119 protein-coding genes, 1 tRNA gene and 1 other RNA gene (2 of these 121 cut by a window edge) are annotated in these 111967 nt (G+C 65.3%); 45 read left to right on the plus strand and 76 right to left on the minus strand.

Annotated elements, in window-relative coordinates; all coding sequences use genetic code 11:
• The 4 genes from AB431_RS08650 to AB431_RS08665 all read right to left on the minus strand — a co-directional run.
• Positions 1–347, minus strand: partial view of a flavin monoamine oxidase family protein gene (locus tag AB431_RS08650; protein ID WP_047329584.1) — the start only. It extends 988 nt beyond the left edge of the window; only the first 347 of its 1335 coding nucleotides appear in the window; the start codon lies at positions 345–347; the stop codon falls past the left edge of the window.
• Positions 348–437: 90 nt separating this feature from the next.
• A complete protein-coding gene (locus tag AB431_RS08655; protein WP_047329585.1) occupies positions 438–1418 on the minus strand; it encodes a TIGR03617 family F420-dependent LLM class oxidoreductase in 981 nt (326 codons plus the stop codon).
• 85 nt (positions 1419–1503) lie between these two features.
• Entirely contained in the window at positions 1504–2616 is a 1113-nt protein-coding gene (locus AB431_RS08660; RefSeq protein WP_047329586.1) for a hypothetical protein, read from the minus strand.
• Between the two features lie 6 nt (positions 2617–2622).
• Positions 2623–3762 (minus strand): phosphotransferase family protein, encoded by a 1140-nt coding sequence (locus tag AB431_RS08665; RefSeq protein ID WP_047329587.1) that lies wholly within the window; start codon positions 3760–3762, stop codon positions 2623–2625.
• A gap of 40 nt (positions 3763–3802) precedes the next feature.
• Here AB431_RS08665 and AB431_RS08670 point away from each other — a divergent pair, with 40 nt between their 5' ends.
• Both AB431_RS08670 and AB431_RS08675 read left to right on the plus strand, forming a co-directional pair.
• Positions 3803–4405 (plus strand): TetR/AcrR family transcriptional regulator, encoded by a 603-nt coding sequence (locus AB431_RS08670; protein ID WP_047329588.1) that lies wholly within the window; start codon positions 3803–3805, stop codon positions 4403–4405.
• 13 nt (positions 4406–4418) lie between these two features.
• On the plus strand, positions 4419–5303 hold the full coding sequence (locus tag AB431_RS08675; protein ID WP_047329589.1) for an SDR family NAD(P)-dependent oxidoreductase: 885 nt from the start codon (positions 4419–4421) through the stop codon (positions 5301–5303).
• 213 nt (positions 5304–5516) lie between these two features.
• Here AB431_RS08675 and AB431_RS08680 read toward each other — a convergent pair whose 3' ends face one another.
• From AB431_RS08680 to AB431_RS08790, 23 genes are all read right to left on the minus strand, one after another.
• Positions 5517–6401 (minus strand): DUF4344 domain-containing metallopeptidase, encoded by an 885-nt coding sequence (locus AB431_RS08680; protein WP_235435860.1) that lies wholly within the window; start codon positions 6399–6401, stop codon positions 5517–5519.
• Positions 6402–6490: 89 nt separating this feature from the next.
• Positions 6491–7249 carry an enoyl-CoA hydratase gene (locus AB431_RS08685; protein WP_047329590.1) on the minus strand — a complete coding sequence of 253 codons (759 nt, stop codon included), beginning with the start codon at positions 7247–7249 and terminating at the stop codon, positions 6491–6493.
• Positions 7249–8814 (minus strand): NADH-quinone oxidoreductase subunit NuoN, encoded by a 1566-nt coding sequence (gene nuoN / locus AB431_RS08690; protein ID WP_047329591.1) that lies wholly within the window; start codon positions 8812–8814, stop codon positions 7249–7251. The genes AB431_RS08685 and nuoN overlap by 1 nt, the downstream gene beginning before the upstream one ends.
• Complete coding sequence (locus AB431_RS08695) at positions 8811–10370, minus strand: NADH-quinone oxidoreductase subunit M (RefSeq protein WP_047333229.1); 1560 nt, start codon at positions 10368–10370, stop codon at positions 8811–8813. The genes nuoN and AB431_RS08695 overlap by 4 nt, the downstream gene beginning before the upstream one ends.
• Before the next feature lie 5 nt (positions 10371–10375).
• The gene (gene nuoL / locus AB431_RS08700) at positions 10376–12259 is read right to left on the minus strand and encodes an NADH-quinone oxidoreductase subunit L (RefSeq protein WP_047329592.1); all 1884 of its coding nucleotides are present in this window, start codon (positions 12257–12259) and stop codon (positions 10376–10378) included.
• A 1-nt stretch (position 12260) separates the two neighbouring features.
• Positions 12261–12560 carry an NADH-quinone oxidoreductase subunit NuoK gene (gene nuoK, locus AB431_RS08705; RefSeq protein WP_047329593.1) on the minus strand — a complete coding sequence of 100 codons (300 nt, stop codon included), beginning with the start codon at positions 12558–12560 and terminating at the stop codon, positions 12261–12263.
• On the minus strand, positions 12557–13297 hold the full coding sequence (locus AB431_RS08710; protein ID WP_369803061.1) for an NADH-quinone oxidoreductase subunit J: 741 nt from the start codon (positions 13295–13297) through the stop codon (positions 12557–12559). Before AB431_RS08710 ends, nuoK begins: the two co-directional genes overlap by 4 nt.
• A gap of 2 nt (positions 13298–13299) precedes the next feature.
• On the minus strand, positions 13300–13821 hold the full coding sequence (gene nuoI / locus AB431_RS08715; RefSeq protein WP_047329595.1) for an NADH-quinone oxidoreductase subunit NuoI: 522 nt from the start codon (positions 13819–13821) through the stop codon (positions 13300–13302).
• Entirely contained in the window at positions 13814–15043 is a 1230-nt protein-coding gene (gene nuoH, locus AB431_RS08720) for an NADH-quinone oxidoreductase subunit NuoH (RefSeq protein WP_047329596.1), read from the minus strand. Before nuoH ends, nuoI begins: the two co-directional genes overlap by 8 nt.
• On the minus strand, positions 15040–17421 hold the full coding sequence (locus AB431_RS08725; protein WP_047329597.1) for an NADH-quinone oxidoreductase subunit G: 2382 nt from the start codon (positions 17419–17421) through the stop codon (positions 15040–15042). The genes nuoH and AB431_RS08725 overlap by 4 nt, the downstream gene beginning before the upstream one ends.
• Positions 17421–18746, minus strand: a complete 1326-nt coding sequence (gene nuoF / locus AB431_RS08730) for an NADH-quinone oxidoreductase subunit NuoF (protein WP_047329598.1) — start codon at positions 18744–18746, stop codon at positions 17421–17423. The genes AB431_RS08725 and nuoF overlap by 1 nt, the downstream gene beginning before the upstream one ends.
• On the minus strand, positions 18743–19477 hold the full coding sequence (gene nuoE / locus AB431_RS08735; protein ID WP_047329599.1) for an NADH-quinone oxidoreductase subunit NuoE: 735 nt from the start codon (positions 19475–19477) through the stop codon (positions 18743–18745). Before nuoE ends, nuoF begins: the two co-directional genes overlap by 4 nt.
• A gap of 7 nt (positions 19478–19484) precedes the next feature.
• Positions 19485–20783: an NADH dehydrogenase (quinone) subunit D gene (nuoD, locus tag AB431_RS08740; RefSeq protein ID WP_047329600.1), complete on the minus strand. Its 1299-nt coding sequence runs from the start codon at positions 20781–20783 to the stop codon at positions 19485–19487.
• Complete coding sequence (locus tag AB431_RS08745) at positions 20783–21478, minus strand: NADH-quinone oxidoreductase subunit C (protein ID WP_082135872.1); 696 nt, start codon at positions 21476–21478, stop codon at positions 20783–20785. Before AB431_RS08745 ends, nuoD begins: the two co-directional genes overlap by 1 nt.
• Before the next feature lie 62 nt (positions 21479–21540).
• The gene (locus tag AB431_RS08750; protein ID WP_047329601.1) at positions 21541–22095 is read right to left on the minus strand and encodes an NADH-quinone oxidoreductase subunit B family protein; all 555 of its coding nucleotides are present in this window, start codon (positions 22093–22095) and stop codon (positions 21541–21543) included.
• A complete protein-coding gene (locus tag AB431_RS08755; RefSeq protein WP_047329602.1) occupies positions 22086–22445 on the minus strand; it encodes an NADH-quinone oxidoreductase subunit A in 360 nt (119 codons plus the stop codon). Before AB431_RS08755 ends, AB431_RS08750 begins: the two co-directional genes overlap by 10 nt.
• Positions 22446–22607: 162 nt before the next feature.
• Complete coding sequence (locus AB431_RS08760) at positions 22608–23012, minus strand: response regulator transcription factor (RefSeq protein WP_047329603.1); 405 nt, start codon at positions 23010–23012, stop codon at positions 22608–22610.
• A gap of 73 nt (positions 23013–23085) precedes the next feature.
• Positions 23086–23616 carry a YceI family protein gene (locus AB431_RS08765; RefSeq protein WP_047329604.1) on the minus strand — a complete coding sequence of 177 codons (531 nt, stop codon included), beginning with the start codon at positions 23614–23616 and terminating at the stop codon, positions 23086–23088.
• Between the two features lie 10 nt (positions 23617–23626).
• On the minus strand, positions 23627–24010 hold the full coding sequence (locus AB431_RS08770; RefSeq protein WP_047329605.1) for a nuclear transport factor 2 family protein: 384 nt from the start codon (positions 24008–24010) through the stop codon (positions 23627–23629).
• Positions 24010–24363 (minus strand): DUF6285 domain-containing protein, encoded by a 354-nt coding sequence (locus AB431_RS31170; RefSeq protein WP_047329606.1) that lies wholly within the window; start codon positions 24361–24363, stop codon positions 24010–24012. Before AB431_RS31170 ends, AB431_RS08770 begins: the two co-directional genes overlap by 1 nt.
• Positions 24360–25331 (minus strand): phosphotransferase family protein, encoded by a 972-nt coding sequence (locus AB431_RS08780; protein ID WP_235435861.1) that lies wholly within the window; start codon positions 25329–25331, stop codon positions 24360–24362. Before AB431_RS08780 ends, AB431_RS31170 begins: the two co-directional genes overlap by 4 nt.
• 1 nt (position 25332) lies before the next feature.
• Positions 25333–26577: an acyl-CoA dehydrogenase family protein gene (locus tag AB431_RS08785; protein WP_047333232.1), complete on the minus strand. Its 1245-nt coding sequence runs from the start codon at positions 26575–26577 to the stop codon at positions 25333–25335.
• 16 nt (positions 26578–26593) lie between these two features.
• Positions 26594–27253, minus strand: coding sequence for a TetR/AcrR family transcriptional regulator (locus AB431_RS08790; RefSeq protein WP_047329607.1), 660 nt, complete (start codon positions 27251–27253; stop codon positions 26594–26596).
• A gap of 229 nt (positions 27254–27482) precedes the next feature.
• On the opposite strand from AB431_RS08790, the gene AB431_RS08795 reads away from it, so the two are divergent.
• On the plus strand, positions 27483–28364 hold the full coding sequence (locus AB431_RS08795) for a cyclopropane mycolic acid synthase family methyltransferase (protein WP_047329608.1): 882 nt from the start codon (positions 27483–27485) through the stop codon (positions 28362–28364).
• Between the two features lie 14 nt (positions 28365–28378).
• Here the strand turns inward: AB431_RS08795 and AB431_RS08800 are convergent, their stop codons facing one another.
• The 5 genes from AB431_RS08800 to AB431_RS08820 all read right to left on the minus strand — a co-directional run bounded on the left by AB431_RS08800 (position 28379) and on the right by AB431_RS08820 (position 33278).
• Entirely contained in the window at positions 28379–28744 is a 366-nt protein-coding gene (locus AB431_RS08800) for an RNA-binding S4 domain-containing protein (RefSeq protein ID WP_047329609.1), read from the minus strand.
• A gap of 11 nt (positions 28745–28755) precedes the next feature.
• Entirely contained in the window at positions 28756–29661 is a 906-nt protein-coding gene (locus AB431_RS08805; protein ID WP_047329610.1) for a hydroxymethylglutaryl-CoA lyase, read from the minus strand.
• Positions 29658–30860 carry a CaiB/BaiF CoA-transferase family protein gene (locus tag AB431_RS08810; protein ID WP_047329611.1) on the minus strand — a complete coding sequence of 401 codons (1203 nt, stop codon included), beginning with the start codon at positions 30858–30860 and terminating at the stop codon, positions 29658–29660. Before AB431_RS08810 ends, AB431_RS08805 begins: the two co-directional genes overlap by 4 nt.
• A gap of 82 nt (positions 30861–30942) precedes the next feature.
• Positions 30943–32127: an alpha/beta fold hydrolase gene (locus tag AB431_RS08815; RefSeq protein WP_047329612.1), complete on the minus strand. Its 1185-nt coding sequence runs from the start codon at positions 32125–32127 to the stop codon at positions 30943–30945.
• A complete protein-coding gene (locus AB431_RS08820) occupies positions 32127–33278 on the minus strand; it encodes a homogentisate 1,2-dioxygenase (RefSeq protein ID WP_047329613.1) in 1152 nt (383 codons plus the stop codon). The genes AB431_RS08815 and AB431_RS08820 overlap by 1 nt, the downstream gene beginning before the upstream one ends.
• Positions 33279–33469: 191 nt before the next feature.
• Here AB431_RS08820 and AB431_RS08825 point away from each other — a divergent pair, with 191 nt between their 5' ends.
• Positions 33470–34453 (plus strand): esterase family protein, encoded by a 984-nt coding sequence (locus AB431_RS08825; protein WP_082135605.1) that lies wholly within the window; start codon positions 33470–33472, stop codon positions 34451–34453.
• A 63-nt stretch (positions 34454–34516) separates the two neighbouring features.
• Here the strand turns inward: AB431_RS08825 and AB431_RS08830 are convergent, their stop codons facing one another.
• Both AB431_RS08830 and AB431_RS08835 read right to left on the minus strand, forming a co-directional pair.
• A complete protein-coding gene (locus tag AB431_RS08830) occupies positions 34517–35515 on the minus strand; it encodes an oxidoreductase (protein ID WP_047329614.1) in 999 nt (332 codons plus the stop codon).
• A 28-nt stretch (positions 35516–35543) separates the two neighbouring features.
• The gene (locus tag AB431_RS08835) at positions 35544–36137 is read right to left on the minus strand and encodes a TetR family transcriptional regulator (RefSeq protein WP_047329615.1); all 594 of its coding nucleotides are present in this window, start codon (positions 36135–36137) and stop codon (positions 35544–35546) included.
• A 74-nt stretch (positions 36138–36211) separates the two neighbouring features.
• On the opposite strand from AB431_RS08835, the gene AB431_RS08840 reads away from it, so the two are divergent.
• The 5 genes from AB431_RS08840 to AB431_RS08860 all read left to right on the plus strand — a co-directional run bounded on the left by AB431_RS08840 (position 36212) and on the right by AB431_RS08860 (position 41064).
• Positions 36212–37042, plus strand: coding sequence for a mycofactocin-coupled SDR family oxidoreductase (locus tag AB431_RS08840; RefSeq protein ID WP_047329616.1), 831 nt, complete (start codon positions 36212–36214; stop codon positions 37040–37042).
• Positions 37043–37049: 7 nt separating this feature from the next.
• The gene (locus AB431_RS08845) at positions 37050–37865 is read left to right on the plus strand and encodes a mycofactocin-coupled SDR family oxidoreductase (RefSeq protein WP_047329617.1); all 816 of its coding nucleotides are present in this window, start codon (positions 37050–37052) and stop codon (positions 37863–37865) included.
• The gene (locus AB431_RS08850; protein WP_047329618.1) at positions 37862–38665 is read left to right on the plus strand and encodes a carboxymuconolactone decarboxylase family protein; all 804 of its coding nucleotides are present in this window, start codon (positions 37862–37864) and stop codon (positions 38663–38665) included. Before AB431_RS08845 ends, AB431_RS08850 begins: the two co-directional genes overlap by 4 nt.
• Positions 38662–40113, plus strand: a complete 1452-nt coding sequence (locus AB431_RS08855) for an aldehyde dehydrogenase (RefSeq protein ID WP_144418224.1) — start codon at positions 38662–38664, stop codon at positions 40111–40113. Before AB431_RS08850 ends, AB431_RS08855 begins: the two co-directional genes overlap by 4 nt.
• A gap of 111 nt (positions 40114–40224) precedes the next feature.
• Positions 40225–41064: a mycofactocin-coupled SDR family oxidoreductase gene (locus AB431_RS08860; protein WP_047329619.1), complete on the plus strand. Its 840-nt coding sequence runs from the start codon at positions 40225–40227 to the stop codon at positions 41062–41064.
• Here AB431_RS08860 and AB431_RS08865 read toward each other — a convergent pair.
• Positions 41057–41665: a TetR/AcrR family transcriptional regulator gene (locus AB431_RS08865; protein WP_369803001.1), complete on the minus strand. Its 609-nt coding sequence runs from the start codon at positions 41663–41665 to the stop codon at positions 41057–41059. The two genes, AB431_RS08860 and AB431_RS08865, sit on opposite strands and share 8 nt — an antisense overlap.
• 138 nt (positions 41666–41803) lie before the next feature.
• Between AB431_RS08865 and AB431_RS08870 the strand changes: the two genes are divergently transcribed.
• The 4 genes from AB431_RS08870 to AB431_RS08885 are packed head-to-tail and all read left to right on the plus strand — an operon-like array spanning position 41804 to position 46355.
• Positions 41804–42019 carry a ferredoxin gene (locus AB431_RS08870; RefSeq protein WP_047329620.1) on the plus strand — a complete coding sequence of 72 codons (216 nt, stop codon included), beginning with the start codon at positions 41804–41806 and terminating at the stop codon, positions 42017–42019.
• Complete coding sequence (locus tag AB431_RS08875; protein ID WP_047329621.1) at positions 42016–43296, plus strand: cytochrome P450; 1281 nt, start codon at positions 42016–42018, stop codon at positions 43294–43296. Before AB431_RS08870 ends, AB431_RS08875 begins: the two co-directional genes overlap by 4 nt.
• 29 nt (positions 43297–43325) lie before the next feature.
• Complete coding sequence (locus tag AB431_RS08880; RefSeq protein ID WP_047329622.1) at positions 43326–43991, plus strand: FMN-binding negative transcriptional regulator; 666 nt, start codon at positions 43326–43328, stop codon at positions 43989–43991.
• A gap of 39 nt (positions 43992–44030) precedes the next feature.
• Positions 44031–46355 (plus strand): molybdopterin-dependent oxidoreductase, encoded by a 2325-nt coding sequence (locus AB431_RS08885; protein ID WP_255353537.1) that lies wholly within the window; start codon positions 44031–44033, stop codon positions 46353–46355.
• Here the strand turns inward: AB431_RS08885 and AB431_RS08890 are convergent.
• On the minus strand, positions 46320–46652 hold the full coding sequence (locus AB431_RS08890; protein ID WP_235435862.1) for a MarR family winged helix-turn-helix transcriptional regulator: 333 nt from the start codon (positions 46650–46652) through the stop codon (positions 46320–46322). The genes AB431_RS08885 and AB431_RS08890 overlap by 36 nt on opposite strands.
• A 225-nt stretch (positions 46653–46877) precedes the next feature.
• Between AB431_RS08890 and AB431_RS08895 the strand changes: the two genes are divergently transcribed.
• Positions 46878–47729: an oxidoreductase gene (locus tag AB431_RS08895; RefSeq protein WP_047329624.1), complete on the plus strand. Its 852-nt coding sequence runs from the start codon at positions 46878–46880 to the stop codon at positions 47727–47729.
• Here AB431_RS08895 and AB431_RS08900 read toward each other — a convergent pair whose 3' ends face one another.
• Together AB431_RS08900 and AB431_RS08905 are read right to left on the minus strand one after the other, a co-directional pair.
• Positions 47730–48944: an acyl-CoA dehydrogenase family protein gene (locus AB431_RS08900; RefSeq protein ID WP_047329625.1), complete on the minus strand. Its 1215-nt coding sequence runs from the start codon at positions 48942–48944 to the stop codon at positions 47730–47732.
• 31 nt (positions 48945–48975) lie between these two features.
• Positions 48976–50358, minus strand: coding sequence for an acyl-CoA dehydrogenase family protein (locus AB431_RS08905; protein ID WP_047329626.1), 1383 nt, complete (start codon positions 50356–50358; stop codon positions 48976–48978).
• Between the two features lie 216 nt (positions 50359–50574).
• On the opposite strand from AB431_RS08905, the gene AB431_RS08910 reads away from it, so the two are divergent.
• The gene (locus AB431_RS08910; RefSeq protein WP_047329627.1) at positions 50575–51813 is read left to right on the plus strand and encodes a cytochrome P450; all 1239 of its coding nucleotides are present in this window, start codon (positions 50575–50577) and stop codon (positions 51811–51813) included.
• Here AB431_RS08910 and hisN read toward each other — a convergent pair.
• Complete coding sequence (gene hisN, locus AB431_RS08915) at positions 51810–52604, minus strand: histidinol-phosphatase (protein ID WP_047329628.1); 795 nt, start codon at positions 52602–52604, stop codon at positions 51810–51812. The genes AB431_RS08910 and hisN overlap by 4 nt on opposite strands.
• Positions 52605–52692: 88 nt before the next feature.
• Between hisN and AB431_RS08920 the strand changes: the two genes are divergently transcribed.
• Complete coding sequence (locus AB431_RS08920) at positions 52693–53025, plus strand: hypothetical protein (RefSeq protein WP_047333237.1); 333 nt, start codon at positions 52693–52695, stop codon at positions 53023–53025.
• Between the two features lie 7 nt (positions 53026–53032).
• A complete protein-coding gene (locus AB431_RS08925) occupies positions 53033–53440 on the plus strand; it encodes a PPOX class F420-dependent oxidoreductase (protein WP_047329629.1) in 408 nt (135 codons plus the stop codon).
• Positions 53441–53473: 33 nt separating this feature from the next.
• Here AB431_RS08925 and AB431_RS08930 read toward each other — a convergent pair whose 3' ends face one another.
• Positions 53474–54022: a TetR/AcrR family transcriptional regulator gene (locus tag AB431_RS08930; RefSeq protein ID WP_047329630.1), complete on the minus strand. Its 549-nt coding sequence runs from the start codon at positions 54020–54022 to the stop codon at positions 53474–53476.
• Between the two features lie 91 nt (positions 54023–54113).
• Between AB431_RS08930 and AB431_RS08935 the strand changes: the two genes are divergently transcribed.
• On the plus strand, positions 54114–55304 hold the full coding sequence (locus AB431_RS08935; protein ID WP_047329631.1) for an MFS transporter: 1191 nt from the start codon (positions 54114–54116) through the stop codon (positions 55302–55304).
• A gap of 1 nt (position 55305) precedes the next feature.
• On the opposite strand, the gene AB431_RS08940 is transcribed toward AB431_RS08935, so the two are convergent.
• Positions 55306–56679 (minus strand): FAD-dependent oxidoreductase, encoded by a 1374-nt coding sequence (locus AB431_RS08940; protein WP_047329632.1) that lies wholly within the window; start codon positions 56677–56679, stop codon positions 55306–55308.
• Between the two features lie 186 nt (positions 56680–56865).
• On the opposite strand from AB431_RS08940, the gene prfB reads away from it, so the two are divergent.
• Genes prfB through AB431_RS08975 form a run of 7 tightly spaced genes read left to right on the plus strand, consistent with a single transcriptional unit; the run spans position 56866 to position 62357 of the window.
• Positions 56866–57984 (plus strand): peptide chain release factor 2, encoded by a 1119-nt coding sequence (prfB, locus tag AB431_RS08945; RefSeq protein ID WP_047329633.1) that lies wholly within the window; start codon positions 56866–56868, stop codon positions 57982–57984.
• Positions 57971–58942 carry a mechanosensitive ion channel family protein gene (locus tag AB431_RS08950; protein ID WP_047329634.1) on the plus strand — a complete coding sequence of 324 codons (972 nt, stop codon included), beginning with the start codon at positions 57971–57973 and terminating at the stop codon, positions 58940–58942. The genes prfB and AB431_RS08950 overlap by 14 nt, the downstream gene beginning before the upstream one ends.
• Positions 58943–59001: 59 nt before the next feature.
• On the plus strand, positions 59002–59400 hold the full coding sequence (locus AB431_RS08955) for a hypothetical protein (protein WP_052960452.1): 399 nt from the start codon (positions 59002–59004) through the stop codon (positions 59398–59400).
• A 40-nt stretch (positions 59401–59440) separates the two neighbouring features.
• Positions 59441–60130, plus strand: coding sequence for a cell division ATP-binding protein FtsE (gene ftsE, locus AB431_RS08960; protein WP_047333238.1), 690 nt, complete (start codon positions 59441–59443; stop codon positions 60128–60130).
• On the plus strand, positions 60131–61024 hold the full coding sequence (gene ftsX, locus AB431_RS08965; RefSeq protein ID WP_047329636.1) for a permease-like cell division protein FtsX: 894 nt from the start codon (positions 60131–60133) through the stop codon (positions 61022–61024). It abuts the gene before it with no gap.
• Positions 61025–61026: 2 nt separating this feature from the next.
• Positions 61027–61515 (plus strand): SsrA-binding protein SmpB, encoded by a 489-nt coding sequence (smpB, locus tag AB431_RS08970; RefSeq protein ID WP_047329637.1) that lies wholly within the window; start codon positions 61027–61029, stop codon positions 61513–61515.
• A complete protein-coding gene (locus AB431_RS08975; protein ID WP_082135607.1) occupies positions 61512–62357 on the plus strand; it encodes a DMT family transporter in 846 nt (281 codons plus the stop codon). The genes smpB and AB431_RS08975 overlap by 4 nt, the downstream gene beginning before the upstream one ends.
• On the opposite strand, the gene AB431_RS08980 is transcribed toward AB431_RS08975, so the two are convergent.
• The 4 genes from AB431_RS08980 to AB431_RS08995 form a co-directional block, all read right to left on the minus strand.
• Positions 62354–63571 carry a PE-PPE domain-containing protein gene (locus tag AB431_RS08980; protein WP_047329638.1) on the minus strand — a complete coding sequence of 406 codons (1218 nt, stop codon included), beginning with the start codon at positions 63569–63571 and terminating at the stop codon, positions 62354–62356. The two genes, AB431_RS08975 and AB431_RS08980, sit on opposite strands and share 4 nt — an antisense overlap.
• Before the next feature lie 179 nt (positions 63572–63750).
• Entirely contained in the window at positions 63751–64932 is a 1182-nt protein-coding gene (locus AB431_RS08985) for a sulfotransferase (protein WP_047329639.1), read from the minus strand.
• A complete protein-coding gene (locus tag AB431_RS08990; protein ID WP_047329640.1) occupies positions 64929–66011 on the minus strand; it encodes a DUF1214 domain-containing protein in 1083 nt (360 codons plus the stop codon). The genes AB431_RS08985 and AB431_RS08990 overlap by 4 nt, the downstream gene beginning before the upstream one ends.
• 7 nt (positions 66012–66018) lie before the next feature.
• Positions 66019–66609 (minus strand): TetR family transcriptional regulator, encoded by a 591-nt coding sequence (locus AB431_RS08995; RefSeq protein WP_047329641.1) that lies wholly within the window; start codon positions 66607–66609, stop codon positions 66019–66021.
• A gap of 173 nt (positions 66610–66782) precedes the next feature.
• Here AB431_RS08995 and ssrA point away from each other — a divergent pair.
• Positions 66783–67150, plus strand: a transfer-messenger RNA (tmRNA) gene (ssrA, locus tag AB431_RS29885).
• Positions 67151–67205: 55 nt separating this feature from the next.
• Here ssrA and AB431_RS09000 read toward each other — a convergent pair.
• The 3 genes from AB431_RS09000 to AB431_RS09010 form a co-directional block, all read right to left on the minus strand.
• Positions 67206–67481, minus strand: a complete 276-nt coding sequence (locus AB431_RS09000; protein ID WP_047329642.1) for a hypothetical protein — start codon at positions 67479–67481, stop codon at positions 67206–67208.
• Between the two features lie 129 nt (positions 67482–67610).
• A complete protein-coding gene (locus tag AB431_RS09005) occupies positions 67611–69557 on the minus strand; it encodes a YhgE/Pip domain-containing protein (protein ID WP_047329643.1) in 1947 nt (648 codons plus the stop codon).
• A 4-nt stretch (positions 69558–69561) separates the two neighbouring features.
• Positions 69562–70302, minus strand: coding sequence for a hypothetical protein (locus AB431_RS09010; protein ID WP_052960238.1), 741 nt, complete (start codon positions 70300–70302; stop codon positions 69562–69564).
• A 57-nt stretch (positions 70303–70359) separates the two neighbouring features.
• Here AB431_RS09010 and AB431_RS29495 point away from each other — a divergent pair, with 57 nt between their 5' ends.
• Together AB431_RS29495 and AB431_RS09020 are read left to right on the plus strand one after the other, a co-directional pair.
• Positions 70360–70971, plus strand: a complete 612-nt coding sequence (locus AB431_RS29495) for a TetR/AcrR family transcriptional regulator (RefSeq protein ID WP_052960239.1) — start codon at positions 70360–70362, stop codon at positions 70969–70971.
• Between the two features lie 208 nt (positions 70972–71179).
• Positions 71180–72022 carry a cutinase family protein gene (locus AB431_RS09020; protein WP_047329644.1) on the plus strand — a complete coding sequence of 281 codons (843 nt, stop codon included), beginning with the start codon at positions 71180–71182 and terminating at the stop codon, positions 72020–72022.
• Positions 72023–72029: 7 nt separating this feature from the next.
• Here AB431_RS09020 and AB431_RS09025 read toward each other — a convergent pair whose 3' ends face one another.
• Complete coding sequence (locus tag AB431_RS09025; protein WP_144418226.1) at positions 72030–72293, minus strand: hypothetical protein; 264 nt, start codon at positions 72291–72293, stop codon at positions 72030–72032.
• A 213-nt stretch (positions 72294–72506) separates the two neighbouring features.
• On the opposite strand from AB431_RS09025, the gene AB431_RS09030 reads away from it, so the two are divergent.
• A complete protein-coding gene (locus tag AB431_RS09030) occupies positions 72507–74066 on the plus strand; it encodes a B12-binding domain-containing radical SAM protein (RefSeq protein ID WP_047329646.1) in 1560 nt (519 codons plus the stop codon).
• Here AB431_RS09030 and AB431_RS09035 read toward each other — a convergent pair.
• Both AB431_RS09035 and AB431_RS09040 read right to left on the minus strand, forming a co-directional pair.
• On the minus strand, positions 74063–74887 hold the full coding sequence (locus tag AB431_RS09035; protein ID WP_047329647.1) for a GAF and ANTAR domain-containing protein: 825 nt from the start codon (positions 74885–74887) through the stop codon (positions 74063–74065). The genes AB431_RS09030 and AB431_RS09035 overlap by 4 nt on opposite strands.
• Before the next feature lie 47 nt (positions 74888–74934).
• Positions 74935–76326 carry a DUF4185 domain-containing protein gene (locus tag AB431_RS09040; RefSeq protein WP_047329648.1) on the minus strand — a complete coding sequence of 464 codons (1392 nt, stop codon included), beginning with the start codon at positions 76324–76326 and terminating at the stop codon, positions 74935–74937.
• A gap of 272 nt (positions 76327–76598) precedes the next feature.
• Between AB431_RS09040 and AB431_RS09045 the strand changes: the two genes are divergently transcribed.
• The gene (locus AB431_RS09045) at positions 76599–77456 is read left to right on the plus strand and encodes a PHB depolymerase family esterase (RefSeq protein WP_052960240.1); all 858 of its coding nucleotides are present in this window, start codon (positions 76599–76601) and stop codon (positions 77454–77456) included.
• Positions 77457–77466: 10 nt separating this feature from the next.
• Here AB431_RS09045 and AB431_RS09050 read toward each other — a convergent pair whose 3' ends face one another.
• The 12 genes from AB431_RS09050 to AB431_RS09105 form a co-directional block, all read right to left on the minus strand.
• On the minus strand, positions 77467–78918 hold the full coding sequence (locus tag AB431_RS09050; protein ID WP_047329649.1) for an MCE family protein: 1452 nt from the start codon (positions 78916–78918) through the stop codon (positions 77467–77469).
• 1 nt (position 78919) lies between these two features.
• The gene (locus tag AB431_RS09055) at positions 78920–80059 is read right to left on the minus strand and encodes a virulence factor Mce family protein (protein WP_047329650.1); all 1140 of its coding nucleotides are present in this window, start codon (positions 80057–80059) and stop codon (positions 78920–78922) included.
• The gene (locus tag AB431_RS09060; protein ID WP_047329651.1) at positions 80056–81294 is read right to left on the minus strand and encodes an MCE family protein; all 1239 of its coding nucleotides are present in this window, start codon (positions 81292–81294) and stop codon (positions 80056–80058) included. The genes AB431_RS09055 and AB431_RS09060 overlap by 4 nt, the downstream gene beginning before the upstream one ends.
• A complete protein-coding gene (locus AB431_RS09065) occupies positions 81291–82589 on the minus strand; it encodes an MCE family protein (protein ID WP_047333243.1) in 1299 nt (432 codons plus the stop codon). The genes AB431_RS09060 and AB431_RS09065 overlap by 4 nt, the downstream gene beginning before the upstream one ends.
• Positions 82586–83614, minus strand: a complete 1029-nt coding sequence (locus tag AB431_RS09070) for an MCE family protein (RefSeq protein ID WP_047329652.1) — start codon at positions 83612–83614, stop codon at positions 82586–82588. The genes AB431_RS09065 and AB431_RS09070 overlap by 4 nt, the downstream gene beginning before the upstream one ends.
• Entirely contained in the window at positions 83611–84993 is a 1383-nt protein-coding gene (locus tag AB431_RS09075; RefSeq protein ID WP_047329653.1) for an MCE family protein, read from the minus strand. Before AB431_RS09075 ends, AB431_RS09070 begins: the two co-directional genes overlap by 4 nt.
• Position 84994: 1 nt before the next feature.
• Positions 84995–85825, minus strand: coding sequence for an ABC transporter permease (locus AB431_RS09080; protein ID WP_235435911.1), 831 nt, complete (start codon positions 85823–85825; stop codon positions 84995–84997).
• A gap of 34 nt (positions 85826–85859) precedes the next feature.
• Positions 85860–86609, minus strand: coding sequence for an ABC transporter permease (locus AB431_RS09085; RefSeq protein WP_082135873.1), 750 nt, complete (start codon positions 86607–86609; stop codon positions 85860–85862).
• Positions 86610–86864: 255 nt separating this feature from the next.
• A complete protein-coding gene (locus tag AB431_RS09090; RefSeq protein WP_047329656.1) occupies positions 86865–87317 on the minus strand; it encodes a response regulator in 453 nt (150 codons plus the stop codon).
• Positions 87314–88909 (minus strand): CHASE3 domain-containing protein, encoded by a 1596-nt coding sequence (locus tag AB431_RS09095; RefSeq protein ID WP_047329657.1) that lies wholly within the window; start codon positions 88907–88909, stop codon positions 87314–87316. The genes AB431_RS09090 and AB431_RS09095 overlap by 4 nt, the downstream gene beginning before the upstream one ends.
• A complete protein-coding gene (locus AB431_RS09100) occupies positions 88906–90117 on the minus strand; it encodes a PP2C family protein-serine/threonine phosphatase (protein WP_082135610.1) in 1212 nt (403 codons plus the stop codon). Before AB431_RS09100 ends, AB431_RS09095 begins: the two co-directional genes overlap by 4 nt.
• 119 nt (positions 90118–90236) lie before the next feature.
• Positions 90237–90743, minus strand: coding sequence for a hypothetical protein (locus tag AB431_RS09105; protein ID WP_235435863.1), 507 nt, complete (start codon positions 90741–90743; stop codon positions 90237–90239).
• A 48-nt stretch (positions 90744–90791) separates the two neighbouring features.
• Between AB431_RS09105 and AB431_RS09110 the strand changes: the two genes are divergently transcribed.
• Complete coding sequence (locus tag AB431_RS09110) at positions 90792–91139, plus strand: hypothetical protein (protein WP_047329658.1); 348 nt, start codon at positions 90792–90794, stop codon at positions 91137–91139.
• A gap of 7 nt (positions 91140–91146) precedes the next feature.
• Here the strand turns inward: AB431_RS09110 and AB431_RS09115 are convergent, their stop codons facing one another.
• Positions 91147–91338, minus strand: a complete 192-nt coding sequence (locus AB431_RS09115) for a hypothetical protein (RefSeq protein WP_047329659.1) — start codon at positions 91336–91338, stop codon at positions 91147–91149.
• A 32-nt stretch (positions 91339–91370) separates the two neighbouring features.
• On the opposite strand from AB431_RS09115, the gene AB431_RS09120 reads away from it, so the two are divergent.
• The 3 genes from AB431_RS09120 to AB431_RS09130 are packed head-to-tail and all read left to right on the plus strand — an operon-like array spanning position 91371 to position 93016.
• Entirely contained in the window at positions 91371–92228 is an 858-nt protein-coding gene (locus AB431_RS09120; RefSeq protein ID WP_047329660.1) for an LLM class F420-dependent oxidoreductase, read from the plus strand.
• Between the two features lie 9 nt (positions 92229–92237).
• Entirely contained in the window at positions 92238–92672 is a 435-nt protein-coding gene (locus AB431_RS09125) for a hypothetical protein (RefSeq protein ID WP_047329661.1), read from the plus strand.
• Positions 92673–92683: 11 nt separating this feature from the next.
• Positions 92684–93016 (plus strand): cupin domain-containing protein, encoded by a 333-nt coding sequence (locus tag AB431_RS09130; RefSeq protein ID WP_047329662.1) that lies wholly within the window; start codon positions 92684–92686, stop codon positions 93014–93016.
• Positions 93017–93020: 4 nt separating this feature from the next.
• Here AB431_RS09130 and AB431_RS09135 read toward each other — a convergent pair whose 3' ends face one another.
• From AB431_RS09135 to crcB (AB431_RS09145), 3 genes are read right to left on the minus strand one after another with little or no spacing between them, the layout of a single operon-like run.
• Positions 93021–94082, minus strand: coding sequence for a DUF190 domain-containing protein (locus tag AB431_RS09135; RefSeq protein ID WP_047329663.1), 1062 nt, complete (start codon positions 94080–94082; stop codon positions 93021–93023).
• Positions 94079–94444 carry a fluoride efflux transporter CrcB gene (crcB, locus tag AB431_RS09140; RefSeq protein ID WP_047329664.1) on the minus strand — a complete coding sequence of 122 codons (366 nt, stop codon included), beginning with the start codon at positions 94442–94444 and terminating at the stop codon, positions 94079–94081. The genes AB431_RS09135 and crcB (AB431_RS09140) overlap by 4 nt, the downstream gene beginning before the upstream one ends.
• Positions 94441–94839, minus strand: coding sequence for a fluoride efflux transporter CrcB (crcB, locus tag AB431_RS09145; protein ID WP_047329665.1), 399 nt, complete (start codon positions 94837–94839; stop codon positions 94441–94443). The genes crcB (AB431_RS09140) and crcB (AB431_RS09145) overlap by 4 nt, the downstream gene beginning before the upstream one ends.
• Positions 94840–94907: 68 nt before the next feature.
• Between crcB (AB431_RS09145) and pgm the strand changes: the two genes are divergently transcribed.
• The 7 genes from pgm (at position 94908) to AB431_RS30370 (ending at position 101139) form a co-directional block, all read left to right on the plus strand.
• The gene (gene pgm, locus AB431_RS09150; RefSeq protein WP_047329666.1) at positions 94908–96542 is read left to right on the plus strand and encodes a phosphoglucomutase (alpha-D-glucose-1,6-bisphosphate-dependent); all 1635 of its coding nucleotides are present in this window, start codon (positions 94908–94910) and stop codon (positions 96540–96542) included.
• A gap of 422 nt (positions 96543–96964) precedes the next feature.
• Positions 96965–98227: an MFS transporter gene (locus AB431_RS09155; RefSeq protein ID WP_047329667.1), complete on the plus strand. Its 1263-nt coding sequence runs from the start codon at positions 96965–96967 to the stop codon at positions 98225–98227.
• A gap of 52 nt (positions 98228–98279) precedes the next feature.
• Positions 98280–98355: transfer RNA gene (locus AB431_RS09160), tRNA-Ala, on the plus strand.
• 497 nt (positions 98356–98852) lie between these two features.
• On the plus strand, positions 98853–99851 hold the full coding sequence (locus tag AB431_RS09165) for an ABC-three component system protein (RefSeq protein WP_051659898.1): 999 nt from the start codon (positions 98853–98855) through the stop codon (positions 99849–99851).
• A complete protein-coding gene (locus tag AB431_RS09170) occupies positions 99844–100395 on the plus strand; it encodes an ABC-three component system middle component 2 (protein WP_051659897.1) in 552 nt (183 codons plus the stop codon). The genes AB431_RS09165 and AB431_RS09170 overlap by 8 nt, the downstream gene beginning before the upstream one ends.
• Positions 100379–100765, plus strand: a complete 387-nt coding sequence (locus AB431_RS31535; protein ID WP_036339737.1) for an ATP-binding protein — start codon at positions 100379–100381, stop codon at positions 100763–100765. The genes AB431_RS09170 and AB431_RS31535 overlap by 17 nt, the downstream gene beginning before the upstream one ends.
• Positions 100669–101139 carry a hypothetical protein gene (locus tag AB431_RS30370; RefSeq protein ID WP_125477408.1) on the plus strand — a complete coding sequence of 157 codons (471 nt, stop codon included), beginning with the start codon at positions 100669–100671 and terminating at the stop codon, positions 101137–101139. The genes AB431_RS31535 and AB431_RS30370 overlap by 97 nt, the downstream gene beginning before the upstream one ends.
• A gap of 128 nt (positions 101140–101267) precedes the next feature.
• Here the strand turns inward: AB431_RS30370 and AB431_RS09185 are convergent, their stop codons facing one another.
• The 5 genes from AB431_RS09185 to AB431_RS09205 form a co-directional block, all read right to left on the minus strand.
• The gene (locus AB431_RS09185; RefSeq protein ID WP_036345900.1) at positions 101268–102533 is read right to left on the minus strand and encodes a site-specific integrase; all 1266 of its coding nucleotides are present in this window, start codon (positions 102531–102533) and stop codon (positions 101268–101270) included.
• Entirely contained in the window at positions 102533–102793 is a 261-nt protein-coding gene (locus AB431_RS31540) for an excisionase family DNA-binding protein (protein ID WP_081844992.1), read from the minus strand. Before AB431_RS31540 ends, AB431_RS09185 begins: the two co-directional genes overlap by 1 nt.
• 82 nt (positions 102794–102875) lie before the next feature.
• A complete protein-coding gene (locus tag AB431_RS31545; RefSeq protein WP_036345898.1) occupies positions 102876–104342 on the minus strand; it encodes a replication initiator in 1467 nt (488 codons plus the stop codon).
• 11 nt (positions 104343–104353) lie between these two features.
• A complete protein-coding gene (locus AB431_RS09200) occupies positions 104354–105505 on the minus strand; it encodes an FtsK/SpoIIIE domain-containing protein (RefSeq protein ID WP_235435864.1) in 1152 nt (383 codons plus the stop codon).
• Between the two features lie 387 nt (positions 105506–105892).
• A complete protein-coding gene (locus AB431_RS09205) occupies positions 105893–106276 on the minus strand; it encodes a hypothetical protein (RefSeq protein ID WP_036339731.1) in 384 nt (127 codons plus the stop codon).
• Between the two features lie 243 nt (positions 106277–106519).
• On the opposite strand from AB431_RS09205, the gene AB431_RS09210 reads away from it, so the two are divergent.
• Both AB431_RS09210 and AB431_RS09215 read left to right on the plus strand, forming a co-directional pair.
• Positions 106520–107239 carry a helix-turn-helix domain-containing protein gene (locus AB431_RS09210; protein WP_047329669.1) on the plus strand — a complete coding sequence of 240 codons (720 nt, stop codon included), beginning with the start codon at positions 106520–106522 and terminating at the stop codon, positions 107237–107239.
• 20 nt (positions 107240–107259) lie between these two features.
• Complete coding sequence (locus AB431_RS09215; RefSeq protein ID WP_036339726.1) at positions 107260–107730, plus strand: NUDIX hydrolase; 471 nt, start codon at positions 107260–107262, stop codon at positions 107728–107730.
• A 16-nt stretch (positions 107731–107746) separates the two neighbouring features.
• Here AB431_RS09215 and AB431_RS09220 read toward each other — a convergent pair whose 3' ends face one another.
• The 4 genes from AB431_RS09220 to AB431_RS09230 form a co-directional block, all read right to left on the minus strand.
• Positions 107747–108289 (minus strand): HD domain-containing protein, encoded by a 543-nt coding sequence (locus AB431_RS09220; RefSeq protein WP_036339723.1) that lies wholly within the window; start codon positions 108287–108289, stop codon positions 107747–107749.
• 165 nt (positions 108290–108454) lie between these two features.
• Positions 108455–108739 carry a hypothetical protein gene (locus AB431_RS31175; protein ID WP_225509175.1) on the minus strand — a complete coding sequence of 95 codons (285 nt, stop codon included), beginning with the start codon at positions 108737–108739 and terminating at the stop codon, positions 108455–108457.
• The gene (locus tag AB431_RS31180; RefSeq protein ID WP_225933665.1) at positions 108675–109082 is read right to left on the minus strand and encodes a TetR/AcrR family transcriptional regulator; all 408 of its coding nucleotides are present in this window, start codon (positions 109080–109082) and stop codon (positions 108675–108677) included. Before AB431_RS31180 ends, AB431_RS31175 begins: the two co-directional genes overlap by 65 nt.
• Before the next feature lie 16 nt (positions 109083–109098).
• Positions 109099–109620: a PaaI family thioesterase gene (locus AB431_RS09230; RefSeq protein WP_047333248.1), complete on the minus strand. Its 522-nt coding sequence runs from the start codon at positions 109618–109620 to the stop codon at positions 109099–109101.
• Between the two features lie 254 nt (positions 109621–109874).
• Between AB431_RS09230 and AB431_RS09235 the strand changes: the two genes are divergently transcribed.
• Together AB431_RS09235 and AB431_RS09240 are read left to right on the plus strand one after the other, a co-directional pair.
• Positions 109875–110522: a TetR/AcrR family transcriptional regulator gene (locus AB431_RS09235; RefSeq protein WP_036339721.1), complete on the plus strand. Its 648-nt coding sequence runs from the start codon at positions 109875–109877 to the stop codon at positions 110520–110522.
• Between the two features lie 326 nt (positions 110523–110848).
• Positions 110849–111967 carry the 5' portion of an MCE family protein gene (locus AB431_RS09240; protein ID WP_230986017.1) on the plus strand. Its footprint extends 39 nt past the window's final position, so only the first 1119 of its 1158 coding nucleotides appear in the window; its start codon is at positions 110849–110851; the stop codon falls past the right edge of the window.

Here is a 111967-nt window from a genome sequence, read left to right on the forward strand (position 1 = left end):
TGGATTCGGCCGATGTCGAGGAGTCCGAACAGCGACAACTTCGGAATCGTGCCGCGGTAGGACCGCACTTTGCCGCGCCACCTGATGAGATTGGCACCTTGGTGGTAGGTCGGGGAGGTGGGGCAGCCGAGCTCGCCCGCCAGCGCGATCACCGCGTCCTGGGTGGGTCCGACGAAGGTGCCGCCGAGGTCGACCGGCACGCCGGCCAGGGATGCGGTGCTCGACCGCCCACCGACGCGGTCGCGCCCCTCCAACACCAGCACTTCGTGTCCGCGTTTGACCAGTTCACGAGCCGCTGCCAGGCCTGCGAAGCCGGCGCCGATGACCACTACGTCGTAACTCACCACCCCACCAGTGTTGCCTCTCCCTCTCGCCGAAACCAACGTTTGGCCGCGAAAGGGCGAGTGAATTGCGCCAATACGTCGATCTCGACGTGGCTAGCGGGCCAACTCGTCGACGATCTCGGCCAGCGTGCCGGTGGCGATCGGTCCGGGCTGGTAGAGGCAGACGGTATCGCCGACGCCGTCCACCCGTTCCCGGATGTGCGCGGCGATCTGCTTGGGCGTGCCGCACGCGGCGATGGTGTGCAGCACCTCATCGCTGATGAGTCCGGCCATCTCCTGCCATTTGCCTTGTTTGGACATGGAATTCAGCTCGGGCTGCAGATCGCCCCAGCCGTGGATGTCGAGCACCGGGCGGTAGGCCGGGGTGGACCCGTAGAACGCCAGCAGCCGCCGGGTCGCGTCGTGATCCTCACCCGCGGAGAGAATGATCTCGGGAACCACCGCGAAGGACGACTCCGACCGTCCGGCGGCGGCGAGTCCGTCGCGCACGGCGGGCATCGTCGACTCGCGCAAGAACTTTGCCGAGCCGAAGGGCATCACCAGCAGCCCGTCGGCTACCTCGGCGGTGGCGCGGGTCAGCCGAGGCCCCAGGGCGCCGACGTAAATCGGCGGCGGGCCATAGGGATTCGGGCCGGGATTGAACGTCGGCGTCATCAGCGTGTGCCGGTAGTACTCGCCGCGAAAGTCGAGTCGCTCGCCGGTCTCCCAGGTGTTGAAGATCGCCCGCAGTGCCCGGACGAGCTCGCTCATCCGGGCGACGGGCTTGTCGAAGGCCGCACCGTAACGCTTCTCGACCTGAGCGCGCACCTGTGTGCCCAGCCCGAGGGTGAACCGGCCTTTCGCGAGCAATTGGTGATCGTAGGCCTGGTGAGCCAGCTGGATCGCATTGCGCGGGAATGCGATTGCCACATTGGTCAGCAGGTCAAGTCCGCCGACACCGGCGGCCAGCGTCAGCGGCGCGAACACATCGTGCGGACCTTCGAAGGTGAAGACGCCACTGGCACCGGCCTCGCGCAACTCTCGCGCGCGATCGACCGCATCGGTGGGCCCGAACAGGGCCGTCAAGACTTTCACTGTTCTCACCTAGCGATCGAGATCGACGTTGTGCAGGGTGGTACTCGTACTCTTCCTGCGAAATGTCGGTTTGGGCGGGAAAGGATTAGGGGGCGACCGTCAGCCAGTCGGCGAAGCCCGACGGGTCGTGACGGCCCAGCGCGCCGTGCTCGAACAGACCCCAGCCCTCGGCCGAGGAGTTGCCGTCGTGACAGACCGCGCGCCCGACGTGGTCGATCACGCCGAATGCAGAGCGCCCGATGATCGCCGGATCGTTCATGTCGTAGGTGAGCCGCTCGGCGAACTTCTCGCCCTTCCAGACACCGTGGATCCAATCCGAGTCGCCGCCGTAGCCGCCGCCGACATGGATCGGTACCGGCAACTTCGATTCGACGTCGAAACGCAGTGGTGCACCAGAGGAATCGGTCGCCTCGATGGTCGCGCCGGTGGGAATCCGGGTGCCGGAGCGGTAGTGGATCTTGACCCGTGGCCAGCCCAATTGCTCGACGCGTCCGTCGCGCCAGATCCGGGTGCAGTCGTTGAGCGACCGGAAGCCGTCGGGCGCCTCCTGGATGATCACCACGATCGCGTAGTCGTCGAATGCCATCGGGACGTACAACCACCACATGCCCTCGAACGGCGGGTCGGCCGGCCGGCCGGCGGGCTCGGCCTCACCGATCGGGCGGATGCCCCACGACCGGTCGCGGCTGCCGATCCACACCGATGGGTCGACTGTGATCTCCTCACCGTCGATGACGATATGCCCTGCCCACGAACCCAATTGGGCAAACCGCTGCGCATCCAGTGTCACCCGGTTACCCTGGCGCATGATGTGCGGCTGCTCCTGCACGACCGGGAACAGGCCCTCCCAGGTGAGGTCGACGGCCATGCCCTCGGTCTCGTCCATCACGATCCGGATCTTCTGCAGCGGCTCGACGACCTCGAGGCGGTAGCTGTTGACGTGCTGGTTGAGCCGGTCCTGGTCGATCGCGTCGGACACGTGCACCGCGGTCTGGGTGTCACCGCGGCGGACAAGAACGTAGGCGTCCTTGACCCCGAGGTTGGGGTAGTAGCCGATGCCGGTGATCAAGAAGATGTCACCGGTGCGGTCGTGGCAGTTGAAATAGCTGCGGTCGTAGAAGTTCCGGTCTGAGGAGTTCGGCCACGCGATCGGCAGCGGCGCCTGGTGAAGCGGATATTCGTCGAGCGGTCCGAGCATTGGCGGCTATGCCTCCTCAATCAGCCGGCGCAGCAACCCGGCGTGGTAGAACATCGATTCGACGTCCTCTGGCTTCTCGATCTCACCGAAGTGCACGCGGCGCGCACCGGTGCGCATGAACACGCAACACCAGATCACGCCGGAATACACGTAGAACCATTTCAGGTCGCCCAGTTCGACGCCCGTCAACGTCTCGTAGGTGGCGCGCACATCCTCTTCGCGCATCACATCCGGCAGACCGGGCATCCCGGCCAGTCCGGCGAGCTCCTGGAAAACCATGTGCGCGAAGATGATCCATGCGACATCCAACTCGCGCGGACCCAGCGTCGCCATCTCCCAATCCAGCACAGCGACCGGGCGGAAGTCCTCGTAGAGCACGTTGCCGACCCGCGAGTCACCCCACGCCAGAACCGGTTCGGTTGCAGCGACGTCGGCGGGGAAGTTGTTCTCCAGCCACCGGAGGGCGGTTTCGACCAACGGTGAGCGACCGATATCGGGCACGGCGAACTCGTACCAGCCCTTGAGCCAATTCAACTGGCGACGCAGCGGGGTGTCACCGTCGGGCACGGCCTCGGCAAGGAAGCCGAATGTGTCGGCAGCGTCGGGAATCGAGTGCAGCTTCGCCAATACCTCGACGGTCGCGTCCTGCAGCGCGCGCTGCTGTTCGGCGGGAGCGTCGGCGAACCAGTTGCCGCCGAAGGTGTAGGGCATCACGTCGGGCGGAACGATGCCCTCGACGTGATTCATCAGGAAGAACGGGGCGCCGAGAACCTCGCCGGTCTTGTCGATCCAGCGCACCTTCGGCACCGGTACGTCGGTCAGTTCCTCGACCAAACGGATGACCTCGAATTGATGATCCATCCGATAGGTGATGAACACCGGAACGTCTTCGGAGGTGGGGGCCACTCGGGCCACCCACTTCTCTTCGACGTTCCTGCCGTCCTCTTCCCAGCGGCCGGTGAGGATGATCGTCTCCGACGACATGCCATTGGAGTCGATGCCGCTTTCGACGGTCACCTCCGGCTTCACGCCGCCGGGCATGACGGTCGACAGCCATTCCGACAGCAGCGCCGGAACGGCGCTGACGTCACGACCAGAACGTTGTAACCGCTCGACGTCGGTTTCTACGGCCGGTTGGTTGGTCACCTTTGTCCTCCAACCCTATTACGATACGGTGGGTAGCGATATGAAAGCAGACGCGTCTTCGCTTGACAAGACCGCGGTCCCGGGTCGGCCCCGCGATCCGCGTATCGACGCTGCCATACTGCGTGCAACCGCGGAGCTGCTTGTTGAAATCGGTTATCCGAATCTGACTTTGGCGGCAGTCGCCGAGCGGGCCGGAACGACGAAGACCGCGCTCTACCGCCGTTGGTCCAGTAAGGCCGAGTTGGTGCATGAGGCGGCATTCCCGGTTGCACCCACCGCGTTGACGACGCCCGCCGGTGATATCGCCGCCGATATCCGCGCGATGCTCGAGGCCACCCGCGACGTGTTCACCAGCCCGGTTGTGCGCGCCGCTCTACCCGGATTGATCGCCGACATGAGCGCCGATGCTGCGCTGAACGCCCGCGTCATGTCCCGGTTCACCGAACTCTTCGCCGCGGTGCGGGATCGGCTGGCCGAAGCGGTGCACTGCCGGGAAGTTCACGCTGACGTCGATCCGGAACGCCTCATCGAACTGATCGGCGGTGCGACGATGATGCGGTTGCTTCTGCGCCCCGACGACGTTCTGGACGCGAGCTGGGTCGACCAGACCGCGGCGATCCTCGTTCACGGGGTGGCGCTTTGACTCGAGGAGTGCAATGACTGGACGACTTGCCGGCCGAACCGCCATTGTCACCGGCGCCAGCCGTGGGCTCGGCCGCGCGACCGCAGTGGCGTTGGCTGCCGAGGGCGCCGCGGTGGCGGTGGTAGCGCGGACCGAACAGCAGTGGGACGATCGGCTGCCCGGCACGATCGGCGAAACGGTTGCCGCTATCGAGGATGCGGGCGGGCGGTCTGTGGCCATCGCCGCCGATCTGCTCGATCGTGACGACCTCCCGCGACTGGTGCACGAAGCCCGCTCGGCGCTGGGGCCCATCACGATCCTGGTCAACAACGCCGCATTCACCGCTCCCGGCCGCCCACCCAGGCGGGATGCCGCACCGAAACCGGCGACACCCAAGAGCGCACCGGCAACCAACGCCGAATGGCCCGGCTTTCTTGCAGTCCCGCCCAACGCCTACCGCCGGCATTTCGAGATCAGCGTGTTCGCCTCCTACGAGCTGATGCAACTGGTCTGCCCGGACATGTTCACCGCGGGTATCGGGTCGATCATCAACGTGACGTCGGTGGCCTCTCGGGTGCCCGGCGATGGGCCTTATCACGACTTCACCGGCGGTGTGCTGCCCGGATACGGCGGATCCAAGGCTGCTCTGGAACACCTGACCTGGTGTGCGGCTTACGATCTGCAACGTCACAACATCGCGGTCAATGCGCTGGCGCCGTCGCGGCCCATCCCGACACCCGGGCTGTCGTATTACCGCAGCGAGTTCGCCAGCGTGTCCCCCGAGGATGAGTTCGCCCGCGCGGCAGTCGAATTGGCGCTGGTCGACGCCAACGTCGTCACCGGACGTACCATCGGTCACCTCGAAGCGCTCGACGGCAGCTTCGCCCCGTTCACAAACACCAAGTCCGCCCTCGGTTAGTGGTGAGCGACGGCGCGCCTCCAGAGTTCACGTTCTCCGCGAGCGGGAAGGTCGCAAACGGCGCCATGAGGCATTCGACTGTCTCCAACGCAGAGTTGTTCGGACTTCTCCTGATCCACAGCGTGGCCTAGCCCAGTACCGCGCCCACGACCGAACTCAGCGTCGCGTCGTAGTCGAACACCACGGTGGTGCTGCTACTCGCCAGTACCGCGGCTACTTCAAATGCGGGCCCAGCAACTGACTCCACGCGTGGCTGAGCTTGTCCCATTCGTCCTCGCATAGCTCGGCCCGGCTCTGGGGAAGATGACCCTCGCCGACCAGGTCCCCGTTGGCGGCCGGGTTCGACCCGTAGAGCCAGCATTCCATGTTGAAGGCCCTGACCTTGTTCGGCGAATGGCCACCGGCGAGGTCGGTGTCATCGAGTTCGCCGGCGGCTTCGGCGTAGCCCTGGAATTCACGTGCGGAGTCTTTGATGGCTTGCACATTGGCCGGGTCCACCTTGCCGTCCGGCCCCGGCGTCAACAGGATGTAGGCCGAAAGCTGGTCGGCGACATCCTCTTCGCGGCCGGTGATGGGCAGGTCGTACAGGCTGATCACCATGTGACCGAGCTCGTGGTAGAAGGTGGCGATCTCGCCGTTGACAGTGGACGCCCTCGGATCGGTGTCTCCGGCTTTGGTGTAGATCTCCAGACCCTCCGTCGCTTCTTCGTAGCAGAGCGTCACCGAGTTGTCGCCTGGATCCCACCATGCGTTGGCCGTATCGCACTGCTTCCCGACCAACTGGATGTCGTGCGGCAGTTTGAGTGTGTTGTTGACGCTGCTCGAGAGATGGTTCAGGAGGTCGGCCTGCTGTTGGATATCGCGGCCCGTCTTAGCCTCGGGCGAGGTGGCTTCGTCGTACCTGGGAATCATCGAGCCCGGCGCATCGTCCTTGCCTGCCCCGGATGGGTGGGCCGACTGCGCCGGGCTCGCCTCCGCCGTCGAGGGACTGACGCTGGACTCGCGAAGCTGATCGGGATGCGACCCCCCGTTGCCGCAGGCGCTGACCAGTACCACCAGGCCGATGAGAGCCGCACCGGCGCGGACGCAGTCTGTCACGAGACGATATTCAATCATTCACACGCCGAGATCGACGTTTTGCTGCGAATTACTCGTACTTTCCCCGCGAATCGTCGGTTTGGGCGGCACTAGATCTGGCGCTTGTTGCGCTCGGCGACCTCACGCTGGCGGGCGGCGAGCTGGCCGGTGTCCACCGAGGCCACAGCGGAAACGGAACGTTCAGCCTGCAGCGCGGGTCCGGTGACCGCCGCGGTCCCGGTGCGGTAGATCTCCTTGAGGCCGGACATGGTCGCAGCAGGCACTTCCGCGATCTGGCTCGCGAGGTCGAACGCCCGGGGCAGAAGTTGTTCATGGGCAACCACTTCGGTGACCAACCCGATCTTCTCGGCGCGCTGGGCGTCGACTACCTCACCGGTCATCGACAGCCGTCGCGCCATTGCCGAACCCACCAGCCGGGGGAGTCGCGCCGTCATCCCACCGCCGGGCAGGATCCCGACCCGGGCGTGGGTGTCGGCGAACACGGCACGCTCCGAGGCGATCAGGAAGTCACACGCGAGCGCGATCTCCAGCCCGCCGGTGAACGTCGCGCCGTTGACCGCTCCGACGACCGGCTTGCTCAACTCGACGATCGCGTTCATGCAATTCATCTCGTCGAACCGGCCGAAGTAGTCCATGCCGAGGTTCTGCGCCTGCTTGAGGTCGACACCCGCGCAGAACGCCGGATCGGTACCGGTGAGCACCACGGCGCGAACCGACTCGTCGGCGTCAGCCGCACCGAGTGCGGCATACAGCGCCTCGAAAAGCTCGGTGCTCAACGCATTGCGCACCTCGGGGCGGTTCATCGTCAGGACCCGGACCGCGCCGTGGTCATCGCTGAGAAGGATCATCAGTTCAGGAATCTAGCCGCATGGTCGACGAGGTCGAGAAGCGGTTGAGGCAGCGCTCCCAGTGCGAAGGTGATCGCTGCGGTCAAGGTGATGGTGGCAACGCTCAGCGCGCTCGGCGTGACGACCTGCGGGGCGTCATCGGGCGGGTCGGTGAAGAACATCAGCACGATCACCCGCACGTAGAAGTAGGCGGCGATCGCCGAGGCGATCACACCGACCACCACCAGCGGGATCGCGCCACCCTGCCCGGCGGCCTTGAACACCGCGAACTTGCTGACGAATCCGCTGGTGAGCGGGATGCCGGCGAAGGCGAGCAGGAACAGCGAGAACACCACTCCGACAAGGGGATAGCGACGGCCCAGCCCGGCCCAGCGGGACATGTCGGTCTCCTCGGTCCCACTGGCGTCGCGGACCACACTCACCACCGCGAACGCGCCGAGGGTGGAGAACCCGTAGGCGAACAGGTAGAACAGGGTAGCCGACAACCCCGGCTGATTCGCCGCGATCACCCCGGTGAGGATGAAACCTGCGTGTGCCACAGCGGAATACGCGAGCATCCGCTTGACATCGGTCTGGGTGACCGCGGTGACCGTTCCGACGACCATGGTGAGGATCGCGACTGCCCAGAGGACCGGGCGCCAGTCGTGGTTCAGACCCGGCAGCGCGACGTAGAAGATGCGCAGCATGGCACCGAATGCGGCGACTTTGGTGGCGGCCGCCATGAACGCGGTGATCGGGGTGGGGGCGCCCTGATAGACGTCCGGAATCCAGGAGTGGAAGGGCACCGCGCCGACCTTGAACAACACGCCGACGGCCACCAGTGCACCGCCGATGAGCGCCAGGCTGGAGTTGTCGGTACCGGTATCGATGGCGCGGGCAATGCCGGGCAAGCTCAGCGTGCCGGAGTAGCCGTACAGCAGGGCGATTCCGTAAAGGAAGAAGGCAGACGAGAACGCGCCCAGCAGAAAGTATTTCAGCGCAGCTTCCTGGGACAGCAGCCGGCGGCGGCGGGCCAGCCCGCACATCAGGTACAGCGGCAGCGAGAACACCTCGAGCGCCACGAACATCGTCAGCAGGTCGTTGGCGGCCGGAAACAACATCATCCCGGCGACGGCGAACATGGTCAGCGGGAACACTTCGGTCTGCACCAGCGCGGCCTTGGTGGCGATCTTTTCCGCGACGCTGCCCGGCACCGCCGATGCGTCGGGGGTGAAGGCCTCCAAAGTCGTTGCCCTGTTCTCGGATTCGGCCGGTGTGCGGCGTTCGGCGATCAGCAACACACCGAGCACCCCGATCAGCAGGATCGTGCCCTGCAGGAACAGTGCCGGCGCGTCGACGGCCACCGCACCGACCACCACGGACTGGCCGACGCCGCCGTGCAGGTCACGGGCCAGTAGCAGCACGGCGACGAACGCGGCCACCAGGCCGGCCACGCTCAGCGCGACCTGGGTGGGGTAGCGGCTCTTGCGGGGCAGGAATGCCTCGACGAGGACCCCGGCGACGGCCACGCCCAACACGATCAACATCGGTGAGACCTGGCCGTATTCGATGCTGGGCGCGTTCATGGCCGTGCCCCTTCTGCAACCGTCGGCGCCGGGTCGGGTTGGTGGATCGAGGTGAGGGTGGCGGTCACGGCGGGATTGATGACATCCAACGCGATCTTGGGGTACACCCCGAGGCCGATCAGCAGCGCGATCAGCGGCGCCACCACGAGCAGCTCCCTGGGCCGCAGATCCCGCACCGTGTCGGTGCCCTCGGTGACGGGACCGGTCATCATTCGCTGATAAAGCCACAGGATGTAGATCGCCGAGAGCACCAGCGCCACCGACGCGACGACGGCGAATGCCGGGTACCGGGTGAATGTGCCGATGAGGACCAGGAATTCACTGATGAACGGCGCCAACCCGGGCAACGACAGCGTCGCCAGGCCGGCCACCAGGAAGGTGCCGGCCAGGATGGGCGCGACTTTCTGAACTCCGCCGTAGTCGGCGATCACCCGGCTGCCACGGCGGCTGACGAGGAAACCGGCGATGAGGAACAGTGCGGCGGTGGAGATCCCGTGGTTGACCATGTACAGGGTGGACCCGGCCTGGCCCTGGCTGGTCATCACGAAGATGCCGAGGATGATGAAGCCGAAGTGGCTGATCGAGGTGTAGGCGATCAGCCGCATGACGTCGGTCTGCCCGATCGCGAGGATCGCGCCGTAGACGATGCCGATGACGGCCAGGGCGACGATGACCGGTCGGAACAGCATTGCGGAGTCGGGGAACAACGGCAGGCAGTAGCGCAGCATCCCGAAGGTGCCGACCTTGTCCATCACCGCCATCATCAACACCGCCGACGCGGGCGTGGCCTGGACGGCGGCGTCGGGCAGCCACCGATGGAACGGCCACAACGGAGCTTTCACCGCGAACGCGAACATGAATCCACCGAACAGTGCGTTGGCGATGCCGGGATTCATCGTGAACTTCCCGGTCGCGACCGCGTCGGCGATGGCGCGGAAGTCGAACGTGCCGGCGTCGAAAGCCTTGCTCGCCGAGGTGACGACGTAGAGTCCGATCACCGCGGCCAGCATGATCAAGCCACCGAAGAGGTTGTACAGCAAGAACTTCACCGCGGCTTTGGAGCGGTTCTCGCCGCCGAAGCCGCCGATGAGGAAGTACATCGGGATCAACATCGCTTCGAAGAACACGTAGAACAACAGGATGTCCAGGGCCACCAGGGACATCATCACCATGCCCTCGACGGCCAGCGTGAGCGCGATGTAGCTGTGTGGCGCCCGGCCGGACAGTCCTGGGCGGTCGTCGGCGTCGTGCCACCCGGCGATCAGCAGAATCGGCACCAGCACGGCGGTCAGTACCACCAGAGCCAGGGCGATGCCGTCGAGCCCAAGGATGTAGCCGGTGCCGAAAGACGGTATCCACGGGTGGTCCTCGACGAACTGGAACTGGCCGCCGGCCGGATCGAACCGGACGGCCAGCAGCAGCGCCAGCGCCAGCACCGCAAGCGACACCACCACACCGGCGTATTTGACGAACTGGCGCAGCGAGGCGGGCAGCACGATGATCAGTGCCGCGCCGAGAACGGGGACGGCCCACAGGATGGTCAGCCAGGGGATCATGCCGCTCACCTCCACGCCGTGAACAGGACTGCGGCGACGACCAGTGCCGTACCGGCCAGCATCGAGAGCGCGTAGGAGCGGGCGAAACCGGTCTGCAGCCGGCGCAACCGGTCCGAGATCCGGCCGACCAGGAAGGCCAGCCCCTGCGTCACACCGTCGACGCCTTTTTCATCAACCACGACAAGGCCTTTGGTGAGCTCCTGGCCGCTGCGCATGAACGCGACCTCATTGAAGGCATCGCCGTAGAGATCCTTGCGGGCGGCCACGGTGAGCGCCGACACCTCCAGTGGTGCCGCCTCGGGGATTCTGTGGTTGGCGTACTGCCGGTAGGCCACCGCGATGCCGATGGCGACGACGCCAAGCGCGGTGACCGTGATGATCCACGCCGGGATCACGTGTTCGGTGTGGTGGCTGCCGACGACGGGTTCCAGCCAGTGTTCCAGGGTGTTGCCGATGGCGAGGAGGGCGCCGGCGCCGACGGAGCCGACCGCCAGGATGATCATCGGTGCGGTCATCGAGGCGGGCGACTCATGCGGGTGCGTATCGGGCTTCCAGCGACGTTGCCCGAAGAATGTCAGGAGCATGACGCGGGTCATGTAAAACGCGGTGATCCCGGCGCCCAGCAGGGCGGCGCCGCCGAGCAACCATCCTTCGATTCCGCCTGTGCTGAAGGCTGTTTCGATGATGGCGTCCTTGGAGAAGTAGCCGGCGAACGGCGGCACCCCGATGATCGCCAGGTAACCCAGCCCGAACGTGACGAATGTGACCGGCAGCAGCGCCCGCAGGCCGCCGTAGCGGCGCATGTCGGTTTCGTCGTCCATGGCGTGCATGACCGAGCCGGCGCCGAGGAAGAGCCCGGCTTTGAAGAAGCCGTGGGTGAGCAGATGCATGATCGCCACCGCGTAGCCGGCCGGTCCCAGGCCCGCGGCCAGCACCATGTAACCGATTTGCGACATCGTCGAGGCGGCAAGGGCTTTCTTGATGTCATCCTTGGCGCAGCCGATGATCGCCCCGAACAACAACGTGACCGCGCCGACGGTGACGACGGCGGTTTGAGCGGCCGGGGCGGCGTTGAAGATAGGACCCGACCGAACGATCAGATAGACACCGGCGGTGACCATGGTGGCAGCGTGGATCAAGGCGGACACCGGCGTGGGGCCCTCCATGGCGTCACCGAGCCAGGACTGCAGCGGCACCTGCGCGCTCTTGCCGCACGCCCCGAGGAGCAGCAGCAGGCCGACGGCGGTGAGTGCACCCGAGGCCATCTGGGGCACCGCGCCGAACACCGTGCTGAAGGTGACCGACCCCAGCGTGGCGAACAGCACCATCAACGCGATCGCCAGACCCATGTCGCCGACCCGGTTGACCACGAACGCCTTTTTCGCCGCGGTCGCCGCACTCGGCTTGTGCGACCAGAATCCGATCAACAGATACGACGCCAGGCCCACGCCTTCCCAGCCCAGATAGAGACCCAGGTAGTTGTCGGCGAGGACCAGCAGCAGCATCGCGGCGACGAAAAGATTGAGGTAGGCGAAAAACCGCCGCCGCCCGGGGTCGGTCTTCATGTAGCCGACCGAGTAGATGTGGATCAGCGCCCCGACCCCGGTGATCAACAGCACGAAGCACACCGACAACGCGTCGAGTTGCAGGCCGAAGTCCACCCGCAGCACACCGACGGGCACCCAGGAGAACAGCACCTCGTGGACCATGCGGTCCTCACCCGGCAGCCCGAGCAGATGGCTGAAGAGCACTGCGCCGCAGGCGAACGCGCCGATCACGGCGGCACAGCCCAGCAGATGTCCCCACGCATTGGTGGCTTTACCGCCCAGCAGCAGGATCACCGCGCCGGCCAAAGGCAGCGCGATGGTCAACCACACCAGTGTCTGCATGTCAGTGCCGTAGCAGGTGAGCGTCGTCGACGTCGGCGCTGCGTCGGGTCCGGAAGATCGTCATGATGATGGCCAGGCCGACCACCACTTCGCAGGCGGCGACCACCATGGTGAAGAACGCCACCACCTGCCCGTCCAGGTGTCCGTGCATACGGGAAAAGGTGACGAACGCGAGGTTGGCAGCGTTGAGCATCAACTCGACGCACATGAACATGATGATGGCGTTGCGGCGCAACAGCACTCCTGCGGCACCGATCGTGAACAACAGTGCCGACAGATACAGATAGTTGTCCGGGTTCATCGCTGACCGTCTCCGCCTGCGTTGGTACGAAGGATCGTGCTGACCGAGGATTCCTCGTCGGTGCCGTCGGGCAGGCGGGCGAGGGTGTCGACGGCATTGTGGCGGGCGTAGACGCCCGGGTTGGGCAGCGGCGTGGCCCGCGCGCCGGTTTGAAAGCGTTCGACCACCAACTCGCGCTGGGTCTTTCGTCGCTCGAAGCGTTCCCGGTGTGCCAACACCATTGCCCCGAGTGCCGCGGTGATCAGCAGCGCGCTGGTCAGCTCGAAGGCCCACAGATCGCGAGTGAAGATCAGGGTCGCCAGGCCTTGTACGTTGCCCCCGGCGTTCGCCTGGGTCAGGCCGACGAATCCGGTGGTGGCGATATTGCCGATCCCGGCAATCAGCAGGATGCCGAATCCGAGTCCCGCGACGATCGCGGCTACGCGTTGTCCGCGAATGGTTTCCACCAGCGACTCCGACGAGTCGACGCCGACGAGCATCAGCACGAACAGGAACAACATCATCACCGCGCCGGTGTAGACCACCACCTGTACGACGCCGAGGAACAACGCGTCCTGCGCGACGTAGACCATGGCGAGCGCGATCATCGTGGTCGCCAGGAAGATCGCCGAGTACACAGCCTTGGGTGCAGCGACTACTCCGATAGCGCCCGCGAGGGCGATCGCGGCGAGGATCCAGAATGCGACGGCTTCGGCAGTGGTGGTGCGGGTGAAGGTTTCGGCGGCAAGCAGCGTGATCGTCACCGAACCTCCCGCCCACCGGTCACGTGTCCCAGGTAGTAGTCGTCGTCCGTCGTCCCCGGCGCCATCGCATGCGGGGGTGGTTCCATGCCCGGCTGCAGCGGGGCCAGCAGTTTGTCCTTGCCGTAGATGAGGTCGGAGCGGTTGTCGTCGGCCATCTCGTAGACGTTGGTCATCGTCAGCGCCCGGGTGGGGCAGGCCTCGATGCACAATCCGCAGCCGATGCAGCGTAGGTAGTTGATCTGATACACCCGCCCGTAGCGTTCGCCGGGCGAAAAGCGTTGCTCTTCGGTGTTGTCGGCACCTTCGACGTAGATGGCATCGGCGGGACACGCCCATGCGCACAGCTCGCAGCCGATGCACTTTTCCAGTCCGTCGGGGTAGCGGTTGAGTTGGTGCCGGCCGTGATAGCGCGGGGCGACGGGCCCGGGTTTCTCCGGGTATTCCTCGGTGATGGGGCGTTTGAACATCGTCGAAAACGTGACGCCGAAACCCTTGACCGCGTCCAGGAACTTAGGCATCTGCTTTCTCCTTGCTCGGCGCCGGCGAACCGGGTAGCGGAGGTATCGGGAACGCTCTGGCGTCCGCTGTGATCGTGGGTGCTGGGGCGTTGCGCCGAGAGATTCTGTGCCGCAGCGTGTTTGCTGCCAGCAGGGCGAGCAGCAGGATCACGGCGGCGATGAGGTTGGGGATGATGCCACTGTGGCCGACGGCGTGCAAGACGGCGACGATCATGATCCAGACCAGTGAAACCGGGATGAGCAGCTTCCAGCCGAGCGCCATGAACTGGTCGTAACGCAGCCTCGGCAGCGTGGCACGCAGCCACATGAACACGAACAGGAACGTCCACACCTTGGCCACGAACCAGATCAACGGCCACCAGCCGGTATTGGCGCCGTCGATCAGGCTGATCGGCCACGGGGCATGCCAGCCGCCCAGGAACAGGGTGGTGGCCAGTGCCGAGACGGTGGTCATGTTGACGTATTCGGCGAGCATGAACATCGCGAACTTCAGCGACGAGTACTCGGTGTGAAACCCGCCCACCAGTTCACCTTCGGCCTCGGGTAAGTCGAACGGCGCACGGTTGGTCTCGCCGACCATCGACGTGACGTACACCGCGAAGCTGGGCAGTAGCAGGAACACATACCAGGTGCGTTCCTGGGCGGCGACGATCCCGGAGGTGGACATGGTGCCGGCGTAGAGGAACACCGCGGCGAACGACAGCGCCATCGCGATTTCGTAGGAGATCACCTGCGCGCTGGACCGCAGACCACCCAGCAGCGGGTAGGTGGAGCCCGACGCCCAGCCCGCCAGCACGATGCCGTAGACCCCGATCGAGGTGACCGCCAGGATGTAGAGCACCGCGACCGGCAGATCCGTCAGTTGCAGCGGAGTGTGATGACCGAATACCGAAACGACCGGGCCCATCGGAATCACCGCGAACGCCATGATCGCCGGGATCACCGAAATGACCGGAGCCATGAGGTAAATGGGCTTGTCCACCCCGGCCGGAGTCAGCCCTTCCTTGAGTGCCAACTTGATTCCGTCGGCCAGGGACTGCAGCAGCCCGAACGGCCCGACCCGGTTGGGGCCGTAGCGCATCTGCATGCGGCCCAGGATCTTGCGCTCGACCAGAATGGCCACCAGCACCGTCAGCAACAGGAACGCGAAGACAGCGACTGCCTTGATCAGGATCAGCCACCACGGATCGAGGCCGAACACAGTGAGATCGGGGTAGCTCATGCGCTGCCCTCCCGCTCGATGCGCACGACGGCACCTGGCGTCACCCCGAGTTGTTCGTGCACCGCGCTACCGGGTGAGTTCAGCGGCAACCACACCACACCGTCGGCCATCTCGGTGACGGCCAGCGGCAGGGCGATGTCGCCACGGCCCGTCGAGACGATGACCACATCGCCGTCGGCTGCGCGTATCCCGGCGGCCGTCGCCGGCGACAACCGCACCACGGGCGGCCGCGCGGTGCCTGCCAGGTACGGCTCTCCGTCCTGTAACCGGCCGTCGTCGAGCAACAACCGCCAGCCGGCCAGCACCGCCTCGTCGGGCTCAAGCGGCGGCGGCTCTTTCGGTGCCACCGACGGGGGAGCGGGCCGGTCGCCGTCCCACCGGCCCAGGGCGGCGATTTCGGCACGGGCCGCCTCGGCGGTGCGGAACCCGAGGTCCACGCCCAGTTCGTCGGCGAGGATCTGCAACACCCGAAGGTCGGGGAAGGCGTTGGAGCTCAACGCAGGGTCGAAGGTCCGAATCCTGCCCTCCCAGTTCAAGTATGAACCGGCCTTCTCGGCGACCGGGGAGACCGGGAAGACCACATCGGCCAGTGCAGTGATCGCCGACTCCCGCAGTTCGAGGCTCACGACGAAGCCCGCCGACTCGATGGCCGCCAGGGCAGCGGGCGGGTCCGGCAGGTCGACCGCGTCCACGCCGCCGATGACCAGTGCATCGAGCTCGCCACCGGCCGCGGCGATGAGGATGTCGGCACTGTCGCGGCCCGGCTCCACCGGTAGCTCATCGACATGCCACGCCTTCACCAGCTGTTGGCGGGCAACGGTTTCGCCGACTGGACGGCCCCCGGGCAGCAGGTTCGGCAGGCAACCGGTCTCCACGGCGCCGCGGTCACCGGCCCGCCGAGGGATCCAGGCCAGGCGGGCTCCGGTGCGGTCAGCCAGGCGGGTTGCCGCCGACAGCGCGCCGGGACTGGTGGCCAGCCGCTCCCCGACCAGGATGATCGCTTCCGGCGGCACGTCGTCGGCCAGCGCATCGAGGGCGGGCGCTTCCTGACCGGGTGCAGTCAGCACGACTCGTGCCGATAGCTTTTCCGATCCGTAGGACACCAACGGCGCGATGGTCAGGACCCTCAGACCGTGCTTGCGGACCGCCTTGCGCATACGCAGGAACACGATCGGGGACTCGTCCTCGGGCTCGAACCCGGCGAGAACCACCACGGGTGCTGTCTCCAGATCCGCGTAGCTGACGTCGCGGCACCCAGCCACGCGGGCGGCGAGAAACTCCTGCTCCTCCACCGAATGCGGGCGGGAGCGGAAGTCGATGTCGTTGGTGTCCAGGGCGATTCGTGCAAACTTCGCATACGCGTAGGCGTCCTCGGCGGTCACTCGCCCACCCACCAGGACGCCGGCGCGTCCGGACCTCAGGCCCGCGGCGGCCACTGCGATGGCCTCCGACCAGGAGGCCGGGCGCAGCGCACCGTTGTCATCGCGCACCAGCGGGGTGGTGAGGCGGTCGCCGACCCGGGCGTAGGTGAAGGCCCAGCGGCCTTTGTCGCAGTTCCATTCCTCGTTGACTTCGGGGTCGTCGCCGGCGAGCCGGCGCAGCACCACGCCGCGGCGGTGATCGGTGCGCTGAGCACACCCCGATGCGCAGTGCTCGCAGACGCTCGGACTGGACACCAGATCGAACGGGCGGGCCCGGAACCGGTACGCGGTTCCGGTCAGCGCCCCGACCGGGCAGATCTGCACCGTGTTGCCGCTGAAGTAGGAATCGAATGCCTCGCCCGGACCGATTCCCACCTGCTGCAGGGCGCCGCGTTCCAGCAACGAGATGAACGGATCCCCGGCTATCTGCTCGGAAAACCTTGTGCAACGGGCACACAACACACACCGCTCCCGGTCCAGCAGCACCTGGCTGGACAGGTTGATCGGTTTGGGGAAGGTGCGCTTGATGTCTTCGAAGCGGGTTTCGACCCGGCCGTTGGACATCGCCTGGTTCTGCAGCGGGCATTCACCGCCCTTGTCACAGACGGGGCAGTCCAGCGGGTGATTGATCAGCAGCAGTTCCATCACCCCTTGCTGTGCCTTGTCGGCCGCCTCGGAAGTGAACTGCGTACGCACCACCATGGCGTCGGTCACCGTGGTGGTGCAACTGGCCATCGGCTTGCGCTGACCCTCCACCTCGACGAGGCACTGCCGGCACGCCCCAACGGGATCCAGCAGCGGATGGTCGCAGAACCGGGGGATCTGCACTCCCATCAATTCGGCGGCGCGAATCACCAAGGTGCCCTTGGGCACAGTCACTTCAACGTCGTCGATGACGAGGGTGACCATCTCCACGGGCGGCGCCTCGTGGGTCCCGGTGTCCGAGGTTTGCGTCATCAGGCACCCACCCCTTCCGGTGCGGCGAGCATCGAGGCGTACGGATCGAACGGGCAGCTGCCGCCCAGATGTGCCTCGTACTCGGCGCGGAAATGTCTGATCGAGGAGATGATCGGTGACGCGGCGCCATCACCTAACGCGCAGAACGATTTTCCAAAAATGATGTCGGAGATGTCGAGGAGTTTGCCGATGTCTTCCTCGGTGCCGCGGCCGGTCTCGAGCCGTTCATAGATCTGGCTGAGCCAATAGGTGCCCTCCCGGCACGGCGTGCACTTGCCGCACGACTCGTGGGCGTAGAACTCGGTCCAGCGCCGCACCGCACGAACCACACACGTCGTTTCGTCGAAGATTTGCAGCGCCTTGGTACCGAGCATCGAGCCCACCGACGCCATGCCCTCGTAATCCAAAGGTACGTCGAGGTGTTCGGCCGTCAACAGCGGAGTCGACGAGCCGCCCGGGGTCCAGAACTTCAGCTCGTGGCCGGCTCGTACACCGCCGGCGTACTCCAGCAACTCGCGCAACGTGATACCCAACGGGGCCTCGTACTGACCGGGGTTGGTGACGTGTCCCGACAGTGAATACAGCGTAAAGCCAGGCGACTTCTCCGAGCCCATCTCCTTGAACCAATCCACCCCGTTCAGCAAGATCGGCGGGACACTGGCGATGGATTCGACGTTGTTGACCACCGTCGGGCAGGCATACAGCCCCGCGACCGCGGGAAACGGTGGGCGCAGGCGGGGTTGACCGCGTCGGCCCTCCAGCGAGTCCAGCAGGGCGGTCTCCTCACCGCAGATGTAAGCACCCGCACCGGCATGCACAATCAGGTCCAGGTCGTATCCCGAGCCCTGGATGTCGCTGCCGAGGTAGCCTGCCTGGTACGCCTCGGCCACCGCGGCCTGTAAGCGGCGCAGCACCGGCACCACCTCGCCGCGCACATAGATGAAGGCGTGCCGGGCGCGGATGGCATAGGCGGCGATGATCGCACCCTCGACCAGGAAATGCGGCGTGGTCAGCATCAGCGGAATGTCTTTACACGTGCCGGGTTCCGACTCGTCGGCGTTGACCACCAAGTACTTTGGTTTGGCCCCGGCGCCGGTGGCATCCTGCGGGATGAACGACCATTTGGTGCCGGTCGGAAAGCCCGCGCCCCCGCGACCCCGTAACCCGGACTCCTTGACCGTCGCGATCACGTCGTCAGGCTTCATGCCCAGCGCCGTCCGCAGGGCCCGATAACCGTCATGGCGCAGATACGTTTTTAGCGTCCACGGTTCGGGTTCGTCCCAGAAGCGGCTGAGGACCGGCGTCAGCGGTGTGGCAGGTGTCATTGCGCCTCGCTTTCTGCGGACGCGGGCGCCGACATGTTCAACTCGCGGGCCACCCGAAGGCCGGCCAGCGTCGCTGCACCCGGTGCGCCGCCGTCGGAGCCGTCATCAGCGGTCAACCCGGCGAGTGTTCGCCCGGTTTGCCGGAACGGGCATACCTGTGACCCGCGGGTGGCTTGTGGCTGATTTCCGGCGCGGATGTCTTCGACGAGTTGGCTTGCACTGGTGGGGGTTTGGTTGTCGAAGAACTCCCAATTCACCATGATGACGGGCGCGTAGTCGCAGGCAGCATTGCATTCGATGTGCTCAAGGGTGATGCGCCCGTCACTGGTGGTGCTCCCGGCATGAATGCCGAGCTCGGTCTCCAGCGCGTCGAGGATGGCGTCGCCACCCATGATCGCGCACAGCGTGTTGGTGCACACCCCCACCAGATACTCACCGGTGGGGGTCCGGCGGTACATCGAATAGAAGGTCGCCACGGCCGCCACTTCGGCCTCAGTCAGATCGAGTTGCCCAGCGCAGAAGGAGATTCCGGCGGCCGTGAGGTAACCGTCTTCGGCCTGCACCAGGTGTAACAGGGGCAGGAGCGCGGAACGGGCCTGCGGGTAGCGGGCGATGATCGTGGCTGCATCGGCCGCCAGGCGCCCCGCCACATCGGCGGGATAGCTGGCGGGGCCGCTGATAGGAGGGCCGGGCTCGTCGGGGCGGGGACCCAAAAACAAGTCAATCGTCATCTAACTCTCACCTGTCGACACCTCCCATGACCGGGTCGATGGAAGCGACGGCGGCGATGACGTCGGCCACCATGCCGCCCTCGCACATCGCCGCCACCGCTTGGAGATTGGTGAACGACGGATCGCGGTAGTGCACGCGGTAGGGGCGGGTGCCGCCGTCGGAGACCATGTGCACGCCGAGCTCTCCGCGTGGGGACTCGACGGCGATGTACACCTGGCCGGCCGGTACCCGGATACCCTCGGTGACGAGTTTGAAGTGGTGGATCAGCCCTTCCATGGACGTGCCCATGATCTTGGCGATATGTGCGGGGGAGTTGCCCAAACCGTCCGGTCCGAGTTGCAGATCGGCGGGCCACGCCAGCTTCTTGTCGCTGATCATCACCGGACCCGGCTCCAGCCGGTCCAGACACTGGGCCACGATCTTGAGCGATTCGTGCATCTCGCCCACCCGGATCAGATACCGGCCGTAGCAGTCCGCGCCGTCGTCGGTGATGACGTCGAAGTCGTAGTTCTCGTAGCCGCAATAGGGTTGGCTCTTGCGCAGGTCGTGCGGAAGTCCGGTGGAGCGCAGCACCGGTCCGGTCATGCCGAGTGCCATGCAGCCGGTCAGGTCGAGGTACCCGACACCCTGGGTGCGGGCCTTCCAGATGTAGTTCTCGGTCAGCAGGTCTTCGAGCTCGCGCAAGCGGCCCGGCAGTATTCTGAGCAGTTCACGCACCCGCTCGGGGCCGTCCTCGGGAAGATCGGTGGCCAGGCCGCCGGGACGGATGTAGGCGTTGTTCATCCGCAATCCGGTGATCGCCTCGAACACCGAGAGAATCAGCTCGCGTTCGCGGAAGCCGAAGAACATGGGGGTCATCGCCCCCAACTCCATGCCTCCGGTCGCCAGTGCCACCAAATGGCTTGAGATGCGGTTGAGTTCCATCATCATCACCCGCACGACGCTGGCGCGGGCCGGGATGTCGTCGGTGATGTCCAGCAGTTGTTCCACGCCCAGGCAGTAGGCGGTCTCGTTGAAAAACGGTGACAGGTAATCCATCCGGGTCACGAAGGTGACGCCCTGCGTCCAGTTGCGGTACTCCAGGTTCTTCTCGATCCCGGTGTGCAGATAGCCGATTCCGCAGCGCGCCTCGGTGACTGTTTCCCCCTCGATCTCCAGGATCAGCCGCAACACTCCGTGTGTCGAGGGATGCTGCGGGCCCATGTTCACCACGATGCGCTCGCCGGCTTCACCCTGACGGGCGGCGGCGATGATTTCCTCCCAGTCCTGGCCGCCGAGGACGATCACGTTCTCTTGCGCGCTCATCAGTGATACGACCTGCGTTCTTCGGGCGGGGGGATCTGGGCGCCGTGGTATTCGACCGGCACACCGCCCAGCGGGTAGTCCTTGCGCTGGGGGTGGCCCACCCAGTCGTCGGGCATTTCAATGCGGGTCAGGCCGGGGTGACCGTCGAACACGATGCCGAAGAAGTCGTACGTCTCGCGCTCATGCCAGTCCACCGTGGGATACACCGAAAACAGCGACGGCACATGCGGGTCGGCGTCGGGGCACGCCACTTCCAGCTGCACCCGCCGGTTGTGGGTGATCGACAGCAGTGGGTAGTACGCGTGCAACTCCCGGCCCGCGTCCTGCGGGTAGTGCACACCCGAGACGCCACAACACAATTCGAAGCGCAACCGCTCGTCGTCGCGCAGTGCCCGGGCGACGGCAACCAGATGTTCCCGACGGACCTCGACGGTCAACTGGCTGCGGAACACCACAACGCGCTCGACGGCCGCGGTGAATCCGTCGTCGCCCAGCACCTCGGCCAGGCGGTCGACGACCTCGTCGAAATACCCACCGTACGGCCGTGGCGTGCTGCCCGGCAGCGCGACTTCCCGGACCAGCCGGCCATACCCCGAGGTGTCGCCACTGCCGTTGATGCCGAACATGCCACGGCGCACACCGATGACCTCACCGCCGAGGTCGGTGGCGGGATCGCTCCGGTCCTGGTCTGTCACGATTCCCGGGTCGCTGCGCTCGGCCCCCGCCCCTGGGCTGGACGGCACCCCCACCCCACCGGTCACCGCAGCAGCCCTTTGAGTTCCAAGGTGGTGGGCGCGGCCAGCGCGGCCTTTTCGGCTGCCGCGACTGCCTCGGCGCGGTGCACCCCCAGCGGCATCTCGGCGATCTTGGCGTGCAACGCCAGAATCGCGTTCAGCAACATCTCGGGCCGCGGCGGACATCCCGGCAGATAGATGTCCACCGGCACCACATGGTCGACGCCCTGCACCACCGCGTAGTTGTTGAACATGCCGCCGCTGGACGCGCAGACCCCCATTGCCAACACCCACTTGGGTTCGGCCATCTGGTCGTACACCTGGCGCAACACCGGCGCCATCTTCTGGCTGACCCGGCCCGCCACGATCATCAGATCGGCCTGCCGCGGCGTGGCCGAGAACCGCTCCATGCCAAACCGGGCGATGTCGAAGCGGGGCGAAGCCGTCGCCATCATCTCGATGGCACAACAGGCCAGCCCGAATGTCGCCGGCCAGAGCGACCCTTTGCGGACGAATCCGGCGACCTTCTCCACCGTCGACAGCAGAATGCCGCCCGGCAGCGCTTCTTCTAATCCCATTCCAGGCCGCCCCGGCGCCACACGTACCCGTACGCGACGAACACGGTGGCCATGAAAATCAGCATCTCCACCAGTGCGAATGTCCCCAACGCATCGAACGAGACCGCCCATGGATAGAGGAACACGATCTCGATGTCGAACACGATGAACAGCATCGCCGTCAGGTAGTACTTGATCGGGAACCGCTGACCGGACTGCTCGCCGGCGACCGGTTCGATACCGCATTCGTAGGCTTCCAGCTTGGCTCGGTTGAACCTCCGAGGGCCGATCACCAGCGCGATCGCCACGGAGACCACTGCGAACGCAGCCGCGATGACACCCAGCACCAGGATGGGCAGGTACAAACTCATATGGCTGTGTCACTCCTCGCTTGGGCTGGAGATGTGAGCTGAGCCACAGCCTACCGATCTTGAGACGCGGGTCGCCGCGTTTTCGTTAGGATGTCTTCAATATCTGAGCGCGGCCAATCTCGGTCCGGGATGGCAAGGGCGACAGTGTAATTGGCGTTCCGGTCAACGCGCGGATGTGCGCAGCAAACCTACGACCGCATCGCCCAGTCGCACCGGGTCGATCGGATGCGGCACCGCAGCCTCCGCACGCGACCAGTTGGCCAGCCACGCATCGTCGGAACGGCCCGTGAGCACCAGCACCGGCGGACACTCGTCGATCTCGTCTTTGAGTTGTTTGGCAATGCCCATGCCGCCGACGGGGGATGCCTCGCCGTCGAGGATCACCAGATCGAATCCGCCCGCGTCCATCAACTGGATCACCATCGGGCCGGTGGCCACGTCGGTGTAAGTGAGATCCGGCAGTTCGGGATGGACGCGCTTGCCGAGCGCCAGACGCACCTGTTCGCGCGTGCGCGCATTGCTGCTGTACACCAACACGTGGAGGGGCTGCGCGCCCGGGCGAGACACGCAGCCGATGCTACTGCCGCATCTGCGATTTCGGCGCGGAAACGTGCGCTGTGCGCGCGGGACCGCGCCGAACTCACGCCTTGGCGAACACGATGTCGGCCAGCAGCGTGGTGGTGACCGGCATCATGCCGATCATGTTGCCGCTGACGCCGAATGTGGTGCGGTCGACCACGGCCTGGGCGCTCACCTGTACCGTGCCGTCGCCGAGTGGAGTGACCGTTGCCGACAACGGCAGCGGCTGGCGGACGCCGCGGACGGTGATCGTGCCGGTGAGGCTGGCGGTGTCCGAGCCGGTGGGTTCCAGCGCGCTCACCTCGACGTGGATGTCGGGATGGTTCTCGACGTCGAAGAAGTCGGCCGAGCGTAGGTGTTCGTCGCGCTTGCCGATGCCCGTCTTCAGCGACGAGGCTCGGATGTCCAGCCGACCCGATACCGCGGCGTTCGCACCGATCTGCCCGGCGCCGCTCACATCGCCGAATTTGCCGGTGACGGTGGCCAACCCCCAGAACGTCTTGTTCTTGAATCGCACCGAGGACCGCGCGGGAACCAGTTGCCAGGTTCCGACCGCGCCGGGGTCATTGAGTAGTGCGTGCAATGCGGACATCTGATCTCCCTCAGGACAGCAGTGGTGCCAGGTCGGCGGGATCGAGGTACTCGTCGATCCGCCGGATCAGGCCGTCGTCTCCGATTTTCACCACCAGGCATACCCGCAGCGCCACCGCTTCACCGCGGGTCGAGGTGCAATGCAGGATGTGCTGCTGGACGAATCCGCCGTCGAACACCTCCCGGTCGAGCACCTCGTAGTGCCGGTGTGTGGTGGCGCCGACGTACCACCGGATCACCTTCAGAGCGCGTGTCTTGTCGCTGTCGCGCTCGTCGCCTTGGTGCCACACGGTGACGTCGTCGGACCAGAGGTCGGCTACCGCGTCGACGTCGCCCTCCGTGATGGCGGCGAACAGCCGGTCGGCAACCTGCCGCACCTGAGTGTGGGTGGTCATTACCGCGTACCTTTCTCGGGCGAGTCGTATCCGGGGTGGGCAATGGCCAGCCGGTGGCGGACCAATGCGCGAAGGCAATCCAGCACCTCGTCGCCGCGGTCATCGAGCTCGCCGGCGCGGATGGCGGCCGCCAGGGTGCTCTCGTCGGGATAGCCGAGCCGGTCGAGTGCGGCAAGCGGTTCGGCCGCGGTCTGGTCGAGCAGCTCGCGCTCCACGGTGCGCAAGACGTTGGCGGCGACGAGGGCGTGGAAGTTGACCGACCCGGTGGTGTTGGTCCGGACGTCGCCCTCCAGGAATTCAGCCACGGCGGCGACGAGTTCGGCGGCGGTGGGACGCCCGTTGAGTCCAGTCATGACGCGCCCTCCAGCAGGTCGAGCACATCCCATTCGGTTTCGCAGACGCGCCGTCCGATCGCGACGAGCTCGACCGAACGGTTCTGGCCGCTCAGATGGCGCTCGGCCTGGAACCGGCAGATCACTCCCCAGCGCAGGGTGGCCAGCACCAGCCACCACCGCAAGGTCTCGCGGTCGACGGCTGCGCCACCGGCGTCCTGATAGGCCCCGACGAAGTCGTCGATGCTGCCGAGGCCGCCGGCGGCCATGCTCGACGGCGCACCGAACCGCCAGGCGCGGATGCAGAACCAGGCGAGGTCTTCGTAGATCTCACCGATGTGGACCAGTTCCCAGTCCAGCACGGCCGCCAGGTCGGAGCCGTCGACAATCAGATTGCCCATCCGGAAGTCGCCGTGCACAAGTCGCAGCGGCGATGCCGGGGGCCGGTGTGCGGTCAGCCAGCGAAACGCCCATTCGAATGTCGCTGTGGTATCGCCCATTTCGTCGAGGCGCTGGTGCCACTGGTCCATCTGGTCCTGTTCGGCCAGGCCCGGGGCATCGACCGCGCCGCGATGGATCGCCGCCAGCGCCTGCGCGCACTGCCGCAGCAGCTTGGCCCGTCCGTCATCGTCGAGTTGTCGTTGAATGCGCCGCACGATCGTCTCGCCGGCGATCTCGCCGCAGATGAGAAACGGATTACCCAGCGCCTCAACCGAATCCGAGGCCAGCAGGATCTCGGGTACCGGTGCGCCGGCTGCGGCCGCCGCGGCCTGGACAGCCGCTTCGAGTTCCATTCCGGCATGGACGTCATCGGGCGGGCCGGTGCGCAGAATCAAGGCACGCCGCCCAGATCCGGTCAGCGCATCGAATGCCCATGTGGTGCGGCTGGCCCCACCGGTCAACGCGCGCAGGTTGTCGACGTCGGTGTCGGGACCGAGCAACGGGCGCAGGACCCGGGTCAGATCAGCAGACAGTGTTTCGGCGGCCACGTCAGCGAGCCGGCTTGCCGAACTTGAACATTCGCTGGGCCACTCGGCGCATCTGGATCTCCTCGGCGCCTTCGGTGATCCGGTAGCGGCGGTGGTGCCGGTAGATGTGCTCGAACGGTTCGTGACGGCTGTAGCCGACGCCGCCGTGGACCTGCATGGCCCGATCGGCCGCCTCGCACACCAGCCGATTTGCGCGGTAGTTGGCCATCGACACCTTGTCGGAGACTTCGAGGTGATGGTTGTGGTCGAGCTCGGTGGCCGCATAGCGCACCAGTAGCCGCACCATCTGCGCCTCGGTCTGCAGCTCGACCAGCGGCCACTGCACCGCCTGGTTGACCGCCAGCGGCTTGCCGAACGTCACCCGCTTGCCGGCGTAGTCCACAGCGCGGTCGATACAGTACTGGCCGGCGCCGAGACTGCTTGCCGCCTGCCGAATCCTGTTCTCGTGCAGGAAGGTTTGCGCAACTTCCAAGCCGTGGTCCACCTCACCGAGCACCGCGTCGGCGGGGATGCGCACATCGCGCAGGACGACCTCGCCATGGTCGGTCGGCATGTTGAACGTCCACCAGTAGTAGGGCACTTCGAAACCCGGGGCATCGCACGGAACCAGGAATGCGGTGATGCCGCGTGCTTGGCCGTCCTCGCCGGACGTGCGAGCGAACACCAGGTCGTGGGTGGCTCGGTGGACGCCGGTGTTCCAGCGCTTGTTGCCGTTGATCACCCAGTCGTCACCGTCGCGGACGGCACGAGTTTCCAGCCAGGTGGCGTCCGAGCCGTGGTCCGGTTCGGTCAGCCCGAAGGCCATCGACCGCTTGCCGGTCAACATCGCCTCGATCCACTCGCTCTTCTGGTCGTCGGTGCCGAACCGATCCATCATGATGACCTGGGGGAAGTTCCCGACGATCGAGGACTCGTCCTGAAGATCGTTGTGCAGGCCAAGCCCCTTGTGGGCCAGATGCTCTCGAATCACCGCCATGTCGAGATTGGAACCGTCGCGACCGCCGAATTTCGACGGCAGTCCGTAGCGCAGCCAGCCTGCCTTGTCCGCACGCCGGCGCATCTCGTCGAGCAAGTCCTCCCACTCGCGGCGCGGGATGCCGCCATTTTCGACATCGGTGCGGGCGAACTCGCGGCGCTGGTCGAAGTACTGGATGTGCTCACGCTCAAGCGGTTTGATCTCGGCCTCGATGAACGCGTCCATCTCGGCCAGCAGGGTCGTAAGGTGTTCCGGCAGAGAGAAATCCACGCTGATCTCCAATCAGTCAATATCCGTAGAGCGTTTTCTTCCAAATGGTGGACAACGTCGTTATGGCGTCGCTGTCCGACAGGCGCAGACCCAGTCCCGAACTGTCGGGGCGCAGGCACACGGTGGTGAACTGTTCGAACAACAACGCGATGGCCAGCGCGGTGTGCTCGGGTTGCAGGCCGGCCGCGTAGCCCTGCTCCTGGGCGCGCAGCACCGACGCGGCGACGATATCGATGCCGAATTGCCGGAACTGGTTCTGCAGACCGGCGAAGCGAGGCTGGGTTGCGGCGAGCTGATCGACGGCGACCATGACGCCGATGCTCTGTTTGAACATGTCCCAGTAGGCGGTCACGACGGTGACGAAAAAGCGGGTGTCGTCCGGGGATTCGGGCAGGTGCAGCCGAAGGCCCGACGGAAGCACGACGTCGTGCAGGAACGAGTCGGCCAGTGCGGCCAACAGGTCCTCTTTGTCGTCGTAGTAGCGGTAGAACACGGCGGGGGATCGACCGGCGGCCGAGGTGATGTCGACCAAGGTGGTGCCGTGAAACCCTCTTTCGGCGAACAATTTTCGGGCGGAGTCTTCGATGGCCTGGCGGGTCTGGCGGCCCTTGGAGCTCAATGCGCGCGGGACGGGGCCGGCCCCGTCCGCGTTGCGCGAACGGTTAGACGGTTCCATAGCTGGCCCCCGTGCTCGCTGGTGGGAAACTAAAGCTGACGTTACTTTTTGTTCTGGTGCTTGGCAAGACATCACCGCTCGAAATCACTGTTCAAAATCACCGCATGACCTGCCTCGATGCCGCCCCGTCGAGCGTTCTTGACACCGTTGAGTAAACTTGCACCAGGTCGGGGAGGCTCTTGAGCAATTGGAGCTGCGGAATATCAGCCCAATAGTCGAAGGCTTTTCCTTGTCACACGCATTGAGCACCACATCAGATCTGACGCCGCATTTCGAAGACGTTCAGTCGCACTACGACCTCTCCGACGACTTCTTTCGGCTCTTCCTCGACCCGACACAGACCTACAGCTGTGCATACTTCGAGCGCGATGACATGACGCTGCAGGAGGCGCAGCTCGCCAAGATCGACCTGTCGCTGGGCAAGCTGGGCCTGGAGCCCGGGATGACGCTGCTCGATGTCGGCTGCGGTTGGGGCGCCACGATGCGCCGCGCGATCGAGAAGTACGACGTCAACGTCATCGGGCTGACGCTGAGCCGCAACCAGCAAGCACATGCGGAGCGGGCTTTCGCCGAGATGGACACGACGCGGACTCGCCGCGTTCTGCTGCAGGGCTGGGAGCAGTTCAACGAGCCGGTGGACAGAATCGTGTCGATCGGGGCTTTCGAACACTTCGGGGCCGACAGGTACAAAGCCTTCTTCGATTTCGCCTATGGGGTCCTGCCCGACGACGGCGTGATGATGCTGCACTCCATCATGCAGATCCCGCGGGCCGAGATGGAGGCGCGCGAGCTGCCCATCACGATGAGCCTGCTGCGGTTCTTCAAATTCATTTCGGTGGAGATCTTCCCCGGCGGTCGTCTACCGACCCGTGAGCTCGTCGTGGAGCTCTCCGGAAAGGCCGGCTTCACGACCGATCGCATCCAGTCGCTGGAACAGCACTACGCCAAGACCCTCGACCTCTGGGCAGTCGCACTCGAGTCGCGCCGGGATGAGGCGATCGCGTTGCAGTCCGAAGAGGTCTACGACCGCTACATGAAGTATTTGACCGGGTGCGCCGACTTGTTCCGCAACCGCTACACCGACGTCTGCCAGTTCACACTGAAGAAGTAGGGTCGCCGGTCGGCTCACCGCTGGCCGGCACGCCACTTGTCCAGCGCGCGGCGCTCGCGTTTGGTCGGGCGGCCCGCGCCGCGATCGCGGGCTGCCACCGGCACGACCGGCACCGAGGGCGGCTTCGGTGTGCGATCCAAGTAACAGGTGGCGGCGTCGGCTGCGCCCACACGCTTGACGATCACCCGCACGACCTCGACGATTCGGGTCGTGTCACCCACCAGCGCGCGTACTTCGTCGCCGGGTGACACCGTCGTCGAGGGCTTGGCCAACCGGTCGTTGACTCGTACGTGCCCACCGCGGCACGCCGCGGCGGCATCCGGCCGGGTCTTGGTCAGTCGGACCGCCCACAGCCATCGATCCACGCGCGTCGACTCCATCGGAGGTCGGTTCAGTTCAGGATGCGGTCGCCGGCGCGCAGAAGTGCGCTGGGCAGATCGTGACCGACTACCGATTTCGCCACGGTGGCCGCGCTGATCGCGGCCGGAAGGTCGATGTCGACGCCGATCCCGCTGTCTCGCAACAGATACACCAGGTCCTCGGTGGCGATATTGCCGCTGGCTCCGGGTGCAAAGGGGCAGCCGCCCAGGCCGCCGACCGACGAATCAAGCCGTGTCACACCGGCAGCGACCGCCGCGTAGGCGCTGGCCAGCCCGGCGCCGCGGGTGTTGTGGAAATGCGCGCCCAGCGGCCGGTCGCCGATGCGTGGTCGGACCTGAGTCATCAGTGCGGTGACGCGCCCGGGCGTCGTGGTGCCGATCGTGTCGGCGATGGCCAGCCGGTCCGCGTCGAATTCGCATGCCGCATCGACGATGTCGAGTACCCGCTGCGGTGGGGTGGGCCCGTCGAACGGGCAGTCCCAGGCGGTGGCGATGATGACCTCCACGCTCACTCCGGAGTCGTGGGCGATGGCGACGATGTCGGCGATCTGCGCGGTGGCCTCGGCGCTGCTGCGCCCGACGTTGGCGTGGCTGTGGGCGTCGGCCGCCGACACCACGTACTCGATCGAACGCAGACCGGCCGCGATGGCGCGCTTGGCGCCGTTGGGGCTGGCCACCAGCGCGGAGAATTCGATATCGGGGTACTCGCCCAGATGGGCCGCCAGCTCGGGCGCGTCGGCCAGGGCGGGCACCTTCGACGGTGAGACGAAGGCGGTCGCCTCGACCTCGCGAACTCCGGTGGCGACGATCGCCGCGAGCAGTTCGAGCTTGGCGGACAACGAGATCGGCTTTTCGATCTGCAGGCCGTCGCGCAGCGCGACCTCGCGAATCGTGACGTGGGCGGGTAGGTCGCTCATAGCACTCCCTGGGACTCCAGGTCGGCGATCTCTTCGGACCGCAGGCCCAGCAGTTCACCGTACACCTCGCCGTTGTGCTGGCCGGGCCGCGCCGATCCGGCTGACCGGATGGTGCCGGGGGACTCCGACAGCACCGGGACCACACCGGGGCCTTTCACATTGCGGCCGATGCGCTCATCCCAGTGATCGGCGATCATGCCGCGCGACACCAGTTGTGGGTCGGTGACGACCTCGGCGACGGTGTTGATCGGGCCACTGATCACCCCGGCCGCGCTGAGGGTCTCGATGATGTCGGTGGGCTGCCGCGCCGCGGCCCAATCGCCGATGATCTTGTCGAGTTCGTCTTGATTACGCCCGCGCGCAACGTGATTGACGAATCGTTCGTCATCGGCCAGTTCCGGCTGGCCCATCGCTGCGCACAGCCGGCGGAACACGGTGTCCTGGTTCGCGGCGATCACCACCCAGCTGCCGTCGGCGCTGCGGTAGATGTTCGACGGGGCGATGCCTTCCAGGCGCGTGCCCGACGGTCCGCGGACCACACCTCCCACGTCGTAATCGGGGATCGTCGACTCCTGGACCGCCAGGCAGGATTCGGTCAGCGCCGCGTCGACGACCTGTCCCTCACCAGTGACGGTGCGTCGGTACAGCGCGGCCAGAGCGCCTTGCGCAGCGAACATGCCGGCCAGGCTGTCGCCGAGTGACAGCGCCAACCGCGGCGGCGGACCGCCGGGAAAGCCGTTCATATGACGCAGGCCGCTGGCAGCCTCGGCCACCGAGGCGTAGCCGGCCTTCTTCGCCTCCGGACCGGTCTGACCGTAGCCGGACACCCGGACCAGGATGATGCCGCGATTGCGTTCGCGCAGAACGTCATAACCGAGACCCCACTTCTCCAGGGTGCCGGGCCGGAAGTTCTCGACGATGATGTCGGACTTCTCGACCAGATCGAGGAAGAGGTCGCGTCCGCGGGGTTCTCGTAGGTTGAGGGTGACGGCCTTCTTGTTGCGGGCGTGCACCGTCCAGAAGAAGTGGTGGCCGTCGAGTTCGGCCTGGCCCCAGGTGCGCAGCGGGTCCGGAGCGCCGGGCGGCTCGATCTTGATCACCTCGGCGCCCATGTCGCCGAGCAGCCGGCCGGCGAACGGTCCCGAGATCAGCGTGCCGACCTCGATGACGCGGATGCCGTCGAGCGGACCCGTGGTCACTGCGCGTCCCCTTCCACCGCGAGCAGACGCAAACTCGCACAAAACTTGGGGTAAAAGTACGACTCTGTGTCTGCTCGCGCCATCACTCCGCCTTCGCGAAGTCGTGCCGGACCAGCCAGTCCGTGACGATCTCGACGGCCTGGCGCAGCGTCTCACGCTGATCGGGTCCGGAGTAGTAGTGGTTCGCGCCCGGGATCTCGTGCATCTCCTTGTCGGGATGCCCGATCGCCTCGTACAGCCGGCGGGTGTGGCTGGGCGTGCAGGCGTCGTCGGCCAGGTTGCCGATCACCAAGGCTGGCACCGCGATGTCCGGGCCGGCCTTCACGGCGTCACCGTTGGCGTCGTCATAGCTCCACTGTGACAGCCAGCTGCGCAGGGTGCAGAACCGTGCCAGCCCGACCGGGCTCATGTTGACCACCTGCGGGTCACCGAGGTAGCAGGTGCCGGGCGCGCGTTCGTTCGGGTCAACGGCAGGGTCTAGCCACCGCGGGTCGGCCATGGTGCCGTGCACGACGAAACAAAACTCGTCATCGGGACGGCCTTCAGCCTTGAGCTCGGCGAGCTTTTCCTTGACCCACTTGGTGATTCGCCGATTCCGGGCAATCTGCGCCTCGTGATAGCGCTGCAGGAACTCACTGGTGTACGGCGGCTGATTGGGATTGTCGGGGTTGTAGAGGTCGAGTTCGGGATCGCGTTTGGTCGGATCGTTCTCGTCGAGGATGGAGGCGTCCATCCACTCGGTCATGGTGCCGTGCCTGCTGATGTGCGCGGCCAGCAGCATGATGCCGTCGGCGGGCAGCAAGCCGAGCTTGGTCAGATCCGGGCCGTCGCCCGAGGGGCTTGCGGTGATCGTCGGGTGCTGGGCCTGCTGCTGATAGAACACCGACAGCGACCCGCCGCCACTCCACCCCGCCAGGACCACCTTGGTGTACCCGAGCCGGTTTTTGGCGTCCTTGATGCATTCGCCGAGATCCTCGACCACCTTCTCCATCAAGAGCGCGGAGTCGGTGCCGCGGAATCGACTGTTGCAGTAGATGACGTGATGCCCGGCCTTGGCCAGTGCGTTGATCATCGGCAGGTAGGCGCCGCCGCCGATTGGGTGCATGAACACCAGCACGGTGTCCGAGGGCGTGGTCGGCTTGAGAAGATAGCTCTCCAGCACGACGAGTTCGGCGACACCGCCGTAGACGTCACGCACCGCCGAAGTGTTCTGGTAGGCAATCAGATACGGGATGCGTTCGTAGGCGCGCTTGACCGGGGTAACCATCAGTGCTGCTCCAGATCGTTGGCCAGAACTTCCGGCGACGGGACCAATCGCCGGCGGGTGTCGATCGCGATGACCTTCCAGTCGACCCGGTCGAAATCATCGAACTTGCGCCGGGCCCGTTCGCGGGCCTTCTCCGGTGCGCCGTGGTGCACACCCTGCGGGGCGTGACTGATCAGCCCCGGCGGCATCGGAATGCCGTAGAGCGAGCCGCCGTGGAAAAAGGCGATCTCGTCGAAGTCGACGTTGCGGTGATACCAGGGAGTGCGTTCGGTTCCGGGCACCGACTCGGCCGGCTTCGGCAGGAAGTTGCAGACGTAGACACCGGTCGCCTCCATGAAGAGATGGACCATCGGCGGCAGGTGCACGCTGTCTGAGGTGACGACGTTGTAGTCCTCGATATTGAAGGTGAAGGCATAGTTGTCGCCGCGCCAGCCTTCGACGTCGATCGGGTTGTGCGGATAGCGCAGGGTCGTGGTCTCGATGCCGTCGATCGGGCGGTGATACAGCCGCACCTCGTACTCTCCGTCGGTGTGCGGGCCGTCACCGTCGTCGATGGGCGCCGGGTCCGGTACGACGGCCTGAGAGGGGTCGAAGGGCCAGTGCCGCCCCAGCGGGCCCGCCGGCGGCACCCGGAACTCGTCGGTCGCCTCGATCATCAGCCAGGTGCTTTCCGGTGAATTCCCCGACTCGCTCCGCTCCTGCCCGCCGGCATCCGGCACCTGCCGCCAGGTGCACGCCTTCGGGATGTATACCCAGTCGCCGGTGCGGTAGGGCAGTGGGCCGAACTCGGTTTCCAGGTGCCCGGAGCCCTGGTGGACGAAGCAGAGCAGGTCGCCGTCGACATAGCGCACATAGAACGGCATGGCCGTCTCCCGCCGGCTGAGCGAAATGCGGCAGTCGTCGTTGGTGAACAACAGCAGCGGTGCGCCTGCCGGATCGGTCAGGTCGGTGGGTTTGAGCTCACTGGACAGCACATCGAGCGGTCGCAACGGGCCGCTGGCGCGAAATGTGGTGGGATCGTTACGGCGGTAGATGTTGGCGGTGCGGCCGGTGAATCCGCCCCTGCCCAGCTCATCATCCTTGAGGCCGTCGAGGTCGGCATGAATCCGCCGTGGGGTGGTGCCTTTGCGCAGGTGAGTGAAGGATTCCATAGAGGCTCCCGAGTTCGGCGTCGAGGTACGCATCGCGAAAAACTAAAAGTGACATTAGTTTTCCTTTGACCCCCTGACAAGCCCCGACCAATAGGTTGGGTACCGTGGTGGACTTTCATAGGTTCGAGACGACATGTTTTACTCAACCCTGGAATCCGAGAACCGGGGTCATAGAAAGCTGGGGTGGATTGGTGAAGTCCTTGTTTGACAAGGTGCGCGGTTGGCCGCGCCGATTGGCGGTCGCTGCAGTCGCGGCGGCGGCCCTTCCGGGCCTGCTCGGCTTGGTCGGCGAATCGGCGACGGCGAGCGCGTTCTCCCGGCCGGGCCTGCCCGTGGAGTACTTGATGGTCCCGTCGCCGTCGATGGGACACGACATCAAGGTCCAGTTCCAAAGTGGCGGTAACAACTCTCCTGCTGTCTACCTGCTCGACGGCCTGCGCGCGCAGGACGACTTCAACGGCTGGGACATCAACACCCAGGCGTTCGAGTGGTACTACCAGTCCGGTCTGTCGATCGTCATGCCCGTCGGCGGGCAGTCCAGCTTCTACGCCGACTGGTACTCGCCGGCGTGCAGCAAGACCGGTTGCCAGACCTACAAGTGGGAGACCTTCCTGACCCAGGAGCTTCCGCAGTGGCTGTCGGCCAACCGGAGTGTCAAGCCCACGGGCAGCGCCGCCATCGGCCTGTCGATGGCCGGCTCGGCGTCGCTGATCCTGGCGGTGTACCACCCGAATCAGTTCATCTACGCCGGCTCGATGTCGGGCTTCCTGAACCCGTCGGAGGGTTCGTGGCCGTTCCTGATCAACCTGTCGATGGGCGACGCCGGTGGCTTCAAGGCCAACGACATGTGGGGCCCGACGCAGGACCCGAACAGCGGCTGGAAGCGCAATGATCCGATGCTGCAAATCCCCGCGCTGGTCGCGAACAACACCCGCATCTGGATCTACTGCGGCAACGGCAAGCCCAACGAGCTGGGCGGCGGCGACCTGCCGGCCACCTTCCTCGAGGGTCTGACGATTCGCACCAACATCACCTTCCGCGACAACTACCTGGCTGCGGGCGGTACGAACGGTGTGTTCAACTTCCCGGACAACGGCACCCACAACTGGGCCTACTGGGGTCGCGAGCTTCAGGCCATGAAGCCCGACCTGCAGAAGAGCTTGGGCGCCGCGTGACGCGGTAACGAATCAACGAAGCGGGCCACCGGTGAAAACCGGTGGCCCGCTTTGTTGTTGGGCTCAGAAGCCGCCCGCGACCCGCACCACCGCACGACCCGAGTACTTGCCGGCGCGCACCTGGTCGATGACCGCGACGACATCCCTGACGTCGACCTCATGGGTGACATCGCCGAGGTGACGCGGCTTGCGCTCACCGCCCAGGCGTTCCCACAATGCCCGACGCGGACCGATGGGCAGCTGCACCGAATCGATGCCCAGCAGCGAAACTCCGCGCAGGATGAATGGCATCACGGTCGTATTGAGCGCCGGGCCACCGGTCAAGCCGCTGGCCGCCACGGCGCCCCCGTATTCCAGAGTGCTGATGACGTCGGCGAGGGTGGCCCCGCCGACGCAGTCGACGGCACCGGCCCAGCGCGACTTGCCCAGCGGTCGGGGCTTGGCATCAGGGTCCTCGGGCAGACGGCCTATGACATCCGTTGCGCCGAGGGCCTTGAGGTATTCAGCGGCCTCCGCCTTGCCGGTGGAGGCCACGACCTGGAACCCGGCGGCCGCGAGGATGTCCACGCTCACGGAGCCGACACCGCCGGTCGCGCCGGTGACGACGATTGGTCCGTCCTGCGGTGTGATGCCGTGGGAGATCAGGGCTTCGACGCTCAGCGCGGCGGTGAAGCCTGCTGTTCCGATCGCCGCGCCTTCGCGCGGTGTCAGCGAGCCCAGTGCCACGACCTGGTCGGCGGGCAGTCGGACATACTCGGCGTACCCGCCGTGATGGCCGGTGCCGATCGCGTAGCCATGCGCCAATACCTGGTCGCCGACGGCGAAGTCGGGGGAGGCCGACTCGACCACCTCACCGGTGAGGTCGATACCGGGCACGATCGGATAGTCCCGGACCACCCCGCCCCGCGGGGTGAGTGCGAGTGCGTCCTTGTAGTTGACGCTGGAATAGGCGACCCGGATCGTGACGTCGCCGGGCGGAAGGTCGGAGGCGTCCATTGTCTCGACCGACGCGGTGATCTGATCGCCGTCCTGGCGGGCCAGTAATGCCTTATAAGAGTCCATAGCCAAGACGGTAGCGCCCGCGGGCGGACTACCCGCGGGTCGCCTCGTAGCCGGTGGTGAACCAACGGATCGTTCGCTCGATGGTGGGCAGGATTTCGGTGATGGCGATCTCGCCGGCGGCGAAGCGTCCGGACAAGCCGAATACCAAGGTGGCCAACACCGTATCGAGATCGGCGACGAAGTCTTCGTCGACGCCGTCGAGCACCTCCATCGCGGCGGGGATCACGTTGTCGAGCCCGCGGGGCAGCACGAGCTCACGTCCGGTGGCCGTGCGCGAACGGTAGTAGGCCTTCAGCATCTCGGGGTGCCGCTCCCATGGCTCGAAGATCGTGCCGAGCACGCGCATCATCCCGTCGTAGACGGACTCGGCGGGATCGTGGTGCTGCCGGCTCAGGCCGGCGTAGCGGTGCTCATCCATCCACGACTCGAGCGCGGCAAGGATCAGGTGGTCGCGGGTGGGATAGCGCTTGTAGATCGTGGTGAGCGACGTGCGGGATCGCCGAGCGACCTCGCGCAGCTGCACCGCGTCGTATCCCTCGGTCTCCAGGATGTCGACGACGATGTCGATGATCCGGTCGCGACTGCCGACAGCGGTCCCGGTCGTCTTCTCTGCCTTAACCACGAATGCCCTTGCCGTCGGTGAGTAACCCGGTTACTGTACCGCAGTAACCGGGTTACTGAGTGGAGGCTGGACAGATGGGTTCTCTAGACGGCAAGGTGGCGTTCATCACCGGCGTTGCTCGCGGTCAAGGCCGCAGCCACGCCATTCGGCTAGCCGCCGACGGAGCCAACATCATCGGTGTCGACATCTGCGCCGACATCGCCTCCAACGGATACCCGATGGCCAGCCGCGCCGAGCTCGACGAGACCGTCGAACTCGTGGAAGCCAATGGCGGCAAGATGATTGCGGCGGTGGCCGATGTCCGCGACTTCCACGGACTGAAGACCGCATTGGACGCGGGCGTCGAACAGTTCGGCCGCCTCGACATCGTCTGCGCCAACGCGGGCATCGCCACCATGGCATTTCGCGAACTGACGCTCGACGAAGAACTCGAGCAGTGGACCGATGTGCTGAACGTCAATCTGGTCGGCGCATTTCACACCGCCAAGGCGGCGATCCCGCACCTGATCGCCGGACAACGGGGCGGGTCGATCGTCTTCACCAGCTCGACGGCCGGACTACGCGGATTCGGCGGACTGCAAGGCGGCGGCCTCGGTTACGCCGCCTCCAAGCACGGCCTCGTCGGCCTGATGCGAACACTTTCCAATGCGCTTGCACCGCAGAGCATTCGGGTCAACACCGTGCATCCGACGGCGGTGCGCACGATGATGGCGGTCAATCCCGCGATGACGGCCTTTCTGGAGAACTACCCCGACGGCGGCCCGCACCTGCAGAACCCTATGCCGGTGGACCTTCTCGAGCCCGAGGACATCAGCGCGGCGATCGCATACCTGGTCAGTGACGAGGCCAAATACGTCACCGGGGTGACGTTCCCCGTCGACGCCGGCTTCACCAACAAGCTCTAGGAGCGTCATGACAACACTCACAACTGGACGGGTCGCGGGTAAGCGGGTCCTGGTCACCGGCGCCGCCCGCGGAATGGGCCGCAGCCATGCGGTGCGGCTGGCGGAAGAAGGTGCCGACCTGATTTTGGTAGACATCTGCGAATCGTTGCCGGAGGTCGAGTATCCGTTGGCGACCCGCGAAGAACTGGCGGAGACCGCCAGCCTGGTCGAGGGGCACAACCGCCGCGCGGTGAGCCATGTCGTCGACGTGCGGGACGCCGCAGCGCTGGCCGCGGCAGTCGACGACGGCGTTGCGCAACTCGGGGGCCTGGACGCGGCGGTGTCGAACGCGGGCGTGCTCACGGTGGGGGCCTGGGATGCCACCACCCCGCAGCAGTGGCGAACGGTGTTGGACGTCAATCTCATCGGTACGTGGAACACGTGTGCCGCAGCGCTGCCGCACCTGGTCACGCATGGTGGGAGCCTGGTCAACATCAGCTCGGCAGCGGGGCTGAAGGGTACACCCCTGCACCTGCCATATACGGCTGCCAAGCATGGTGTCGTCGGGTTGAGTCGAGCGTTGGCCAATGAGCTTGCCGCGGTGAGTGTTCGGGTGAACACCGTGCATCCGACCGGCGTCGAGACGGGTATGCGGCCGGAGTCACTTCACCGGGTGCTCGGGGAGGGGCGACCCGATCTGGTCCCGATCTTCCTGAATGCGATGCCGGTGGTAATGGTCGACGCGATCGACATCAGCAATGCGGTGCTGTACCTGGTTTCCGACGAATCCCGCTACGTGACGGGAACCGAGCTCAAGGTCGACGCCGGCGTGACGATCCGATGATCGACACCGACCGACGCGAGCGTGGTCGGCGGGCGTTCGCCGAGGTGATGACTTTCGCTGCGCCGCAGGATGACACGCCTGCCGCGACCGGGCTGATCGACTTCGTCTACGGCGAGGTCTGGGGCCGTCCCGGGTTGAGCCGCCGCAACCGGCGGTTCGTCACCCTGGCGTGCGTTGCAGCGGCCGACGCCGAGGCCCCGCTCCGCGACCACGTCTATGCCGCGCTCAACAGTGGTGATGTGTCGATTACCGAGATGCGGGAAGCAGTGCTGCATTTCGCGGTCTATGCCGGCTGGCCGAAAGCCTCATGGTTCAACATGGTGGTCGACGAGCAATGGGAGCGCATCCACCGCGACCGCGGACAGCCACCGCCACCGCCGGACCCACTGTTGCCGTTGATCACCCCCAGCGATCCCGAGATCCGGTTGCAAGTCGGCGAGCAGTCCTTCAAGGAAATCAACTGCATTCCGTTCGCGCCCATCCGTGACAACCCTTACTCCGGTGCGGGAATCCTGAACTTCGTGTTCGGCGAGATGTGGTTGCGTCCCGGCCTCGGCATGAAGGAACGGCGGCTGATCACCGTCGCCTGCGTGGCCTTCCAGGATGCGGCGATACCCATCATCAGCCACGTCTACGCCGCGCTGAAAAGTCGCGACGTCACCTTCGACGAGATGGATGAGCTGGCACTGCACTTCGCCGCCTACTACGGCTGGCCCAAGGCCTCACACCTGACCCAGGCCATCGCCGATCAGAAGCAGCGTGTACTCGACGAGTGGCGCGCCGGGGCCAGTCCGTCGTGACCGGAGCGATTGCGCCGGCGGGTCTGCTGATCGGCGGGGAGCGCGTCGTCGAGACCTCGGCGGGCACTCATCACCACATCTACCCCGCGACCGGACGGCCGAATGTCGTTGTCTCACTGGCCGGCCCGCCGGAGATCGATCGGGCGGTCGGCGCGGCCCAGCGGGCGCAGCGCACCTGGATGTCGTGGACAGTGGACCGGCGTCGCGACCTGTTGATCGATCTTGCGGACCTCGTGCATGAGCATCTAGACGAGCTCGCCGAACTCAACGTCCACGACTATGCGGTGCCGATCTCGTACGCCGGTACCGCGTTGCTGGTCGAGCGATTCCTGCGCCACTACGCCGGCTACGTCGACAAGCCGCACGGCGCCAGCACTCCGGTCAACGGCTCGTTCGACATCAACCTGATCGAGCGCGAGCCCTACGGCGTCGTGGCCGTCATCGCACCCTGGAACGGCGCACTGGCCGTCGTCGCCTCCTGCGTCGCGCCAGCACTGGCCGCGGGAAACGCGGTCGTGTTCAAGCCATCTGAGCTGGCGCCACTGGCGGCGCTGCGCTTCGGCGAATTGTGTCTGCTGGCCGGATTGCCCCCGGGTCTGGTCAGCGTGGTCCCTGCCGGGGCGGAGGGTGGCGACGCGCTGGCCCGCCACCCCGGTGTCCGTAAGGTGCATTTCACCGGTGGCGGCGCGACTGCCCGTAAGGTGATCGCGGCGGCCACGACGAACTTGACGCCAGTGGTGGCGGAGTTGGGCGGTAAGTCCGCCAACCTGGTCTTCAAAGACGCCGACCTGCCGACGGCTGCCGCGTTGGCGGCCCACCAGGGTCCGCTGATGCAGTCCGGGCAGAGCTGTGCGTGCGCAAGCCGGATTCTCGTGCATGACGCGATCTACGACGAGTTCGTCGACGTTTTCCTTGCTCGCATCGGGGAGGCCAAGATCGGTGATCCACTGGATCGTGCCGTCACATTCGGTCCGGTGATCGGAGAAGCCGCTCTCGAGCGAATCCTCGCCGCGGTCAACGATGCGGCGAGCCAGGGCAGTGGCCAATTGCTCACCGGGGGAGGGCGTATCGGCGGCGACTTCGCGGCGGGCTACTACATAGAGCCGACGGTCTTCGGCGACGTCGACAACGCATCGGAACTGGCTCAGGTCGAGACGTTCGGACCGGTGGTGTCTCTGATCAGATTCCGCGATGACGACGAGGCTGTCTCGATCGCCAATGACAGTGTCTACGGCCTCAATGCCTTCGTGCACACCCGCGACCTCGTCCGCGCGCACAGTGTGGCTCGACGTCTGGAGTCGGGTTCGGTGTGGGTCAACCACTTCAGCGATATGGCGCCGCAGGGTCCCTACGGCGGTTACAAGCAAAGCGGATTCGGTCGCACCGGCGGCCTGGAGGGTCTGCACGAATTCCTACAGGTGAAGAACATCCGGATCGGGATGCGCTGACCTTGACACGACGCAGCGCTGCTGTCACAGTTTGATCGATCGATCAAAAACTGGATCAGTAATCGTCCTGCGCGGTATGCGCGTCAGGTTCTGTCGGAGACGAGGGTTTTCATGGCTGGAAGAGTCGAGGGCAAGGTCGCTTTCATCACCGGTGCCGCGCGCGGTCAGGGCCGCAGTCACGCGATCCGGTTGGCGGAAGAGGGTGCGGACATCATCGCGATCGATGTGTGCAAGCGCATCAGCAGCAATGCGGACATCCCGGCTCCCACTCCCGATGACCTGGCAGAGACGGCCGATCTGGTGAAGAACCTGGGCCGCCGGGTCGTGGCCGCAGAGGTCGACGTCCGCGACTATGCCGCCATCAAGGACGCCGTGGACAGTGGCGTCGAGCAGCTCGGCAGGCTGGACATCATCGTGGCCAATGCCGGTATCGGCAACGGTGGCCAGACGCTGGATCTCACCAGCGAGGCCGACTGGAATGACATGATCGACGTCAACCTTTCCGGTGTCTGGAAGAGCGTGAAAGCATCTGTTCCGCATCTGATTTCGGGCGGCTGCGGTGGTTCGATCATTTTGACCAGCTCAGTGGGAGGGCTCAAGGCCTACCCGCACACCGGTCACTACATTGCCGCCAAGCACGGCGTAGTCGGCCTGATGCGCACGTTCGCCGTCGAGTTGGGGCATCACTCCATCCGGGTGAACTCGGTGCACCCCACCAACGTGAACACCCCGCTGTTCATGAACGAGGGCACGATGAAGCTGTTCCGGCCGGACCTGGAGAACCCGGGGCCCGACGACATGGCCGTCGTGGCTCAGATGATGCACGTTCTGCCGATCGGCTGGGTCGAGCCGGTCGACATCAGCAATGCGGTGCTGTTTCTGGCCTCCGACGAGTCCCGCTACGTCACGGGCTTGCCGATGACGGTCGACGGCGGAAGCATGCTCAAGTAGCCTGCGCGTCCTTGGTAGAGGCCACCCAGTCCAGGTAACGGTCGACCAGCTCTCGTAATTCCTTGTGGCCCTCGGTCATCCCGATCGCGCTCTCGTTGCACAGGCTGCGCGCGGTCTGTGCAACGAGCATCGAGATCGCGACCGGCGGAAACTCGGTGAGATCGATGCCACGCGTGCGTAAAGCAACTGTCGCAGCAGCGGTTTCGATGTCGCGGACACGTTCGGCGTAGGTCTTGAGTTCGGCGCTGATCACTTTGCGGTGGTTGGCCAGTGCGACGAACTCGGCGTACAGGCCGGTCCAGCGCGGGTCGGAGTTGATGGACCACAATGCGCGCAACGGTTCGTCGGCGGTGATCGCTTGACGCATTCTTGCCAACGAGGCTTCCGAACCCGCCTGCAGCACCGCGACGAACAGATCGTCCATCGTCGGAAAGTAGTAGTACACCAGGGCGGACCTGACCCCGGCGCGGGCGGCCACGCGCCGCGACGTGGCGGCGGCGTACCCTTCCTCGCGCATGATGTGCGCGGTCGCCTCCATCAACCGTTCACGCGCGCCGGCGTCTTTGTCTTTGCTTTTCGGTGTCGACGCCATAGCGGCCATCCTCTCAGGAGTGCTCCTCGGTTGGCTAGACGACCAATTGGCGCGGCGCTTGACCGGTGATTTACCGCCGTGGTAAGCATGTCAGAAGAATTTGATCGATCGATCAACACAGGTAACGGAAATCGTGGAGATGGCAGGATGACGGCGGCTGATTGGCGCGTGCGTGTTGATCGTGATCTGTGTGAAGGCCATGCCCTGTGCGTCGAGTTGGCCGCGGAGGTCTTCGATGTCGGATCCGACGATCTGGCGACCTGCCTCGAGTCGCCCGCAGACGACATGCGCGAGCAGGTCGAGGCCGCCGTGGCCGCTTGCCCGCGTCAAGCCATCAGCATCGTGAAAGGGTCCCGAGAATGACCGATTTGGCCGGCGCCGACTACTTCTCTGACCAAGCCATCGCCCAGGATCCCTATGACTACCTGGATTACATCCGCGCGCAGAACCCGGTGTTCCGCGAGCCCAACTACGGGGTCGTGGCCGTCACCGGATACGACGAGGCGGTCGCGGCATTCAAGGACTACGAGACGTTTTCGGCGGTGAACGCGATCGGGGGCCCCTTCCCGCCGCTGCCGTTCGAGCCTGAGGGCGACGATATCTCCGAGCAGATCGATGCGCACCGGCACCTGTTCCCCATCAACGAGATGATGGTGGTGATGGATCCGCCGGAGCACACCCGGGCCCGCTCGCTGCTCAGCCGGCTGCTCACACCCGCGCGGCTGAAAGAGAACGAAGACTTCATGTGGGAGCTGGCGGATCGCCAGCTCGACGAGTTCATCGGCAACGGCAAGTGCGAGCTGCTGGCCGAGTACGGCAAGCCCTTCGCCACATTGGTGATCGCCGATCTGCTGGGTGTGCCGGATGATGACCGTGCGGAATTCCGGGCGAGCCTCGGGGCGGGCAAGGAGCCCGGAAGTGCGGTTGGCGCACTTGATCACACTCCCGTCGCGGTCAATCCGCTGGAGTGGCTGGACGGCAAGTTCACCGGCTACATCAACGAGCGCCGCACGCAGCCGCGTGCGGATGTGCTGAATTCCCTTGCCGCAGCGACATACCCCGACGGCACGACGCCCGACGTCGTCGACGTCGTCCGGGCGGCGACGTTCCTGTTCGCCGCCGGGCAGGAGACCGTCGTCAAACTGCTCAGCGCGTCGGCGCGGGTGCTCGCCGAGCGTCCCGACCTTCAGGAGAAGCTGCGTGCCGACCGCAGCCTGATCGGCAACTTCATCGAGGAATCACTGCGCATCGAGAGTCCCACCAAGGTCGACTTCCGGCTGGCCCGCAAGACCGCCACCCTCGGCGGAGTGGACATCAAGGCCGGGACCGTGCTGATGCTCTGTCTGGGTGCGGCCAACCGGGATCCGCGCAAGTTCGAGAACCCCGACGAGTTCCACCTTGACCGCAAAAACGTCCGCGAGCACATCACGTTCGGCCGTGGCATCCACACCTGCGCCGGCGCGCCGCTGGCCCGCGTCGAGGCGAAAGTCACGCTGAACCGGCTGCTGGACCGCATGGCCGACCTCGCCATCGACGAGACACAGCACGGGCCTGCCCATGCCCGGCATTACACCTACGAGCCGACGTTCCTGCTGCGCGGCCTGAGCGAACTGCACCTCACCTTCAAACCTGTTGCGTAAGGCGGGCCGCCGGGGAACGATTGACCGCCATGCTGATTCATCCCTGGGATGCCGCACTGGACGCCGCCGAATGGCAGGAGTGGCTGGCCTCGACCGGCCGGTTCGGTGTCCTCGCGGTCAACAACGTCGACCCCGCGCAGGCGCCGGTGCTGGTGCCCACCCACTTCACCGTGGCGGGCGAGGAGCTGCTGATCCACCTGGCGCGGCCCAACCCGGTCTGGGTGCACCTCGAGGTCGCAACCGAGGTGCGGGTCGCGGTCATTGGTGATTACGCCTACATCCCGACGTATTGGCGTGCCAAGGCCGGCGGTCCCGACGAGGACGGGGTGCCGACCAGCTACTATGCATCGGTCCAATTCGTCTGTCGCCCAACCATCATCGACGAACCCCAGGGCAAGGTCGAGATCCTCGCGGCCCAGCTGGACGACTTCCAGCCCGAGGGTCGGCATGCCGAGGTCGCCGTGGAGGAGGACCCGTACGGCCGCATGCTCCCGGGCATCCGCGGCCTTCGGCTCGCGGTCGAGCGCGTCGAGGCCAAGTTCAAGTACGACGATGCCAACCCGGTCGAGCACCGTGAGCGGGTGATCGGCTACCTCGAGCAGCGCAATCGCGGCCTGGACGCCGGGGTCGCCGGCCAGCAGCGGCGCCGCCTGGCAGCGATCGGCGACTGGCGTGCGGGCCGACGAGGTTCCTGACCATTGTGTTCGCCGTCGAGGCCTGCTTAACTTGGACACGTGTCCAGACAGCGGTCGGATCAGGTTGACGGCGTCGTCCACCGGGTGACGTGCCCGATCTGCGAGGTCATGTGCGGGCTTCGCGTGACGATCGACGGTGGCCGGGTCACCGACATTCGCGGCAACAACGACGATGTCTGGTCGGCCGGGCATATCTGTCCCAAGGGCACTGTTCTCGGCCAACTGCACGACGACCCGGATCGCCTGCGAGCACCGATGATCAAGCAGCCCAACGGGATTCACATCGCCGTCTCCTGGGAGGAGGCGTTCGCCGAAGCGGAGCGGGTCCTGCGGCCGGTGCTGGACAGCGACGGCGCCCAGGCGGTGACGGTGTACGTCGGTAATCCGGTCGCGCACAACCTGGGCCTGAGTTCGTACATCGGCGCCCTGGTCGGGATGGGCGCCGCGGCCGGGATGGGCGCGTACTACTCGCCGGGCACGGTTGACCAGTGGCCGCTCAATGTCGTCAGTACCCTGCTGTTCGGCGGCATGTGGAACGCGCCGATCCCCGATCTGGCCCGCACCGACCATCTCGTCGTGATCGGCGCCAATCCCGCCGCATCGCAGGGATCGATGCTGTCGGCGCCCGACGTGACAGGTCATCTGACCGCTATCCGCAAGCGCGGCGGTCGGGTGGTGGTCATCGATCCTCGTCGCACCGAGACCGCCCAGCGGGCCACCGACTGGGTGCCGATCCGGCCCGGCACAGACGCGTTGGTGTTGTTCGCAGTGCTGCGAACGCTGGCCGCCGACGGGCTGCTGCGCAGCCATACGCACCTCGACGGACGCGTCCAGGGACTCGATGCGGTGATCGCCCTCGCCGAACCGTTCACTCCGGAGATCGTCGAAGGCCCCAGCGGTATCCCGGCCGAAACGATCCGGCGGCTCGCTCATGACCTCGCCTCGGCGCCGAACCCCGTGCTGTACAGCCGGATCGGGGCCTGCACCCAAGAGTTCGGCACCCTGACCACCTGGCTGGTGTTCGTGCTGAACACCGCACTGGGTGCGGTCGACCGGCGCGGGGGAGCGGTGTTCCCCACCCCGGCGGTGTACTCGCCGATGTTCATGAAGCCACCCGATCAGCTTGGTCCGCGTTGGGAATTCGGCCGTTTCACGTCGCGGGTGCGCGGCGTTGGCGAGGTGCTTGGGCAGTTCCCGGTCAGCTGCCTGGCCGAAGAGATCACCACTCCTGGTGCGGGACGCATCCGCGCAATGATCTCGGTCGCGGGCAATCCGGCGATCTCGGCGCCGGCGGCGGGCCGCCTCGACGAGGCGCTGGCGTCACTGGACGCGTTGATCTGCGTGGACAATTGGCTCAACGAGACCACCCGGCACGCCCACGTCATCTTCCCCGGTCTCTCGCCGCTGGAACGGCCGCACGCCGACGATCTGTACTGGATCTATGCCGTCGCCTCCTGCCTGAAGTGGTCCGAACCCGTCTTCGCGCCCGACCCGTTGCGACCGACCGAATGGGAAGTGCTCCTTCGTCTTTCAGGCGCCCTGCTGGGTACGCCGGCGCCCGAGGTGGACGTCGCCGCGATGGACGACCTGTACACCGGCGGACTGGTCGCCACCATGTGCGCTCAGCCGGGCACGCCGCTGACCGGACGCGACCCGAACGAGGTGATGGCTGCACTCAAAGGCCAAGGGCCGGAGCGTATTTACGATCTGTACGTCCGTCTCGGTCCCTGGGGCGACGGCCTGGGCGCCAATCCGGACGGGCTGACCCTCGAGGAGGTGCGCAAGCATCCCGACGGCCTACGGCTCGCTGAACTCGACGGCGGCCGCCTGGAATCCGCGGTCACCACGCCGTCCGGGACCATCGAGCTGGTGCACGACTTGTTCGTCGACGACGTGCCCCGGCTGCGCGAGCGCCTTGACCGGGCCGAGGAGTCGATGCTGCTGACCAGTCGGCGCCATCTGCGGTCGAACAACTCGTGGCTGCACAACGTGCCGTCGCTGATGCGCGGGCGGGACCGCTGCACGCTGCTCGTCCATCCCGACGATGCCATGCGGATCGGGGTTGGCGACGGCGAACTCGCCGAGATTCGCACTTCGGAGGGGAAAGTGTCTGTGCCCGTTGAGGTCAGCGACGACATAATGCCCGGGGTGGTCTCCTTGCCGCACGGCTGGGGGCACGGTGTGTCGGGTAGCAGGCTCGGTGTCGCCAACCACCACCCAGGTGTGAACTCCAACCTGCTCAACCCACCCGATCTGATCGACGTGCCCAGCAACACTCAGGTGGTCAACGGGGTGCCGTGCGAGGTGCGGGCGACGGGCTCCGGCGCCTCAGTCATTGATCGAGTCGGCGAGGCGCTGGAGTAACTCGGTGAGCGCCAACTGCTCCTTGCCGGACAGGATGCCGAACAACTCCTCCGCCGCTGCGGTATAGGCGGTCGCCCAGGTTTCGGCCTGTCGCCGGCCGGTCGCAGTGGTCTGCAGCAGCGTCACCCGGCGGTCGGAGTCGTCCGCGCAGCGCTCGACCAAACCTTCGCGGACCAGCGCGTCGGTCAGGGTGGAGGCGGTGCCCTGGGTGATGCCCACCGTCCGGGCCAGGTCGGTGAGCCGCACCGGACCGCAGCGGTTCACCTCGAAGAGCACCTTCGAACGCGGGGTGGACACACCATGGTCGCCGAGCCGCTCGTCGAGGGCGCGGACAAGCGTCTTGCCGGCGCGCCCGAACGCGTCGGCAAGTGCGACGGCCCGCTGACGGGATTCGGCGTCGTGTGCTGAGCTCGGAATGTGGCGTCACCTCCCTGGGTTGACAGGAAGCGTATCGCGCCCGCAAGATAGTTTGACATCAAACAATTCGATTTCAATTGATCTTCCTGCGAGTGGAGGGACCCCATGACCCGCTTTCCGTTGGCCGGCTTCAACGTCCACCGCGTCGGGTTCGGCGCCATGCAGCTTCCGGGGCCGGGTGTGTTCGGGCCGCCGCGGGACCATGACCAGGCGTTGGCGGTATTGCGCCGGGCCGTCGAGGCCGGCGTCGACCACATCGACACGTCCCAGTTCTACGGTCCCGATGTGGCCAATCAGCTGATCCGTGAGGCGCTGCACCCCTATCCCGACAGTTTGGCTCTGGTGAGCAAGGTCGGTGCGCGCCGCGACGACCAAGGGGCGTGGCTGCCCTACAACGAGCCGGATCAGTTGCGATCCGCGATCGAGGAGAACTTGCGCACCCTCGGTGTCGAACAACTGGCCGCCGTCAACCTGCGGGTGATGGAGAACGAGGCCGATGCGCTGTTCACCGATCAACTCGGCGCGATGATCACCGCCCGCGACGAGGGATTGATCGCCGGTGTCGGGCTGAGCAATGTGAGCCACGAGCAGCTACTGCACGCCTTGGAGCTCACCGACATTGTGTGCGTGCAGAACCCGTTCAACCTGGTGGACCGCTCCTCGCAGCCGGTGCTCGACGAATGCATCGCGCGCGACATCGCGTTCGTCCCGTTCTTCCCGCTCGGGTCGGCGTTTCACGAGGTGAATCCGGTGCTCTCGCACCACCTCGTCACCGGCGCCGCCGAGCGGCTCGGTCACACCCCGGCGCAGATCGCGCTGGCGTGGACGCTGGGCGTCGCCGACAACGTGCTGCTCATTCCCGGCACCTCGTCACTGGGTCACCTCGAGGAGAACCTCGCCGTCACCGACATCGAACTCGACGACGAGACGCAGCGCGAGCTGACCGCGGTCGCGTGACTACTTGAGTTCGGTCGAGGACAGCCCGAGCAGGCGACGCGCCACCACCAGCTGCTGGATCTGCTGCGTGCCCTCGAAGATGTCCAGGATCTTCGAGTCGCGGGCCCACTTCTCCAGCAGCGTTTGCTCGGAATAGCCTGCTGTTCCGGCCAATTCGACTGCCTTGAGGGTGATGTCGCTGGCGACCCGGGCCGCCTTGGCCTTGCCCATCGAGGCTTCTTTGGAGTTGGGGATCGCGTTGTCGGCCTGCCAGGCCGACCGGACCGTCAACAGGTAGCCGGCTTCCCAGTCAGCCTCCATCCGAAGGAATTCCGCGGCGGCTGCGCTCTGGGCGTGTGCGGGCTTGTCATAGGAGATCTCCACGCCGGCGTCGGTCAAGATCGTGCGCAGTTCCTCCAAGGCGGCACGGGCCACCCCGACCGCCATCGCGGCGACAATCGGCCGAGTGTTGTCGAAGGTCTCCATGACCCCGGCAAAACCCTTCTCCACCTCGATTTCCGGGCTCCCCAGCAGGTTTTCCTTGGGGATGCGCGCATTGTCGAAGCGGATGGCCGCGGTGTCGGAGGCCTTGATGCCGAGCTTGTGCTCGAGGCGCTCGACGGTCACTCCGGGATGCTCACGCGGGACGATGAACGACTTGATCGCCGCGCGGCCCTTGGACTTGTCCAGGGTCGCCCACACCACGATGTGCGTGGCGCGGGAGCCGGCCGTGACGTAGATCTTCTCGCCGTTGATCACATATTCGTCGCCGTCGAGCACCGCGGTGGTCGACACTGCCGCGGAATCGGAACCGAATGACGGTTCGGTGATCGCCATTGCCGCCCAGACGTTCTTGCCCAGCCGCTGCAGCTGCTCGTCGGTGGCGACACCGGAGATGGCAGCGTTGCCCAGGCCCTGGCGGGGGACGGACAGTAGCAGCGCGATGTCACCCCAGGAGATCTCCAGGGCGTTGAGTAATGCGGACATGTTGCCGCCGTTGATGTTTCCCTTGGGGCCGTCGTCGCTGTCGCGGAAGGCCTCGGTGCCGGCGAACGAGATGGTGTTGGCCTCGGAGATGCCCTCGAAGAGGGTTGCCAGGGTGTCGAGTTCGACGGGGTAGGCGTGCTCGGCGACGTCGTATTTGCGCGAGATCGGCCGCAGCATCTCCGCGGCACCCTGATGTGCCTTTTCGATGACCGCTTCCAGCTTGCGCGGCAGTTCGAGATTGATTGCCATGTCAGTCTTTTCCGTTCGTTGTCCGTGACGGTTACAGGACGACAACACCCTCGGCGACGCCGATGGCCCGCAGATCGCGGTACCAGCGCTCGACCGGGTGTTCCTTGGTGTAGCCGTGGCCGCCGAGTAGTTGCACACCGTCGAGGCCGATCTGCATGCCTTTGTCGGTACCCAGCTTCTTGGCGAGGGCGGCTTCGCGTGCGAACGGCAGACCGCGTTCGGCGCGGGCGGCGCCGCGCCAGGTGATCAGCCGCAGGCCATCGAGTTCGATGGCGATGTTGGCGCACATGAACGCGACGGCCTGACGCCGCGCGATGGGCTCACCGAACGCTTCACGTTCCTTGACGTAGGGGATCACGTAGTCGAGCACGGCGTGCGAGGTGCCGACCGCGAGCGCGGCCCAACCCAAGCGCGACAACGCAATTGCTTCGGAATAGTCGGCGTCGGTGGCGCCGTCCTCGCCGAGGCGGGCGGACAGTGGCACCGTCACCTTGTTCAGCTCCACCCGGCCCAGGGCGGCGGCGCGGATGCCCATGCTGGGATCGGCTTTGATGCCCACGCCGGCGGTCGACGCCTCCACGATGAACAGTGCCGGCTTGCCGTCGAGTTGTGCTGCCACAATGAACAATTCGGCGTCCGCGGCGGCCGGGACGAGGGATTTGACCCCGTCGAGGCGGTAGCCGCTGGGGGTGCGAACCGCGGTGGTCTTCAGCGCGGTCGGGTCGAACAGGGCCTGCGGTTCGGCTATCGCCACGCAGGCCTGCGGCACGTTCTCGCCGGCGAATTCGCTGAGATAGGTGGCCTGCTGATCGGCGCTGCCCCAATGCGTCAGCGCCGAGGCAACTCCGCCCGGGGCCAGAATCGGCAGCGCGAGACCCATGTCGCCGTAGGCGAGGGCCTCGGCCACCAACGCGTTGGTCACCGTGGTGCGCTGCTCGGCAATGCCGTCGAAGTCCTCGGGGATGTTGATCGCGGTGATACCGAGCTCGGCGGCCTTGGCGATCAGATCGGCGGGATAGCCGGCGGCGGCGTCGGCGTCGTGGGCGGCGGGACGCAGTATTTCCTCGGCGAACTCGTCGACCGTCGCGACGATCATCTTCTGGTCGTCGTCGGGGGTGAGGTCAAAGTAATCGGCGCCGCTGGGCCGGAGCCGGGTGGGCGCCTTGCCGGCACCTTGAACCCGCTTGAACTGCCGGGTGGCCGCCCCGGCGGTGGAGAACACCTGCTTGACGCCGTACCGCAAGCCGCGGTTGAGGGGGTCGCGCAGGTGGTAGCGGTCCAAGAACTCCTGGCCGACCAGGGGAGTGACGAGCGCCAGGCCGATGTCGGTGAGAGAGCGCTTGTGCTTGTACTGCCCGACCGCGCTATCGCGGGCCCGGGGGCTGGTCGATTTCGGGGGAAGAGTGTTGGTCATGGTGGCAGCCTCGTCGATGGTGGGCGTGCTGGTGAGATCGCGCTGGAACTTATCTTACTCCAAAGTAAGGTAGATCCCGGAACCCCTGACGACCTGTCGGTTGTGTTGAGTCGGTCACATAAGTCCGGATATGGGGTAGTGGTCTACTCGCATACCCCGCTCAGCAGCGTTCGAGACTCGTCTTGAGAGCTTGTTCGAGCAGATCTGGGGGCCGCCATGACCATCACCATCGATGCGCCGCGGATGCCGAATGTGTTCGACGCAGGGTTGCCCACCGTCGACTATGACAACGAGACGGACCCTTACGAAGCGCTGGCGATGCTGCGACGGGCGCGCGAGCAGGCTCCGATCGCACTCGGCCCGCATGGCCCGGAATTCCTGGCCTACGACATCGTCCACGACGCCTCACGTGACCGCAGATTCGTTGTGCCGCAGGGGATGTTCCTCGCATCCCAGGGCATCACCTCGGGCCCGCTGTGGGACCGGGTGGTCGCCACGATCATCAATATGGACGGCGACGAGCACCATCGGCTGCGTCGCCTGGTGTGCAAGGCGTTCACGCCGAGGGCGACGGAGCGGCTGCGCTCTACGGTCACCGAGGTCATCAACGGCCTGGTCGACAAGTGTGCCGCCGACGGCCGGTGCGACGTCGTCGCCGATATCGCGCGGCATTACCCGATCCCCATCATCTGCGCCCTGCTCGGTGTTCCGGGCGGTGATTGGGAGCAGTTCGCCCGCTGGACCGACGAGTTCTTCAAGGCCTTCAGCTGGAACGTCGCTGAGAACGCGCCGTCGATCCTGGCCGCCTGGGAGGAGTTGGACGACTATGTCGACGCGATGGTCGCCGAGCGGCGGCACGGTCTCACCGACGACCTGGTTTCGGACCTGATCCGGGCCGAAGATGAAGGTGACCGCCTCAGCATCTCCGAACTGCGCATGCTGGTGGCGGGGCTGCTGATGGCCGGCACCGATACCACCAGAAATCAGCTCGCCGCGTCGGTGTCGGTGCTGTGCGAACATCCCGACCAGTGGGCGCTATTGGCCCGGCAACCCGACCTCGCGGCCCGCGCGGTGGAGGAGACAATGCGCCATTCTCCAATTGTGTTCGGCACGCTGCGCACCGTGGTCGAGGATGTCGAGGTCGCGGGATACCTCATCCCGGCGGGCACGCTGGTCATTCTCAATTCGGCTGCCGCCAACCGTGATTCGAGTGTCTGCGACGGACCGGACCGTCTGGACATCACTCGCACCGCCGCGCTGCCGATGCATACGTTCGGCGGCGGCGTGCACTACTGCCTCGGGGCCAACCTGGCTCGTCTCGAGCTGACGGAGGCGCTGACGGTCATGGCGCGACGGATGCCCAACATTCGCCGGACCGGGCCCGCGCCGTGGAAGCCACTGAGCGGGCTGAGTGGACCCGCGACGCTGCCCGTCGGATTCGACCCGGGCTACTAGCCTTTGGCCAAGCTCGCCAGGGTGGCCTTGTGCAGCACCCCATTGGTGGCGACGGCGTGTCCGCCGTGAGGGCCGGGCTGTCCGTCGAGATTGGTGAAGGTACCGCCGGCTTCGCGGACCAAGATGTCCAGCGGGGCAAGGTCCCACAGCTTCACCTCGGGTTCGGCGGCGATGTCCACGGCGCCCTCGGCGACCAGGCAGTAGGAGAAGAAGTCGCCATAGGCGCGCACGCGCCACACCTCGTCGGTCAACCCCAGGAACTGCTCCCGCAGCCCGAGGTCAGCCCACCCGGACAGACTGGAAAACGACAGGCTGGCCGATCCCAGTTCCGCGACACGGGACACCGACAGCGTGCGGGCCGGTCCGTCGCCGGTCGTCGCGAAGGCGCCCAGGCCGCGGCCGGCCCACCATCGCCGACTCAAAGCCGGGGCGCTGATCACACCGACGGTCGGAACGCCGTCCTGGAGAAGGGCGATCAGGCTGGCCCACACCGGTACGCCGCGGACGAAGTTCTTGGTGCCGTCGATCGGGTCGATCACCCATTGCCTGCCCTGGAATTCGGCGGTGCCGCCGTACTCCTCGCCCAGCACCGCGTCGTCCGGGCGTTCGCGGGACAACACCGCGCGCAGGTCCGCCTCGACCGCCTCGTCGGCGTCGGTGACCGGGGTGAGGTCGGGTTTGGTGTCGATGCGCAGATCCAGCGCCCCGAACCGGTCGAGGGTGATCGCGTCGGCCCGGTCGGCGAGCTGCAACGCCACCGAGAGGTCTGCCCGTATGTCGTGGCCGCTCATCCGGCCCCCGCGCAGGCTCGGGCGCCGCAAGTCTGCCTTCGATTCGCTCCGCAAGCGTCGCTCATGGCTGCAGTCCTACCATGGCCGCATGTGGGAATTCGCGGTGATATTGCTCATCGTCGGCGCGCTGGTCCTCGTGTTGGCCCCGCGCCTCATGCGCCGCGGCCCGCGCGGCGAGGTTTTGCACGGCACGCTGCTGGTGACTGGCGTGAGCCCGCGCCCGGACGCCACCGGCGAGCAGTTCGTCACGATCAGCGGGGTCATCAACGGACCGACGGTCAACGAGCACGTGGTGTATCAGCGGATGGCGGTCGACGTGAACAGCTGGCCGACCATGGGTCAATTGATTCCGGTGGCGTACTCGCCGAAGAATCCGGACAACTGGTTCTTCGCACCGCCCGACCAGCCGCCTCCGATTTAGGAATTCGATGTCCAAACCGCTGCCCGACGGGCTGCTCGCACTGTTGCGTCGCCCGAGCCCCTGCTTTGTGGCCACTCTGATGCCCGACGGCTCACCGCAGCTGACAGAGACGTGGGTGACCACCGACGGCGAACACATCGTCATCAACATCGTCGAAGGCATGCAGAAGGCGCGCAATCTGGCCCGCGATCCGCGCATCGCCGTCAATGTCGTCGACTCGGACGACGTCAACCGCTACTACGCGGTGCGGGGTCACGTGCTGTCGACGACGACCGAGGGAGGCCGCGAAAGCATCGACGAGATCTCGCAGAAGTATCTCGGCATGCCGTATCCGAACTTCTCGGGGAATCCCGACGAGACGCGCGTCATCGTCACCATCGCGGCTGACTCGATCACCACACCGGCTCGCGACTGACGGCACCGGCCGGCGCCCCGTAGTGACCCCGCTTCAGGAATGGGCCGTGTTCACGCGTTGGTCGATGAGGCGGTCGATCACCGCCAGCAGCCCCTCGTCGAGTTCCGTGCGCGGTTGGCCGCCGAGTGCGTTGGACATCGCGTGGTGGTAGAGGCCATCACCGACCAGCTTGATCGTGCGCGCGACGTCGCGGTCGCCGATGGCCTCGGTCAGCACGGCCAGCCACTGATCGGAGATCTGCTCGATGGCCGCACGGGCCCGCGGATCACCGGCCTGCTGTAACCGGGCGACCGCGACCAGTGTGCGATCCAGCGGTGTGTTCGCGTAGTGCGAGGTGCGGATGTAGTGCCGCGCAGGCCCGTCGACCGCCTCGCGCATCTTGTCGACGTCGTCGCCGGCCAGCGCGATCAGCCGCTCACACAAGGCTTCGGCGAGTTGGTCCTTGGCCGGGAAGTGATAGAGCAGCCCGCCCTTGGACACTCCAGCACGGGCGGCGACGGCGTCGAGCGTGGCGTGGCGCTCGCCGTCGACTGCCAGCGCCTCGGCATACGCGTCGAGAATGCGCTCACGCGAGGTCGCCATCCGCCGAGTTTAATCGGTTTCCAACTGTACCGTCCGGACGGTACAGTTGAGGGGTCGTGGAATACCAGAACCAATTGATGGAGAGATAACCGTGCGCGCCTACGTCGAGCTCATTCGAGTTCCGGGCGTGGTCAATGTGACCGCCTCACAGCTCTTTGCGCGGCTGCCGCTCGGCATGCTGTCGCTGGCGATCCTGCTGCACGTCCAGGCCCGCACCGGTTCCTACGCGGTGGCGGGCGCGGTGGTGGCGTTCACCAGCATCGGTGAAGCCCTCGCGATGCCGATGACGGCGCGTCTCCTCGGCCGGCTCGGGATGATGCCGACCCTGGTGTCGGCTGCCGTGATCAACGCCGTCAGCATGCTCGCGCTGGCCTTCGTCGATGTGCCCACGACGATTCTCATGGTGTTGGGGTTCCTGATCGGTGCCTCGGTTCCACCGCTGTTGCCCGCGGTCCGCGCGCTATACCCGCAGATGGTGCCGGGAACGGGGCTGCGTGCGATCTTCGCGCTCGATACCACTGCGCAGGAGCTGATCTGGGTGATCGGCCCGGTCGCCGCCACGTTCCTCGCGTCTGCGATATCGACCGCGATCCCGCTGCTGTTCTCCGCGGCGGTCACCCTGGTGGGGACCGTCTGGTTCCTGCTCAGTGCGCGCCAGTTCCGGCCGACCATCGTCACCAGCAGAATGGCGTTCGGCAAGGTCCTGGCCAACCACGCCGTGATCCTGGCCATGATCGCCAGCCTCGCGCTGGTCGCGTCGTTCACGGCCCTGGAAGTCGGCGTGCTCGCGCTCTTCGGTAACCACAACCTGTCGGCTGGTGTGGCCCTCGCGGCGACCGGCCTTGGCTCGTTGCTCGGTGGCGTGTTGTTCGGGCATCGCCACCTGGGTGTGCGCGGTCTGGCCTTGTCGATGGCCGTGGTCGCCGCAGGCACGGCACTGTTCGCGCTGGTTGACGGCTACCCGCTGCAACTTGCCGTGCTGTTCGCGTCCGGGCTGGGCTTCGCGCCCGCGCTGGCCGCGCTGTACGTGATGGTGTCCCACGAGATCGCCGAAGACTCAACCGCTGAGGCGTTCGGGTGGCTCAACAGCGGCGCTCTGGCCGGCGGTGCCCTGGGCACCGCGCTCGGCGGCGTTGTCGCGGACGCCTACAGCCCGTTCGCCGTCGTCATGGTCTCGGCCGGGTTGGCCCTGGCCGCCGCGTGTACGCCGCTCATCGCACGCACCGCCGGTCCGGTTGGTGGGCTGTCCCGGGAGCCGGCGAAGGTGACATGCGAGGTCTGAGCTAGCCGTGTCCGATGCGCAGTAGCTCGGCGACGCTGGTGAGCTTCACCCGAGGCCGGCCGTGCGGCTCGCCCGCGCCGCGCTCGTGCGCGTCGATCAGCTTCCAATGGTCATCGGTGACCAGCTTGGGCTGACGCGACAGGAGCCACTCGACCAGCGTCTCACCATGGTCGTCACCGAAGTCGCCGAGCGTGCGCCCGTCGAGGTCGGCCAGCAGCGTCGCGACGGTGTCCGCCGAATCCTTCTTGTTGCTGCCGATGACACCCGACGGTCCGCGCTTGATCCAGCCGACCACATATTCGTTGGCGCTGCCCTCGACGCGACCGTCGGTGTGCGGGATGGTGCCCGAGCGGTCGTCGAACGGCAGACCCGGCGTCGCGATGCCGCGGTAGCCGACCGCACGCACCACGAGCTGGGCGGGCAGTTCCTCCCGCGCCCCGGTGTCCTTCGCGACGATCCGGCCGCCCTCGTCGACGAGCTCGTTGCGGCCCAGCACCACCGACTCGACGCGGCCGTCGCCCTTGATCTCGATGGGCGAGGTCCGGAAACGGAACACGATGCGGCGCTTGGCTCCTCGCGGTTCGGTACTGGCATAGCCACGCAGCACCTTGATGTTCAGCTTGGCGGTCTTGCCCGCCGCCTCGAGCTGTTCGTCGGTGATCGAGTCGAAGTCAGCGGGGTCGACGATGACGTCCACGTCCGCCATGGCCTCCAGGTCGCCCAGCTCCCGCAGCTCCAGGGTGGTGAACGTGGCCTGCAACGGTCCGCGGCGGCCGATCACGACGACCTCCTCGACACCCTGCCCGTGCAGAAGGTCGAGCGCGTGGTCGGCAATATCGGATTTCGCGAGCTCGCGCGGATCGCTGACGAGGATGCGCGCGACGTCGAGCGCCACGTTGCCGTTGCCGATGACCACCGCACGATGGCCGCCGAGGTCCGGCGACATTTCGCCGAAGTGCGGGTGCGCGTTGTACCAACCGACGAAGTCGACGGCGGCGACGCTTCCCGGCAGTTCCTCGCCCGGGATACCGAGCGGGCGGTCGGACTGCGCCCCGATCGCGTACACGACGGCGTCGTACTTCTGCGCGAGCTCCTCGGCCTGTACGTGCTCGCCGACGCGGATGTTGCCGAAGAACCGGAACCTCTCGTCGACGGAGGTCTTCTCGAATTGGGCACTGATGGTCTTGATCTTGGGATGGTCGGGCGCCACGCCAGAACGCACCAGACCGAAGGGGGTGGGCAGCATTTCGAGCATGTCGACATGGACATCAGGGCCGCCGGCGGCAACCGAACTGTCCGCGAACTTCAGCAGCGACGCCGCCGCGAAGTATCCGGAGGGGCCTGCACCTACGATCGCGACAAAGTAAGGACGCATCCTCGCGCTTTCTGTCCGGACCCGGCTGCGCGCAAGGGGCTGTCGCATCGCAGTCGAGAAGCACCGCTATGGGCTGAGCGGCGCCACATCCTGGTTACCACTGTGATGCTAGTCGCGTGACCGGCGGGGCAACTCAGGAGCCGCCGTGGATCACAACGTGTCACGGCGCCGGTAACCTGAGGAGCCGTGGACCTCGATCGTCAGTCAGATATCGCCGCCCTCGACACCACCCTGACAACGGTGGAGCGAGTGCTCGACATCGATGGGCTGCGCGCGAAGATCGAGAAGCTCGAACACGAAGCCGCCGACCCGAATCTGTGGAACGACCAGAGCCACGCCCAGCAGGTCACCAGCGAGCTGTCCCACGCCCAGGGTGAGCTGCGCCGCGTCGAAGGCCTGCGCAGCCGCCTGGATGATCTGCCGGTGCTCTACGAGATGGCCGCCGAGGAAGAGGGTGCGGGTGCGGCAGACGCCCTGGCCGAGGCCGACGCCGAGCTGAAGTCGCTGCAGGCCGACATCGAGCAGCTGGAGGTTCGGACCCTGCTGTCCGGCGAGTATGACGAGCGCGAGGCGCTGGTCACCATCCGTTCCGGCGCCGGTGGCGTGGACGCCGCCGACTGGGCCGAGATGCTGATGCGGATGTACATCCGCTGGGCCGAACAGCACAACTACGGCGTCGAGGTCTTCGATACGTCCTACGCCGAAGAGGCCGGCATCAAGAGCGCGACGTTCGCCGTGCACGCTCCCTATGCCTACGGCACGTTGTCGGTCGAGCAGGGCACCCACCGGCTGGTGCGGATCAGCCCGTTCGACAACCAGAACCGGCGGCAGACCTCGTTCGCCGACGTCGAGGTGCTGCCGGTTACCGAGACCACCGACCACATCGACATCCCCGAGCAGGATGTGCGCGTCGACGTCTACCGCTCCAGCGGTCCCGGCGGCCAGTCCGTCAACACCACCGACTCGGCGGTTCGACTGACCCACATTCCCACCGGCATCGTTGTCACCTGCCAGAACGAGAAGTCGCAGCTGCAGAACAAGGTTTCTGCGATGCGTGTTCTGCAGGCCAAGCTCCTGGAGCGCAAACGCCACGAAGAGCGCGCCGAGCTCGACGCGCTCAAGGGTGACGGCGGGAGTTCCTGGGGCAACCAGATGCGCTCCTACGTTCTGCACCCCTACCAAATGGTCAAGGATCTGCGCACCGAATACGAGGTCGGCAATCCTTCGGCGGTACTGGATGGGGACATCGACGGATTCCTGGAAGCGGGGATCCGGTGGCGCAACCGGCGAGATGACGACGAATAGCTATCTGGCGTTCCCGTTCTCCGCGCGTTGGCATGACTTCTGGCATGGCAACGTCGGCGAGTGGATCCTGACCCGCGGCCTGCGCATTGCGCTGCTGCTCATCGGCGGCCTCCTTGCGGCCCGGTTCATCCAGTGGGGCACCCAGAAGATCTCCCGGCGCATCGACGCCAGCTTCCGCGAGAGCGATGCCCTGGTCCGCTCGGAAAGCGCCAAGCACCGGCAGGCCGTCGCGTCCGTCATCTCCTATGTGGCGATCGCCCTGCTCGCCGTGATGGTGGTCGTCGAGGTCACCGACGTGCTCGCGGTTCCGGTGAGCTCGCTGGTGGCGCCCGCTGCCGTGCTGGGCGCGGCGCTCGGTTTCGGCGCGCAGCGCATCGTGCAGGACCTGCTGTCGGGGTTCTTCATCATCACCGAAAAGCAATACGGATTCGGCGATCTGGTGTCGCTGACGGTGGCCGGCATTGCCAAGGAGGCGACCGGCACCGTCGAGGACGTCACCCTGCGCATCACCAAGTTGCGCTCCCCGGAAGGTGAAGTCCTGACCATCCCCAACGGGCAGATCGTCAAGACCCAGAACCTGTCCAAGGACTGGGCGCGAGCCGTCATCGACATCCCGGTGCCGACCACATCCGACCTCAACCGCGTGAACGACGTGCTGCATGGGGTATCCGAGAAGGCGATCAAGGACCCCGGGCTGAAGGACCTGCTTCTGGACGCCCCACAGCTGATGGGAGTGGAAAGCATCGAACTCGACACCGTCAACCTGCGCATGGTGGCGCGCACGCTGCCCGGTAAACAGTTCGAAGTCGGCCGCAAGCTGCGGGTGCTGGTGATCGCGTCGCTGATGCGCGCCGGCATCGCCAGCCCGGCAGACGGCTCGCCGATGGTCGAGGCCCTTGTGCACCCGGCGACCGCGGACGACGCCGCCGGAACCCAGGGGCCGGTGGACCCGAAGTGAAGCTGAAGCCGACACCCCGAGAAGGCCGCGGCTGGCCGCACTACATCTTCTGGGGCCGCATGCGTACGTCCACTGCCGCGCTGCTGGCCGCGTTCATCGCCGTCTGGTGGCTGTATGCGACGTATCAGCCGGAATCCGCCGCGCCGGTGGCGCCGAACACCCAGGTGGTGCCGCCCGGCTTCGTGCCCGACCCGTCCTACACGTGGGTGCCGCGCACCGATGTCCGGGACCGCACCACGACCACGCGGACGACGACCACGACAACGACGGAGACAACGACGCCGACGGAGACCACGACCCCGACCACGTCACCCACGTCGCCGACCTCCACGACGTCGCCCGGTCCGGCGCCGTTCCAGATCCCCGGGTTGCCCACACCGACCCCGTCACCTGCGCCGGTTCCGACGCCGGCGCCGGGGCAGGGGCCGATGGTGACGCCCGCGGCTCCGACGCAGTAATCGGTCGCCCGCCGTCGGACGGCTACACTGGCGTGCCGTGATGATCACCCTCGACCATGTCAGTAAGCAGTACAAGTCGTCGGCACGGCCAGCCCTCGACAATGTCAGCGTCAAGATCGACAAGGGTGAGTTCGTCTTCCTCATCGGGCCGTCCGGTTCCGGCAAGTCCACGTTCATGCGGCTGCTGCTGGCCGAGGAAACGCCCACCTCCGGTGATCTGCAGGTGTCGAAGTTCCACGTCAACAAACTGTCGGGCCGGCAGGTGCCCAAACTGCGTCAGGTGATCGGCTGCGTATTTCAGGACTTCCGGCTGCTGCAGCAGAAATCGGTGTTCGAGAATGTCGCCTTCGCGCTGGAGGTGATCGGCAAGAAGCCCGACACCATCAACCGTGTGGTGCCCGAGGTCCTGGAGATGGTGGGGTTGTCCGGTAAGGCCAACCGGCTGCCTGCCGAGCTCTCCGGCGGTGAGCAGCAGCGCGTGGCGATCGCGCGGGCCTTCGTCAACCGCCCGCTGGTGTTGCTGGCCGACGAGCCCACCGGCAACCTGGACCCAGAGACCAGTAAGGACATCATGGATCTGCTCGAGCGGATCAACCGCACGGGTACCACCGTGTTGATGGCCACCCACGACCACCACATCGTCGACTCCATGCGCCAGCGCGTGGTGGAGCTGTCCCTGGGCAGACTCGTCCGCGATGAGCAGCGTGGTGTCTACGGAATGGATCGTTAAGTGCGCTTCGGCTTCCTAGTCAACGAGGTCTTCACCGGGCTTCGCCGCAACGTCACCATGACGGTGGCCATGATTCTCACCACGGCCATCTCGATCGGCCTGTTCGGTGGTGGTCTGCTGGTGGTGCGGCTCGCCGACCACTCGCGCAACATCTACCTCGACCGCGTCGAGACCCAGGTGTTCTTGACCAACGACGTGTCGGCCAACGACCCCACCTGTGACGCAGACCCCTGTAAGGCGTTGCGCGCCAAGATCGAAGCCCGCAACGACGTGCGTTCGGTTCGGTTCCTGAACCGCGACGACGCCTACAACGACGCCACCCGCAAGTTCCCGCAGTACAAGGACGTCGCGAGCAAGGACTCGTTCCCGGCGTCGTTCATCGTCAAGTTGGACAACCCTGAGCAGCACAAGGATTTCGACGCCGCGATGGTGGGCCAGCCCGGTGTGCTCAACGTGCTGAATCAGAAAGAGCTGATCGACCGGCTCTTCGCGGTGCTCGACGGGCTGTCGGCCGCCGCGTTCGCGGTCGCGGTGGTCCAGGCGATCGGTGCGATCCTGTTGATCGCCAACATGGTTCAAGTCGCGGCTTACACCAGGCGCACGGAGATCGGGATCATGCGGATGGTGGGTGCCACGCGGTGGTACACGCAGCTGCCGTTCCTCTTGGAGGCGGTGCTGGCGGCGACCATCGGTGTCGTGATCGCGATCGTCGGGTTGATCGTGGTGCGAGCGGCGTTCCTGGAGAACGCGCTCAACCAGTTCTATCAAGCCAATCTGATCGCCCGGATCGACTACGCCGACATCCTCTACATATCGCCGATCATGTTCGGCGTCGGCGTGTTGATGGCCGGTCTCACCGGCTACGTCACGCTGCGCCTCTATGTGCGGCGGTAGCGGTGGCCAAGAATCCGGAGAAGAAGCCAGAGCGCAAGATCGTCGCCTCCAATCGCAAGGCGCGGCACAACTATTCGATCCTCGACACCTACGAGGCCGGCGTCGTCTTGCAGGGCACCGAGGTCAAGAGCCTGCGGGAGGGTCACGCATCGCTGGCCGATGCGTTCGCGACCGTCGACGACGGCGAGATCTGGCTGCGCAATTTGCACATCCCGGAATATCACCACGGCACCTGGACCAATCACGCGCCGCGACGCAACCGCAAACTGCTGCTGCACCGCAGCCAGATCGACACGCTGGTGGGGAAGATCCGCGATGGCAACCTCACCCTGGTGCCGTTATCGCTGTACTTTTCCGACGGCAAGGTCAAGGTCGAGTTGGCGTTGGCTCGCGGCAAGCAGGCGCATGACAAGCGCCAGGATCTGGCCAAGCGCGACGCCCAGCGTGAAGTGATCCGGGAACTCGGCCGCCGGGCCAAAGGCAAGCTCTGATCGGGATCCTGCTCGCGCTCGCATCGGCAATCGGTTACGGCGTCAGCGATTTCGTCGGCGGCATCGCGGCGCGACGGGTGGCCGCGCTGCGGGTCGTGGTGGTGTCCTATCCGCTGGCGATGGTCCTGCTCGGGGTCCTGGCGCTGGTCGTCGGTGGTGCGGTGTCAACGCCGGCGGTGGTGTGGGGCCTGCTGTGCGGGGTGAGCCAGGCGTTCGGCGTGTGGTGGTTCTACGCCGCGTTGGGTGCCGGCCCGATCTCGGTCGTGTCGCCGCTGACCGCGGTCCTGGTGGCTGCGGTGCCCGTCAGCGTGGGACTTGCGATGGGGGAGCGGCCCGGTGTGGTCGCCGGGGTGGGCACCGTCCTGGCGTTGATCGCCGTCGTCTTGGTCAGCCGCCAGGCCACCGACGAGGACGTACACCCGCACAGGTTCACCGCGACCGTGGCGTGGCTGACGATCGGCTCGGGTCTGGCGTTCGGGCTGAATTTCGTTCTCCTGCATCAAGCCCCAGCCGATGCTCACCTCTGGCCGCTGTTCTTTGCGCGGGTGTCGGCTACGGCGATCGTGTTCCTGGTGGCCGTATCCAGTGGCAATTTCGTAGCGCCACGGGGGTTTCCGCTGAAGATGGCGGTGTTGGCCGCGCTGTTGGATACCGCTGCCAATATCGCGACGCTGCTGGCGCTGCAGGCCTCGATGCTGTCGTTGGCCAGTGTGCTGATGTCGCTTTATCCGGCGGCAACGGTGCTACTGGCGATCGTGGTGCTGCGCGAGCGGGTCACCCGCTGGCAGGTGCTGGGTATGGTGCTGGCGTTGGTCGCCGTCGGGATGATCTCGGTCCGCTAGCTCTTGTCCGCACTTGTCGAGATTTTGTGCGGAGCAAGGTTTTTCAGACCACCCGCTATCCCTTTGGCAGCGGAGTCCAGGGCACCGGTGACTTTCTTCACCGGCGCTGCGCTGCTTGTGGTGATTGCTGTGCGCGGCGCCTGTCCGCTGGTGCGCAAATTCGGAAGGGCGGGGCTCGGCGAAGGCACGTCACTTCGGGCCTTGGTCGTACCCTGCTGCACCGCCACCGGGAGCTGGTTCACAACTGTCTCGGTGTTGGATGCGGGCGGCAGCAGACCGACCGGACGCTGCACGCCCGGGTCGTCCGGGATCGGCTTGTTGTCCTGGTAGCCGGCATTGACCAGAACCGTCGCGGCGGGTTCCACCGCGTCGGCAATGATGTTGCCGCCGGGCACCATCCGCAGCGGGCGTACCAGTGGAAGTCCGTCGGATTGGAAGGTGACGTAGGTGATGTTTCCGTCGACCGGGATCTTGTCGACGACGTTGCCTTGCGAGTCGACGATGTAGTGGTAGTGCTGGTCGCCGGCCGGTACCGGATCCAGCGCCTCCTGCGGCATCGGTGCGGTCGCCTGTCCGCCGTAGTCGTAGGCGTAGGCCATCAAACTATTGGCGTCGGCGAGCACATTGATCGGGTAGGTCGGCGCATCGGAGTTGATGTTGTACTCGTACGCGGTGTCCACGACCGGAACGCTGAGGTCGCTTGGCGTCGGTGCGGCCGAGGTCGCCAACAGCGGCGCGAACATCCAGTAGGTGGTCCAAAAGCCGCCACCGGCCCGGTTGGTGTTGTTGTCCAACACGACCAGTCGGACGTTGTTCAGTGCCGGATCGCCCTTGCTCTGCATATCGCCCAGCGCAGTTCCGGTTTGCCCGGCGCCCCACCCGGACGCCAAGACCACCACACCACGTGGGTCGGTGCTATTGGCGTCAATCGCGTCGGCGATGCCCTGCGGTCCGAGAAAGAACGGGACCACCTGAGGAGGGCCGTATCCACTCCAGTCACGGTTGTAGTAATCCGAGCTGGCGAAGACCTGCGCCGTCGAATTCGCGGGAGTGATCAGCGCCATCAAATCGACGGGCGTCGACTCGGTGACTGCGGTCTGACCCGCGACCACTGCGGTGGTCAGGCCGCTGACGCCCAACGCGACAGCAGTCAGCCGGCGCGCTTGTTGGCGCTGAACGCCCCTACGGCGAGACTTGTGGTGCTTTCCCGACATATGTAGGTCCTAATGCCGCCCCTACGCCAAGACGTTTGCCCCAGCGTCAATTCCGCTCATCTCGGCAAATGAGCTTCTGATGGGAAATCGTGTCGAGTACCAGTTGCGTTACATGGGACGGCGATTGTGGCAAACGCGACAAGAGTGGCGGACGGGTTAGCTGGGATAGGTGTGTCGAGTCAGCGCAACGGCTCGCTGGGCACGTCGTAGCGCTCCTGGTAGGCGCGAACCCGCTCGCGCAATTCGCCGGCATCGAGTCCGGTGTCGGCCCAGGTGTAGCGGTTGCCGCCGCCGTCGCCGGGGTTGGCCGAAAGGTGCTCGCGCATGCGCTGTTCGGCGATCGGGGTCAGCTCACGGCCCAGGCGGTCATAGATCGCGCCGATGGTGGCGAATGGATCCTGCATGAAATCAGCGAACCGCACATTGACGACTCGATCCTCGCCGATCACGCCGTCGTCGACCCAGTTCATCAAACGGTTCAGCCCGAGGATGTTCTCGGCTGCGCATTGCCCGGCCGCGCGTGCGACGGTGGCGTTGTCGCTGGCGAGCTTCTGCAGGTGAGCGATCAGCGCACTGATCGAGGAGATCACCACCAGCGGGTCGCGGTGAGTCTGGACGAGGATCGCGTCGGGATATTCGGTCAGCAGGCTATCCAGCGTCCAGAGGTGAGCGGGGCTCTTGAGCAGCCACTGGCCGGGAACGCCGGACTGCAGGTGCTGCAGATACTGGCGGTGGTAGCGGTACGCGGCCGCATGATCGGCGTCGTACATCAGCCAGTGCTGGTAACTCGGCAGGCGGTACTGCGTCGGGAAAATCATGCTGCAGAACGTTCCGGCGGTGATCCGCACGCATTCCTGGCCGCCGCGTGCGCTCATCGGGTGGAACTTCATGAAGCCGGGCATCAGCTGCTCGGTCATCTCGAGCTGAGCCTGGGTCTCGTCGATGCGCGGGTCGGTCTCGTAGGTCTCGGGCTGGGGGACCGGGAAGGGGTGGTCCACTTCCCAGGTCAACGGCGCCCGTAGGTCGGGATCCTGGGCGAGCAGGTCATAGAGGATCGTGGTGCCGGTGCGCGGCTGGCCGAGGATGAAGATCGGCTGCTCGATCCGCTCGCCGGCGATCTCGGGATGTTCGTTGCGCCACGCGGTGATCTGCAGGCGGTTGCGCAGCGGCACAATCACATCGGCTGCGGCGATCTCCACGCCGAGCGGGGATAGGTCGGCTTCGTTGACCAATCCTTCGACCAGGCGGGACAGGTTCTGCCGCCAGCCGTCGTCGGTACCGAAGTCCTCGCTTCCGGCCAGCTCGCAGGCCTGCTCGATGAGCTTGGCCGGATCAAGGCGCGCCTGCACCGCACTCGTCATTTCTGAACCTCCCTGTCCAGCAGACGAACTGTCACGTCCGGTGCACTCGGGTTGTCCAGCCAGCGAACGACGATGAAACCGCGTCGACGTCCACCGGTGTCGAGCCAGTGGCCCTCGCCGGAGTCTTCGGCACCGATCGTGAGCCGGACGTATCCGTCGGAATCGGGGGTGACGCCCTTGTTGGTCACCGAGCTGGAGCGTAGCAGCGGCTCCAGGCATTCATGCCAGATACTCTCCAAAGTCACTGACCAGTAACGGGTTTCGGGGGGAAGGAAGGTCAGCTGCAGATTCTGATGGGGCTCGAGTGAGAACATGCCGAGCATGTAGAGGTTGTCGGGTGTGGTGTTCTCGCCACCCAGGTTCTCCGCGCCCGAGGTGATCAGGATGTTGGGGGTTTCCAGCAGGTCGGGGCGCACCGTGCGGTGCAGGGTGGTGAGCTTGACGATCGTCCAGCCCATCGCCGTGAGCTGTGCGGCCAGTGCGTCGTCGGACAGCGGGGCAAGCGGGGGAGCCTCACCGAGCAGTGAAATATCCAGTTGCACAGGGATTTCAGTGTCGGGATCGGCGATGTAGTCGCGGACGACGATCGAGGTGGCGTCCTCGGGGATCTCGACCCAGTGCGCGCCGGCCAGCTCACTGTCAGTCGGGCGGCTGGCGGCGAACACGACATTGAACCGACCGCCCTCGTCGAGGACAAGGTCGCGGTCGGAGAGGTAATTGCTCATGCGTCGCGGATTCATCCCGGTGCCGGCCAGGACCTGTATGCCCAGGTAGGTGGACGTGCCGCGGGTGCCGGTGACTCGGTAGGCCCGGTCGCCGCTGATCATCGCAAGTGGGTAGGCGCCGTGCGGATTGGGGCCGCCGACGAAGCGGGATGGGGTGCACATGTCGACGAAGTGCGGATGGTCGGGGTCGATGTCCACCGACAGTTCGGTGCACAGCGCGATCACCCGGTTCAGCACGCGCAGTCCCTCGAGCAGCTCGCGTTCGTCACACGCGTCCTCGGTGATCTGGCCGGTCAGGTCGTCGAGAACTTTGCGGACGAATCCCCAAGCTTCCAGCGACTTTTCGCCACTCATCTGCTCCTCATTCCTTGATCGGGCGCGGGCCCATCGACCTGACCGCGCGGGAGATTCGGTCCGACAGCGATCCACCGTCGCGCAGCCAGTCGTCGATGGAGATCCGGACGGACGCCATCGCCAGCGCGCCGATGAGGCGCGGGCGCGGGTCATCGACGGTCAGGTCGGGCAGCCGGGCTGCGATCGCCTCGGCGATGGCTGTCTCGAAGTTCAGGTAGCAGAGCAGCGTCCAGGCTCTCAGGGTCAGCGATTCGCGGGTCTGACGCTCGATCTCGGCGATGCTGCTCTCGACCACTTCGAAGCCGGGGGTGAGTTCGGCGAACGCGGCGCCCAGCGCGTCGTTGACGGAGAGCTCTGGCGGTTGGCGGCGCAGCGCATCGGTGATCGCGGCGATCCAGGTCGAGGTGAAGCCCTCGGCGACGGCGTACTCCTTGGACTCGAAGTACCGGAAGAACGTCGCGCGGGCCACATCGGCGTCTTCGGCGATCTGCTCGACGGTGGTCGCGCTCAGCCCGTTCGCCGATACCAGCCGGGCCGCGGCGGTCGCGATGCGTTCCCGGGTTCGCTGGCGCTTTCGGACCCGCAAACTTTCAGACATCGTCTCACTGTAGACAGAGTCTCATTTTTTTCACGCCCAAACCGACAAACCGCATGGGAAGTGCGAGTGGATCGCTGCACAACGTCGATCTCGACGCGGGATTAATGCACTTCAGTTCGGGGTTACACCTCGCGTACCATTGGAAATCCGGCCGGACCTCGGCCGGGGTGCGAGGGGCTGATCGGTTTCGACTTCGCGCATCGAATCAAGGGAAGCGTGCCGGTGCAGGCAAGAGACCACCGTAAGCGTCGTTGCAACCAATTAAGCGCCGATTCCAATCAGCGCGATTACGCTCTCGCTGCCTAAGCGAAGCTAATCCGTCAGACCGGGACTGCCCTCGACCCGGACCCTGGCGTCATCTAGAGGGACAAACCCACGGGTTCGGTCGCGGGACCTGTGGGGACATCAAACAGCGACTGGGATCGTCATCCTGACTTGTTCGCGAGATCGGGAGATCCAAGTAGAGACATAGCGGACTGCGCACGGAGAAGCCTTGAGGGAATGCCGTAGGACCCGGGTTCAATTCCCGGCAGCTCCACTGAATAGAAGCTGGTCAGAGCCGTGGAGCTCTGGCCAGTTTTCTTTTGAACACTCCCTCAGAGCGGCTTGACGGTCACCATCGCATCGACGGAGCCGACGAATACCTGGCGGCAGTACGGGCAACGCACGGCGCCGTACTCCTCAACGCAGGCCACCACCGGGTCGATGAAGGCGTCCCTATGGCCCGTGCACACCAGCACCGCGGCGCAACCGGGGTGGAGCACCAAACGCCACGCCGCCGCCCGCTCACAACCCCAGCGGCTCTGGCACCTCAGTGCGTCGTCAATCCCCGCGATGGCGGACGCGAACGAGTCCGCGACAGTGACGGTCATGTGATCCCCCGGTCAATTGGCGAATCTCGATCGTCACTCGCGTCAATCGCCTCTGGCTAGGGGCTTTCGGCCCTAACCGCTGGTCAGGGGCCCTCCACGAATTGTCGGGATTCGATCTCGGCGTGCCCTTCACATCTTGACGCTCGGCACCAGCCGGGTGAGGTTCCACAACTGGTTGCGCCGGGCCGCCAGAGACGTCAAGAGCATCGACCCCAACCACAGCGCTCCCATGAAGATCAGGGCCTGCCACAGCCGATCGTCGATGCCGCCGAGGATCAGCTGTCGTAATCCGTTGACGCCGTAAGCCATCGGGTCCAGCCCGTGCAGGGCCCGGAACGGCTTGCCCGTGGTCTCGACGGGGTACAGCCCGCCCGCGCTGACCAGTTGCAGCATCAGCAGCGACATCAACAGCACCTTGCCCAACACCGGGCCGAGCAGGGCGCTGATCGCCTGGGCCACCGCGATGAAGGCGCACGAAACCAGGATCATGAAGCCCAGCATCGCCACCGGATGCTCCGCGTGTACGTGCAGAGCGAAGCGCACGACGCAGTACAGGATGATTGCCTGGGGAATTCCGATCAGGACTGCAGGCAGGTAACTGGCCAGTGTCACGCGCATCGGGCGAACCTCGGCGGCGATGGCACGGTTCTGTAGCGGCCGGAATGCCATCCACAACAGCATGGCGCCGAAGAAGAGTGCCAGCGTGAGGAAGAACGGCGCCATGCCGGTGCCGAAGTTCGGCGCGGAATTCTCGTGTGAACTCGTCAGCTGAACCGGGCCACCGATCGTGTCGGCGATGGCGTCCTTCTGTTGGGGACTCCAGTCGGGAACCTTCTGCGCACCCTCGCTGAGCTTGGTGGCCAGCTCCTTGGATCCGGAACTCAACTGCGCCGCACCGGAGTTCAGCTTCTGCGCGCCGTCGTCGAGTTTGGCGATGCCGGTGTTGAGTTGTTCGTTGCCGGAGGCCACCTGCTGGGCGCCGTCACGCAATTGGTTGAGCTTGTCGGTGAGTTCCTTGCCCTTGGTGGAGATATCGGTCAGCGCGGAACCGACGGGTCCGCCCGAGTTGGCGGCGGCGCGCGCCTTATCGAGCTTGGCTTGGATGTCCGGGGTCCGCTGGTGCGCCAGCAGTTGGTCGCGAGTCTCGCGCAGCTTTCCGGTGGCGATCACCGACACTGGATCCTGGTTGGCGGAGAGGTTGTCGATGATCGACGTCAACGACTGGGCGGCGGCATCTTGGGCCCCGGTGATGGCGTCGAGTTCGTCAGACGCCGCAGCCAGCGCCGACGAGCCGTCTTGGACCTGGTTGTTGACCTGATCGCTCTGAGTGCCGATCTGCGCCAACAGGTTGGTGATCTTCAGCAGGGGATCAGTGGCGTTGTCGATGCCGTCGGACAGCTTGCGCGAACCGGTCGCCAACTCCGCGGATCCGTTACGGGCGGTATCGAGGCCGGCCGCCAACTGGCTTGCGCCAGTGTCGAGTTGGGCGGCACCGTCGGACAGCTGATTCGCTCCGTCGGCCGCTTGTTTGATCCCCGCGCCCGAGGTGGTGATCACCGACAGCACCTGGTTGACCGCCTGCCCGGAGATCCTGGCCGACACGGCGTTGAGCACCTGCTCCAGAGCGGTGCGACCGATGCTCGACGAGATGTAGTTGTTGGCGTCGTTGTATTCGGCGATCAGTTGCGCCTTGCGGGGATTGCCGGTGGTGGGTGAAGCAATGGCCTCGCTGAAGTCCGGCGGCAATTCCAGCATGAAGTAGTACTTGCCGTGCGCGACCCCGTCGCGTGCCTCGGCGTCGTCGACCAGATGCCAGTCCAGGCTGGCGTCATCGGTGAGGCTGTCGGCGATCTGGGAACCGACGTTCATCGGCTCACCGGACACCGTGGTTCCCCGGTCCGAATTGACCAGTGCCACAGGAAGTTTGTTCACGTGACCGAACGGATCCCAGTACGCCCAGAGATACAGTGCGCCGTAGGTCAGGGGCATCAGCATCAGGATGACAACGGCGATCCGCGTCATCCGATTGCGGGCGAAGCGTTTGATCTCCGAGCCGAAGGCAAGTCCGCGCAACATCTTCTCAGTCCTTCCGCACGATGTTCGGGATGTGCACGCCGTGTTCGGGCGCCGCATCGCCGAGCGAATTCGTCACGCCCACAACGACCAAGCGGTCGGCGGCGATGGCGCCGAGGCGTTGTACCGCCTGCGCGCGTCGTCCGCTGTCGCGGATCTGTTCGAGATCGCCGACCACCAGAACCGGTCGGTCCGAGCACAGCGCCAGGGCGATCTGCAGCAGGAACATCTCCAGGTCGCCCAGGTCCCCGATGTAATCGGTCGGCGCCGGGCGTTCGAGGTCCCCGAACACCTCCGCCAGTACGTCTCGGTCGCTGCCGTGACGAGGCCGCCGGAACAGGGGAGCAAGCCAACGGCGCTGCTCAGCGAGCACCGTCCGCACGGTGACGGCCTCGTCGAGATCGTCGATGTCGCTGAAGGCCGCTATCGCGCAGTGCCGCCGAATGGCCCGGGGTGCTGTCTCGCCGAACACGGCTACGCTGCCGGCGCTCGGCTTGAGCCGGCCGGCCAGGGTGAGCAGCAGTGCCTTCTGGCTGTGGCCGCCAGGCATGTGCACCGCGTGCAGCCCGCCGTCCAGGGTCAAGTCGACGTCGCTGAACAGCGGGCCGTGCTCGCCGTCGAACGTCAAACCCTGCGACACGATGATCGCGTCGCAGTCACCGTCGGTGTCGGGCTGCACCTGCGAGGTGTCGGCCGCCGCGTCCGGGCTCACGGGGGCCTCCTGGGTTGCCGAGCTCAATGAGTGCATGATTCAATACGATATGCATCCAATACGGAATGTATCGAGCTGGAACGGCGATTTGTCTTGAAGGTCACACAGGCGCGGGAAACCCGCCGGCGCAGCAACACCCGGGCCAAGCTGATCGACGCCACCGACGAACTCATCCGGGACAGCGGCCGGACCTGGTTCACCGTCGAGGAGGTGTGCCGGGCAGCCGGCTACACCCGCGGGGCCTTTTACTCCAGCTATGACGACATGGAGGACCTGCTCTTCGAGGTCTACGGACATCAGAATGACGCCCTCGTGGAGCGATTGCGGGATACGGCCGAACCCCTGCTGAGAACCACGGGTGTTCTCGAGACCGACCGCGTGGTGCGCCACTTGCTCAAGGCCGGTGTCGCCGATCAACCGCGCATCGCCCTGCACGCCGCCTTGGTGGCTCGCGCGGCGCACCAGCCCGAGATCGCGTTCGCCCTCGATGCACAAGTCGAACGCTTCCGTGAGGGGCTACAGGGGATCTTCGTCGAGTTGATCGCCAAGACCGGCCGGAAGATGACCGTCACTCCGGAGACTTTCACCCGCGCGCTAATGGCCGCCCAGGCCGGCGCCTCCGGGCAATTCCTCAGCGATCGCGCCGCCACCGAGGAAGTCCGCTACCTCACCGCACTGGCGGTTGTCGAAGGTTTGTCCGCCTGACGGCAGATGCAGGTCAGCAAGCAATTCCTGACCATTTTCTTTGCTGTCAATATCTTCCTCGGCCCTGCGCGCCGGACCCTCCCAGCTCATTCCACATGAATACGGGTTAGATTGAGGCATGCCTATTCGCTGGGAGCGAGGGCACCCGGTGGGGAGTGGCCGGTCAACCGGTCGCTGGGTCGGGCTGGTTGCTTCGCCGTTTTTGATCATGAGCGCGCTGCTCGTCGTCCCCGTGACGCCCGCGGCGTCGGCCGCGGACTGCCCGGACGCCGAGGTTGTCTTCGCCCGCGGCACCGACGAGCCGGCGGGCATGGGCCGCGTCGGCGATGCCCTCGTCGACGCACTGCGCAAGCAGGCTCCCGGCATGAACATCGACACCTACGCGGTCAACTACAAGGCCGGCAAGTTGCAGCTGCACGGCGGTGACGGCGCCAACGATGTCATCTCCCACATCAAGCAGACCGTGTCCTCGTGCCCCGACACCAAGATCGTCCTCGGCGGTTACTCGCAAGGCGCCAGCGTGATGGACATCGTGGCCGGCGTTCCGGTGGGAGGCATCCCCTGGGGTAGCTCGCTGCCGCCGGAGTACGTCAAGAACATCGCGGCTGTCGCGACGTTCGGCAATGTGGCTACCCGCACGAACCAAGCGCTGCCGACCACGAGCGTCCTGCTTGGTGCCAAAGCGATCGACCTGTGCAACCCCGGCGACCCGATCTGTCACGCGGGGCCGGGTAACGAGTGGAGCGGGCACACCGAGGGCTACGTCCCCGGGTACACCAACCAGGCAGCGGATTTCATTGCAACCAAGCTGCTGGCCGGCGTGACCCAACACATGCCGGGCTACGGGTCCCTGCCCGGCTATGCCCCGACATCGCCCTACGGGCCGGACTCGTCGATGTCCGGGTCGCTGCCCGGGTACGGGCCGGACACGTCATTACACGGGCAGCAGCCGCAATACCCCGCGGAGACGCCGGGATACAGCTCGCAGCCGACGACACCAGCCCCGTCGTCAGTCGCGCCTGCTGCGCCGTCGCCTGGCGGACTGGTCTAGGCGGTCGCTATCGGGTGATCCCGGCGCGGCTCAAGCTCCGGCGTATGTGCAGCGCCGCAATGGTCACCGGGTTGTCGAACAGCGGCAATCGCCGCAGCCGCCGCCGCACCACCGCCCCACCCACGAGTCCGGCCAGAACGCCGAGCGCGAAATAACCGCGGCTGCGTCGGCTGGCTTGACGTCGCAGCGCGGCGACGTAGCCGCACAGCGCGGCGACCGCAGCGGTCGTCAAGACCACCACGATCATCAGCCCTACCGCATCCACGGACACGATCACACCACCGTCTGCGCCGTACCAGCAGGGGTGAGGAGAAGGTCGTGACCGAACCGAATACCTAGCGTTACCGTCAATTGGGTAGGAACTCGCATCCGAGTGCCGTCCCGACTATGCGCGAACGGCTCGTTCGGCCGGTCATGTTGGCTAGGCTCCGCTTGGCAAGCAGCACCGTCTACCTCTACGGGTCCGATTACGGAGCAGACGACTATGGCCAATATCGTCATCGTGAACCCTCGGTTCGAGGTGTCGTACTGGGGCTTGGAACACGCCCTTCCGCTGCTGGGCAAAAAGTGCAACGTCCCCACAGCCTGCCTGCCGCTGTTGGCTGCGTTGACGCCGCCGGAGCATCACGTCACGCTCGTCGACGAGAACGTCGAGGAGATCGACTTCGACATGCTGGCGCAGGCCGACATCGTCGGGCTCACCGGCATGATCGTTCAGCGCCAGCGCATGCGGGAGATCCTCACCGAACTCAAGGCCCGCGGCGTCTTCGTCGTCGTCGGCGGTCCGTGGGTCAGCGTGCAAGAGGACTACTTCGACGGACTGGCCGACGCCATCTTCATCGGTGAAGCCGAGACCACATGGCCCCAGTTCCTCGACGACTGGAAGCACGGACGCCACCAGTACCGCTACGAACAGGCCGAGCGCACCGACATGACGACGGTCCCGGTGCCGCGCTACGACCTTCTGAAGACCAAGAATTACGTGTTCGGCAGCGTCCAGTTCAGCCGCGGCTGTCCTTTTCAGTGCGAGTTCTGCGACATCATCGTCACCTTCGGCCGAAAGCCGAGGCTCAAGACCAGCGCACAGGTGATCGCCGAGCTCGAAGCGATGCGCAAGGCGAATCTGTCGATCGGCTTCATCGTCGACGACAACCTGATCGGCAACAAGGCCGCCGTGAAGGTTCTGCTGCAGGATGTCCATGCCTGGCAGGAGCGCGAGGGATATCCGCTGCAGTTCTTCACCGAGGCCTCGCTGAACCTCGCCGAGGACGAAGAGCTGATGGAATTGATGGTGGCCGCCAACGTCACGGTGGTCTTCATCGGCATCGAGAGTCCCAACGAGGATTCGTTGAAAGAGGCGAAGAAGTACCAGAACGTGAAGAAGGGCGGCACGATCGTCGATCGCGTCCGCAAGGTGCAGGACGCCGGCCTGGAAGTCTGGTGCGGCATGATTGTCGGCTTCGACAACGACGACACCCGAATCTTCAAGGAGCAAGCCGAATTCATCAATGAGACCGACATCATGCACGCCATGGTCGGCATGCTTGCCGCGATCCCCAAAACTCCACTGCATTCGCGGCTGAACGACGAAGGGCGCTTGGATCTTGACGACCAGCAGACTTTCGGCACCAATGTGATTCCGCTCAACATGAGCCGAGATGAGTTGCGCGACGGCTATATCGGCCTGATGCGCGATCTCTACGATCCCGATTCCTATTTCGATCGGCTCGAAAGCCTCTACGTCACACGCAAATTCGATTTCGGGCGGTCCCGAAACGCATATCTGCGTAAGCGTCCGTGGCGCCGTAGGCAAGCCCAGTTGTTCGACGGTGCACGGGCATTCGGTCTGTTCCTGTTACTGATGAAAAACGTGCCCGACGCGCACTTGCGCCAGGTCTACCGCCGTCGGATGTGGAAGATGGTTCGCAGCCGGCCGGACCCCGGCGTTCTCTTCGTCAGTGTCGTCAAGTGTGCAACCCACTATCACCACTACACGATGTCGCGCGAAATGTCCGAGCGTCGAACGCTGGTCAACACTTTCTAGTTCGGTTTGCCGTTGCCGCCGGCCACCTGCTCCAAGAACTCGACGGCCAGAACGCGAACCGGGACATTCGTCTGCTGGCTTTGCTTGCGCAGCACGTCGAACGCCGCGTCGGCGTCGATGCCGTGCATGGCCATCAGCACACCCTTGGCCTGCTCGATCGGTGCCCGGCTCTGCAGCACTCGCTGGATCGACTCCGCGGTGTCGCGGGCGGACTTGTACCGGGCGAAGTCGCCGATCGCGCGGGAGACCGCTTTGGTCAACAGTTCGAGGATCTCGGCGTCGATGCCGTCGTAGGCGTGAAACTCTCTCCCGTACAAGTTGAACGACCCGAGTGTCTGATCCTCGGTGAACAGCGGTGCAGCCAGGAAGCTGTTGATGCCCTCCTCGCGTGCGGCGGTGGCGAAGCCCGGCCAGGTACCCATGGCCTCCTCGGAATCCAGCAGCACGAGGGTACGGGTGCGGGAGGCGTGCAGGCAGGGGCCTTCGCCGGCGTCGTACTGCTCACTGTCGATCCGCAAGGTGCGCTCGTCGGTGTGCACGGCCGTATAGGTCATCCCACCGAGGTCGATCGTGATGCCAGTGGAGTCGGCACCCTCGATGGCTTCCTGGGCGATCGAGGCGACACGCTGAAGCAAGGACAACAGGTCGTCTTCGTCGGTGACGCTGCGACCGGCGTCGACCAGAAGGCGGGCCAACTGGGACGCCGACATGGCGTTGCGGGTAGCGGCCTCGATCACAATTTCGGCCGCCTGCTCAGCGTCGGTTCCATCCAGCGGCTCGGCCGGGATGGAGTCGTCGACGCGCGGGTCGCTGTGCTCCATGGGCTGAGTGTCCCACCTTCGGGACTTTCCGTTGCTGGAAGGCCGACCTAGGGCAGAACCGTGTGCATCAGCATGACGTTGTAGGCCGACCACAGCGAGAGGTTGTAGAAGAGCTCTCGGCCCGTTGACCAGGGGTGCAAGAACGGCGCATAGATACCACCGGGGATTTGCGTCGCGGACACCAGCATCTGCTCCGGGGCCCATGGACCCTGCGGCGCGGGCGCCGTCCGCATCACCACGTCGTTGTTCCCGTTGCAGTAGAGCACCAGATATTGCTTCAGATAGTTGTTGTATTGCGCCGACATCTCGCCGACCGGGCCCGGGATCACGGGGGTGGCCGCCGCGGGGCTGCCGGCCACCCACGAGTTGCTGTCGGCATTCCAGTACTCGTACTTCGTCAGGTCCGGGATCAACGCCGGGGCAACCCGCGCCACGTACGCCGATCCGCCGCGCCCGTTGGGCGTTCCGAACGTGTAGATGTACGGGTCACCGGGGCCGGGCTTGAGGAAGGCCCCCATCTGAAATTTCTCGTTGCCGTTGGATGGTTGACGGACTGTGCCGGGGTACACGCCCCAGGTCTCGCCGTTGTCGGTCGATGTTGCGATCGCCGAGTAGTTGGTGGTCCACGCGCCGTAGTTGTCCCAGCTCCTGATGGACATGAAGTTCAGGAATTGGTTCTGGCCGACGGCGACACCGGAGGTGGGAATGATGCCCGTTTCTTGCGGTGCACCGCTGATGCTGTTGATGACCTGCTTGGCGATGCCGGGCCGCCACACCGGCGACCCGGAATACTTGTTGCCGACGGCGCCGTCAGGCACTGCGATGGTGTTGGCCAGCGAACCGTCGGTGCTACGCATCAGGGTGTTGTAGCGCCACTGCTTGCCGGGGATCATGCAGAAGCCGTTGGTGTCACCGAACGCCAGCAGCACCTGGCGATGAGCGGGATCGCCGTTGTCCCACATGATTCCGAGATCGGTGCCGGTGATCGCGAACTTCTGAATGGTTTGGTTGGGGCTGTCCGGGCCGGTCACCCAGCCGACGACCGAGGTGCCCGGTGGTGCGGTCGAGGGTGCCGGTTGCGCCGCGGCGGGAGCCGGCCGGGGCTGGGCGGGTGCGGGTTTCGGTAACGGTGCGACCGCGGCCTGCTTCTGCACCTGCCCGGCGTTGGGCATGAGCGCATTGATGAGCAACTTGCCCAATGTCGGCAGCGGCGCTTGGTCATTCGCACCGACGGGCTTGTGCCCGATCGGACGGTCGAAGGGCGCGATGGCCGACGGCTGCGGAATTTGAAAGGCCTGGTTCGCGGCCGGTTGTGCCGCAGCGGATGCGCCCTCGCACGGGTCGGCCGCCGCCGGCGGCGCGACACCGGTTGCCGCGCACAGGCCGACGACGAGCGTCGATGCCAGCGACAGCGACGGGATGTGGGGACGCGGCGACACGGCACACCTTTCGGGGCGGGACGTCGCTGTGACGTCTGTTGATCTTTGTGACGATAGGGACTTATGGGTCTTCTGCGACCTGCGCTGTATCGATGGGTACGCATCCGTGACCGTGTCGCAACCGGGGGAGAGCCGTTTGAGCTAATGTGCGCATGACGAAAGCGGGGGATCCATGGGACTCGATGTCTGCGCGCGGCCTGCCAAGCCGGCAAACCCCAATTGCACCCGCGGCGATCGCTGAGCCGAGTTAGCCTCCCCGCCGAAGGAATGTCGTGAGCCGCCGCCTGACTGCGCTCGTTGTTGCCCTCTTATTCTTGTTCGCCATTCCCACCGAACAGGCCTCGGCGACCGGCGATCGACCCGGCGCGCTGACCTTTGGTGGTATGCAGCGCTCCTATGTGCTGCATGTGCCGCCCGGCGTGGAGCATCCGAATGCACTGGTGCTGAATCTGCATGGCGGCGGACAGACCGGTCGCAAGCAGGCGGCGCTGACCAAATTTGACGCCATCGCCGACCAGCACGGCTGGGTCGTTGCCTATCCGGACGGAATCGATTTCAGTTGGGCCGACGGCCGCGGCGCGTCGACCCCGGACCGCCGAGGAGTGGACGACGTCGGCTTCCTGGCGACGCTGATCGGCCGGCTCACCCGTGACTTCGGCATCGCGCCCGGCCGGGTATTCGTCACCGGTATGTCGGCCGGCGGCTTCATGGCGACCCGTCTGGCGTGCGACCGCGCCGACCTTGTGACCGCGATCGTGCCGGTGGCCTCGACGTTGGGCGACGACGTGCACTGCAATCCGTCCAAGCCCGTCTCGGTGTTCATCGTTCACGGCACCGCCGACAAGGTGGTGCCTTACCGCGGCGGCCGCATGGTCGGTCGTGGCGGGGCCAGCACCGTCGTGTCGGCGCCGACGATGGCGGATCGCTGGCTCGCTTTCGACCGCTGCCCACCGGCGGTGGCCACGCCGATCGTCGGTGGAAAACGCCTTGCCGCCAAGGGTTGTGCTGATGGCACCGACGTCACCTTCGTCACCATCGACCGATGGGGACACACCTGGCCGTTGCCGCCGGCGGCCACGTTCGACGCGTCGCGGGTGAGTGCAGAGTTCTTCGCTGCGCACGGCGCCTGAGCTCGGCTGGTCAGGGTTGCCCGGGCAGCAGCATGGACTGCCAGGTGCCGCCGTCTTTGGAAGGGTGGGCCAATTCGGATTGGGTGTACTGCCGCCCGTTGGGGCCGACGTATAGGCCTGTCACGGGGTCGTATTCGCTGACCGCAACCAGTGCCGGCGGGGGGACGTCGACCGTCGGGGTGCCCGGCGGTAGGTCGGGTATACCTTGTCCCGACAGTGTCGCGTTCGGGTCGCCCTTCCAGTTGTAGCCGTCGTTGAGCGGCACGTAATTCTGGTCGCTCTCGCAGAGCTTGACCGTCGGGGCGCGCTTACCCGGCACGGTCTCACACGGAATGTTGCGTGCCCCACGGACATTGAACGGTGAGTCCTGCGGGGTACGGCAGTACAGGTCGCCGGCCGGCCGCTCCGGGTAGTCGACCAGGTTGGGGACGCGCTGCTGCTGGGCCGGCAGGAACCCGGTGGTACAGGCCGGTGGGAGGTTGATGTTGAGATTGAACGACAGATACTCGCCACGGTAGGCCTGATTGGTGTTGGCGTTGGCCATGAAGGTGGCCTGTCCCTCCGAGACCGCGTGCGGCAACAGCACGAGCAGTTGTTCGATGTCGTTCTGGTAGGTGACGGCGACCTGGCCGATGCTCGCGAGGTTGGCGACGATGACCGGCAATGTGGGCTTGAGCCGCTCGATGAGGTTACGGGCCTGCTCATTGGTGGCGACCAAGCCGCCCTGATCGATTACCCCCGCGACGGCGTCGTTGTGGACCTTCAGTTCACCGGTGACCGTCGCGATGTGCGACGCCCAGGCTTGAATCGCGGCCGATGTCTGCACCTGGGAGTCCATCACCGGTTTGGCGTTGTCGATCAGGTTGACCAGTGGGTCGAGGTTGGTGCGTGCGTCGATCGCCAATGTTGTTGAGCCCTTGACGATGTCGGATAGTTGCGGACCGAGGCCGCCGACCGCCGCGTAGGCTTCGTCGATCGCGATCTTGAGGTTGTCCCGTGGGATCGCCTGCAAACCGGAATTGGCGGCGTCGAGCAGTGTGTTGATGTCCGGTGGCACGGAAGTGTGATCGCGCGGGATGACATCGCCATCCTTGAGCGGCCGTGCGGTGCCGTCGTGGGGGATGAGGTCGACGTACTGTTCACCGATCGCGGACTGGCTGTGCACCTCCGCCCGGAGGTTCGATGGGATGTCGATGCCGGACTTCAGGGACAGGACCGCGTCAACTCCGCTCTCGCTCAGACGAACTGACTGGACTCGGCCGACCTCGACGCCGCGGTAGGTGACGTTGCCGGTGCTGTACAGTCCGCCGGTCTCCGGCAACTCCATGGTCACGCTATAACGGCCGACCCCGAACCATTTCGCCGGCAGCTTGAGAAAGTGCAAGCCCATCACCGCGATCGCGGTCAACGCGATGACCGCGAAGACCGCGAGCTGGATCAGCATTCGGCGGGTCAGATGCATGTCAGGGGCCCTGGTCGAAGTTGTATGGCACGACCAGGGGATTGCTCTTCGTGTATGGACTGGGGAATTGTCCGATCGTGCGGCCCCATTGCATCTCGAGCTCGGTCAGGTTGCCCTCCCATCGGGTCCCGGTGAACAGGCCCTGGTCGATCCGGCTCAGCGTGAGGTCGACGACGGCGGTCATGTTCGCGTAATCGCCACGCTGCCACTTCTCGATGGTCTCGTTCGGGAACGGGAACGTGGGGATCAGGCTCAATGCCCGGGTCATACTCGGACCGGCATTGGCAAGCGACTCCAGCACGGGCCCAATGTCTTCGAGCTCGTGGATCAGATCCTCTTTGCTCTGCCCGACCGAACTGATGACCAGGTCGCTGAACTTGCCGAGCTGATCGGCCGCCTGCACGAGGTTGTCGCGCTCGCTGTTCAGCACCGCGAGCGCCTCGGGCACCGTCTTGAGTGCCTGGTCCAACACCGGCCGATTCGCGGCCAGGGTGCCGGTGAGCCGGTTGAGGCTGTCGGTCGCGGCGATGATGTCGTTGGTCTGGTCGTTGACGTTGCCGGCAAACCTGTTCAGTTCATCGATGAGGCTGCGCAGGTCCTGCTCCCGGCCGCGGAACGCCGTACTGAACGCCTCGGTGATGTCCTGAACCTGTGCCAGCCCACCGCCGTTCAGCACGGTGGAGACCGCCGCCAAGGTCTGTTCGACGGTCGGGAAGGACCCCGCGTGGGACAGCGGGATGCGGGAGCCGTCGTGCAGCCGGCCACGTGGCGGCTCGTCGCCGGGTGCGCTCAACTCGATGTGCTGTGAACCGAGGATGCTGGTTAGTCCGATCGTGGCGGTCGCGTTGGCCGGCAGGTTGACATCGCGATCGAGCTGCATGGTGACCAGCGCATGCCAGCCCTCCAATTCGATTTTGGTGATGTGCCCGACCGTCGCGTCTCCGACGCGAACCCGCGAGTTGGGCTGAATGTTGTTGACATCAGGCATCTCTGCCTGGATCAGGAATGATCCGGGGCCGCCGCCCCGGGTACCGGGCAGCGGCAGCGAGTTGAGTCCCTGCCAGTTGTGGATGCCGCAGCCGGACGATACGGCCACGATGATGAGCAGCGCCCCGAGGGTCGCCGCGCGGTGCGGCGTCATGACCCGCCACCGGTCGGGGCCATCATTCCGGTCAGTCCCGCCGTCGGATCGGTCGACGCTGCTGGCGGCACGAAGTCCGGACGCATCCAATCCTCGCTGTAGGTCACCTCATTCGGGCGGGCCTGCGGACCGACCAGGAAGTTCTCGCCGATCGGCAGGAAGTTGTACTGGCGGTTCTTGATGATGGGCGCCAGATACTGCACACACAGCTTCGCGGACTGCTCGGCACCCAGCCGCGACGCTGCCTGAATTGCCCCACACAGGAACGAGATCGGGTTGGCGAAGTTGTTGACAGCGAGTGCGCCGGTGAAGGCGCCGTTGGATGCCTCGTAGATGTTGGTGAAGTTGGCGACGGTGGTCGGCGCGATGTGCAGGGTTTGTTTGATGTCGTCGAGGCTGTCGGTGAGCGCGGTGCTGAGCGACGCCAACTTCTCGGTGGTGGTCCCGATGGTGTCGCCGGTGTCCTCGACGAAGTCCTTGACGTCACCGATGACCGAGTTCATGTCGGCGAAGGCGGCACCGATCTTCGTCGGGTCGTCGGCGAGCAGTCCGGTGACCGCGGCCAGGTTCTGGTTGAGCTGCCCCAGCACATCACTGCTGCCACGCAACGCGGTGATGAGGATGGACAGGTTCTTGAAGGTCGCGAAGATGTCTCCGCTGTGGTCACCGAGCACTGACATCGCCTGGGACAGTTTGATGATCGTCTCGCGTATCGTGCCACCCTGCCCGCGGAGGTTGTCCGCGGTCGTGTTGATGAACGAGCCCAGTGTGCTGACCCCGCCCGGGGCAGTCGGTTTCAGCAGGTCGGTGAGGCGCTGCAGTTGCACGCGCACCTCATCCCACTCCACCGGAACCGCGGTGCGGTTGCGGGGGATGACGGCACCGTCGCGCATCGTTGGCCCGCCGGTGTACACCGGCGTCAACGCGATGGCGCGGCCGGTGACCAACATCGGCGAGAGGATCGCCGCCTTCACATCCGCCGGCACCTTGTATCTGCCATCGAACCAGAACGCGATCTTCACCCCGTCGGGATGCGGCTCGACCGCGCTCACCCGGCCCACCGGTACACCGAGGATGCGGACGTCGTCACCTGGGAACAGCGCCGTGCTGTTGTCGAAGTAGCCGACGACCTCGATGCGGTTTCCATGGCCGGCAATGCGCAGCAGCACGCCGCCGACCAGAATGAGGACCAGGACAACCGCGAGTGCGGTACGCCCCTTGCGCAACTTGCTCATTGGGCGCCTCCCGGCTCGCCGGGGGCGGGAATGTATACCGGTGCGTGCGTCGGGTCCGGACTCGAGGCGATACCGGGCGGCGCCTGCGCCGGCGGCCCTGGCGGCGGGCCGCCGGGTGGTGGCGCGGGGAGCGGCTCCCGGTAGGGATAGCGCGGATCGCCCGGGTTGCCGGTGATCGCATCGGGCAGAGTCAGATGAGGTTCACCACCCTGACCGGTCCGCGGATACGGGACGGGCAGAGCCGGGGTGCCCGGCTGGCCGACCTGCGGGTCGGTGCGCAGGGACGGCAACAGTGTGGCCGGGTCGACACCCAGATCGGAGAACGCTGCGTCGATGAACGGCTGGACGAACTGTCCGGGAAATAGATTGGCCAGGTATGCCTTGAAGAACGGTCCCGATGACACCGACTCGCCCAGTGACATCGCGTAGCTGTTGAGCCGTTTGATCGCTTCCTGCACGCGCCCCTTGCGGTCGTCGACGATGGTCAGCACACCATTGAGCTTCTCCAGAGCCGGCTTCAGCTGCGCACGGTTTTCGGCGATGAAAGCCTTGAGCTGCTGGGAGACGGCGGAAAGGTTGTGCCACAGCTGGTCGAGGCCCGCGCTTTGCGCATTGAGCGCGATCAGCAGGGAATTCGTCTGGCGCACGAGTTCGACGATCTGATCGGTGCGCTCGGCCAGCACCTGAGTGGTCTTGGCGGCGTTGGTCAACAGGTCGCGCAGCTGAGCGTCCTGCTTGTTGAGGGTGTCGGCGAACCGAGCCACCCCGACGACGGCCTGATGGAGGTCGGGTGGAGTGTTGGCAAATGTCTCGGCCATCGTCGACAACGATTGTGAAAGTTCATCGGTGTCAAGCCCGCTGATCGTGGTGGTCAGGTCGCCCAAGGCGTCGGGTAGTTGATAGGGCGACGTGGTTCGGTCCCGGGGGATCGGCCCGGTCAGGGCGCCGTCGCCCCTCGGGTTGACATCGAGCATCTTCGTGCCGAGCAATCCTTTGGTCTTGATCGAGGCCAGCGTTCGCTCACCGAGGTGGACATCGCCGTCGATTCGGAAGGTGACCAACACCTGAGGACCGTCGAGCTCAATAGCGGATACCTTGCCGACCGGTAGCCCCGACACCTCGACCGTGGCGCCGGTGAACAAGCCGCCCGCCTCAGCGAAGTACGCGGTGTAGTTGCGGCCCGGGTTGAGGAACGGCAGCTTCTGCCAGTTCAGTGCGCCCATCACGATTCCGGCGATGACGACTGCGCCGACAGCCCCGAGGATAACCGGGTTGCGCTCGGAGAAAGACTTCACTTCGGCGCGCACCGCCCGGTGTCTTGTCCGGCAACCTTGACGAAAACCGGTTGTCCGCCTTTGCCGTTCAATTTCAGGATCAGGTCGCAGAGGTAGAAACTGAAGAAGTCGCCGTACATTCCCTGGCGTTGCAGTGCGCGGTATTTGTCCGGCAGCGTGTCGATCAGCCTCTCCAGGTATTCGTGGTCGGCCACTGCGATCGAAGAGACGCGGTCTGTTTCGTGGACCACCTTCTGAAACGGCGCGCGGGCTCCGGCAAGCAAATCGGCGACGCTGCCGGCCGCCGCACTGGTTGAGGTGAACGCGGCGGCGACGTCGGTGTTGCGCGCGTTGAGAGCCAGCACAAGTTCCGACAGATTGGTGACAGCCTTGTCGAGTTGGGCGCTCTGGCTGCCGAGTGATCCCAGGACCGCACCGAGGTTGGTGATGACCTCGCCGATGAGCTGATCACGGTCGGCGAGCGTGTTGGTCAGGACCGCAGCCTGATTGAGAAACGAACCGATTGTGGCGCCCTGTCCTTGCAGGGCCTGATTCAGCTGCGAGCTGAGCGCGTTCACCTGATCCGGGCTCAGCGCGCGAAAGAGTGGTTTGAAGCCGCCGATCACCGAATCGAGGTCCAATGCCGGGGCCGTGCGATCCACAGGGATGGTCTGACCGGCCGTGAGTCGTTTGACTCCGCCCGTGCCTTCGTCGAGGGCCAGGAATCGACCACCGATGACGTTGTCATAGCGAATGATCGCTCGAGTTCCTTCGGTGAGCACCAGTGTGTCGGTCACCGAGAACTCGACTCGCACGGTGGCATCGCGATTGATCCGGATGTCCTCGACCTTGCCGGCCTCGACACCCGCGACCCGGACGAAGTCGCCCTTCTTCAGGCCGGTGACGTTGGTGAAGACTGCGTTGTACAGGGTGCCGGTGCTGAACCGGAACTGCGCGAAGATGGCCAGCAGCGCGAACGCGCCGAGGAAGCACACCGTCAGAAAGATGCCGAGCCGCCAGACGGCGCCTGCAAGGTTGTCCTTCACGGCTGGTCTCCCGTCGCCTGGCCCGGTTGTGGTTGCGCGGCAGCGGGTTCCGGTGCGGGTGGCACTCCTGGCCAGAGCGGCGCCCCGCCGGGCCCGTACCAGGCCGCGCCGTAAGGTGGCATCCCCGGGGCCACCACTGGGCCGGGCGCAGGGCCGGGCAGACATTGGCGGATACTGGGCGGCCGCGGATTGCCGCGCGTCACCGGGAACCAGTCCGCCCAACAGGGATGTCCCAGACCGGGATTGGGGCGGATATCCAGGCCCGTGCCCCAGCCGGTGTTGGTGACGAGTTGGCGCACGGGGAAGTTCTTGGTGACGTCGGGCAGCGACCCGCAGCCGGGTTTTCCGCCCGGTCCGCCTCTGGCTCCAACGATTGGCAGGTTGTCCGGGTATTGATAGGGGTCGTTGCCCAGCAGCAACGCCACGTCAAAGACCGCGGACTTGCCGTCCTTTCCGCCCCACGCCTCATAGCCGCCGTTGTTCAACGTCCAGGCGGCGCCCTGCAACCAGCAGGTGTAGACGGGGTTGTACTTGAGCAGCAGCGCGGTGGTGGGTTCCAGGACGTTCGCGGCGCGCACCAGGTTGCCGCCGCTGCTCTCGAGTAGGTCGTGACCGGACTGGGAGAACCCGATTGTATTGAGCAGCAGTGTGTCCAATGCCTGCGACCGGTCGGCGACGGTGGAGCTGACGGTGCTGGCCGAATTGAGGATCGCCACGATGTCGGGGGCGGCCGCGGCGTAGGTGTCGTTCAAGTCCTTGAAGGATCGCCAGTCCGCGCGGATGGCGTCACTGCGCTCGTTCAGTGCCTTGAGCACCTGGTTGAGGTCGGTGGTCGCCGCACCCATCCGGGGGCCCTGCCCGCGTACTCCGTCGGCGACGGCGGTCAGTATTGCGTTCAGTTTGGCCGGGTCGACCTTGTTCAGCAGGTTGACGACGTTCTCGAAGACGGTGTTGACCTCGGTCGTGACATTGACCGAGCGCAGTACGGTACCGGCGGCCAGGCGCTGCGGGCTCGGGTCGGACGGGTAGACCAGGTCGACGAATTTGGCGCCGAAAACGGTGGTGGAGTTGATCTTTGCAGCGACATTCGCAGGGATGTATCGGATCTGGGCGGGGTCGAGCTCCAGTCGTAGGCTAGCCTGTCCCTGGCCACCGCCGACGTCGGCGACGCGGCCCACCTGCACGCCGCGCATCTTCACCTTGGCGCCGGCCTCCATCACGAGCCCGGAGCGGTCCGATGTCACGGTCACCGGCACGTACGAACGGAACGTCCCAGCGAATGCCGTTCCGGTCACGAAGAAGAAGATGGCGATCGCCGCCACCAAGATGACTGTCCACCAACCGTCCGGAAGACGGTTCTCGCCGGGTCGGGTGTCCATCTCACCCGGCCAAGTTGAAATTGCCGGACTGACCGTAGACCGCCAGCGAGATCATCACGATCTCGACCGCTGCGACGACCATCGACGTGCGCACCGCACGCCCGACCGCCTCGCCTACGCCGGCCGGTCCGCCCTTCGCGGTGAACCCGTAATAGGTGTGCACCAACATGATCACGATCGTCATGGCGACCGATTGCATGAACGACCAGATCACGTCGGTGGGGTTGAGGAAGGTGTTGAAGTAGTGGTCGTACACGCCGGAACCTTGCCCGTAGATGGCGACCGTGCCCGTCCGCGCGGCGAGGAACGCCATCATCACGGCGATGCAGTACAGCGGGATGACCACGATGACCCCGGCCAGCACCCGGGTGGCGGCCAGGTAGGTGACCGATCGGATTCCGATGACTTCCAGTGCGTCGATCTCCTCGTTGATCCGCATTGCGCCGAGCTGCGCGGTGGCCCCGGCGCCGATGGTGGCCGACAGGGCGACGGAGACGGTTCCAGGCACGATGAGGCGGACGTTGAAGAAGGCCGACGCGAAGCCGGTTAGTGCTTCGAAACCGACTGAGGACAACTGGTTGTAGCCCTGCACGGCGACCAGGGCGCCGGTGGTCATGGTCAGGAATCCGACGATCGCGACGGTGCCCCCGACGACCGCGAGCGCGCCCGCACCGAGGCCCATCTGAGCGATGAGTCGCAGCAGTTCCTTGTGGTATCGCGTCACCGCTTCCGGGATCGCGGTCAGAGTCGTTACATAGAAGCGGGTTTGGGCGCCGACCCGCTTCCAGCCGGTGGTGGCGCCGTGCACGCCGCTGAGCAACTTCGGGTGCAATCCGCTGGGCGTGCTGACACTCACCGGCGCAGCCTCATCCCACCGTGAACTGGATGCCGACGGCAGTCACGATCACGTTGATCGCGAACAACACCATGAAGGTGAACACGACGGTCTCGTTGACCGCATTGCCGACGCCGGCCGGGCCACCGCCCACCGAGATGCCCTTGTAGCAAGCGATCAGACCGGCCGAGAGTCCGAAAAGTGTTGCCTTGGTGAGCGAGACGACGACATCGCCCATGCCGGTCAACAGGGTCATGCCCGCGGCGAATGCGCCGGGTGAGACGTGCTGGATGTAGACACAGAAAATGTAGGCGCCGGTGAGGCCGGCCAGGATCACGGTTGCCGAGAGTGCCAGCGCAACTGTGGTGGCGGCGAGCACCCGTGGAACCACGAGTGCCTGAATGGGATTGATGCCCATCACCCGCAGGGCGTCGAGTTCCTCCCGGATGGTGCGAGCACCGAGATCGGCGCACATCGCAGTGGCGCCGGCGCCGGAGACCACAAGAACGGTCACGATGGGCCCGATCTGATTGACGGTGCCGATCGCGGCGCCAGTGCCGGAGAAGTCGGTGGCACCGAACTCGCCCAGCAGGATATTGAAGGTGAAGACCAGCAGCACCGAGTACGGCAGGGTGAGCATGAGCGCCGGCAGCACTGAAACTCGGGCGACGAACCAGGTCTGCAGCAGGTATTCGCGCCAGGCGAAGGGAGGCCTGAACATGGCCACCACAGCGTCCAGTGACATGGCGATGAATCCACCGAAGGCCCCTACCGGCTTCATCAGTGGGTACGTCGCGGTCACGACGTGCCGCCCGGCGCCGTCGGGTTCGGCGGCCCGAGTTCGGCGATGACGACCGGCGGCATGGCGGAACGCTATCGTGAGCGTTGCTGTAGTTGCTGCTCCTCAATGGGGGCTAATTCCTACCCCCAAAGAGTTAGCAGCACGTCCGACGCCCTTGTCAGGGCTTAAGTGTCAGCTCGGCGACGCGAGCGCACACGGTCAGCAAGCTCCAAGGCCATTTGCTGACTCGGGGTGTCACTGGTTCTGGGTGCCACCTGGCAGTCGAACCACCTGGACGAAGAACTCGTCGATCTGGCGGACGGCACTCATGAACTGGTCCAGGTCGACCGGCTTGGTGACATAGGCGTTGGCGTGCAGCTTGTAGCTGCGCAGGATGTCCTCTTCGGCCGATGAGGTGGTGAGCACCACCACCGGGATGGTGCTCAGGTCATCGTCGGACTTGATCTTCTCGAGCAGTTGGCGACCGTCGTATTTGGGCAGGTTCAGGTCGAGCAGGATGAGGTCGGGCCGCGGGGCGTCGGCGAACCGTCCACGCCGGTAGAGGTAGTCCAAGCCTTCTTCGCCGTCGTGCACGACGTGCAGGGTGTTCTTGAGCTTGTTGTGCTCGAACGCCTCTCGTGTGATCAGTTCGTCTCCGGGGTCGTCCTCGATGAGCAGGACGTCGATCGCACGACTGCTGTCGGTCATGAAGCTGTTCCTTCCAATTGCGGCTCGTGCTCGTGTTCGGGCGTGGTCGGGGCGGGCAGGGTGAAGCGGAAGCGGGTCCCGCCGTCGTAGGTGGTGTCGATCCAGATGGTGCCGCCATGGTGTTCGACGATCTTCTTGACCAGGGCCAGGCCGATTCCAGTGCCTGCGTAGGCGTCTCGGCCGTGCAACCGCTGGAAGATCACGAATACTTTGTCGACGAATTCGTCGGCGATGCCGATCCCGTTGTCGGCGAACGTGAACATCCACTGTCCGTCGTACTCATCGGTGCCTGTTTCGCTTGTGATCATGATGCGGGGAGGCGCGTCATCACGGCGGAACTTCACCGCGTTGCTGACCAGGTTCTGCCACAGCATCGTCAACAGGGTCGGGTCACCCAGCACCTCGGGCAACGGCCCCGACCGGGTGATCTCGGCGCCGGTCTCCTCAATCGCCGTGGCCACGTTGGAGATAGCCGCATCGAGCACCGTGTCGAGATTGACCCTCACCTGGGTGGAGTGAAGCCGGCCGACGCGGGAGAACGTCAGTAGGTCGTTGATCAGGACCTGCATTCGCTTCGCACCGTCGACGGCGAAATCGATGTATTGCTGGCCGCGTTCGTCGAGCTGGTCGCCGTAGCGCTTCTCCAGCAATTGGCAGAACGATGCCACCTTGCGCAGCGGCTCCTGGAGATCGTGGGACGCGACATAGGCGAACTGCTCGAGCTCGGCGTTGGAGCGGCGCAGCTCATCAGCTTGTTCGTCCAGCTGTGCCCGCGCTTCACTGGAAGCTTCCAACTCCTCGACGATGCGGCGACGCATGTCGTCGACGTCAGCGGCGATCGAACGAATATCCTTCGGGCCCTGGGGAACGATCCGTTCGCCGAAGTTGCCCTTGGTGATTCGCCGGCAGGCCGACGCCAGCGCGTCCATGGGCCGGGTGACCGCGTTGCGAATGAGGATCGCGATCGCGAACCCGGTGACGAGGAAGGTGGCGATCACGACGGCCAACGCCCGGTCGCGCCAGGTCCTGGCGGTCTCGAGTTGTTTCAGCGCGTCGGTACGCGCAGTCGAAAGGTGCTGGTTCTGGGTCTCGAAAAGCGCTCTCAGGGAGTCGAATTGCGCCTTGCCGGCCTCTGCATTCGCCTTCGTCACGACACTGGGCGACCCTGGCGTGACGGTCGCGATCATGGGGTCCGCGTAGCCGGTGCGCCACGCTGCCGCCGACTTTTCGATCGCATCGAGATCGGCGAGGAGCTCGGGACGACCAGCGAGGTGGCGTCGAATAGCCTGCGCCGCAGTCTGTTCCGCATTCTGGCCGTCGTAGTACGGCGCCAGGAACTGCGCGTCGGCGGCGATGAGGTACCCGCGCACGGCGGTCTCCTGATCGCGCAGTGCAGCCTGAAGCTGGTAAGCGGCCACACGGGCGGGCTGGATGCCATTGACCAGCTGCTGACTCGTCGCGTCGGTCCGGTTCAGCAGCACCGCCGCGAGCAACGCGCCGCCGAGCACCACGACGCCGACCGCCAACAGCACGACGTTGAGCCAGCCCCGCACCGTCATTCCGGACAGCCGAGTACCCGCTACCTCTTTCATCGACGGGTCCGCTCCACGCGCAGAACCGCGATGTCGTCGGTGATCCCGCCGTGCGAGGCGGCCAGCGCCTCAACCCCTTCGATGAGGGCCTTCACGAACTCCGGCCCGGGCAGGTCCGCGATCGAGCGTGCCAGTTCCAGTAAGCCTTCTTCGCCCAGTCGCTTCTCGCCGATACCGGAATGGCCCTCGAACAGGCCGTCGGTGAGCAGCACCAGACCGTGGCCGTCGGGTAGCTCCAACTCGCTGAGCGGCCATTGTTGTGCACCCAGCCCCAACGCCGGCCCGGCGGGCGGCTCGATCCACTCGACGGTGCCCGGGCCGTGCAGCAGCATGCCGGGGTGGCCGGCTCGGACAGCGGTGAAGCCAAGAGAGTTCGGCCACATCGCGACACTGAGCACCGTCGCGAAAATTCCGGTGCCCGCTCGCTCGGCACGGAGGACCTGCTCGAGGCGACGCATCCGATCATTGCCGCGTAGCCCGGCGAAGGTCAGCGCGCGCCAGCCGATCCGCAGAGCCGCTCCGAGGGCGGCCTCGTCAGGGCCGTGCCCGGCGACATCGCCGACCATCACGTGCACGGTGCCGTCGGGCGTTTGCACCATGTCGTAGAAGTCGCCACCCAGCAGCGCGTTCTCGCGGCTGGGCCGGTATTGCATGACGATCTCGACGCCCGGATCGTCACCGAGCAGCGGCATGGGCAACAGCGCCCGCTCAAGGCGAGCGTTCTCCTGGGCGCGCATCTGGCTGGTGTGCAGGTCGACGGCGGTGAGTTCGGTGCGCTTGCGTTCGATCGCGTACAGCACCGAACGGTGCAGGGTTTCGGGCTCGACATGACCTTTGACGAGGTAGTCCTGCGCGCCAGACGCCATCGCCGACATGCCGAAGTGTTCGTCATTGAGGCCAGTGAGCACGACGATCGGCAGGGTCGCGTCGATCTTGGCGACCCGGTCGACGGCGGAGATGCCGTTGGCATCGGGAAGATTGAGATCCAGCAGCACGCAATCAGGCCGGCGAACAGCAAGCTTGTCCTGGGCAATCGCCATCGATGCGGCCCACTCCACGCTGATGTCGGCGCCGGCCTCGGAGATCAACTCCTCGACCAGAAAGGCGTCACCTTGATCGTCCTCGATCAGCAGCAACGAAATCGGTCGCTTTGTGGCACCGGCGAAACCGGCAGGATTCAGCACCTGTGGGTCATACGGTGCGCGCATGAAAGATCAGATCCTTAGTTCAGATCGGCCGCGCTTTGACCTAGGTAATTTTTCAGACAACATGCCGACCCTACCGGCTGACCCCGTGAGTGCCCAAGCCGAGCGGGTCGCCGCGCAGGTCAGCGGCGTGCCGAGCCGCTCATCACCTGAGCGTCGGCGGCCTGCAGGAGGCAAATCACCGTGCTCGGGTAGGGGTTGTCCGCGGTTCGGTCCTGATCGGAGTCGATGAGATAGGTCGCGGTGTAGGTGCCTGCAGCCGGCGTGGCGCCGGTGTAGTGCGCAAGGCCGGCCGCGCATTCCCGCGTGGCGACGTCGTCGAGGGCGGCATTCACCGGGATCGGCGCACGCAGGTACGCCTCGGCGTGGTGGGGCCCGGCGCAGTCGACGACGCTGACCAATACCACCGCGGGATCTGAGGGCGGCGGCTCGGCCAGGCAGTCGCCGGGCTGCAAGTCCACCCACTTCACCGACCGGGGCTGGCGGGCGGGCGCGGCGGTCACCGTGGTGGTGCTGGGCGAGGTCGACGCGTTTGTCGTGGTCAGCGTCGGCGTGGTGTCGGCGCTTCCGCCGCAGCCCGCAGCGAACGCAATCGCCACACCAAACATGCCCCAAGCCGTGCTGCGCATCACCGTCTGTTTACCTCAGCCCCCGCTCCGGGTACATGCCTTCGCATCATGCCAATCACCAAAATGACTGCCAAGGTGGCGCTCGCGGCCGCAGCCGTTGCCACCACGTTGAGCGCGGGAGCCGGCCTGGCTCAAGCCGACCCGAAGGGTCCGCCCGGACCGCCGTGGGTGCCGAGCGGACCGGGTGTCAATGCCGGTGCGCCGGGCAACCCGCTGCCGCCGGGACAAGGCTATCTGCCTCCGCCGGGACATCGCGCGGACTATGACGACGTCGTACCTGTCTGGGCGCCGCCGGCGCCGCCACCGCCCCGGTGGGCGCCGTGGCTGCCGGTGGTCTGGAATGCGGACCTGCCGGCGTGGGGCGTCTGGTGGAACGGCGGGTTCATCCAGCTGTAGGCGTTCTTCAAAAACTGCTCTCGCGGCCCCGCACGAACTCCAGGAGTGCGGGGTCGCTTGAGCTGAACCGGTCGACTTCCTCCCCGCCGTCGCAGCGGTACAGGCCGACGGTGACCGAGTGAGCGTGCCGATCGATCACGACCCAATGCGCGCCGGCGTCCTCCCACCGCTGTAGCACCGCAACCGGGTCGTCGCTCATGACACCATCATGGCCCGTGCGATGATCGCCCCATGCGACTCGGGTTGCACGCCCTGGGTATCGGCGCCGGCGCGGAGCCCGCCGTGATCCGGGCGGTGGCAGTCGCGGCCGAGCACGTCGGTTTCGCCACCTTGTGGTCGGGCGAGCACGTGGTGATGGTCGACCAATCCGACTCGCCGTACCCGTACTCCGAGGACGGCAAGATCGCGGTGCCCGCCGATGCAGACTGGATCGACCCGATGATCGGGCTGGCGTTCGCCGCATCCGCCACGACGACGATCAGACTGGCCACCGGCGTCCTGCTGCTGCCCGAACACAATCCGGTGATCGTCGCCAAGCAGGCGGCCAGTATGGACAAGCTCAGCGGTGGCCGGTTCGCATTGGGCATCGGAATCGGTTGGTCGCGTGAGGAATTCGACGCCCTCGGAATTCCCTTCGAGCGGCGAGCCGCGCGAACCGCCGACTATGTTGCCGCGATGCGGACCATCTGGCGCGACGATATCGCCTCCTACGCAGGCGAATTCACCACCTTCGACGCAATTCGGGTCCACCCCAAGCCGGGGCAGCGCCGCATCCCGGTCCTGTGCGGAGGCAACAGTGATGCCGCACTGCGCCGGGTCGCGCGGTGGGGTGACGGCTGGTACGGCTTCAACCTCCGCGACGTCGATGACGTCGCGGCGAAGGTGGCGACGCTGCGGGGGTTCTGTGAGCAGGCGGGGCGCGATACGGCTGACCTGCAGCTGGCGGTCGCGCTACGCGAACCCCGACCGGCGGACGCGGGCCGTCTGGCAGAGTTGGGTGTGGACGAACTGGTTCTGGTTGCGTCGCCGCCGCAGGATCCGGCGGCGGCCGGGCAATGGGTGGCTGACCTGGCCACAGATTGGCAGTAAGGGGGCGCGGTGGACCACTGGACTGCGGTCGCAGTGGCGGCGGTGTTCATTTGGCTGGGTATGGTGCTGGCCATCTCCTTCCTGGAGGCGCCGCTGAAGTTTCGTGCTCCCGGCGTCACGATCCCGCTCGGGCTCGGTATCGGACGGCTTGTCTTCCGGGCTCTCAACATCTGTGAAGCCGTCCTGGCGGCGGTCATCGTCGTTGCACTGGTGGCTGGTAGCCCGAGCCCGGGCGTCATCGCGGCCGTGCTGGTGGCCGTCGCCGCGCTGTTGGCTCAAGTGATCGGGGTGCGCCCAGCGCTGACACGGCGCTCGGATGCAGTGTTGGCCGACGCCAGCCAGGCCGAGGCCGGACGGTCGCACGCCCATTACGTCTACGTCGTGTTCGAAGTCGTCAAGGTGGTGGCGCTGCTCTTCAGTGGCGTTCTGCTGCTCAACTTTTGATGGAGGATGTCATGGATTCGATCTCACTGATCCAGCTCGCCGACGACCAGCTGGCGGCGGCCCGCTCGTCTAACAGCGGCCGCGCCGCGCACACGGTGCACGGCGGCCACGACCACCAGCTGCGGCAGACGCTGATCGCCCTGGCGAGCGGGCATGAACTCAGCGAGCACCACACGCCGGGGGAGACCACACTGCAGGTGTTGCGCGGCCACGTACGACTGGCCACCGAGGATGACGCGTGGGAGGGCCACACGGGTGATCTGCTGATGGTCCCGCGCGCCCGCCACGGCCTGCAGGCCATCGACGACTCGGTGATCCTGCTGACGGTGCTGGCCGACAGCTGATCGGTCAGTACCGGTAGTCGGCCAGATCGGTTGCGCCCTGCCGGACGTCGCCGTCGAGCAAGAGCAGGGCGGGCACCATCTCAGAGGTCACCAGGCCGTGCCGGCCGGTCACGTCGTCGATGAGGTCGAAGCACTGGGCGATGACCTCCGGAGTGTCAACGACGATTGTCGTCACCGGCACCTGGCGGCCGTATTGAATCAGCTTGTCGCCGTGCGGTTTATGGTCGCCGTGAAAGCCCCAGATGCCGCGCAGCACGGTGGCGCCGCCGGCGGTCTGGGACTCCCACAGGCGCCGCACCAGCGCCCGGTGGACAGGCACCCTGTCGTGGTGGGTGGCGGCGTCGGTGTAGATCGTCAGCTTCTGGCGCAGTTCCCGGCCGTGGGCGTCGATGGCCGGCAGTGCGGGCGGGCGGGCCAGCAGCCGGCCGTCGCGCTTGCAGACCTGAACGCGCTCGACCGTCACCAGCGGCTCACTCATCAGTGACTGGAGTTCGGGCAGGGCGCGCCGCGCTTGTTCGGCGGAGCCGATCGCGACGATCATGATCGGCACATCGGAGTTGCCGCTGAAGAATCGGGCGCGGCGCCGCTGACCATTCGCGGTGCCGTCGACGCCGAGGTACACCGTTGCACCGGCGAAGTGATGGCGGTGCAACAGATCGCACACCGCGTAGAAGGCGGCCGCCCCGTTGACTCGGCGCCGGCGTCCGACGTAGACGGTGAGCTTGACCGCGTCGTCACCCTCGGGTAGCGCACCGGTATAGCGCCGGGCCCGCTCCAGGGTGATCAGTCCGCGGGTGGTGATGCCGACGACGTCGTCGATCAGTCCGCCAATCGTCTCGGCGGTGTCGATGGCGGCGATGGCGACCGGCGGATCCTCAGACAGCGTCAGCGACTCATCGCTGCGGATGACATGTCGCGGTCCGAAACTCGCGATACCGCGCAGCATGATGCTGTCGGCCACACCGCGTTCTGCGTAGAGGTCCAGCATCGCCTCGGCAAGGAAGCGGGAGCCGTCGCGCTGGCGTTCTCCGAAGAAGGTGGTCAGTTTCAGGTAGGTGTCGTTCACAGCAGGCTCGCGATCCACTGGCCGAGCATCGCCGCACCGACGCCCAGGACAACGCTGACGACGAGATTGGCGACGGCGGGCCAGATCTGGCGCTCCTCGGTCAGCCGCTGCGTTTCCAGCATCCAGGTCGAGAACGTGGTGTATGCCCCGACGAAGGCGGTGCCGGTCAGCAGTGCGGCGTGGTGGCTCAACGTCAGGCCGCTGACGAAGCCGAGCAGTACCGCACCACTGATGTTGACCGCGAGGGTGCCGAATGGGAATGACCGCGCCGCCCGGCGGGCCACCGCGCGATCGACCATGAACCGGGCCACCGACCCCAACCCACCGATGAGCATGACCCCGGCCCAGATCGCGACGGTCATGCGCGGATCCTGACCCGGCGTACCAGAGCCGTCGCGATGTATACCGCCAGCAGGCCGGCGGCGATGCTGACCACGGTGTAGCCGGCCGCCAACCCGTAATGGTGGTGTTCGATCATCTTCAAGGTCTCGACCTGCATGGTGGAGAACGTCGTCAGCCCCCCGCAGAGGCCGGTGCCCAACAGCGGGCGGCGGTAGCTCGACAGTGGTAAGCGTTCGAGCAGTCGGGTGGTGAAATAACCCAGTAAGAAGGCACCCACGACGTTGACGCCGAACGTCGCCCACGGCCAGCGTGCGGGGTCATCTACGAACACCGTCGCCAGGGCCGCGCGCGCGAGAGTCCCCACCGCGCCGCCGACGAACACGGCCGCCAATTCCCGGTTGTCATGGCCGAACATGGGCAACCCCCTTAACCGTGGATGAATCCGCGAGCAAGTATCGCTCCTAGGAAGGCAGAATTGGCGTCATGGCGGCTAACCCCCGCGCCGGTAAGCCGGCGCTCCCCGAAGACCTCGTCGATCTGCCCCATCTGGTCACCGCGTACTACACGGTGAAACCCGACCCCGACAACATCGACCAGCAGGTGGCGTTCGGCACATCGGGGCATCGCGGCTCCAGCCTGGACGGTGCGTTCAACGAGGCGCACATTCTGGCCACCACACAGGCGATTGTGGAATACCGAGCTGCGCAGGGCACCACCGGGCCGCTGTTCATCGGCCGCGATACCCACGGCCTGTCTGAGCCCGCCTGGGTGTCGGCGCTCGAGGTGCTTGCTGCCAATGATGTTGTGGCCATGATTGATTCGGCCGACCGCTTCACCCCAACGCCGGCGGTCAGCCACGCCATCTTGACGTTCAACCGGGGCCAGCCCGCCAGGCTGGCTGATGGGATCGTCGTCACCCCCTCGCACAACCCGCCGCGTGATGGTGGGTTCAAGTACAACCCGCCCAACGGCGGTCCGGCCGACACGGATGCCACCGGCGCGATTGCCAAGCGCGCTAACGAGATTCTGCGCAGCGGGCTCAAGGGCGTTAAGCGGGTGCCACTGGCGCGCGCGTTGCAGAGCACCCAACGTCATGATTACCTCGACGCCTACGTGTCGGATCTGCCCAACGTCGTCGACATCCACGCGATCCGTGCGGAGAAGATCCGCATCGGGGCCGACCCGTTGGGTGGGGCCAGTGTCGACTATTGGGGGGCCATCGCCGAGCGACACGACCTTGATCTCACCGTGGTCAACCCGCTGGTCGACGCGACCTGGCGGTTCATGACGCTGGACACCGACGGCAAGATCCGGATGGACTGCAGCTCGCCCAACGCGATGGCCTCGCTGATCGCCAACCGGGAGTCCTATCAGATCGCCACCGGCAACGACGCCGACTCCGACCGGCACGGCGTCGTCACCCCCGACGCCGGGTTGATGAACCCCAACCACTATCTGGCTGTGGCGATCGACTACCTGTACTCGCACCGGCCGGACTGGCCGGCCAGCGTGGCCGTCGGCAAGACCGCCGTCAGTTCGTCGATCATCGACAGGGTGGTGGCCGGATTAGGCCGCAAGCTCATCGAGGTGCCGGTGGGCTTCAAGTGGTTCGTCGACGGGTTGATCAGCGGCACAATCGGTTTCGGCGGTGAAGAATCGGCCGGCGCGTCGTTCCTGCGCCGCGATGGGTCGGTGTGGACCACCGACAAGGACGGCATCATCCTGGCTCTGCTGGCCTCGGAGATCCAGGCGGTCACCGGGTCGTCGCCGTCGCAGCGCTACGACGAGCTGGCCGCCAAGTACGGGGCGCCGGTCTATGCCCGCGTCGACGCCCCGGCCAACCGGGAGCAGAAGGCTCGACTGGGCAAGCTGTCCCCGGAGCAGGTCACCGCGACCGAGCTGGCCGGTGAGCCGATCACCGCGAAGCTGACCACCGCCCCGGGCAACGGCGCTCCGCTGGGTGGGCTGAAGGTGACCACCGCCGACGGCTGGTTCGCCGCACGGCCGTCGGGCACCGAGGACGTCTACAAGATCTACGCCGAGTCGTTCAAGGGACCCGAGCATCTGGCGGAGGTGCAGGAAGCTGCCCGCGAGGTGGTGAACGCGGTCATCTCGTAGGTAGCCCGCATTTGGGGCACCGACGCCTCGGTGGTCACATCGGCCGGTCGACCTCGGCCAGGAGCTTGCGGAATTGCTGCAAAGGTGTTGGAAGAGAACACTTTACGCGTCAATGCTTGTGCTGTATAGGCGGATCTGGGCGACGGTATCGGCAACTGATGAGCGGATGGCTCATAAATGAGTATTCGCCTCATTCTTCGGCAGGTACTGGCACAACCGGGATTCGACACGTTAGATCGTCATTACGGCATTCGAGAGCGACCCCCCATCTCTCGGCTGTCGGGTGCCCGCCCTGGACTGCTCTCGATCCCCCCTGCGGTCCAGGACGGGCGCTTTGCGTTCGGCTGGCGACGGGCCTGTCTGCTGACCACGTGCTACCAGGTCACCCGCAGCGTTTCGGCCCGTCCTAATACAGTCATCTCGTGAGTTCTGTCGCGGAGGGTGACTGTCCCTCGGAAGCCGAAGCCAAGCTTCCGCGGGAAGTCTGGGTTCTGATCGCCGCCAACGCGGTGATCGCCCTGGGGTACGGCGTGGTGGCGCCGGTGCTGCCGCAGTTCGCCCGCAACTTCGGCGTGAGTATCAGCGCGGCGACGTTCGTGATCACCGCCTTCGCGTTGATGCGGCTGTGCTTCGCCCCGGCATCGGGCATGTTGGTGCAGCGGCTGGGGGAGCGCCGCATCTACGTCAGCGGTTTGCTGATCGTGGCGTTGTCGACCGGCGCGTGTGCGTTCGCCCATACCTATTGGCAGCTCTTGGTGTTCCGGGCGCTCGGCGGGATCGGTTCGACGATGTTCTTCGTCTCCGCGCTCGGGCTGATGATCCGGATCAGCCCGCACAACGCCCGCGGCCGGGTGGCGGGGATGTTCTCCAGTGCGTTCCTGGTCGGGTCGGTGGCCGGTCCGCTGTTGGGCAGCCTGACTGCCGGGCTGGGCCTGGCCGCGCCCTTCCTCATTTACGGGGCGGCGCTCCTCATCGCTGCCGCGGTGGTGTTCATCAACCTGCGGCACTCGCACCTGGCGGCGCCCGCGCCGGCCGACGAACTGACCGTCACCCTGCGGGTGGCGCTTCGGCATCGGGCATACCGGGCCGCGCTGCTGTCGAACTTCGCCACCGGTTGGTCGGCGTTCGGGCTGCGGGTCGCGCTGGTGCCGTTGTTCATCACCGAGGCTCTGCACCGCGGGCCCGGGGTCGCGGGTGCGGCCCTGGCCACGTTCGCGGCCGGCAATGTGGCGGCGGTGATCCCTTCGGGTCGCCTGTCTGACCGGACCGGGCGGCGACCGCTGCTGATCAGCGGGTTGGGCTTGTCCGGGTTGACGACGGCGGTGGTCGGGGCTGCGACGTCGTTGCCGGTGTTCCTGGTCGGTGCGTTCATCGCCGGGGCGGCCACCGGGGTGTTCACCGCGCCGCAGCAGGCCGCGGTGGCCGACATCATCGGCAAGGCGCGCGGCGGGACGGCCGTCGCGACGTTCCAGATGATGTCGGACCTGGGGTCGATCGCGGGATCGCTGGGGGTGGGGGAGATCGCCCAGCACCTGTCGTTCGAGTGGGCGTTCGCGATCAGCGGAGCCATCCTGGTGTTGGCATCGATCGGGTGGCTGCTGGCGCCGGAAACGCGGGATGCGCCGCCGTTGGAGCACACACCGCCGCGGCCGCTCGGCCCGGAGGCCGCTGGTGAGCTGCCCTGACCAGCGATTTTGAGGCAGGCCCGCCAGTGGTGTAATTTCGGTGGGCACACCTGGGGCTATGGCGCAGTTGGTAGCGCACCACACTGGCAGTGTGGGGGTCAGGGGTTCGAATCCCCTTAGCTCCACCAGGCAAAACAGCACTCGATTGAGTGCTCAGAAGGTCGTTTGACGACAGTTCTGACGACAGTTCGGTTCATCTCAGCCGTGAGCAGGAGCGCATCGCCCCCTTCTCATCAGCTCCCGGATGGCCGCCACGGCGCTGTCGGTCAACACAGTCCGCCCCTGCGGCGTGACGGCCCCTGCGGTGTGGCGGGGTGATGGCCATGCCATTGGTCCCAACCAACCAGCGGCGGTCAGCGTCCCCGCTCCGATCGTCGAATTTCCGTCACGCTGCAGCATGATGCCTGCTCGCGAACCGTGAGCCTCCCGGCCGGGGCATGTCGTGTCTCGGCTGGCGATCCTACGACTTGTCGTATCCTGACCGCCGGGAGGCAAGAGTCGGTTGAACGCAGCTCAGAGCGGAGATAGCCAGGCTCCTGGGGGTCCCTCTAGTGGTCTTCGCGACATACCAGAACCCCTACATGGAGAGACTGGTGTCGCGCTGTCCGGGCCACCAATATCGCCCATGGCACGCATTTCCCTGTACGACGACGTCCAATGGGAACTATTCATCCTTGAATGGGTGCATGCCCTGAGATCCGGCTACGTTCAGGTCAAGCGGTTCGGTGGAGCCGGTGACAGGGGCGCGGACATTGCGGCGTTCAAGACTGCAAACGGCCTAGAAGGTGCTTGGGACTGTTTCCAGTGCAAGCACTATGCAGAACCTCTCGCCCTAGGAGACATACTTCCCGAGATTCTGAAGATCTTCGTGGCAACTGTTGTCGGAGAGTGCGTTCTGCCGGACAGCTACCAGATCTTGGCTCCCCGCGGTTGCAGTACAAACTGCGGTCGGATGCTCAGCAGCCCGCAGAAGTTGAGGAAAAAGTTCCTCGACCACTTGGCCGACGACGACAGCACCCTCGCGAGGGGCCTTGAGTCGGACCTCGTCTCTTCGGTTCAGGAACTGGCGTCGGTCACGGATTTCTCGATGTTCCGATCCGTCGAGCTGACTGATGTGCTTGAACTGCATAAGACAACTTGTTGGTACAGCGACCGATTCGCCACAGCGCTTCAGCCGCGACCCGCTCATGTGCCAGCTCCCGGTGACTTGGCGACACACGAACGGAGATACGTACAACAACTGGTTGATGTTTACGCCGAAGCACACCCCGAGGAAAGCCTCCAACCCGAATCAGTGGCATCAAATCCCAGAGTGGGCGAACGCTTTCGCCGCCACCGCGAGAACTTCTACAAGGCGGAGGCGCTACGAGTGTACGCGCGGGATTCAGTGCCGCCGGGGACTTTTGAGCGATTGCAGGATGACATTCATTCGGGTGTTATCGATGTAGTCGAGGACCACCACGCCACGGGCCTGAGACGTTTGACGAGTGTGCTTTCGCTAGTTGGACAGCTGGATCTGAGTCGGCATCGTCTGATTTCGGTGGTCGAGATCGATGATCGACAGGGCATGTGCCACCAGCTGGCGAACGTCGATCGGATTCAATGGATGTCGCGCAATGAATGACTACGACAATCGGGCACCGAACGGTCCAGCGGGCGACCGTCGGAGGCCGCAAAGCATCAATGAATCGCCGCTGAACGGCCCTTTGGAGGTCGGCATCCGCGTGTTGATGATCTTGACCCAGGCCTTCCCAGCTGAACTCGACCTGAATCAGCTTGTCCTGCTTGATCACTTCGTGCTCCACAGCAGGGACGTCGGTGGCCCTGAAAGTCTGCATCCGGCTCTGCCGATCCGTGCAGGCGAGATTGCGGCCAAGCGTGAATCTATCGAGGCAGGAATTGGTCTTCTGCTGAGGCTGCATCTCGCCGAGATTGCGGTTGGAATGAACGGGGTGCGGTTTCTTGCCGGCGACGGCGCCCTGCACTTCGTGGGAGTCTTGGGCTCGTCGTACTCACATCGCTTGCGCGATCGTGTCGGATGGGTGTTGGGAAGTTTTCCCGATCTGGACGAAGCGAATCTGCGACGGCAGACAAAGGCGATATTCGATTCCTGGTCCGAAGAATTTCACTGGCCCGATACGGACGGGAACAATGGCAAACCGCATTAGCCTGACGCATCTGACTTTCGTGGGGCCCGGCAAGGCTCCAGCGACGGTTGATTTCGGGCCACGAACGACTGTCATCCATGGTCCCTCTGACACAGGGAAGTCGTTCATTGTCGACGCCATTGACTTCATGCTTCGTGGTTCCACTCTTCGGGAGATTCCGCAGCGCGCGGGCTACAGCACAGTCCTATTGGGAATTCGGACGCCGACTGGTGAAGACGTCACGCTCACCAGGGGGGTCGAGGGCGGCAGTTTTGGCTTGCTGGAGGGAGTACTGTGCGGCGCTTCTCTAAAGCGATCGGTGAGAGGCTTTCCGCGTGGCAGGTCCCTGATGGTGATGAGGTCCGTTATGACCGGGATGAGCAGGATCTGATAGCGGGCGATCAATTACGCTCTGCTCACGGTAAAGGCGTTCGCGCAATCCTCCACTCCGCCTTCACCATTGGCCTTGCTCAGTATTGCTTTGAAAATGATCTTCCACACCCTGGATTTGTCGTTCTGGATTCACCATTGGTGACCTATCGCCCACCGAAGCCTGGCGAAGCCGTCGATCGTGAGGTTCTCGACATCGGCATTGCTGCGCGGTTCTACGACGACATTCAGCAGTCGGTTGGTGGGCAGGTCATCATCATGGAGAACATGGATCCACCATCTGGACTCCGGAAGGAGTCAACCGACGTATTTTTCACAGGCGTTGCGGGGGAAGGCCGATTCGGCTTTTTTCCGTCTCAGCCGTTGCCGTCGTAACCAGAGACCTTTGATATTTCGACAACGGCAACGTCATCGTCGGCTTGCGGCACTCGATCGCGCGTCGTTGCGGTCGACTTGTACGGACTCGAAGCTGAACGTATCCGCTGAATTCCATCAGGCGAACGCTACCCGGTTTCGTCGCCGAGGCTGTTGGAGGCGAACAGTGAGCCCATCGAGTCCAAAGCATCCCGTTGAACGGCTTCGATGACCTCGACATAGGTTCCCGTCGTCACCGTGATTGAGCTGTGGCGCAGAATCTTCTGAACCGTCGCCGGCTGAACTCCCATTGTGAAGAGCAGGGTGGCGCACGAGTGTCGGAGGTCGTGGACGCGAAGTTGCGGCACCTCCGCCTTCGCGCACAGGCTGTGGAACATTCGGTTGACGTTGCGCGGCTCCAACGCGCCGCCCTTAGGGGTCGTGAAAACCAGTCCCGTGTCGCGCCACGTTGATCCGGCGGCCAGGCGCTCCTCCAGCTGGCGCCGGCGGTGGTTAGTCAGAATCGGCACAAGCGTCCGAGGTACTGGCAGAACTGCGACGGATCCTTCAGTTTTGACGTTCTCAAGCTTCAGCTGGCCGTCCACGCGGTGCAACGCTCGCCTGATTGTAATCCGCTCAGCGTCTAGATCGACGTCGGACCATTGCAGCCCGAGCGCCTCACCACGACGGAGTCCCATCGACAGCGCGACTGCCCACAGTGCATAAAGTCGCGTCGTCTCAGCGGTCTTGAGAAAGCGCATCGCCTCAGCCCGCGTGAAAGAGCGCACCTTCCGGTCATCGGTCACGCGCAACTGAACGAGTCGGGCGACGTTGCGGCTTAACATCTCTTCGTCGACCGCATCCTGCAGAGCAGCCCGCAAAACGCGCAGAATGTGGCGAATCGAGCTGGCAGACAACGCGTCGTTGCAGCACTTGGCAGGCACGAGAGCGCAGCACCGTGCCTGCGACTTGCGCCCTCGCGCTGCGTCCTTCCCTTGGGCGCAGCATTGGCATCGGGTCTGCAATCCGGTCAGCCATGCGCGAATATGCGAGGCCTGCAGTGACTTCAGCTTCCGATTGCCAATTCCCGGGATGATGTGCAGGCGCACGTCGCCCTCATAGGTCGCATACGTCGTGCGCCGAACGCTAGGCTCCGCAATGTGCTCTAGCCAGTAGGTCATGTACTCAGCGACCGTCAACGTCGTTGTTGCAGTGGGTATGCCGCGTCGCTGTTGATCGAGAACCTTGCCGAGTTCGTCCAAGGCGGCACGCTCACTATCGCCGTAGACGCTGATGCGCTTCCGTCGTCCGTCCGGCGTGTCGACGAAGACTTTCGCCTCCCAGCGCCCATCACCTCGTCGGTACACGCCGCCCTGGCCGTTCGCGTTGCGACGTGCTTTCCCACCTGCAGCCATCACGCGGCTCCTTCAATCAAGCCGGATAGGTAGTCGTCGAAAGACTGCCGCACGATCCGCCGGCACCTACCGATCTGTACCGATCTGACACGTCCGTCCCAGATCAGCCGGTACACCATCCATCGACTGACTGCGAGACGATCCGCCGCGGCCTGCACGGTGATCAGCTCAGCACTGAATTCAGTATGCATCCGTTTTCCTCTCCGTGTGGAAGTAATTCGGAATGCCGGCGTACGGCTTGTGGGGGTGAAGTAACACATACGGGTTGTGCTGCGGGCGAGGCAATTTCAGCTATTCGCAGGGTCCCGGGACCGGTCTTCTCGCGATCGAATACGGGCGTAGTCATGTCGACCAGTCTGGTGGCGAGGATTGATCGTGCGTCCAGCGATTCGCACGGACGATGTGGCGATGTTCGATCATTCGGTGCGCCGCAGACACGACCAAAGTGCGTTCACCGAGATTGCCCAGCCCGGCTCGATCGAATGTCCATTCCACTTCTTCTTCGGCACCGTGAAGCGCCCGATCATGTTCGTCGGTCGCGAGGTCTGAGCGGTGGCGTTGCTCCCGAGTCCACTCAGCTCGATGCTCGCGCAGCGCACTCATCGTGGTGGAGAACAGCCGGGATTTGGTGGTGATATGCCCACGAAAGCCGAGAGTGTGCAGCCAGCGGTCTATCTCCGAGTAGGCGCCATGATCGGCTAGATCGAGAATTGTGGTCAGAATCGCCCGGATATGTGTGGGGACGTCTAAATCGGGAACGGCGAGCGGTGACATCCGTCGGACCCCAACGCCGAAGTCGGCGACGGATTTGGTCACGTACTTGGCCAGGTAGGCCGGGACCGACCGACGCGACTGGCGAGGTGTTGCCCCGCCGCAGTCACTACTGTCCGACCGCAATGGCCGCGCATCCGTCTGAGTGCCGAACTGTATTACACGGCTACTGATTTCAGCGCCGTGTGCTGGGGCGGCGACAGTGAGTGCGACGCCGCTTGCGGCCTGATGGATTAGGAGGGCCAGGTCGGTGGCTGTGATTGAGGACTTGGGTGGTGTTGGGGCTTGGCCCGGCTGTGGCGGCTCGTCGAGGCGGATTACGGCGTGGAAGTGCGGGATCGCCCGACGTTGCATCTCGGTCACCTTCACGAAATTGATTCGGGCAGCGGTGGGGGATTCGCCGAGCGCGCGTAAGCGTCTACGCAACAGCCGGCGCAGGGCGATGGTGAAGCGCCGCCACAGTTCAGGGGCATGCCAGGCGAACAGGACATGCCCCATGTAGTCGTAACAGTCCTCGCAGAGCGGCTGACCGACATGAGCATCGCCCTCGTGGTGGATGGAGCTGCACCACAGGGGTCTCCCGTGCTGGCAACGTTGGTGGGCATTCCGGCCCCGGTCGTGGCACCGCCGAGCCTGGCCTCGCTGGCCGTCATCGCGTGTGGTGTGCACGGCCCCGAAACTGGGCGCGGTCAGCGTGACGAACACCTGAGGGTGTTCGGCGACTGTGGGCGGCAGATCGTGATGGCCACCGTGCACGCCGGCGTGTACGAGTTGCCAGGTATCGCGGGCATAGAGATCAGAGCAGGACGGGCAGGCGACAGCGCGTCGGTTGTTGCATCGGGTCCACACCCGAAGCTCGCGACCGAAGCTGTCGGTTCCTGTCAGACGGATCGGATTCGCACAGAACCCAGCATTCTCCGCTTTATTCCACCAGGTCTCGAAGTCGCGGGAGGCGGCGCGACGCACCATCTGCGCCACCACGCCGATGGTGTCGGTACCGGCCGGAAGGCCTGGCAGTGTCGAAACCGCAATGCCCAGCGCAGCAGTGGTCACGACTGGCGACCTTCAGTCTCGGCGGTCCGAGGATGCGCTCTTGTGGGGGCAAAGCGAGCGACGAGATCATCAATGGCGGAATCGGTGACGTGGAAGGCCCGAACTCGCAACGGTTCAGCGTTGCCGTCAGTGCAGACGTAACCGACACCGGGAGTACCGGTGGAGATTCCATCACACAAGGCGCCGGCTTCTCGGGCGGCGGCTCCGAGCACCATCGCGGTCTGGGTGGCTTCACTCATGCGCAGCCCGACCCGGATGGAGAAGAGCTGCCGGATGGGCAAAACATCTTTAGACGGGTCCTGTACCGCGGCGACCACCGAGATACCGACTGCGCGGCCCTGGGACAGCAGCAGCCCCAGCAGCTGCTCAACCTCGGCGCGTGTTCTGCGGTCCCCGAGATAGGCAGTCAGCGAGGCGATTTCGTCGATAATCAATACAATCAGTGGTGCGGAGACACTCGGAGTGTGAAGCCGAGTCTTCCCCCGCAGCCGTTGCGCACGTTTCTGCATCACCGCGACAACCGCCCGCAGCGCAGCGAGTGTCTGTTCACCGTTGTCATGGGCGAGCGAGGTGAACAACACTTGTCCGCGCCCGAACTCCATCCCTCCCTTGGGATCTACGACGACGAGGCGTGCGCAGCCCGCCCGCACGGCGGGGCCGACGGCGGCAATGATTGACCAAAGCACCGAGCCCTTGCCCGAGCCGGTCGCGCCTGCGACCAAGATGTGCTGTCCCAGTAGCGGTAGGCGCCAACGCTCACCGGCCTCGGTGAGCCCCACCCACAGGCGGGACAGGTCCGGTGTGGTGCCCCTGGCCGGACGAGGAAGTTGGATGGGTGTCGTCAGCGGATCGCCGTGATGGGCGGTGATGCGGATCGAGCCCGGTCGGGTCGAGCGAATGGTCACCCGCTGGGCGCTCAGCGCTTCGGCTAACGCGTCACCTCGGGATTGCCAGTCGGCCAACGACTGGCCCGTGAGGATGCGTACCTCGAGAACGTCGCTCGTGACACCGATCGTCACCGAACGCAGAATCGGCACCATGACGTGACCGTCGAGACCGGCGGTCAGGCCACACAGCGTGCAGACCGTGGCCCATCGGCCTCGATAGATACCCCATGTGCGCCACTGGACCCGCAGACGTACCGTCACCCACTGACGGAACGTTTGGGGGGATAACAGAAACCAGCTGAACAATGCGAGAGCCGACCAGATCGCCGCCAAGAGGCCGACCAAGGGACCGCAAGTGACGGCCATCCAGACGCTTGTGATGGCCGGAATGCTGATCATCGGAAACAACACCGACGCCCATACCAGCGCAGCAGTCGCTTTGCCAAGCGCCGTGGCTGCACGGAGGGCAATGTCATCGGAGTCCGAGTGGTTCGGAAGAGAGCGGTTGGAGCGGTGAGCTCGTGGGTGGCCAGGCATGGCAGACCTTCCGGCAGGCTTGCGGGATCGGGGTAAGGAGAGGCTTCGGCCGAGCGGGCGCAGCACCACCGTCTCTTGGTGTTGCGGTGCTGCGCCCACTCGACGAAAGGGTCAGGCGGCCGGCTTGCTCGTGCCGCCGGGTACGCCGCTCGGTGACGCATTCCGAGGTGCGGCAACGACTCCCGCCAGTGGTGCACCTGAAGCGCGGATCGCTTCAGCGCGGAACGCGACTCCGCTGCGACTGTCCTGGCTCCACGGCAGGGCAACCAAGCCCTCGATGTGGATCGGCTGCCCGACCGTCACATTCGGGTCGCCGGCAACCGTCACGGTGATGACGTCGCCGCCCGTGGAGTCCAGCGCCATCACCTGGACCTGCCACAGCGGCAGACCCGTCTCGCGATCCAGCTTCGGCTGGCCGGTGTCAAACGCGATCCGCTGTTCGGGTGCCCGCGTGCACACAAATGACACACCGCCGGTGTTAATACGTAGTTTCATTCCAACTGTCCTTCCTGCTGTTTTCTCGCGACCGCTCGGCCGCGACCACCAGTTCAGGCGGACAACTCGGACATTCCCAGGGCATCAGTTAGACAAAGCGGACAGACGCCTGGACAACGCGGACACTCGGACGACAATCGCGCGCCAACTTTTGTGCTTTGGGCGTCGCTAACGCTGGCACCGCGCTCCTAGCATGAGCAGATCGAGAAGCTACCTGTTCCTAACCACGCACTGACGACGCGAATGAGTGAAAAGGGTTTCAGCGAAGCCAGACTCGCAACAGCCGCCGGTGTCGACGTCAAGACGGTGGGCCGCTGGGTCAGGGGTGAATCACTGCCCCAGGCGGTCAACGCGCGCGCCACCGCCGACGCACTGGGCTGTGATCCGCAGACGCTGTGGCCAGACATCTTTCCCACCCTGCGCCCACCTGGTACCGGCACGGTCGCGGTCAGTGTGTACCGAAGCCGCGCGGACGTCCCTGTCGCCGTGTGGACCCAACTGTTCGGCGGCGCCGCCGAGCAGATCGACATCCTGGTCTACGGGGGCACCTTCCTCTTCGACGGCATTCCCAGGTTCTGCTCAACGCTCGCAGTCGCGGCCGAACGCGGAGTCGCCATTCGCTTCATCGTGGGTGATCCCGATTGCGCTGCGGTAAGCCAACGCGGGGAAGAGGAGACGATTGGCTCAGTTCTAGCAGCTCGCTGCCAGATCACACTCGCACGATTGGCTTCACTCGCCGACGCCCCAGGCTTGGAGGTGCGCACACACGCCACACCGCTGTACACGTCGATGTTCCGCGCGGACAACACCCTGATTGCCAACCCGCACCTATACGGTGCTCCCGCCAGCGACAATCCCGTCCTCTTTATTCGACGTGACGACGCGCCCGAGCTGTGGCGCGATCACCAACTCTCTTTCGAACGGGTGTGGAACACCGCCCAACCATTACCCACGCACGCCTGACCTGCCGATTGGAGAACCGTATGGCCCGGACCGACTACTACAACGATCCCCACGCGCCAGCCGCAAACAGTGTGGTGCCCTCCACTACCGCCGTCGTCACCGATTCACATGATCGCATCGTGCTAATTCGCCGCCGCGACAATAACCTTTGGGCATTGCCGGGTGGCGCAATGGAATTGGGCGAATCCATCGTCGACGCGGCGGTTCGTGAAGTGAAAGAGGAAACCGGTCTCGACGTCGAGATCAGCGGACTCATCGGCGTCTACACCAATCCTCGCCACGTTATGGCCTACGCCGACGGTGAAGTCCGTCAACAGTTCTCGCTGTGCTTCACCACCCGGCTGCTCGGTGGACAGTTGCGAGTCGACTCGGAAAGCACCGACATCGCCTGGACGTCACCAGGCGAACTTGCATCTTTGGACGTCCACCCCTCGATGCGGCTGCGCATTCAGCACTACCTTCAACGCCGCGACAGCCCATACCTCGGGTAGCCCGGCAAGGTCGTCTCTAGCCGGCGGAGGCACTAACTCGTGCTGCCGCCGCCAACAGGCTCGGCGCCGCCCGCTCGATCGCACGATGCACAGGATCCCCATCGGGGTAACGCGACAGGATCTCCGTGACTCGATCTTCAGCTCGCACAGGCGAGCCCTGCGGGCCAGTGGTCAAGTCCGCGCACGTCAGCACGTCTAGTAACAACGACGGAGGTGCCGTGAACTCGGCCAGCGCGTCTAAGAGGCCGCGCTCCCGCGCCTCGAACACCGCGCCCGTGTGATAGGCCACCAGCGAGACCACCACTGCGGGAAAGCCCTCGTCGCGGACGAACACTGCGCCGTCGACGGGGTGGAAACCAGTCGATCGAACTGACGGCGCATAGCCAACATCGTGAAGCCACGCGGCAGCCACCACCGCGTCGGCATCCATGGCGCCCAAGCCGACGACCAATCGCTCCGCCGTCGCCGCGACTCCGCAGACATGGGCCCACCGATGCGGCAGATCGGCCAGTCGCTCCTCGGCGATCGCCCGTGCACGTGCCGCGTCCGTCACCACGATGCAAGTCTACGAATGTGCCCGACACAGCACCGACGCGATTTGGGCGAAAGATCCACGCCGCGGCGGCTCCCGTCCGCTGGCGCTCCCGTCCGCCACCACGGACCGAAAAATGCCTATCGGATCGAGGCTGTGAGAACTTTCTCTACTGTTATCAAGAACAGGTTCTCAGCCCACTTCGGGATCGCCATGAGTGGCGTCCACAAAGCGGTCGATGGCCCTATCGATTCGATCCCGAGCGACTTCACCCGATATTCGCCCACTGCTGAACGCCGCCAAATTGGCAAGCCACACATCAGCGATCAGCCCCGCTAGTCGCTGGTCTCTGACCGTGGGCTCGCCGCCGCTCAAAGTCCTTGCCAGCAGACCTTCAATGACGTCGATCGCTTCATCGGTGGCTGCGGCGGCGGTGTGGTCGGCGAGGACGAAGGCGCGCGTCACCGCCTCGGTCAAGCGCGGGTCTTGGTTGCCATTCGGTGTGCAGGCAGTCGACGAGCAAGCGAAGGCGTTCGCGCGGTGTCGACGCGGTGACGGTCCAATCGCGGCTGTTTCCAAACTCTTGGAACTCGCGGGTCAACGCCGACACCAAGAGGTGGATCTTGGAGGGGAAGTACCGGTACAGCGTGCTGACGCCGATTCCGACCTGCGCGGCCACCGCGCGAACGTGCACAGCCTCGTAACCGCCGCTAACTGCCAGCATCATCGCGGCATCTACTGCACTGTTACGGCGGTACGTGTCGACACCGCCAAGGTCGGCCGCCCTATCGGGGCGATGCTGCCTCAACTTCGAAGCCATGCTGCCAACGCCACGCTCAGACGCTGTGATCACCAATTGGTTGGTGAAGCGCGCCGGCTAGCCGATCAAACAGGTCCTCGAATCCGCTCACGTCGCCGTGCGCAGCGAAATGATCGACACCCACCGTCACGAAGACTGCGCTGGCGGTGAACCGGGTGATGCCATCGTGACTGACTCCCGTTCCGCTGACGTGAAGAGCACGTCCTTGGCGGCCGGTGATCTGGGCAGTAATCCTGTGCGGTTCGTGCAACGGGACAGGTCGCAGATACTCCACTGTCAGACTGCGTGTCACCGCGGGCGTGCCGGCCACCCACAACGTGAAGCCCAGTACGTCGTCACAGGCTGTCGCTACTGCGCCGCCGTGCGCCAGTCCTGGGGCGCCGATATGGCGCTCATCGAACGTCACATCGCTGTAGACCTCGTCACCGTCGCGATAGACAACCAGCTGCAATCCATGCGAATTCGCGGGCCCGCACCCGGTACACGTCGAGGTATGCGGAGGCAGTAGATATGGCCCCGGATGTGCTGTGTCACCCATCGTCATCCCCTTGTTTCGCACTGATTCGCGATATCGTCGGGCCCGCACCGCAACTGCAACGAGCCTTCGTTTGGCAGCTTCTGGACGCACCAAGACCCTCCCGCGTAGACACGACGGCCATGCCTACCGACCAGGGTGTTCTCCGTAACCGCGGACAAACCTACGAACAGTTTCGCTACGCTACTCTTGGTACCATACCTTGACGCCTGCTGGAAACGCCGCCCGCAGGTCCCATTTTCCGAAGGGACAACGCAGTGAGCACTCAACCGGCGGCATACGCAGACGACGATGATGACATCGACCCCCGCCGGATCAGGTCGCGTAACCGACTGCTCGACGCGGCGGCGGCACTCCTCACCACCGGGGGAATCGAAGCCGTCACGATCGACGCGGTGACCAAAGCCTCCAAGGTGGCTCGCACCACCCTCTATCGGCATTTCGCAAGCTCATCACAGTTGCTGGCGGCCACATTCGAGCGCCTGCTGCCGCACGTCACTACACCGACACCCGACGAGGGGTCGCTGCGGCAGAGGCTGATTGAAATCCTCAGCCGGCAGGCCGCACTCTTTGCCGATGCCCCGATCCAGGTCACCACGCTGGCTTGGGTCGCCCTTGGGCCCACCGATCCTGCTGCTGACGGCACCGCAGATGAGGACAGCCCGGCTGGCAGCCTGCGTTCTAGGGTCGTCGAGCAATACCGCAAACCGTTCGACGAAATCCTGTCGAGCGACCAGGCTCGCGAAGAACTTGACGAATTCGACCTCGAATTGGCTGAGTGCCAGCTCGTCGGTCCGCTGGTCTTCGCACGCATGACCGGACTCTGCACCATCAGCCGTGACCAGTGCGTCCGCATCGTCGACGACTTTCTGGCCGCACACTCACGCACCCGAACCGAGGCGTGACGGCGAATTGGTAGGTGCGCCGGCGGTTCGCCTGCGGCTTGTCGTCGCTGGGACCGGGCGGCTCGCACTGGGCCTGGCTGAAACTTCCTGGTGACCCTGCGTCATCGCCATCCGCCAGCCGCGCTGAGAAAACGCTACTAACAGTTTCAAAACGCTATGTAGCGTTGTGCTACTATAGGTACACTTATGAGGTTCAGTCGACCACGATCCAGTGAGCCCGTCATATGAAAACCCCTGTCCGCGTGAGTCGTTCGTCGAATCGCGCCGCTGTTGGTCGCACGCTGAATCACTGGCGGCACCATCCACCGTTACGAACGGCCGGGACCGTGGCGCTGGCCCTGGTCGTAGTAGTGGTATCGACGGTCTACCTGCAATTTCACGGTGAGTTCACTCCGGCCATGCACTTGACCCTGGTGTCGGATCGCGCTGGGCTGGTCATGGAGCCCGGGGCAAAAGTGACCTACAACGGCGTCGAAATCGGCCGGGTCGCCGCGGTGCGCGCGATCCAGCAAGATGACACCACCAAGGCGAAACTGTCCCTGGACGTCGCTCCAAAGTACATCGAGCTGATCCCGGCCAACGTGACCGCCGAGATCAAGGCCAGCACGGTATTCGGCAACAAGTATGTAGCCTTCCGTAGCCCGTCGAGACCGGCATCTGCGCGCGTGTCGAGCTCGCAGGTGATCGACGTCTCGCACGTGACGACCGAATTCAACACCCTGTTCGAAACCTTGATGTCGATCGCGCAGAAAGTCGATCCCGTCAAACTCAACCTGACTCTTGCGGCCACCGCCGAGGCACTGGACGGGCACGGCCTCGACTTCGGCCGATCAATCATCGCGGGCAATGCTGTCCTCGACGACATCAACCCTGAAATGCCGCAGATCCGCGAAGACATCAAACGCCTTACCGACCTCGCCGACGTCTATGCCCAATCCTCACCCGATTTCTGGAAATTCCTCAACAATGCAGCGACCACGGCAGGCACCGTCAATGAGCAGCGAGCCGATCTCGATGCGGCGCTGCTGGCTGCCGCGGGCTTCGGCAACGCTGGCGCTGACATCGTGGGGCGGGGAAGTCCCTACCTGGTGCGAGGTCTGGCTGACCTGGTGACGACCACCGGCACCTTGAACACCTACAGTCCCGAATTCCTGTGCAGCATAAGAAATTATGCTGCGATCCTGCCGCAGACTGTTGAATCCGCAGGCGGCAACGGCTACTCGATCGACTTCCGTATCGGGCTCACCGGTGCGCCGAATCCGTACGTCTATCCGGATAACCTGCCCCGTTCCAATGCGCGAGGCGGCCCGGGCGGCGCCCCTGGATGTTGGCAGACAGTCACCAAGGATTTCTGGCCCGCCCCTTACCTGGTAGCCGACACCGGCGCATCACTGGCTCCCTACAACCACCTCGAACTCGGGCAGCCATTGCTTACCGAATATGTG

Origin of the sequence: Mycobacterium sp. EPa45 (genome assembly GCF_001021385.1) — a bacterium.
GTDB lineage: Bacteria > Actinomycetota > Actinomycetes > Mycobacteriales > Mycobacteriaceae > Mycobacterium.

Excerpts from the sequence above, each read along its gene's own strand:
- AB431_RS08660 (WP_047329586.1), bottom strand. The coding sequence starts at position 2,616 with ATGCTCGGACCGCTCGACGAATATCCGCTTCACCAGGCGCCGCTGCCG.
- AB431_RS08670 (WP_047329588.1), top strand. The coding sequence starts at position 3,803 with ATGAAAGCAGACGCGTCTTCGCTTGACAAGACCGCGGTCCCGGGTCGG.
- AB431_RS08675 (WP_047329589.1), top strand. The coding sequence starts at position 4,419 with ATGACTGGACGACTTGCCGGCCGAACCGCCATTGTCACCGGCGCCAGC.
- AB431_RS08685 (WP_047329590.1), bottom strand. The coding sequence starts at position 7,249 with ATGATCCTTCTCAGCGATGACCACGGCGCGGTCCGGGTCCTGACGATG.
- nuoN (WP_047329591.1), bottom strand. The coding sequence starts at position 8,814 with ATGAACGCGCCCAGCATCGAATACGGCCAGGTCTCACCGATGTTGATC.
- AB431_RS08695 (WP_047333229.1), bottom strand. The coding sequence starts at position 10,370 with ATGATCCCCTGGCTGACCATCCTGTGGGCCGTCCCCGTTCTCGGCGCG.
- nuoL (WP_047329592.1), bottom strand. The coding sequence starts at position 12,259 with ATGCAGACACTGGTGTGGTTGACCATCGCGCTGCCTTTGGCCGGCGCG.
- nuoK (WP_047329593.1), bottom strand. The coding sequence starts at position 12,560 with ATGAACCCGGACAACTATCTGTATCTGTCGGCACTGTTGTTCACGATC.
- nuoI (WP_047329595.1), bottom strand. The coding sequence starts at position 13,821 with ATGCCTAAGTTCCTGGACGCGGTCAAGGGTTTCGGCGTCACGTTTTCG.
- nuoH (WP_047329596.1), bottom strand. The coding sequence starts at position 15,043 with ATGAGCTACCCCGATCTCACTGTGTTCGGCCTCGATCCGTGGTGGCTG.
- AB431_RS08725 (WP_047329597.1), bottom strand. The coding sequence starts at position 17,421 with ATGACGCAAACCTCGGACACCGGGACCCACGAGGCGCCGCCCGTGGAG.
- nuoF (WP_047329598.1), bottom strand. The coding sequence starts at position 18,746 with ATGACACCTGCCACACCGCTGACGCCGGTCCTCAGCCGCTTCTGGGAC.
- nuoE (WP_047329599.1), bottom strand. The coding sequence starts at position 19,477 with ATGACGATTGACTTGTTTTTGGGTCCCCGCCCCGACGAGCCCGGCCCT.
- nuoD (WP_047329600.1), bottom strand. The coding sequence starts at position 20,783 with ATGAGCGCGCAAGAGAACGTGATCGTCCTCGGCGGCCAGGACTGGGAG.
- AB431_RS08750 (WP_047329601.1), bottom strand. The coding sequence starts at position 22,095 with ATGGGATTAGAAGAAGCGCTGCCGGGCGGCATTCTGCTGTCGACGGTG.
- AB431_RS08755 (WP_047329602.1), bottom strand. The coding sequence starts at position 22,445 with ATGAGTTTGTACCTGCCCATCCTGGTGCTGGGTGTCATCGCGGCTGCG.
- AB431_RS08765 (WP_047329604.1), bottom strand. The coding sequence starts at position 23,616 with ATGTCCGCATTGCACGCACTACTCAATGACCCCGGCGCGGTCGGAACC.
- AB431_RS08770 (WP_047329605.1), bottom strand. The coding sequence starts at position 24,010 with ATGACCACCCACACTCAGGTGCGGCAGGTTGCCGACCGGCTGTTCGCC.
- AB431_RS31170 (WP_047329606.1), bottom strand. The coding sequence starts at position 24,363 with ATGACTGGACTCAACGGGCGTCCCACCGCCGCCGAACTCGTCGCCGCC.
- AB431_RS08790 (WP_047329607.1), bottom strand. The coding sequence starts at position 27,253 with ATGGAACCGTCTAACCGTTCGCGCAACGCGGACGGGGCCGGCCCCGTC.
- AB431_RS08800 (WP_047329609.1), bottom strand. The coding sequence starts at position 28,744 with ATGGAGTCGACGCGCGTGGATCGATGGCTGTGGGCGGTCCGACTGACC.
- AB431_RS08805 (WP_047329610.1), bottom strand. The coding sequence starts at position 29,661 with ATGAGCGACCTACCCGCCCACGTCACGATTCGCGAGGTCGCGCTGCGC.
- AB431_RS08815 (WP_047329612.1), bottom strand. The coding sequence starts at position 32,127 with ATGGTTACCCCGGTCAAGCGCGCCTACGAACGCATCCCGTATCTGATT.
- AB431_RS08820 (WP_047329613.1), bottom strand. The coding sequence starts at position 33,278 with ATGGAATCCTTCACTCACCTGCGCAAAGGCACCACCCCACGGCGGATT.
- AB431_RS08830 (WP_047329614.1), bottom strand. The coding sequence starts at position 35,515 with ATGGACTCTTATAAGGCATTACTGGCCCGCCAGGACGGCGATCAGATC.
- AB431_RS08840 (WP_047329616.1), top strand. The coding sequence starts at position 36,212 with ATGGGTTCTCTAGACGGCAAGGTGGCGTTCATCACCGGCGTTGCTCGC.
- AB431_RS08845 (WP_047329617.1), top strand. The coding sequence starts at position 37,050 with ATGACAACACTCACAACTGGACGGGTCGCGGGTAAGCGGGTCCTGGTC.
- AB431_RS08850 (WP_047329618.1), top strand. The coding sequence starts at position 37,862 with ATGATCGACACCGACCGACGCGAGCGTGGTCGGCGGGCGTTCGCCGAG.
- AB431_RS08860 (WP_047329619.1), top strand. The coding sequence starts at position 40,225 with ATGGCTGGAAGAGTCGAGGGCAAGGTCGCTTTCATCACCGGTGCCGCG.
- AB431_RS08865 (WP_369803001.1), bottom strand. The coding sequence starts at position 41,665 with ATGGCCGCTATGGCGTCGACACCGAAAAGCAAAGACAAAGACGCCGGC.
- AB431_RS08870 (WP_047329620.1), top strand. The coding sequence starts at position 41,804 with ATGACGGCGGCTGATTGGCGCGTGCGTGTTGATCGTGATCTGTGTGAA.
- AB431_RS08875 (WP_047329621.1), top strand. The coding sequence starts at position 42,016 with ATGACCGATTTGGCCGGCGCCGACTACTTCTCTGACCAAGCCATCGCC.
- AB431_RS08880 (WP_047329622.1), top strand. The coding sequence starts at position 43,326 with ATGCTGATTCATCCCTGGGATGCCGCACTGGACGCCGCCGAATGGCAG.
- AB431_RS08895 (WP_047329624.1), top strand. The coding sequence starts at position 46,878 with ATGACCCGCTTTCCGTTGGCCGGCTTCAACGTCCACCGCGTCGGGTTC.
- AB431_RS08900 (WP_047329625.1), bottom strand. The coding sequence starts at position 48,944 with ATGGCAATCAATCTCGAACTGCCGCGCAAGCTGGAAGCGGTCATCGAA.
- AB431_RS08905 (WP_047329626.1), bottom strand. The coding sequence starts at position 50,358 with ATGACCAACACTCTTCCCCCGAAATCGACCAGCCCCCGGGCCCGCGAT.
- AB431_RS08910 (WP_047329627.1), top strand. The coding sequence starts at position 50,575 with ATGACCATCACCATCGATGCGCCGCGGATGCCGAATGTGTTCGACGCA.
- hisN (WP_047329628.1), bottom strand. The coding sequence starts at position 52,604 with ATGAGCGGCCACGACATACGGGCAGACCTCTCGGTGGCGTTGCAGCTC.
- AB431_RS08920 (WP_047333237.1), top strand. The coding sequence starts at position 52,693 with ATGTGGGAATTCGCGGTGATATTGCTCATCGTCGGCGCGCTGGTCCTC.
- AB431_RS08925 (WP_047329629.1), top strand. The coding sequence starts at position 53,033 with ATGTCCAAACCGCTGCCCGACGGGCTGCTCGCACTGTTGCGTCGCCCG.
- AB431_RS08930 (WP_047329630.1), bottom strand. The coding sequence starts at position 54,022 with ATGGCGACCTCGCGTGAGCGCATTCTCGACGCGTATGCCGAGGCGCTG.
- AB431_RS08940 (WP_047329632.1), bottom strand. The coding sequence starts at position 56,679 with ATGCGTCCTTACTTTGTCGCGATCGTAGGTGCAGGCCCCTCCGGATAC.
- AB431_RS08950 (WP_047329634.1), top strand. The coding sequence starts at position 57,971 with ATGACGACGAATAGCTATCTGGCGTTCCCGTTCTCCGCGCGTTGGCAT.
- AB431_RS08955 (WP_052960452.1), top strand. The coding sequence starts at position 59,002 with ATGCGTACGTCCACTGCCGCGCTGCTGGCCGCGTTCATCGCCGTCTGG.
- ftsE (WP_047333238.1), top strand. The coding sequence starts at position 59,441 with ATGATCACCCTCGACCATGTCAGTAAGCAGTACAAGTCGTCGGCACGG.
- AB431_RS08980 (WP_047329638.1), bottom strand. The coding sequence starts at position 63,571 with ATGTCGGGAAAGCACCACAAGTCTCGCCGTAGGGGCGTTCAGCGCCAA.
- AB431_RS08985 (WP_047329639.1), bottom strand. The coding sequence starts at position 64,932 with ATGACGAGTGCGGTGCAGGCGCGCCTTGATCCGGCCAAGCTCATCGAG.
- AB431_RS08990 (WP_047329640.1), bottom strand. The coding sequence starts at position 66,011 with ATGAGTGGCGAAAAGTCGCTGGAAGCTTGGGGATTCGTCCGCAAAGTT.
- AB431_RS08995 (WP_047329641.1), bottom strand. The coding sequence starts at position 66,609 with ATGTCTGAAAGTTTGCGGGTCCGAAAGCGCCAGCGAACCCGGGAACGC.
- AB431_RS09000 (WP_047329642.1), bottom strand. The coding sequence starts at position 67,481 with ATGACCGTCACTGTCGCGGACTCGTTCGCGTCCGCCATCGCGGGGATT.
- AB431_RS09005 (WP_047329643.1), bottom strand. The coding sequence starts at position 69,557 with ATGTTGCGCGGACTTGCCTTCGGCTCGGAGATCAAACGCTTCGCCCGC.
- AB431_RS09010 (WP_052960238.1), bottom strand. The coding sequence starts at position 70,302 with ATGCACTCATTGAGCTCGGCAACCCAGGAGGCCCCCGTGAGCCCGGAC.
- AB431_RS09020 (WP_047329644.1), top strand. The coding sequence starts at position 71,180 with ATGAGCGCGCTGCTCGTCGTCCCCGTGACGCCCGCGGCGTCGGCCGCG.
- AB431_RS09030 (WP_047329646.1), top strand. The coding sequence starts at position 72,507 with ATGGCCAATATCGTCATCGTGAACCCTCGGTTCGAGGTGTCGTACTGG.
- AB431_RS09035 (WP_047329647.1), bottom strand. The coding sequence starts at position 74,887 with ATGGAGCACAGCGACCCGCGCGTCGACGACTCCATCCCGGCCGAGCCG.
- AB431_RS09050 (WP_047329649.1), bottom strand. The coding sequence starts at position 78,918 with ATGCATCTGACCCGCCGAATGCTGATCCAGCTCGCGGTCTTCGCGGTC.
- AB431_RS09055 (WP_047329650.1), bottom strand. The coding sequence starts at position 80,059 with ATGACGCCGCACCGCGCGGCGACCCTCGGGGCGCTGCTCATCATCGTG.
- AB431_RS09060 (WP_047329651.1), bottom strand. The coding sequence starts at position 81,294 with ATGAGCAAGTTGCGCAAGGGGCGTACCGCACTCGCGGTTGTCCTGGTC.
- AB431_RS09075 (WP_047329653.1), bottom strand. The coding sequence starts at position 84,993 with ATGGACACCCGACCCGGCGAGAACCGTCTTCCGGACGGTTGGTGGACA.
- AB431_RS09085 (WP_082135873.1), bottom strand. The coding sequence starts at position 86,609 with ATGAAGCCGGTAGGGGCCTTCGGTGGATTCATCGCCATGTCACTGGAC.
- AB431_RS09090 (WP_047329656.1), bottom strand. The coding sequence starts at position 87,317 with ATGACCGACAGCAGTCGTGCGATCGACGTCCTGCTCATCGAGGACGAC.
- AB431_RS09095 (WP_047329657.1), bottom strand. The coding sequence starts at position 88,909 with ATGAAAGAGGTAGCGGGTACTCGGCTGTCCGGAATGACGGTGCGGGGC.
- AB431_RS09100 (WP_082135610.1), bottom strand. The coding sequence starts at position 90,117 with ATGCGCGCACCGTATGACCCACAGGTGCTGAATCCTGCCGGTTTCGCC.
- AB431_RS09105 (WP_235435863.1), bottom strand. The coding sequence starts at position 90,743 with ATGCGCAGCACGGCTTGGGGCATGTTTGGTGTGGCGATTGCGTTCGCT.
- AB431_RS09110 (WP_047329658.1), top strand. The coding sequence starts at position 90,792 with ATGCCAATCACCAAAATGACTGCCAAGGTGGCGCTCGCGGCCGCAGCC.
- AB431_RS09115 (WP_047329659.1), bottom strand. The coding sequence starts at position 91,338 with ATGAGCGACGACCCGGTTGCGGTGCTACAGCGGTGGGAGGACGCCGGC.
- AB431_RS09120 (WP_047329660.1), top strand. The coding sequence starts at position 91,371 with ATGCGACTCGGGTTGCACGCCCTGGGTATCGGCGCCGGCGCGGAGCCC.
- AB431_RS09130 (WP_047329662.1), top strand. The coding sequence starts at position 92,684 with ATGGATTCGATCTCACTGATCCAGCTCGCCGACGACCAGCTGGCGGCG.
- crcB (WP_047329664.1), bottom strand. The coding sequence starts at position 94,444 with ATGACCGTCGCGATCTGGGCCGGGGTCATGCTCATCGGTGGGTTGGGG.
- crcB (WP_047329665.1), bottom strand. The coding sequence starts at position 94,839 with ATGTTCGGCCATGACAACCGGGAATTGGCGGCCGTGTTCGTCGGCGGC.
- pgm (WP_047329666.1), top strand. The coding sequence starts at position 94,908 with ATGGCGGCTAACCCCCGCGCCGGTAAGCCGGCGCTCCCCGAAGACCTC.
- AB431_RS09165 (WP_051659898.1), top strand. The coding sequence starts at position 98,853 with ATGGCACGCATTTCCCTGTACGACGACGTCCAATGGGAACTATTCATC.
- AB431_RS09170 (WP_051659897.1), top strand. The coding sequence starts at position 99,844 with ATGAATGACTACGACAATCGGGCACCGAACGGTCCAGCGGGCGACCGT.
- AB431_RS31535 (WP_036339737.1), top strand. The coding sequence starts at position 100,379 with ATGGCAAACCGCATTAGCCTGACGCATCTGACTTTCGTGGGGCCCGGC.
- AB431_RS09185 (WP_036345900.1), bottom strand. The coding sequence starts at position 102,533 with ATGGCTGCAGGTGGGAAAGCACGTCGCAACGCGAACGGCCAGGGCGGC.
- AB431_RS31540 (WP_081844992.1), bottom strand. The coding sequence starts at position 102,793 with ATGTGTTACTTCACCCCCACAAGCCGTACGCCGGCATTCCGAATTACT.
- AB431_RS09205 (WP_036339731.1), bottom strand. The coding sequence starts at position 106,276 with ATGAAACTACGTATTAACACCGGCGGTGTGTCATTTGTGTGCACGCGG.
- AB431_RS09210 (WP_047329669.1), top strand. The coding sequence starts at position 106,520 with ATGAGTGAAAAGGGTTTCAGCGAAGCCAGACTCGCAACAGCCGCCGGT.
- AB431_RS09215 (WP_036339726.1), top strand. The coding sequence starts at position 107,260 with ATGGCCCGGACCGACTACTACAACGATCCCCACGCGCCAGCCGCAAAC.
- AB431_RS31180 (WP_225933665.1), bottom strand. The coding sequence starts at position 109,082 with ATGGCTTCGAAGTTGAGGCAGCATCGCCCCGATAGGGCGGCCGACCTT.
- AB431_RS09230 (WP_047333248.1), bottom strand. The coding sequence starts at position 109,620 with ATGGGTGACACAGCACATCCGGGGCCATATCTACTGCCTCCGCATACC.